Here is a 115,343-nt window from a genome sequence, read left to right as displayed (position 1 = left end):
CGCCACCGAAGTTGAAGCTCTCCGCTCTCTATCCTGTCCGCAGCCCTGCCGATTTCCTCTGCAAGCAGCTCTCTTCCCTCATGGGTAGATAGCAGCTCTACGATATGTGCCTGGCTGTCGGGATAATTACTTCCTTGGATAGAAAGAGAATCAGGCATATCATCAATGCCGTCACGGAAAAAGAAATAAATCTGATCAGCCACCCTCGCCCGTTCGGTGCTGTCCACAAGAAAGGCTTCATTTCTCGACATATATGAGCCGTTTTCCACCATCTGACGGGTGAACTCTTCCACAAGGCTCCAACTATAGGTAGTGGCAAAGTCCACCTGAGCGGAATTGCCCGGTGCGATGCTCATACCATTTTCATTAAACCAAACAGATACCCTCTGCCCGTCAAATTCAAAGCCCTTACCGGTAGTTCCGATCTCATTCTTTATGAAATCAGTCATTTCCGCAGCATCTTTTCCTGCCTGGTACTTTGCATAGATACGCTTACGGTTATTCTCTTTGCCACCACCGGATCTGATCACATCAAGAAGCTGGTCGTCTTTTAGCATAAAAACAGCGGGAGCCTTCGTTTTCACGCTTGCTTCCGCTGCTGCTATCGTTCCCACCTGTTCCGCAAATGATGGGAACAGGTCAAACATATTCAGTTGTTCGGGTTCTGCATCCGGAGGGTTTAGCTGTAGATCAGCTCCGATAAAACTATCTCCTCCGCCGATGCCCGGATGTTGTTCATCAGACCCACCCACTTCATCTGGTCTGATGCTTTCAGGGCTTCGTTCACTCCCTGGGACTTCGCCATCTGGGATGTCAACAGATCCATCCTCTCCTCTGCCTGCTTCTGAATCATCAGGCAGTGCTCCTTCAGATTCCCCTCTAACATCATCCCGCTGTAGGTTCCTCTCCTGTGTTCCTTTAAGAAGTTCCTCCGCATCAGTCCGTACTTCGTTAAGGGTTCCTCCGGCTCGCTGTTCGCGATCAGGTTCGGGATCAGATAATCCCCGCTCTGCATGTAAGTCAGTTCCATGGTCATTTCCTCCTTGTTCTGAAATATTAGCGCTTTCGCCTTTTTCATAATCATCGGTGGAAATATCACCTTGCCGCTCGCTTTCACGCTTTAAAGCATTATATTCATTCTGAGCCTCATTTGCAAGCGAATTTTGGCTTTTTTCTACGGCTTGTGATATATTCTCCGTTTGTCTTTCTACTTCGCCATATCTGGCGATATGACGTTCCTGTACCGTTACCGCTCTTCCGATTTCCATGAGTACCGGCTCAGTCATTTCCGATACTGCATTTCCAAGTACCGACAGCGTTTTCACATCGCTGAACTCATGCAGATAACGAAAATCAAAATCATAAAGTTCTGTATCCACACCGCACCTTGTAAGAAGCGTATATGCGATGGAATCTCTCATGGTCTCTTGCAAGCGCAGTTCAAGATTCAGTTCATCATATCCATGCAGAAAGCTTCCATCCACCCGGTCCTGCAGATCAGGCATTACATCCCTGTAATAATCATCCGCAATACGATGTGCCAGCTCCACCAGCCTATCTCCGAAAGGTCTGCTTTCATCCGTTTTTCCATATATGTTTTCAAGTCTGTTGAGAACTGTCTGTTCATTCCGTTCCCTGACCTGCCATATGTACGGGAGTCTTCCAACATTCCATCCGGGATGCACATTTGACACATCAAATACATACCGAAGTCTTGGTCTGCCGCTGCTTTCATCCAAAAGAGCGATACCCTTGGACCCACGGTTGACCCAGCAGTTCATCTTCTGATTCCATGTTTCAAGCTCTGCACATGCTGTGGCATCCGGTCTCTGGGCATAGATAAGCAGCTGATCCATGAAAGGATACCGGTATAGCCTTCCGGCAGTGGTAAGGAATCCTTTCCACTTTTCCATATCTGCCGATAAATCCTGTGCCGTAGCCTGTGCAAGCCATTTGATCTCATCATATTTTCTTGCCATAGCCTGTTTCTCCTTATAAAGATTATGGGAGAAGGACATCGCTGCCCCTCTCCCGTTCCAAAACAAAAATCCTTATGCCAAAGCCTGTCCTCTGTCCTTATTCATCTGACGAGGCTCCCTGGTTGCCTCATTCTTGGCAACAATGTCTTTCTTCTGAGCAAGTCTTTCCTTAAGGGAAGGACGCTCCTGCTTCTTTTCCTCTTTTGCCGCAGTCTTTACTACAGCAGTTTCTTTTGAAGCCTCGGTTTCCTTTGCCGCAGCTCTCTCCTCTGCCTTGTCAGCACGGAAAAGCTCATGCTCCTTTGCGTCATAGGCATATACGTGATCGGAGAGTCTTTCCTCCGGTGCTACCTGTGTGGCATTCACATCCTGCACCATGCTCTCCAGTGTCTTAAGATCCATCTGGTCATTCTTAGGTACGATCAGCACCTCATGCACACTCGAAGGTAAAATGAAGTAGTCCTGACCCAGCTTCTCGGTGATATCATCCATGACCTTATCGTTAAGGAGAACTGCCGCACCGTTAAGCTTATCCTCATTGGAAAGTACATACATCATCTCATCAGGTGTAGGCGGGATCATACCGGCGATGGCCTCCCTTGCCTCTTCCTCAGACATTCCGCTTCGCATCATATCGGGAAGCATCATATCAACCATGGTCTCCGTCATGCTCTTAAAGGTTGCCGGAGTAAGTGTGTCCATGTTATCGAGGGCAATCTGATGAAGCTGTTCTACATCCACACCGTATCCTTCCATGAGCCTGTTGGTGATAGGAGCAGACATATTGCCGCTCTCTTCTTTGCCGATTGCGATATGGTATGTAACAGCCAGGTCATCCACCATGGTATGAGGCTTATCTGCAAGATACTCCGCATTCTGCTCTGCATTGATAAGACGGCAGGTGATACGATCCTTCACGCTGTCAAAATCCGTAAGCCTGCTAACATCGAAATCCTGTGACATCTCATGCTGAGTGCGGACATCTGCGATTGCAGCCAGGATATCATCCATAGGTCTGCCGTCCTCATGCTGCTCATAAAACTGGTTAAGGTAAATGTTGGGAGCGATATTGCTGTCCTCAAGCTTTACCATAAGACCATCCAGCTTCTGATCATTGTTCTTTACAACGGTCTGAATGGAAACATCCGCATTTTCATACTTCTCAGGCAGAAACTCCTTGATACGGTCTGCCACTTCCTGCTTAAACTCTTCGTAATTCATGCATTTGTTCCTCCCTTCATCATAGCTTCCTTCTGCATCTGTGCCTTACGCTCCAACTTCTTCATGCCCTGCATATAGGCTGTGAAGCGGGCTTTGCCGCTTGTCCTCTGCTTTTCTGCAACCTCTGTTGCGATCACGTTGTTATTCTGCATCTTCTGTAACCTCCTCCATATAGTTAAAATAATCATCACAGAAATCCTTGTTTTTTCTGTCCTTGTACTTCTTTACTGCATAAACGACGGCGGAAACAATGGTTCCTGCCGCCGCAATGCCCAGTAATACCTTTACTGCTTTCTTCATGTTGCTCACTCTCCCTTCTTCTTACGCTCCGGAAACTCCATGGAAAACTTGAACTGGAAACCGCTCCTCTCTTCGCCATCCTTATTGGTGTAGTCATACGCCTCCACACCTTCAGGCTTAAGAAAAGCATCGTAGCTCTTGCCCTTCTTGCTCTTAAGACCTTTCATAAAGATCTTTTCTCCTGCAAGAAGCTTCTTGATCTGCTCCTCGTCAAGCTTTCTTCCCATGGCATAGCCAAGGCTCATGCCGCACTTCTCGGTGCAGTATGCTCCATACTTGCCGACAACAACATCTCCGCCACACTTAGGGCATTTTCCGATTGCTTCTTCTGAACCAAACATCTTCTTTTCCTCCTCGCTTACGCTACTGTATGTTTTTATCAAATCAGTTACCATGTCCTTAATGCCCTTAATAAAGGCATCCGCACTCATCTCACCCTTGGAGACAAGGACAAGTGCGTTTTCCCAGTCCGCCGTCATCTGCGGAGATTTCACCGCATCAGGCAGGATGGTTATGAGCTTGATTCCATCATCCGTGGGAACCAGCTTTTTCTTATCTCTTTTGACAAAACCGTCTTTTACCAGCTTCTCGATGATATCCGCTCTGGTGGCAGGTGTGCCGAGACCCTTACGCTCTACATCATCGTCCATTTCCGAAGCACCGGCAGTCTCCATATACTTAAGGAGCGTGTCTTCCGTAAAAGCTTTTGGTGGCTGCGTGAAGCCCTCCACCACTCTCGGATTCACATCACGGAATGACTGTCCTTCCCTTATTACTGGAATAGGCTTTTCTTCATCTTCCGCATCAGTCTTTACCTTAAAGCGGTTCCTGAGCATCTTTTCATACTTCTTAAAGCCTTCGGATATGACCGTCTTTCCGCTTGCATGAAACTTAAACCCATCACAGTCAAGTTCCACCTTTACACCCTTATAAATGTGCCTCCCGGATGTAGCACACAGAACACGATATGAAATGAGGTAAAGAATCTTCTTCTCTCCCTCTGCAAGTGCATCCATATTTTGTTTGCCTATTTCCATCGTGGGAATGATGGCATGGTGGTCTGTGACCTTTTTACTGTTTAAGACTCTGCCGATATCCGGCGAATAATCCTGCGGAATCTTTAATATGCTTTTAAACACCGCTCCGATCACATCTTCCGCAGTCTGTCCCATATCATCGGATAAAAACTGGCTGTCCGTCCTCGGATAAGTACAAAGACGCTTTTCATAAAGGCTCTGGGTATAATCCAAGGTCTGCTTTGCCGTAAATCCAAAGATACGATTGGCATCCCTCTGCAGGGTGGTAAGGTCATAAAGTCTCGGCTGTGCGATACTCTTTTCCTCTTCCTCCACCTTCGTAATACGCACCGGGTTAAATACGGCACATCCCTCTACGGACATTGCCTCATCTTCGGTCTTGAACTTATCGGATACCGCTTCCATGCCATTTACATCTATATGGCAGGTATAAAACGGCTCTTTCTTAAAGGTTCGGATTGCTTCGTCTCTGTCCACAAGCATTGCAAGTGTAGGAGTCTGCACCCTTCCGACTTTCAAAAGTCTGTTATAAAGCACCGTGAAAAGCCTTGTACCATTGATACCCACAAGCCAGTCAGCCTGTTGTCTGCATAAAGCACTCTGATACAGGTCGTTGTACATATATCCGGGTTTCAGATTGGCAAAGCCTTCCCTTATGGCACTCTCTTCCATGGATGAAAGCCATAAACGCTTGATGGGTTTATCACAGCCTGCCTGCTCATATACAAGTCTGAATATAAGCTCGCCCTCTCGTCCGGCATCGGTAGCACAGATAGTCTCATCCACACCTTTATCGTGCATGAGCTTCTTAAGTACCTTAAACTGGGCTTTTGTATCCTTTTTGATCTCATACTGCCAGTTCCCCGGCATGATCGGGAGCGAATTATACGACCATTTCTTTAGTGCAGGATCATAAGAATCCGGCTGTGCCAGCTCGATAAGATGTCCTACGCACCATGAAATGATATAACCGTTTCCCTCGATATAACCGTCCTGTGCATTCTTTACGCCCAGTGCATCCGCATAGGCTCTGGCCACACTGGGCTTTTCAGTAACCACTAACTTGTATCCCATAGCAGCCTCCTTATAAAGAAGCTTCCTTTGACTTGGTGGCAGTCTTCTGAGGAGCATCGTGCTTCTGCTGTGATACTTCCGCCTTTTTCTCGGAAAGCCTGTCCTTAAGAGATTCTCTCGGCTTTTCCTCCTGTTCCTTGCCTCTGGACTTATAAAACTCCACCATGCCCTTCAGATCTCTGTTGGATACCTTGGTCTTTTCAGTCTCCCAGATCTTTTTTCCATCTGCGCCCTCACCGACGCAGTGATCCTTGCGTACTGTGGTATGGCCATCAGCAGGTAGCTTCATCCACATGCCCTTACCATACTGATCCTCATGCACCGCATTTGACCTTGCTACAAATGTTGCCCAGGGACTATGATCATTTTCATCCTTGTTAGGAATAAGGATCTGCTTATACTCCTTGCCGTCCTTACCCGTAAAAGGCTCTCCGACACATCCCTTGCCAAACTTGATGGTGATCTCATCCATCTTCTTTTTTTCTGCTGTCTGTTCCATAAAACTCATTTCTCCTTTCAAAAGATGACGGAGAGGTTATCCTCTCCGCCGTAAATGTGTTTATTCATCTTTTTCTGATACATCTGCTGCGCTCTCCTCTTCCGTATCAGCTATTGTTGCATCTTCCATATCCTCCGCCGTAGGAGCAGGTCTGTCTTTCTGTTCTTCTGTAGGTTCAGGATAATCTGCCGCATCATCGGCATTATCAAACCAGGCGTCATTAGGATCCTTTTCCTGCTCATCCGCATCGTCTGCATATACTTCCTCTTCGGCTTCTTCATCTTCATCCTCGACAAAATCGCCGTCCTGCTTTTTCTTAACTACCTTGAAATAATATGCAGCCCCGATCACACCGCCGCCAAAGATAGCCATGATGATATATCCCAAAATCGGATTGCTCTTAACAGGCTCTTCCGGCTCCTCTTCGGCAGGCTCTTCCGGTTCAGTCTCCTGTGGTTCCTTCGGTGTCTCAGTAGGAGTCTCAACTTCGTGGGTATCGTCGATATCCGTATTGTTATTAGGCAATGCGCTCTCCGTCACAGGGATCTGCGATTCAAGAGCCGCTGAGTTCTTAGGCAGAGTCTCCGAATTATCTGTTGTTACATTAAGCAGGTCATTCTCCGTGATCTCTGTCAGGAAATAAACCATCTCCTCCTGTCCGTCACGATCAATGATCAGATAAAAGACCTTGCCGCTTGCAGCTTCGATGGTATAAAACTCTTTTCCAAGGTTCATATCCTCGCCGTTCTCTCCATCTGATAAAGCAGCCTCCTCTGCATCAGCCTTGGCAAACTCGGCTTTTTTCTGCGCCTCGGGAGATGTATTGGTGCTGGTTGAGGTACTTGTAGTGCTTGTCGTATTTCCATTACTGTCAGTCTTTGTGTGATCTGTAACCGTTGCGGTCGCACTGGAAGGCTTCGTAGCCTCCGCACTTGCAGGAAGCTGTTCTGCCGGATTACTGTCATCATCAGAGTTAGGATCCTTGTAGTAAGGATTCTTTGTCTTATAAACCTCCGATACATTCCCGGCATTATCCATGGCTGTGATCGTGAAATACTCATAGCCTGCATCGAACTGGGAAAGCCTGATATTTACGGTTCCGTTCGTAACATCAGTAAACTCATATCCGTTCACATAGATAACCTTTACGCCGGAGTCATTATCGGATGCCTGGATAGTGAGAAGTCCGTCCGATACCGCCGCATTCAGCGTAGGCTTGCTTGTATCAAAGCACTTGATGGAACGGCTTCTCTCATAGCTCTTATCATTAGCATCCGTCACAAGCACATATACGGTGCAGTTCTCGGAAATCTCAAGGAACATATCCTCTGTTACATCGTTGTAGCTGCCATTCTGTCCGATCTTTGCTTTCACGGACTTTATGGCAAAGTTCCCTGTATCAAGGATATCTTCGACCTTAAAAGTGACCTTTGCAGATGTACCGCTTGAGTACCATCCCGAAGGAGTATTGATCGTAATCTTTACGCTCGGCTCCTTATATGCGCAGTCCTTATAGTTCTGACTACATACAGGGCAGTCCTTGTTGTAATCATACTGGCTGCACTTGTGGTCACAGATACACTCAGGTTCCGGCTCAGGTGTAGGTTCAGGAGTCGGTGTGGGATCATCTTCTCCAGTCTCACCACCGTCCTCACCATCCCCGGATTCATTTTCGGAGGCGCTGTCTCCTGTGTTGGAAGTATCCTCGGCATCGGAATTATCCCCGCTCGAAGGATTTTCAACTGTTGTATCTGTTCCTTCATCTGTAGAACCTCTATCTGAAGCATCATCACTTGATGACGAATCATCTGTAGTTCCTGCTTCATTACCTGTCACGCTCTCTTCGGCATATACCGATACCGCCGTGGAACTGTTCGCAATGAATGCCCCGACCGGCAGTGCAAATAGCATCACCGATAAGATCAGCGATGCAATAATCCTAACTGATAACTTTCTTTGCATTTTCGTTTGTCTCCTTTTCATTTTCTGCATGAAAGGCCCCGCCTTCATCGGGCGGGGTCTGTTTTACTTCCTTATCCCTTGCAGCTATCATGTCCGCAACCTCTTTTTCAGAAAGGCTGTTAAACAGTGCCAGCTGCTCCGGTGTTATATGTTTCTTTCTAATGATCTTCATCGCTTCCGCATCATCCGCTTCCTGTTCGAGTCTTGCCCAGTATTTCTCACGTTCGGTGTAATACTCTTTCTTCTCGGCGGCATGAATACGGTTTTTCTTGATTGTTTCTCTTTTCATCTTGCCTCCTTAATGTCCCGGCAATCTGCCAAATGCGTAGAAATGGCTCTGCCAGTATGGTGTGTTAATGGAAGAGTATTTGATGGGATCGCCTGCATGGATCATCTGACCATTGCCGGCATAGATACCAACATGGGTTACCGGATTGCCGGAATTGTATGTACCTGTGAAAAAGATAATATCCCCGGCTCTCGCTTCTGATGCGCTGATATGCTGGCACTGGTTATAGATGCCCTGCGCTGTGGTACGTGGCAGATTGTAATATCCGCTGTGAGTCACCACATAGCACACAAAGCCCGAACAGTCGAAGCTCGTTGAAGGACTACTACCGCCCCATACATAAGGGTATCCGAGATAGTTCTCCGCTTCTGCTATAAGTGCAGCTACATCGCCACTGCCACCGATAGGATCTGTCGTGCCATAAATGGATCCGTTACCGTTTTCAAAATAGAAAAGCGGATTATAATACTCTCCATCTGATAAGCACTCCAGATGTAAGTGGCTTCCCGTTACGGCTCCCGTACTTCCGGTCTTGCCTATAATCTCTCCATGCCTTACTGTCTGCCCTGCGCTGACATTCATACTTTCAAGATGCGCATACTTCGTAGTAAAGCCTTTTGAGTCCGTGATCACGATATAATTCCCGTAATCATCGTCATAGGCTGCCGTGGTAACTGTTCCGTCATGCCCGGCATAAACCTCTGTCCCTTCCGGTACTGCGATATCAATGCCCCTGTGGAACTGATTCTCTCCGGTAATGGGATTCTTCCTATAACCGTAATAGCTCTTTATAAGGCTGTACCAGTCCGTATCAAGAGGCGTGTAAAACTGCTGTAATGCACCGTTGGTCTGCTGATATGCCGCATATAACACGCTCGCATCATCATTCCCGGTAAGACGCTCCGAAACGATATCCTCCAAAGGCTTTCTTGTAAGCTCCACATCAAGGATCGTAACGGTATATTCCTCTTCCACTTCTTCCTCTTCACCGGTTTCCTCATTCGTAACAGTTACCGTGCGGGTTCGTGTCTCTTCCCTTGGTGTAAGGGTCAGCTCATACATCTCATCAAAAAGCGATTCGATCTCCGCCTCACAGTCCGCTGCCACCACATCAACCTTTATGGCTGACAGGTAATTGATCAGCGTAAAAGGGTTATGCCCGATTTCTTCCAGGTTATAGTTGTACTCATCATAATCGGGATAATCTTCCTCGATGCTGTCTATGGTGTTCTGCAATGCCATTTCCATTGAAGTCATGGCTTCATCCGATGCATCAAGCTGAGCTGGCTGACTCTGATAGCTTCCTGCCATAGTAGCTGACAAGCCACCGTTAAGTATGGCAGAACAACTTGATATACCTGCGGCTATAAGCATAAAAAAGAGTCCGAACAAGCCTATTGTCGCTATCGCTCCGATATGCTTCCTTGCGAACTCTGCTACTTTTCTAGCCATGTTTGTGGTTGTTGTTGCCGCTTTTTTTGCATATCCGGCAGCCTGCTTTGCCTCAGTCGTTCCTTTCTTAAGTGCCTTGGCATACTCACGCTTGATACGCTGCTTCTGAAGACGCTTCTGTATGGCTTTCTTTTTGACCTCCGGGTTTTCTTCCAAATACTTTTGATATCTGAAGTTCACCTCCGCCTTGAACTGCTTCTTTTCAAGAGCCGCTACCTTATTGCTTCGCTTTGCCTGTACGCCGTGCTTTATATTTCTCGCATGAACGATAACGGCTTCACCGGCCTCTTCTGTCCTGTGGGCAGCTTCAACACCGGAGTTATCCTTTTCATCCTCCGATATCTTGTCATGCACCAGTCCCTGCGCTTCCATCATCGCCCTGCGGTTTGCGGCAGTTATGGGATTATCACTCTTCGGCTTCTTAAGTACCTTATTGGTCTGAAGCTCATAAGTTACTTTCCCGGTCTTTTCATCGAAATGCCGCACCAGCCTGTACTCCTTACGCTGTGGCAGCTTCTTTCTCGCCTTCTGGGTTTTGGCACCAGCTTTTTCCACTTTCTTTTCAAGCATCTCAAGCTTATGGCTCTTTGCTGTCTCGGCTCCTGCCTCTTCCACAAAGTCGGTCTTTCCATGGAAATCTCCATCTGACTGTATAAAGCTGTCCTTTACCCTTACACGGCTCTCATGCTGCCTGTGCTTACGGAGTGCCCTTGTTTCTTCACGCTGAGAAGCATACTCGGTATTTTTATCATCTTCATTCTCATGTTTTTTAAAGAATTCCTGATTGACCTTTCTGCTCTTTTCTTCTGCCTGGGAAACCGTATTTGCAGGCGTAGCATTAAACATCTCCTGTGCTTCGCTTACAGCCTTACTTTTTACGGCACTGCCCTTACCTCTTCCATCAGCGGATCCCGTAGGACCCGCCCGTGCTTTCTTAAAATCTCCGGCATCGGCTTTCGCATCAAATCCCTCGGGTTTTGCCCCGGTTATGTCCGATACTGCCTTCCTTGCCGTATTATTCTTTTTCTTCGCCATCTGCATCATCTCCCTTGTCAGCAGTATGTTCCTCTTCCTCCTGTGGACGAGTGTTCATGATCGCATACGTCTTGGTGTCTGTCGGATACCTGTCCGCAAACGGAATGACCACATCATTAAAAAGAATGAGTCCGCATCCGGATTCAGAGTTTGTTACATACTGGAGCTGCTTCTCAGAAAGTCCTAGCTTATCTGCCAGGATCACCTGATCCTTTGCGTTCTGGTTAAGGAGATAAACAAAGTCCGAGTTACCAAGGATACCCTCGATTTCCTCCGAACGAAGGAAGTCTCCCACGTTCTGCGTCAAACCTGTGGGAATACCGCCCCACTTTCTGAAACGCTTCCAGATCTCCACTGAATACTGCGCTGTCTGCTTATCTCTTAAAAGCAAGTGAAACTCGTCACAGTAGTAACGGGTAGCCACCCTGCGCTCACGGTTACGGGAAACCCTGTTCCATACCGCATCCTGCACTATCAGCATTCCAAGTTCTTTCAGCTGCTTTCCAAGGTCTCTGATATCAAAGCAGACAATACGGTTCTGAGAATCCACGTTTGTCCTGTGATTGAAATAGTTCTGAGAACCATGCACATATAAAACAAGGCTGTTTGCGATACGAACCGCTTTCTGCTTTGCATCAATGGCAAGCTCCTCCGATACCGCTTTGTCCGGCTCATACTTTACGAGAGCATTGTAGAGATCTTCCAATATCGGCATATTCTCCGGTCTCGGGTCTTTGAAATACTCATCATAAATACCCTCGATACAGCGGTCGATGATACCTTTTTCATCATTGGCAAGACCTGTTTCCCCGCCTGCGATTGCATCACAGAGCGTGATCAAAAAGTCTGACTTAAGCTTAAGTGCCTCCCTGTCATTCTTATGGGAAAGCTGTATATCCATAGGATTCAGATAATCCTTTGAATTGGTCGCAAGCTTAACCACCTCACCGCCAAGTGCCTTTACAAGCGGGTAATACTCACCCTCTGGATCACAGATCAAAATGTCATCCCTTGATACAAGGAAACTTCCAAGGATCTCTCGCTTTGCAGAAAATGATTTGCCGGAACCGGGCGTACCTAAGATTACGCCGTTCGGTGTACGAAGCTTCTTACGGTCTGCCATAATCATGTTGTTGGAAAGGGCATTCAGCCCGTAATACAAAGACTGTCCCGACTGGAAAAGCTCCTGCGTATTGAACGGTACAAGGATCGCCAGGTTCTTTGTGATCAGATGCCTGCCCTCTTTCGTTTCATTGATACCGATGGGAGCTGCGGCATTCATGGCCACCTCCTGCTTGTACTGAAGGTCGATAAGCCTACAGTTTGCCTGCTGAATGATACCCGATACTCTCTGTGACACGCTTTCCAGTTCCTTCTTGTTTCTACCAAAGCTCGAAATCAGGATCGTTGTCCAGATGAGCTTCTGATTGCTGGTATTCAGATCATCCAAAAGCTCCATAGTATTCTTTTCATACAAAACGATATCCGTAGGAAGAATGTCCATGTCATATCCGGCACGAACCGCTTTTTTCTGCTCGTCGATCTTTGTTTTCTGAACATCCGACAGTGCTCTTTTTAAGAGCTTGATAGCTTCTGTTGGCTCAATGGTCCTCATATGGATGGATATAGAGATATTGCTGTCTATATCCAAGAGCCTCTTAAGCAGCTCGTCATTGAGCTTCGGGGATATGATGTCAAGATACTTCGTAGCTCCAAACATATGCCCCATCTTATATCTGCCGGGGAAACGGAACTCAAAGCCCTGCGGTGCGATATAATCCTTTACCGTGTTGCCGGACTCTGCCATTTCCTTAAATGAAAAATGGAAAGGTTCCATCTTGTCCTGATTGAAAAACTCATACAGGACTCTTAATCGTTCCTTTCCGTCGAGACACTTCGCATTGGTACCAAGGTTTTTGAGGTTCTTTATGATATCTGCCTCAAGGCTTATAAACCTCTGTCTTGCTTCCTTGATATTCTCCGCTTCAATGCCGAAAATGATATATTTGCTCTTGATGACTCCGTTATTCCCCTTTGCAGACAGGCTCTTTAACATATCCGAAAACTCCTCACGAATATCGTCGAACTTATCTCCCTGGGGAGAGATCTCAAACTGTGCCGCCAGCGTCTCCTCATTCACATGCCTGTTAAAGAGGAAGATCTGAAAGCTGATGGTCGGATCAAAATAGTTTATGAGCTGTGAATACAACCCCAGTATATCCGCCCTCTCTTCCTCATCCAGAAGCACATAGTTCAGATCATAAAACTCGATCATCTTAGTGTAATAATTCTTTCTAACCTTGCAGATGCCATCCTGGTACATCTTGTCAAAAGTTATGGTCTGCTGTGTGGAAATCTGCTTGCCGGACTGACCATTATCTCCGGAGAGCGTTTTCTTAAGCTTTTTCAGCTTTAAGAACTCCGCAAGCGTAAGTCCCGTGAATCTCTCAAAGATTGATTTTCCTGCCTTTGTCTGCAGCTTATTATTCTTCGGATTCTTTGTGCTTTTCTGAGACTTTGCCGTAACGCTCTTCTTTCCACTTTTTTTGCTTGCATTCAAGAGCTTCCACCTCCTTTTCCATAGATTCTCTTTCTCTTAACTGCTCGTAGAGGTTTTCCACCTTGTACCTTCTTATCCCGGGCCGGATGAATTTCATCTCAATAACCTGCTTCAAATACTGCTCCGCAGGCACTCCGTCCTTTTCATACATTGCTATAAAGAAGAACGGGAGCATGACTGCCACCATCATGAGGGCAGCCACGTCCGTCCCGATTACCTTTCTTGTCAGAAGATAAAATGGTACTCCCACCACGGCAGCCGCTCCAAAGCAAATAACCTGACGCTTTGTGAAATTCCCGATGAATTTCGACTTGATCGCCTTCGGGTCCTTTGCCACATCAACTGCGATTGCCATGTTTTTAGTCACCTCCGTTCTACGACGCGTGAAGGATGCTCTTCGCAAGTGATCCGGTCTTAAACAGGGAGAAGCACAGGACAACGGTATAAGCCATTACCTGCCAAAGTGCCGAGTGCAGATTTGAAGCCACTGCCACAGCATTTACAAGGACTGCGTAGATTGCCACGCAAACCATAATGAAAAATCCCTGGAAAGCCAGTGCTATGCATCCTTTGATATAGTTTGACCCGATGCTTCCCCACTCCCTGTTCACAAGGGTTGCAAAAGGCATCGGCGCTACCGAAACATAAAGATAGATTTCAATCATGCGCCCGTATAATATGACGGTGATCAAAACGGACATGATCTTCATACAAAAGCTGCAGAACATCGTTTCTATGCCAAGACCTATCAGCTCGCCTATCTCCATGGTTGACAGCTGTGACGAAAACATTGACTGAATCGTGGCTCCCACATCAAGCGAAGTGGAACCCGTGATGGCACTGGCAGCCTCACTTACCATGTGACCACCCACATCGAAGATCGCCATAACGATATCCGAGGTCTTGCTAAGCAGCATTACTGCTATGCAAGCCTTGAAAAGATATCTGAAGAAAAGGCTCGTATCGAATTCATGCATGTTGTTCTTGTCTATTACCATCGTTATCAGCTCGTAACACAGCACATAGGTTATGATGATCCCGGCTATCGGTATGATGACCGTATCTGACAGGTTTTTGATCATATTGAAAATACCTGCGTTCCATGCGCTGGGAGTCTGGCTAACCTCTCCGGCGATTGTTCCTACCTTTGTATTCACATCGGTAAACATTCCTTCGAGGTTAGACATTACCCAACCTTGCAGCATTTCCTTTATGAGTTCGGTAATCTTTTCAACGATAGTGTTCATCTATCGTGATTTTCTCCTTATGAAAAGAGAGAAGTAAGCTGAGGGATCACCGTCTGGGCGATGATTACGATACCTCCGCCCGCCATCAGCTGCTTGATTCCCTGAGATTTAGCACCAGATAGCGATAGGTAAGACTTTGATATTATCTCCATCTTTTCCCCCGCTCCACACCGTGCGTGCGGCTTTCACCGCACACGGCGTTCCATCGAATTCAGTAGCACAGGGTTTTAAACGTAACTTACACACTTCTTTACAGCGTAAAAATCAAAGAATAGTAATAGGTGGCATATCTGCCATAACACGAAGCTTGTTCAGCTTAGCAAGTTTTGAATTATCTAAATTAAGGGGATTAAGGTATCTGTTAATGGTTTCATCATTCTTAGCATGGATAATCACATGAATGTCCTTTGTTACCAATACAAGATTGTTGTATTCGTCGGTACCGCCAAGACTGACAGGTAGCTTGTGATGACAGTGAATGTCATGTGTTTCCATGTGGACTCCCGTAACAGCGCACTTGCCATTTTGGGCAGCATACAGTGAGATTCTATTGTCTGCATACTCAACAGATTTGCCTCTGACAGGATTCCTCATAAGCCACAACATTGTGCTTGTGTCTATATCCAAGTTCTTATGGATAAGCTGTCTACCCTCTGCCGTGTACTTATTTACAGATTTCTTCTTGTGCTGAGCATGTTTTGGCTGTGCATATCCTATTGGCACAATAGGTCTGCCTCGCAAAAATCTTATCTGTTTGCTGTTTCCATATTTTTCTTTGATGAACCCATTTCTCAGATGTCCATTTTTAGATATGTCGCCCCTAAGCCTATTTCTCAGCTGTTTATTGATACTAAATGCAAGCCGTCCGAAATCATCCACCGTATCGGTAGCGATACAGTAGTATTCATGAAGTCCCGCAACCACAGAGTTATATTTCTGTAGCTGTATGAACTGAGCATCTTCATTAGGTACATGCTCAAGGTCATGCACTTCCTTTGACAGCTTTTTGTGCGCTGATTTAAAAGCTTTGTCGCAAATATGCGACCTGACGACATATTTCTTACCCTTTTTACGGACTTTCAGCTTAAAACCAAGAAACTCAGAGTATTGCCTTTTCAGATTTACTACCTTGGATTTTTCTGGGCTTATATCAAGTCCAAGTCTGTCCTTTAGCCATTTTTCTGTAGCCTTGTAGGCTCTGACCGCTTCATCATGTGATGCACAGAAGATTTTGAAATCATCTGCATATCTGACAGCGTGCATCTCTTTAAGTCTGCTCCCCCTTAGTGCCCTATAAACATGGCTCTTTATTTCTGTACCCTGTGCATTACTCCTTGTCTTAAACGTAGTCTTTGTCGGCATTAGCTCCCATTGAGAAGCTATCCACCAATCAAGTTCGTTAAGAGCTATATTTGCAAGTAACGGTGACAGGAATCCTCCCTGTGGCGTTCCCTTGGTAGGATAGGTTACTTTACCATTAGGCAACACCACTGGTGCTTTGAGCATTTCTTTTATGATGCATAAAAGCTTTTTGTCTCTGATACCTAGCGTCCATATCTGACGCATGAGTTTCGTGTGGTTGATGTTATCAAAGAAGCCTTTGATATCAAGGTCTACAACATGATACATGTGCTGTACCTGTATAAGCCTCATGCATTGCGCTATTGCCGTTTCAGCTGAACGATTTGGGCGAAACCCATTAGAATTCTCGCTGAATTTAGCCTCACAGATAGGCTCTAGGACTTGCAACACGCATTGCTGTACCACTCTGTCAACTATTGTCGGTATTCCCAAGGGTCGTGTTTTACCATTGGGTTTTGGTATCTCCACTCGCCTCACAGGTCGTGGATGATAGTTGCTGAACTGCTTCCGTATCAACTTTACGTACTCTTCCTCACTTAGTTTTGCGAGATTTTTAATAGTACGCTTATCGACTCCTGCTGTATCACTACCAGAGTTTTTCTTTATTGTTCTGTATGCTAGTTTTATATTTTCCTCACTTTCGATGATCTCCATGAGTTTTGAAAAGGTTTTACCCTTTTTGCTGCCTGCATACAGCTTGTCAAAAGTAGACTCCATGTCATAATACTCAGCATTACGGAGTTTTCTTTGTTTTGGTTTCTTTGCTTGCTGCTCCGAAGTCAACACAGGCATCCTCTCCTTTCGGTTTGGATTTTCTTTGTCTTACTCGAAGCTGTGTTTGTTACATTTTCATTTTTTTGTTTTCTGAATTCGACTTGTGGCTATCCCTCCACCGCTTACTTGTTCACGGTTTCACAGGTACTGTGCCACTACTCTCACTGAGATAAAGAATGGTTATTGCCCTCTCACGAAGGTATTCCCATTCAACACATCATTGGCTTGCAACAGCTTCCATGTTCCCAGCTTTCCACGTTCCGATATTCCTATCATTGGATACCCTTAGGTCTCTCCTCTAAGCCTGTGCCTAGTCATGCATTACCGCACCGCCTGTAACGATGCATGGGCTTTCATAACAACCATTTTTACTTACCCACAGACACCACCATTTAAGGTGTACTGCCTTTTGACAGTATTAACGTCTAGACTCGTACATTCAGAGATTCGTCAGTGTTCTTCACACATACTGACCATAGATATCCGACCCCCGGCATATAGGTAGCACCATCCACCTCTGGACAGCTTTCGTACATAGTCTGAAAACTATATTTACGGCTACTCTCTGCCGACTTCACCGAGCTCTATAACACTTTTGGGGAGAGTCGTTGCATACTCTCTGCCATTCGGAGTATTAGGGGTGCGCTTCAAGGCGTTACCCTATCATTTCACAACTCGGAATATCAGTTATCCTAGGTTTTTTCAAGCTCTTAGGCTTTTCGACCTAGTCTCTAAGCTTTTACGCCATTCATAAAATGAACGACCTTAGAAACGTGTCGCACGGTTATCGTTACCATAGCCCTCCAGCAAGTTGATGATTCCCCATACGGCTACACCTGCGCCGATGGCGGTTACGACGGTTTTAAGGGCTGTTACGCTATTAGTAAAAAATGCCATGATTTTGTTTAAAACTGACTTTTTAAGCCAGTTTTTCCTCCTTCCAAATTTGTTAATTGATTTTTGATAGTTACTTTTGGAAGGCATAAAAATACCCTGCTTCATCTATCCTTTTTATATGCGATATCGCACATATCTGATAAAATGAACGCAGGGTTTGGTTATGCCATTCCCGCTTGAGGCAGATGATGATGTTTGCTTGGTAGGCGCTCATCGTCTGCTTCCTTTATGGGTGGAATCCGCATCAGGTTTATCCGCAAGGATCCGTTTAGCTTCATCCTATGAAGTTGTAAGTGTGGCTCCGGCTCAGGTTTGGGATTTCTCCTCCTTCTCGCCTTGTACCTGTTCAATTTTTCCTGTTTCGGCATCATATTCAAATGCCGCATCCATCTTGTCCTCCGGCTTAACCACCGCATGACAGAGGTTCTTGACATATTTTTCAATGTCAAATTCATTTTTCTTGTCATAATCGGACAGCTTCTTGTACTGCTTATGCTGCGTTATATCGTATTTATCTGAGAAAAAAGGTCTCACGCCTCTCAGCTGCATGATACATTTCCCACCGTCCATGACTGCTATCTCATCCTGGCTCATGAGTTCTTTCCCGGTCTTCTGATAATTCAGACCATAGGACTGGCTTGTACCTCTTGTGTCCGAGGTATTATAAAGGTCAATGGTTTCTTTACCAAGGATTTCTGCCATTTCTTTCAAGGTCGTTTTTTCCTTGCCTCCCAAAAACAGGGTCGTGTCGCAGTTGCCTTCGATGGTGTCCGCATTGTCCTTATAAATAGCCTTGAGCTGGGACTTCGACTGTAAAATAATAGAAGCCGATATTTCACGCGATCTGATGGTCGCTATCAGCTTCTCGAACTTTGGGATCTGGCCGATATTTGCGAACTCATCCAACAGGCATCGCACATGGATGGGCAGTCTCCCGTTATAAACATTGTCTGCAATTTCGCAAAGCAGGTTAAACAACTGGGTGTACATGATACTGACGATAAAGTTGAAGGTATCATCAGTGTCGGAGATAATTACAAACAATGCCGTCCTCTCAGTACCCAGCTTATCAAGCTCCAGTTCATCATAACTGGTAAGCTCCCGAAGCTCTGCGATATCAAACGGAGCAAGCCTTGCACCGCATGAAATCAAAATACTTTTCGCTGTCTTGCCGGCGGCCAATTTATATTTTTTATATTGGCGCACGGCGAAGTGATTCGGCTTCTCTGCTTCAAGCTCATCAAAGAGCAGATCCACAGGGTTTTTGAAGCTTTCATCATCCTCTCTTGCCTCACTGGCGTCGATCATGTCAATCAGCATAGAGAAATTCTGTTCCTTTTCCGGAGCCTCATACCAGATAAAGCCAATGTATGCCGTATATAACAGCTTCTCGGCTTTCACCCAAAAATCTTCCCCGGACTGCTGGCCCTCTCCCTTCGTGTTTACTATGATCGTGTTTACCAGTTTTAAGATATCCTTCTCACTACGGATGTAGGCGAAGGGGTTATAGTGCATGGAGCGTGCAAAGTTTATTGTGTTCAGGACCTTAATTTTGTATGGCTGATAGACAGTCTTTCCCTTGTCATCCTTCACCACGGCACCGTTATCATCTAAGAGCGGAATGCCCTTTTTAAGCATCCTCCCGCACTCAACCAAAACCGTGCCTTTCGGGTCGGTAACTACATAGGAACTATGCATCTGCATCAAATTCGGCTTCACGAAAAAGCGGGTCTTTCCGCTGCCACTTCCACCTATGACCAGGATATTTTTATTCCTGGCATACTTGGGTGAGCTTGGTCTGCCCGACATCATCAGCCTCTCCGATGCTGTTAAGATGATATTGTTCTCGAATACCGGATCCATATATGGCTCGATATCCTTGGCATTTCCCCATCTTGCGCTGCCATACTCCACTCCGTGTCTGAACTTTTTGGCATTCTTCGCCTTGAAATACACGATCAGGCGAAAGCCAACTCCACACGCTACTCCAAAAAGCAGATCCATTGGATTGAAACTCGGCAAAGGATTTGCAAAAGCTTCTCCCAGCCTTGAAGCCGTATCCATAAGTCTTGGAAATAAATCTCCCTCGACCTGTCTGAACATCCATGCTGACTTATCACAGAAATATCCTACGATAACATAGGGAATGCTCATACGGATCAGCTTATTCTTATCCGTGCCTTTCATCTTTTTCCGCAAGGATTCGGGTATGTTCTTTAAATCCTTTAAGATTCCGTCTACTACCTTACTCATAGGCTCTGTCCCCGATCCTTGGTTTTTTCTCTGGCGCGTTCCCTGTTCATTGTTTGAGTCCAGAGTTCCTTATAACGGTTCAGCCTATCCCTTACGGATTCACGGTTCTGCTTCTTTTCGTTTCCATGCACAAATTCTTTGAATGCCATCGCAATCACGTCGGCATCCCTGCCCTTGAAGAAAACAACATACTTTGGCGGATCCACGGTCTTGTCTTTTTTCACGGCAAAATCAACGTTGTACTTCTTCGCAACACGCTCAAAGGATTTGATGTTGTTCTCCGTTATTTCCATGGTGTTCGCACCCTGATCCTTGCCCATGAGCTTCTTTACGGAAATCTTCCCATGCCAGTTAGCCTGCTTATTCTTAAGATGATTTAAGTAGGCAATCATAGCTTTCTTCAGCACATCGGCGGTCAGTTTGGAGGTTCTGATCACAAGGGCAATAGATTTCTGTGTTACTTCTTCCTGCATCATCATCATCCTGTCTTTCGTTTATCCTCTGGTAATGTTTACAGCCAGGGAGGCACCAGCAGCCTCCGCAAATATATTTTTCTCATATAGTTCCTTTCCGTCCCGCAGGACTTTTAATTCAAAAGATAAATGGTGTAAAGATTTGCAAATATCGTACCGTCCTCGATCTTCAAGTCATCCAACAGAAGGCACTGGAACAGCACATCACGTATCACATCATCGTTCAGCCTAAAAAGCTCTGTATATTTTCCATAAGCCGCCTGCTGTGTACCATCATCAGCCGCATGGGATTTATCCTCATCCCGTGCCATATTCTTTCTGTATTCAAGGCAATTCGCATAGAGTGAGCGAATCTGATATTTTCCAAAATAGAAAGAATAGGCATCTTTTCCCTCGTAGGTCTTTCTGCATTTTTCCAATTCATCCTCTGCTATGGAAAAAGCACAGATATCCGTTTCTATTACGGTTTTGCCATTGTAATCCGGTTTCAGTTTTCCTCCGTACCAGTTGATATGCTGATAGATTTCTTCTCTTCCGGTAATAAGCGCAACTCTGTGAAAATCTCTCTTTCCAAGGAATACATCCATGTAAACATTGTTGGCAGAGAGAGTATCATTCCATATCAGCTTCCTGTGTTCCTTTACCCTGAGAAGATACTGAAGAACATTCAGAAGTCGTTCTCTGTTGTCAATTTCACGAAAGCCCTCCGGCGGAACTATCACGCTATCGAACACAAGTGGTGTAGATCCCTTTTCCAGCTCTTTCTCTACAAGCGTTTTCAAATCCTTTGACATAAAAACCTCCTTAACGCAAAAAAGGGAGCAGCTTCTTTCCTCCATTGAGGTCAAAAACTGCTCCCTATCGCTGTAAATATATTTTTTAACTTTAACCTTTGGACAACTTGTCCAGAGCTTACTGTCATATATTACGGATTACATCCATGGCAGCCTTTGGACAACTTGTCCAAAGCTTTATCCAAATGCAATCGTAATGATTATTCTGACCAAAGCTACTATGCTTCTCCCAATCATGTAGATAACAACAAATCCTCCTATAATTCCACCTATGATACAGTCAAGTCCTATAATTCCAATACTGCCGGAAATCCCATAATTATGCGGGATAAGCCATAGCATCATACGTCTGATTCCGAAGGGGAATCCTACAATAAGCCAAAGCAGAAAATAGTCCATACCTTCTGCTTTATGGCATATCGGATATGCAAAGCATAGCACTACAGCTATCGCTATTAGCGGAATCAGTATTTCTTTAAAAAAGATAACTGAGCATTCCTTAATCCTCATACCCTTCATTCTCCTTCCGGTTTTTCAGAAATACGCCATTTGTATTATCATGGTTTACCCACTGCTGATAATACTGCCCAATAGTCGCAGGGGCATTATAAAGACAGGTAATCATATATGACCTGATATCCCTGATACCGTCCTGGTTCGGATTATCGTGAAGCCTGTCTATAACGTACTCAAGATGAGAATCATTAAGCTGTAAATATCTGCGCTTCACCTCTTCCGGATCCATCGGTGTTTTATTGACAATCATTGGTCCAGAGTGCTCTCCACACATAACATCGTGCATGATCAAATATAACTCATGATAATCTTCACGTCTGGTAACATCGTCATTTTCCATATGCCAATCGTAGTTAATATGCCTTTTTATCAGTTGATCCCAAAATTCTGTTTTTTGTCTTATCGCATCAATCTCTTCCCGCCTTTGTCTCTGCACAGGAGTCTCCTGCGTGATAGATATGATGTGATCTTTGTAAATATTATTTGTAGTATTATTTGTATTTGTCCGGAAGTTCCCGGAGGGATATCCATCCTCATAATTGCAGGATTCCATTTCATTACTGTCACCATATACTGAAATTTCGGGCTGGGATATGGGTACATTTTCGGCAGGGTATCCTGACAAATTTGTCAGTATATCCTCCTCATTTTGTCCTGATATCCCGTCTGTTTTTTCAGCATCATTCAGAACGCCCATTTCATCAGCATTCTCGGCACTTTCATTACAATTACTTGGCACTAATTTTCTTGAAACCTGCTTTGAAGTAGTGCCGCCTTCTTCCTTTGGATATGAGATTTCTTTCAAAACCAATATATTCAGATCAATAAACATTTGATTTGGAATAGTTCTTCCGTTGGAGTATTCTATATTGTAAAAAAATCTTTTGATGACACCAATCTCCACAAGCTGATCAAAAGCAAGCTTGATTGTCTTTTTTGACTCACCAAATTTATTTGCATACTCCTGATAACTCTTCTGGAGCATCTCCCCATGAAACTTCTTTTTCCATCCAATTACTTCGCCTGTCCTTTCGTCTCTGACTTCAGTAGGGCGATGCCAATATACGAGATCAGCTAATATAGTAATTGCCAACAGATAAGGCTTTCCCGTGGTAGGTTTCAGAATATGCTTATACCATTCTTCGGGTATAACATTGCCGCTTATGGCTATGCTTCCCATGGCATCTACCGTCAGGTTGCCGCTTGACCTGTAGCCCATCGCTGTTCTCCTCCTCTCGCTGTATTAATTCCTTTTTGATTTCCATTCTTCCAAAAGACCGATAATTGTCTCCTCTATATCTTCATCAGACATATCTTCTGGAAAATAATCCGCAATCTTTTCAGCCTTTAAGACAAACTTCTTAGGCTTTGGCTTTGTTTCGGTTAATATAAGTTTTATCGCTATCTCCGTAAGTTCAGCGTTTTTTGATAGTTCCTTAATTCGTGCAGACTGAGCCATGCTCATGGAGCATTTAAGCTCACCTATTGCGTTAAGTACCCAAATCTGCTCCTGCTCAGACAGGAAAGATAAATCTATTCCCTGAGCCATTCCGATTTTTCTTGTATCTACAAGTTCCATCAATCCATCTATCAGATTTGAAAGCCATAGATACCTTTGAACAGTCTTCCCGCTCTCGCCAGCTGCATTTCCAAGCTCATCGAGAGAGTTTCCTTTAACACCAGGACTTTTTATCTGATCGTATTTCATACGGTAAGCGTGAGCTTTTTCACTGGGAAGGATATCTTCACGCTGGATATTCGTATCAACCATAAGACGGGTCGCAAGTTCATCAGAGTATTCTCTGATATATACAGGCATAGTCTTAAGTCCTGCAAGTTCTGCAGCACGTTTACGTCTGTGGCCTGCAATTATCTCATAGCCGCCTTCTTTACGTGGTCTTACAATTCCGGGAACTATTATTCCCTGCTCTTTAACGCTTGCTACTGTTTCATACATCTTTTCATCATCGAGAACCCTAAATGGATGATTTTGGAATTCATGCAATTCCTTTAAAGCGACCTCCACTATCTGTTCTCCCTCAGATGGTGCCCCAAAAAGGTCATCAAACGCTGTAAGGCTGATATTATCAGAAGCTCTTTTCTTACTCATTATCCAGCACCTCCTCGACGAATGCCTCATACGCAACAGCCACGCTGCTCTTTGGAGACTGCTCATAAACACTTATGCCGTTTGCAACAGCTTCTTTCGCTTTAACGGATTCTGGAATAACAGTCTGAAAAATCTTCAAATGCTGACCATAAGCTTCTTCCATCTTATTCATGATGTCCCTGGCAATATTTGTCCTGCCATTTACTATGGTAAGAAGCACTCCCTCAATCTCAATCTTTCGGTTTAATCTTTTCTTTACCTGCCCGATGGTTCTAATGATTTCCTGTAAACCTTCTACACACAGATATTCAGGCGGCGATGGAATCAGGACGCTATCACAGCAGGTTAGGGCATTGAGAATAAGATTATCAACACCGGGATTGCAGTCAATAATGATGTAATCATACCTATCACGAATGCCGTCGATGTACTCCTCAAGGATATGCTCCTTGCTCATCACTTCATCCAGCTGCTGCTCAACTGTCCGGAGACTATGATTACTCGGAAGTATGTCTACTCCCTCGTCGTTATGGATTATTCCCTCTCCCTCGCTGATTTCTATTTCATTGATAACCTTCTGGATAACTGTGCTTACCGTATATGGAAGCTCCTTATTGTTTCTAATCCCAAGTCCCAATGAAAGCGAACCTTGTGGGTCGAGATCTACCAAAAGAACTCTTTTCCCCTTTTTTACAAGTCCTACTCCTAAATTTGCGGCAGTAGTTGTTTTGGCTACCCCGCCTTTAATATTGGCTACAGATATCACTTTGCACATAATCTCCGTCCTCCCTTTTTATTGGTTAACTGCTTTTTTCTCGCTGTTTGGATCAATCATTACATCCATATACTGTCTGAAATACTTCTTGGTTCCCTTATTTGGGAAGGCGTCAGACACGCTTATAACCTTAATTCTCTTATTTCTTTCGATACACCTTTTCATACGCTTGATCTCGCAGGTCGTGCCCTGCAATCTGACTTTGACCATCTTTCCATCCTCCCTGGTTTTAAAATCTTTCCATGGGAGATTATGAAGTATATCCCGCCAACTGCACCTATCGCTGTAAAGGTCATAATATGTAAGCCCTCCTTCCATGTTTTATACGCAAAAAGGGATATCAGCATCTCTTGCCAATATCCCTATTTAAAGCCATCATTCGATGGTATCCATATTCACTTTTATATCCGGATTTTTTGTGTTCCCCGTCTCCAGTTCAAAAGCTACCGCCACGGTAATTTTCTGAATCAGGGTTTTTTCCTTGCGATTTTCCTCCACATAATTGAAAGAGAAAAACTCGCAAAAGTGCGTAAATTCAAGGATTGTCAGGTATTCTGCCTTGTTAGCAGAACCACAGTCTCCACATGACTTGTCCATGGGAACTGATCTACAGCTACAGCTCTGCTCATCATGTAGCCGTTCTCCTGGAAGATTTCCAGGTCGCGGGCAAGGGATGTAGGTTTGCATGATACGTAGATCATATAATTTACACCGTAATCAATTATCTTCTTCAGTGCCTTAGGATTGATACCATCACGAGGAGGATCCAGAATAATAAGGTCTGGTTTATCTTCGATGTCATCAAGAACCTTAAGAACATCACCTGCGATGAACTCGCAGTTATCCAAGTGATTGAGCTTGGCATTCTCTTTGGCTGCTTCAACTGCTTCTTCAACAATCTCAACACCGATAACCTTGGTGGCTACTGGTGCAAGAAGCTGAGCGATAGTTCCGGTTCCTGAATAAAGATCAAATACGACTCCGTCATTTTTGATATTGCTCTGATCATACAAGCTGCGAATGTAGTCACGAACTGTCTGATAGAGAACTTCAGCACTTAAGCTGTTTGTCTGGAAAAATGAAAAAGGAGTGATCCTGAACTTAAGGCCAAGAAGCTGCTCGTAAAAGAAGTCCTGACCATAGAGAATCTCTGTACCTTCATCAATTACAGCATCAGCAAGAGAATCGTTCTTGGTATGAAGGATACCAGCAATTCTGCCATCGAGCTGTAAGTTCAAAAGTGCATCCTTATAGCCTGTAAGATTATGCTCTTCCTGAGTTGTTGTAATAAGGTCGATCAAGATATCACCTGTTCTAACAGCTTTTCTCACAAGAAGGTGTCTAAGATAGCCTTCCTGCTTCATTCTGTGGTAGAAGGTGATCTCCTTTTTGTCATACATTGGTGAAAAATAATCCACTGTAGCTGAGAGGATTGCTCTGTAATCATCGTCTACGATGCGACAACCACTGACAGTTACGATATCATAAAAGCTCCCTTTCTTGTGCATTCCAAGAGAGAGAGGTCCTCCCATGATTTCATCACCAAAGGTGAATTCCATCTTGTTTCTATATGCATACTTAACAGGGCTGGTCTTGATACCCTCCCATGTAAAGCGAATAGAGTTTCTCTCTACAGCTGGCTTTAAAAGGCTTCTAACCTGCTGTTCCTTAAGACCAAGTTCCTTGACATAAGGCATAGTAAGATAGCTACATCCACCACATTTTCCAAAGTGAATGCATGGGCTCTCGTTTGAATCAGGAGCTTCTTCTAATACTTCAAGAAGTCGTCCTTCTGCCCTGCCATTTCTAACCTTCTGTATCTGTACTGAAACTTTCTGATCAGGAAGAGCACCTTTTACAATGACTTTTCCCTCTTCTGTCTCAAGGACTCCCTTATTTGGAAACTCTACTCTTTTAACTATTCCTGTTACAATGTCTTTTTTCTTCACGGTAATTAATTCTTAACTTTCCCTGATAAAATCTTCGTCATCGAAGTCATCTTCGAAATCGTCGAAATCATCATCATAATAATCATCTTCAAAGGCTGGTGTCATGTAGCGATATACAAGGTATGAAATGATTGCTACAGCTGAAATAGATCCAATTACAGCCAAAATCCAAAGGATCACGTTAGAAGGCTTCTTAGCGTTTGCAGCCTCTCTCTTGTCCAGAAGTTCGTTAATTCTTGTAAGTTCAATAATGTCGTCAATCTTTGATTTTACTTCCATCTTAGTAACCCCTTTCTCGAATAAATAATCTAGATTAAGTATAGCATATATAATATTAAACGTAATTGAATGCCGGATTTTTTCACACTTTCTTAAGTTTTGCAAAAGCAGCATACATGATCTTCTGACCACAGTCGTCGAAGTTAACTGTAACCTTGTAGTCACGTGGTCCCTCTTCTAGAGAAGTTACTACTCCTACGCCGTATTTAATGTGTGATACTTTATCTCCAACATTGTAATCAGGCTTGGATGCTGACATTGGCATTCCCTTAGATAGACCTGCAAGAGTACCCTTTGTATGTGTCTTGGCTGCGCCAGCTATGTAAGGCTTACTCTGTGGAACTGCTCTTGGCTTTTTAGGAGCAGGCTTTGCCTTTAACTTATAGGAATTGGAAAGCTGTGAAACGCCGCTGCTACTTCCAAAGTTCTTGTTCTGATAAGATGACTTAAGGCTTGGTCCGTCATAATCGTCAAAAGAGCTGTCTCTACGGGACTTTCCATAAGTACTCTCTACGCCTTCATACTCGTCAATTGATTCGCCATCATCAAAAAGAAATGCTGGCTTACTCTGAGGTTTGGAATTTTCAAGCATATTGTCAGGAATCTCAGTAACAAAGCGGCTGAGCCTGTTGTACATGGTCTCGCCTCTTACCATTCTGCGTCTTGCAGCAGTAAGAGTTAAATGCTTCTTTGCTCTTGTGATTCCTACATAAGCAAGTCTTCTCTCCTCTTCAATGCCCTCAGGATCAGAATCCTCGCACTGAAGTGTCATGTATGATGGGAACACGCCCTCTTCCATACCTGCAAGGTAAACGTGCTCAAACTCAAGGCCCTTGGCACTATGAAGTGTCATAAGGAGAACTTTTTCGTTATCCTCGCCAATTCTGTCTATATCAGCAACCAAGGCAACTTCCTCAAGGAACCCGGAAAGAGTAGGCTGTTCTACCTCTTCATTTTCCTCGTAGGCTGCAATCTTGGAAATAAGTTCGTCTACGTTTGCTGCTCTATCGTTATCTCCAGAGTCATCATCTTCATCAAGAGTCTTAAGGAATTCCATATAGTTTGTAACATCAATGACATCCTTTAAAAGCTCTTCTAAAGAATAGCTCTTAGCCTTTGTTCTGAAAGCTCTGATCATGGTAACAAAATCATTGAGCTTACCTACGCTTCTACCAACAGCCATGATCTGGTCTGCCTCACAAAGAGCATCATAAAAGCTTATCTGTCTTTCATCAGCATAGTTCTGAACATACTCGATAGTTGTGGCTCCAATGCCTCTCTTTGGCACATTTATGATTCTTTTAACAGCAATATCATCTCTACCGTTATCGATTGTCTTAAGGTATGCCAAAAGATCTTTTATCTCGCGCCTTGCATAGAAATTAGTACCGCCTACTATATCGTAAGGAATCCCCTCTACTACAAAACGCTCTTCCAAAAGACGGGACTGGGCGTTAGTTCTGTATAAAACAGCCACGTCATTATAGCTAAGCTTGCCATTTCTCTTGAGCTTACCAATGTCAGAAGCAATGAACTCTGCCTCATCGTAAGCTGTATCAAACTCCACGAGTTTAACCTTATCCCCATCCTTTTGATCTGTCCAAAGAGCCTTGTCCTTACGGCCGTAGTTGTTGCTGATGACCGCATTGGCAGCATCAAGGATTTCCTGGGTTGAGCGGTAGTTTTGCTCAAGTTTTATTACAGTTGCATCAGGATATACCTTCTCAAAATCAAGGATATTTCTGATGTTAGCACCCCTGAATCTGTAGATACTCTGGTCATCATCACCTACAACGCAGAGGTTTCTGTACTTATCAGCAAGAAGTCTGATGAGTTCAAACTGAGCATTATTGGTATCCTGATACTCATCCACCATGATATAGCGAAATCTGTCCTGATAAGCTTCAAGAACATCAGGATTAGTCTTAAAGAGCTCTACAGTCTTAAAGATAAGATCATCAAAGTCCATGGCATTATTCTTTTTCAGGGCATTCTGATATTCTGTGTATGCCTTGGAAATGCGGACTTTGTTATATTCATTATTTGTACTTAATGCGTATTCTTCTGGAGAAACCAGGTTGTCTTTACATCTGGATATGCTGCCCATGATATTGCGAAGCTTGAGCTGAGTAGTTTCAAGCTGAAATCTCTTACAGATATCCTTCATCAAACTCTTAGAATCATCAGTATCGTAGATTGTAAAATTATTATCGAAGCCAAGTCTGTCGGCGTATCTTCTAAGGATCCTTACGCAACTGGAGTGGAAGGTTGAAACCCAAATGCTCTCAGCTCCGAAGCCGACGATCTTGTCTACTCTTTCACGCATCTCACCTGCTGCCTTGTTAGTAAAGGTGATAGCCATTATATTCCATGGATTGACGTTGCATTCATCAATGAGATATGCAACTCTGTGAGTGAGGACTCTGGTCTTACCGGAACCTGCTCCTGCCAGGATCAATACCGGACCATCAGTCTGAAGAACAGCTTTTTTCTGCTGCGTATTAAGTGTATCGTAAATTCCCATTACTTCTTCTTTTCCTTGCTCTTATCTTTCTTTGCCTTCGCCTCGTCCTCCTCTTTGGTCACGTTATCAAGAATCTTCTCTATGAGAAGCTTTTTAACATAAACATCATAGGATAAAAGAGTTATGAAGGAAAAGAGTTGCATTCTCTTTTTCTCATCCTCTGTAATATCAAGGTTTGTGAAGGTCTCGCCTGCTCTCTTATATTTCTTTTTAAGGTCTTCTATAACAGGTTCAAGTTCTTCCTTCTGAAGATCAAAGGCTGTTTCATATATCTTACTAAGATTTAGTTCGTCATCACTTACGTGGAACCTGTTTTTCAAAGGTTCAATAAGTGTCTGTATGTCATTTATAGATAAAATACTCTTAAGATAATAGATGAATATCAAAAGAATAAGATGATCTTTAGAATACTTCTTTCTCACTGGAGGTGGTAAAAGATCATTCTTGGCATAGTTATTGATCATGGTCTTAGTTAGGATCTTGTCAGTTTCAGGATATCTTGTAGTCTTTTTGAGTCTCTCATCCATGAAGGTCGTGAGCTGATCCATATACAGATCAATATTTGGAATCTCATCAAGAGGAATAGTATCTATTCTTCCAAGAGAAGCAATTATGCTGTTCATAAGATCATCATTGTCGATAGTCATCTTTTTATCCTCGTTTTGTCTCTTCTGCCAATTTGCGCATCTCAAGTGCGTTTTGGATAACTGCATCAGTGATCTCTTCGCCACCAAGAAGTCTAGCCAGCTCACTTGTAGAAGCATCTGCGTCAAGTTTTGAAATGCTTGTTACTGTTCTGCCATCATCAAGACCCTTTTCAATCATGAAATGAGTATCTGACATAGCCGCAATCTGTGGAAGATGCGTGATGCAGATAATCTGATGATCCTTTGAAAGTTCGCCCAGCTTCTGGGAAACCTTCCAGGCTGTTCTGCCACTGATTCCGGCATCAATCTCATCAAATATAAGAGTGCTGATATCGTCCTTGTCAGCAACCACAGTCTTTAATGCAAGCATGATCCTTGAAAGCTCGCCACCGCTGGCAATCTGATCAAGTGGCCTCATGGCTTCACCAGGGTTTGTTGATATCATGAACTGTGCATCATCATAGCCCTTTGAAGAAATCTTATCTTCATCACTCTTTATTTCTATTTCAAATCTCACATCCAGGAAGTTAAGGTCAATAAGGGCCTCAGTGAGCTTATCCTGAAGAGATCTTGCTCCCTTCTTCCTGATATCCGAGATTTTTTTACATAGTAAAAGAACTTCTTTTCTCTTATCATCCAAAGACTTAGTGAGCTTACTTCTTACAGCATCAAGGTCTGAAAGAGCTTCAAGCCTACTAGACTTTTCCTCAAGGTACTCAAGAACCTTTTCTAAGCTTCCGCCGTACTTGTCCTTAAGATGATTTAAGGTATTAAGTCTGTCTTCTGTATTTCTAAAGTCTTCGTCATCAAACTCAAGGTCAGAGACATAATCTGACAAGCTATGATTAAAGTCTGTCAGGAGGTTCTCTATGTCTGATAACTGGGACAAAAGATCTTCTATATCGCTGTCATAATTAGAAACAGATGACAGCTCCCTTACAGCGCGGCCAATAAGGTCAGATGCGCTATCTTCTCCGTCATTACCTGAAGTCATGGCTGATGCTGCATAGGCTGCTTCAGAAATCTTTCTGCTGTTTACCATCTTGTGGTATCTGCTCTCAAGCTCTTCGTCTTCGCCAAGAACTACATTTGCATCATTTATCTCATTAACTTCAAACTCCAAAAGCTCCTGCTCTCTAAGCCTTGAAGACTCATCCATGCTCATGTCCTCAAGCTCTTTTTCAAGAGATCTCATCTCTTCATATCTAAGCGAAAGCTCCTGAAGCGGAGTTTTTAGCTCATTCATACAATAATCATCAAGAATCTCCATGTGCTTTTTCTTGTGAAGAAGCTCTTGATGATCATTTTGTCCGTGGATATTTATGAGAATGCTGGCAATATCTTTGAGCTGCCTAGCTGAAACAGTCTCGCCGCAGATCTTAGACACGCTTCTTCCAGGCATGATCTTGCGCTGGATGATTACAGTTCCATCCTCATCAAGTTCAATATCCATATCCTTTATGAACTTTTTTTGCTGATCATTTAATTCCCCAAAAGTAAGCTCCACCAGTGCTGACTCTTCGCCGGTCCTGATAAGACCAGCATCTGTCTTGCCACCAAGAGCAAGATTGACTGAACCTATGATGACTGATTTACCAGCACCTGTTTCACCGGTAAGAATATTTAGTCCCTTGGAAAACTCGATCTCCTGCTCTTTTATAAGAGCCAGGTTCTTTACATGCAAACTATATAACATTTTTCATCTCCTCTAAAAGAGGACCCCGCCAAAGTCTATTTAGTCTTCATTCATGAGATGCTGGATCTCTTCCATGATCTCTACTGCTTCTTCGTTGGTCTTGATGGCAATCATGATAGTGTCATCACCAGCAATACATCCAACGATCTGTGGAAAATTAAGTGCATCAAGGGCTGCAGCAAGGGCCATAGCCATACCTGATACTGTCTTCATAACTAATATATTCTGAGCCAGATCCATGCTTACAAATCCAGCCTTGAGAACGCTGACATATTTGTCCTGCATTACATCGCTATCTGCAGTTGTATACACATATTTTGACTTACCATCTTCAGTTACCTGCTTGGTAAGCTTCATCTGTCTTATATCTCTTGAAACTGTTGCCTGAGTAACATCATAGCCTGCGTCCTTTAAAAGAGCTGCAAGCTGCTCCTGTGTCTCAACAACATTTCTCGCAATGATCTCGATGATCTTGTCGTGTCTGTTTTTCTTCATTTCTAACCATCCCCTTCACATTCAAATATTATCTGAACTTTTCACCAAGAACCTGTAAAAAGCTAACCCTATTGAGCTTAAGTATCCTGGTTGTCATATTGGACCTCTGAATTGAGATCCTATCCCCTGTTGTCATTTCAATTATACCGCATCCATCAAAGCTGGCCACAACCTTTTGACCGATGTTGTCTCTAAAGGACCCAATCTCAACTTCAACCTTGGTCTTTGATGAAAGCACCAGGCTCCTTGAATTGAGAGTATGTGGACATATTGGAGTTATAAGTATCATATTAGCTGAAGGCTCCACGATAGGACCGCCTGCTGACATATTGTAGCCTGTTGATCCGGTAGGAGTTGAAACTATGATACCATCTGCGTGATAAGTGCAGAGCAAAAGATCATTAACGTAAATATTGTAATCTATTGCTGAAATAGATGAATACCTTGTAATAGCAATATCATTGAGACAATAATCCTTCTTGTCTCCCATACTGCCATCAAGCATCATTCTATCCTCTATCTCGTACTTGCCGGCAAGGATCTGCTCGAGAGCATTGTCGATCCCATTTTTTTCGACTTCAGCAAGATATCCAAGTGTTCCTAAATTGACACCAATGATTGGGATGTCATAGATAGCGGCACTTCTTGCCGCCTGAAGCATTGTGCCATCGCCGCCAAGGACAATACAAAGGTCAGAATCTTTTGGAATAGCACTCTTAAACTCTTTTCCTGTATGCTTGTCATCTCTGATCTTTTCACTCTCAGCAATAACACATTTCTTTCCGTTTTTTTCAAGATATCCCTTGATATAATTAGTGATCTCAAGGTTTATATCCTTGTTTCTGTTAGTAACTATACAAAAGTTATCCATCTAAATTCCCCAATAATGCTTTAATCAAGTTTGCCGTGGGCTCTGTCTACTGTCTCTGCAATGAGCTTTTCCATCTCTTTAGTATGTGAGATTCCTGTTCCAGCTTCACATACCTCTTTTAATATCTTCTCACCATCAGCCTCTGTGAGCTCAGAAACTTTTTCATTAAGCTCAGGATTCTTTCTAATGTGGATCAGATACTCTATGTTTCCTTCTGGTCCCTTGATAGGTGAATAATCAAGGTTAAGCACCTCAAATCCAGCTATATCAACGAAATCCATGATCCTGTGTACAACTTCTTCATGAACCTTTGGATCTCTTACTACTCCTTTTTTACCAACCTTATCTCTTCCTGCTTCAAACTGAGGCTTGATAAGGCATACCATTTCTCCGCCGTCCTTAAGAAGATTTCTTGCAGGAAGCAGGATCTTGGTAAGTGAGATAAAAGAAACATCGCAGGATGCAAAATCCAGGTCATCCTGTATGTCTGCTCTTACCATATATCTAAAGTTGGTTTTTTCCATGCAGACAACTCTGTCATCGCTTCTAAGTTTCCAGTCAAGCTGTCCATGACCTACATCAACTGAATATACCTTTGTAGCTCCATTTTGAAGCATACAATCTGTAAATCCGCCAGTTGAAGCACCTATATCCATACACACCTTTGAATCAAGTGAAAATCCAAAGTTGTTAACTGCCTTTTCAAGCTTAAGGCCACCTCTGCTAACGTATGGAAGAGTATCTCCCTTTACTTCCAGTGATGTGATCTTAGCTTCTTCAAAAGTAGTCCCTGGCTTATCTTCTCTTTGTCCATTTACAAAGACATCGCCAGACATTATAAGGGCCTTTGCTTTTTCTCTTGAAGTAGCAAGACCTCTGTTTACGAGAAGAACATCAAGTCTCTCTTTTTCTTTTGCCATAATAAATTACCTGTGTATTTCTTTTAATATCCTATCTGCAATAGACTTAGCATCTATTCCAAGTTCCTGTCTGAGCTTGTCTACATTTCCATGAGTTACAAACTGATCAGGAATAGCTATCTGAAGCATACCAGCATCGATCTTGTTCTCATCAAGATATGCTCTTACTTTCTCACCATAACCACCGCAGGCAACGTTCTCTTCCATTGTTACAAAGAGCTTGTGGTCCTTGGCTGCCATGTGAATGTAATCAGTATCTATAGGCTTAGCAAATCTTGCATTCACAAGACTGCACTTAAGTCCCTGTTCTTTGAGGATATTTCTGACTTCTTCGGCAATCTTGACCATGCTGCCAAGAGCAAGAAGACAGATGTCTTTTTCCTCATAGATTGGTTCGCACTTGCCCATCTCTATCGGTGCTCTGAACTCCTTGAGTCCATCATAGGCGTTTCCTCTAGGATATCTGATGGCAGTTGGTCCGTTAAACTCAATCGCAAACTTCAGCATATCTGAGAGTTCCCATTTATTCTTTGGAGCCATTATGTGCATATTTGGCATAGTTGAAAGATATGATATATCAAATATACCCTGATGTGTCTCGCCGTCACTTCCTACAAGTCCTGCCCTGTCTACAGCAAAGACTACAGGAAGATTCTGAAGACATACATCCTCCATGATCTGGTCATATGCTCTCTGAAGGAAGGATGAATAAACTGCAAATACTGGTCTGTATCCACCTGCAGCCATACCAGCTGCAAAAGTAACAGCATGCTCTTCAGCAATACCTGCATCCACAAATCTATCCTTGTACATATTTCTGAATCTCTTAAGACCTGTACCATCAGCCATAGCCGCTGTAATAGCTACCACCTTGCTGTTCCTGTCTCCGAGCTTACACATGACTGTACTGAAGATATCCTGATAGTTAGCAGTAGTCCTAGGATTTCTAGGAAGTCCATTCTCAATGAGGAAAGGCTCCGTACCATGGAATCTTGCAGGATGTCTCTCTGCCGGCTCATAGCCCTTACCTTTTTTGGTCATGACATGGATCATAACTGCCTTTTTGACTTTCTTAGCCTCTTTGATGGTTCTGATAAGGCCTGCTGTATCATGTCCATTAACTGGTCCAAGGTATGTTATTCCAAGGTTTTCAAATACCATTCCAGGGACAAAGAGCTGCTTAAAGCTGTTCTTGGCTCTTCTGATTCCAGTAACTGCTTTTTTATTCTTGCGAAGCTGAGCATACACGTCCTCTTTGAGGTTTAGGTACCCTTCTGCAGTACGAACGCCGTTAAGGTACTTGTTCATACCTCCTACGCTCTCAGAAATAGACATCTCGTTATCATTTAAGATGATGATAAAGTTAGTCTCCAATTTGGCTGCGTTATTAAGAGCTTCATAAGCAAGTCCGCCAGTAAGAGACCCGTCACCAATAACAGATACTACTGTGTAATCATCCTGCTGAAGATCTCTTGCCTTGACCATTCCAAGGCCTGCAGAAATAGATGTTGAGCTGTGGCCTGTATCAAAACAGTCTGTATCGCTCTCACATCTCTTTGGAAAACCACTGATTCCGCCATACTGACGAAGAGTGTTGAACTTATCTTTTCTGCCAGTAAGTATCTTGTGAGTATATGACTGGTGTCCTACATCCCATATTATCTTGTCTTCTGGAAGATCTAAAGCTACATGGAGAGCCATTGTAAGTTCAACCGTTCCAAGGTTTGAAGCTAAGTGTCCACCTGTGATTGAAAGGTTGTCTATCAAAAACTCTCTGATTTCCTGAGCAAGTTCAGGATATTTATTTGCAGGGATATTCTTTATATCTCCAGTTTTATTTATCTGATCAAGCAGCATGTTCGTCTACCATCCATCATTTCTTTCTATAGATCAAATACTGAAAGAGTTCGTCCAAAAAAGTGTTTTCAAAGCCGTGATCACTAAGTATCTTGGAGGCCTCATCAGAGAGCTCTTTTACTTTGTTAGAAGCTCCCTCCATGCCATAAAGGCTCACATAGGTGCTCTTTCCGTTCTTTTCATCTGAGCCGATAGGTTTACCAAGTTCTTCCTGATTTCCAACTATATCAAGGATATCATCCTGAATCTGGAATGCAACTCCTACGCAACTTCCAGCCTTCTCAATGGCCTCTACAGCACTTTCATCTGCTCCGCCAAGGATCGCTCCTATCATAAGACTGCTCTCAATGAGAGCTCCTGTCTTGTTCTCATCTATATAACTTAAGGTATCCTTCATCTCTTCATCAGGGATATCTGTCTTGTTCTCTGCTACGATGTCAGCGCACTGACCACCTACCATGCCATAGATACCGGCTTTGGTAGCAAGGACATTAAGAGCCTTAAGGTATCTTTTTTGTCCGTCAAAAGAATCTGAAACTGAGCCTGCAATTGCTGTCTCAAAGGCAAGGTTTAATAGGCCATCACCAGCAAGTGTTGCCATACCTGCGCCATATACTGCATGAGTAGTCTTTCTGCCTCTTCTGTACTCATCGTTATCCATAGCTGGAAGATCATCGTGCACCAGTGAATAGGTGTGGATCATCTCCATTGCCGCCATAAAAGGCTCTACCACCTTAAGATCAGCATCTGCTCCAGCAAAAAGACGATAGGACTCCATCATCATGATAGGTCTAAGTCTCTTGCCTCCTGCTAAAAGGCTGTAATTCATAGCCTCAATAACAGTCTTTGCATAACCTTCCTCTTTTGGAAGATACTTTTTTAATATATTCTCAACTTCTGATACGCGCTCTTTGAGGCGACTTTCAAAGTCTTCGCTCTTCATTACTCAAAATCCTCCAGACTGCCATTTTCTGCTATCTTTTGAACCTTGAGTTCAACCTCTTCTATAGCCTCGTGGCAATTCTTAAGTAGTTTCATGCCTTCCTGATACTCTTTAAAAGAATCTTCTAAAGAGATGTCATCCTTTTCAAGAGCATGGATCTTTTCTTCAATTTTGCTAAAAGCCTCTTCCACAGAGAGCTTTTCTTTTTTATCTTCAGTCTTCTTGGCTGCCATACGCATTATCCTCAGTTTCTATAACCTTAGCCTTTATAGTTCCATCAGTTACATAAATTGATAGTTTGTCATCCTTATGGATATCCCTGATACTTCTTATGTTATCGCCATCTTCACCAGCCACATAGGAATATCCGCCCTTTAACCTGTCAAGTGGCGACAGACCTTTTAGCCTCTCTATATCGATATTGAGTCTGTGTCTGTAGTCTGTAAGTTTCCTGTCCATAAGGGTCTGCAAAGTATCTGCAAATCCGTCTAGTCTAAGGAGTTTGTCTCTTATCTTGCCCTGAGGGCTTAATAGTCTCAAGGACTCTCTATATCTATCCATCAGAAGCTTCTTGCTGTTTAGTTTATTTTCCATGCTCCTGTGAAGGGTAAAAGAGTAATCCTCTATATCCTGCACGAATCTGTTATATTCGAATACTGCAATTTCTGCAGCAGCAGAAGGCGTAGGTGCCCTTCTATCTGAAACATAATCTGCTATCGTAGTATCTGTCTCATGACCAACTGCAGATATAATAGGAATCGGACAATCAAAGATTGCCTGGGCGACTGTTTCCTCATTGAATGCCCAAAGATCTTCTATAGAACCTCCGCCACGGCCAACAATGATTACATCAACCTGTTTCCTGGATAAAGTCTCAATTCCTCTGACAATACTCTCGGAAGCCTTCTCACCTTGAACTATGGCAGGATAAAGAATTATCTGAATATGCGGATTTCTGCGTGTCGCTACATTTATAATGTCCCGCACAGCTGCACCAGTTGGAGCTGTAACTATGCCAAGAGTCCTGATATATGATGGAATAGGCTGTTTGTACTCTTCTGCAAACATGCCCTGTTCCAGTAGCTTTTGTTTTAACTCTTCAAATTTCTCATAAAGAGCTCCAGCTCCATCAAGTTCAATCTGCCTTGCATAGAGCTGATATTTGCCATCTCTTTCATATACATCAACTGTTCCGCTGGCCTTGACCTGCTGACCTTCCTTCATCTGAAACTTAAGGCCGCCTCTGTCTCTATCACCACGGAACATCACACAAGAAATAGCACCACCTGCATCCTTCAACGTAAAATAAATATGTCCAGATGAGTGGTACTTTAAATTACTGACCTCTCCCTTAATAGTAAGTGACTTAAGGAGGAAGTCCTGAGTAAACATATTCTTTATGTAAGAATTAACCTGTGTGACTGTATATTCACTGCGCAAATTTTGCTAACACTCCATTTACAAAAGCGGATGAGCCATCCTGACCAAACTTCTTGGCAAGTTCAACTGCCTCGTTTATAGCAACACCCGTAGGTACTGTATCATCATACTTGATCTCATAGATAGCAAGGCGGATGATAGTGAGCTCAACTTTAGCCATTCTGCCTGTATCCCAGCCAGAAGTTTCCTTGTTGATAGCTTCATCGATTTCTGGAAGCTTTTCTGCTATCTTCTCGTATTTGTCTCTAACGTAATCGGCATCAGCCTTGGAAAACTCATGATCACTTGTCTCTGTGAAGAGTTCCTCCTGCTCTGCCATATCTTCTTTTGAATTAAATTCAACACGAAAGAGCAGCTTGAATACCTGCTCTCTCAGTTCTGTTCTATTCATCATACTTTTATTCCTATCTTATGCCTTTGGCATTGTAATTCCGGCGATCCTAATATTAACATCAGTAACTTCAAGTCCTGTCATGTTCTCAATTGAAGCCTTAACACGAGTCTGAGCCTGCTGACATGTAGCTGGAATATTAAATCCATAAGCCATCATAAGTGCAAGATCAACCTTTACTTCTGACTGACCAACAACAACCTTAGCACCCTTTGCAAGATTCTTGCGGCTAACCTTTTCAAGAACATCACTTGTATAATTACCAGCCATAGCAGATACGCCTTCAACCTCAAGGGCTGCAAGAGCTGCGATCCTAGCAACTACGTCATCTGCGATCTTAACTGATCCAACCTCTGCAATTTCTTTTCCCATAATTGTCACCTCAATAAACACATTAATAATCTAATTCATTATACAGTATATCATAATTCTCTCAGCTAGGCTAAGCTAACGCCTCAATTCGCATCAATCCAGAATATTATGGTCCTGGTCTCAGCAAATGTGGTATATGACACGCTGCTGGTATCACCCTGAAGTACATCGAAGACGCCTTTATTAGTAATAAGCTGTTCGAAGATACTGTCGTATACTTCTTTTGTCGCGCACTTCATTGTCACGTTATCACTGCCATCTTTGTATCTTCTATCAAAGAGGTCCTTGATAAGAGACATCTCCGCTGACTTAAAATACTCATCTTCTCTTACATAGTAGTTGTCTGTCATGCTACTGCAAACAGGCATGTCTATATTGTCTGAAATATGATGTGTTTTGCCGATATCATCACTAGTAACACACAGATAATCGTAATTTACTGCTGGAAGCTTGGTTGCATCAGCAGTCTCACCGTTACTGGTCTGATAAGAGGAATCGCCCCAGGTAACATCCACATAATAATATGTTCCGTTACACTGAACCAGATTCCAGGCGTGTCTTACGCCCTTTGAACTCTTTGTATCAACTGTACCAGTAACAAGTGTGCACTTGACACCAATCTTATTAAGAAGATACTGCGCTGCCTTGGCATAACCATTGCATACGCTCTTTCCATTTATAAATACTGAGCATATATTCTGATTATCTTCAGCTTCAAGATCATAATCAGTATTAGTGATCAGATACTCATAAATATATTTAATGGCATAATACTCATCTTCAGAAGAAGGAGCATTGGCAAGACACTTGTTTACTGCATCGTTTATCTTAGCTTTTTTGTCTGCAACCTGCTCTGGTGTGTAAGTATAGTTACCAGTAAAGGTAATCATCTCAATGACATCGCCCCTTGTGTGGTTGGTATACTGATATCCATCCACATAAAAGATCTCCGGATGATCGATCAATACATAGTCAAAGATCAGTTCTACTGCTTCATCACTGGTTGTTGACACCAAAATATCGGAAGCCTGATTTTCGAGTATTGTCAGGATCTCAGCATAAAGGGTCTTGCCTTCATTTGTAAGGCGTTCGAAAGCATAGAGACCTTCCTGCTTCTTTTTGATAGTCTCTAAGTTAGAATCTGTAAGTCCTATGGCCTCTCTCGCAGCTTTCATTTCTTTCTCAGATACTGTTCCAGAAACGTTTTTGCTACTGCTTTCTGTCTTAGTGGACTTTTCCGGTTTGCTATTGGCTTCGTCTTCTGAGGTAAAAGAAGCTCCTTCGTCCGCTTCTGCAGATGAGCTGATAGTAGCACTACTATTGACAGCAACATCTTCAGAGACATAGTAAGTTCCTTCAGAAGATGCCTCATTAGTTTTTTCTGAAGCATCCTTCATTCCGAGGGTCTCAAGATACTCATCTATACTAGAAAACTGACATCCAGACAAAAGCCCGCAAGATAACCCACAGGCAACAGCTAAAGCGATAAATTTCCCAAAAAACTTATCCCGACTTATCAATGCTCTCCTCCAGACTTAGTTCTTTTTGAACTCAGATAAAACAAGCCCTTTATTTCTCTCCATAGTCATGCCTACACTCCACTCATTAATGAAAAGAAGAAGTGGTCTGTCATGCATATCCTTGATCTTTTTCATGTCAGATGTTCCAACAAGTGAAGACATATCAATATCCTCATTATCAACCCATCTAATATACTCATATGGGAGATTCTCAAGGATTATATCTACATTGTACTCACTTTGAAGTCTAAACTTCAATACATCGAACTGAAGTACACCTACAACACCTACAATGATCTCTTCGAGACCTGTATTGTACTCCTGGAAAATCTGAATTGCACCTTCCTGAGCAATCTGAGTGATACCCTTAACAAACTGCTTTCTCTTCATGGTATCAACCTGACGTACTCTTGCAAAATGTTCAGGAGCGAATGTAGGAATTCCCTCGTAAACGATATTATCTTTTGGCATACATACTGTATCACCGATTGAGAAGATACCTGGATCAAATACACCCATGATATCTCCCGCATAAGCTTCGCTCAGGATCTTTCTCTCATCAGCCATAAGCTGCTGTGGCTGTGAAAGACGCATTACCTTGCCACTCTGAACATGCTTAACTTCGTTATTGGCATCATATCTGCCAGAACAGATTCTCATGAAGGCTACTCTGTCTCTGTGAGCCTTGTTCATGTTGGCCTGAATCTTGAATACGAATGCTGAGAAATCTCTCTCCATAGGATCAATAACTTCTCCATCAGAAGAAATGCGTCCTGTTGGTGGTGTAGCCATCTTAAGGAAGTGATGAAGGAAAAGCTCAACACCAAAGTTCTGAAGAGCTGAACCAAAGAATACTGGTGTAAGTTCACCTGCTCTTACCTTATCAAGGTCATACTCTGCACCAGCTCCATCTAAAAGCTCAATCTCGCTCTGGAGCTTTTCAAATGCATCCTGACCTACCATGCTGTCAATTCCAGCCTTGTCATCTAAAGAGATAAATGTCTCCTTACCTTCCTTGGTACCCTTCTGAGTCTCTGAGAAAGTAACGATATGGCCTTCTCTTCTGTCATAAATACCCTTAAAGTTCTTACCTGAACCGATTGGCCAGTTCATTGGGCATGTAGCGATACCAAGGTTATTTTCGATATCATCAAGAAGATCGAAGGTATCCATAGCGTCCCTATCAAGCTTGTTGATAAATGTAAAAATAGGAATATGACTCATTGCACAGACTTTGAAAAGCTTTCTGGTCTGAGCCTCTACACCCTTACTGGCATCGATTACCATGACTGCTGAGTCAGCTGCCATAAGTGTTCTATATGTATCCTCTGAGAAATCCTGGTGTCCAGGTGTATCAAGGATATTAATGCAGCAATCCTCATAATTAAACTGAAGAACTGAGGAAGTAACTGAAATACCTCTCTGCTTCTCAATCTCCATCCAGTCAGATACTGCATGCTTGGCTGTAGCCTTACCCTTAACAGATCCAGCCTGATTGATTGCTCCACCATAGAGAAGGAACTTCTCAGTAAGTGTAGTCTTACCAGCATCAGGGTGTGAAATGATAGCAAAGGTACGACGCTTATTAATCTCACTAATAGTTTCTTTTGTATTACTCATCTTCTAATCCCTTAAACAAACTTAAATCTTATATTTCTTAAATCAGCTCAAATATTACCTGATCGACTATTACATAAATAAAAACGCAAGGACCAATACGTGGACAGTTTGGCTGTTTCAAAAAACGTCGGTACTTAGACGTCGTCCTTTGACGTCTTTGTACCGTTACGTTTTTTGCAAAACGAAAGTGTCAGCCAAATGGGCACGTATGTGCCTTGCGTTGCATTACGTTAACTCAGTCTTTAGGGCAATCCTTGATAGAGAAGCTGATACGTCCCATCTTGTCCTTGCCAAGGCAGATTACTTTTACTGTATCGCCAAGTGTAAGAACATCCTCTACATGGTCGATTCTCTCCTTAGAAATCTTGCTGATGTGAACCATGCCTTCCTTACCAGGAGCAAACTCTACAAATGCGCCAAACTCCTTGATGCTTACGACCTTACCTGTAAAGATCTGATCCTTCTCAAAATCAGTAACGATAACATTGATCATGTTAACTGCTTCTGCAATCTTGTCCTGATCTTCTCCGCAAACTGAAACCTTACCGTCATCTGTGATGTCGATCTTAACGCCTGTACGAGCGATGATCTCGTTGATTGTCTTACCTCTCTGTCCAACTACATCACCGATCTTCTCAGGATCGATCTGGAGAGAAACAATCTTAGGAGCGTACTTAGATACTTCCTTACGAGGCTCAGCAATAGCCTTGCTCATGCACTCATCCATAATGAAGAGTCTAGCTTCACGGCACTGTGCAATAGCTGTCTCAACGATAGGCTTTGTAAGACCGTGGATCTTGATATCCATCTGAATAGCTGTGATACCATCTTTTGTACCAGTTACCTTGAAGTCCATATCTCCGAAGAAATCCTCAAGTCCCTGAATATCTGTAAGAACGATGAAATCGTCATCTGTATCGCCTGTTACAAGTCCGCATGAAATACCAGCGACCATCTTCTTGATAGGAACACCAGCAGCCATAAGTGACATACATGATGCACATGTAGAAGCCATTGATGTTGATCCGTTAGACTCAAATGTCTCTGATACTGCACGGATTGCATATGGGAACTCTTCAACGCTAGGAAGAACTGGAAGAAGTGCTCTCTCTGCAAGAGCTCCGTGTCCGATCTCTCTACGTCCTGGACCTCTTGAAACCTTTGTCTCACCTACTGAGTAAGCAGGGAAGTTGTACTGGTGTACATATCTCTTGTCTGCAGCAAATGCATCAAGACCTTCAACCTTCTGAGCCTCTGAAAGAGGAGCAAGTGTTACTACGTCACAGATCTGTGTCTGTCCACGAGTGAACATAGCACTTCCGTGTACTCTAGGAATAAGGTCAACCTCAGCTGAAAGAGGTCTGATCTGCTTGATGTCACGTCCGTCTGGTCTCTTGTGATCCTTTAAGATCATCTTACGAACTGTCTTCTTCTCATACTGGTAGATTGCTTCACCAAGGATAGCAAGCCACTCTTCGTTATCAGCAAATTTCTCTGTAAGTCTATCTGTAATCTCTGCGATATTGTTCTCTCTTGTCTGCTTGTCGTCTGTAAATACAGCCTTCTCCATCTCTTCTGGAGGAACAACTTCCTTGATAGCAGCAAAGAGCTCTTCAGGAACTGCACAGCTTGTGTACTCGTGCTTTGGCTTACCAACTTCTGCTACGATACCCTTGAAGAACTCGATGATCTGAAGGTTAACATCATGAGCCTTGTAGATAGCTTCCTTCATCTTCTCTTCTGGAATCTCATTAGCACCAGCCTCGATCATGATAACCTTCTGTCCAACAGAAGCAACTGTAAGCTTGAGGTCACCTGTGTTCCACTGCTCCTGAGTTGGGTTTACGATAAGCTCACCATCGATCATACCAATCTGTGTCATAGCACATGGGCCATCGAAAGGAATATCTGAAATTGAAACTGAAATTGATGCACCAAGCATAGCAAGAAGCTCAGGTCTGCACTGAGGATCTACTGCCATAACCATAGTCTCGATTGTTACATCATTTCTGTAATCCTTAGGGAAAAGAGGTCTCATAGGTCTGTCGATAACGCGGCTTGTAAGAATAGCGTTCTCTGAAGGCTTGCCCTCTCTCTTATTGTATCCACCTGGAAATTTACCTACTGCATAAAACTTCTCACCATACTCTACTGAGAGTGGGAAGAAATCGATTCCATCTCTTGGCTTAGCTGATGCTGTTGCTGTACAAAGAACTGTTGTGTCACCGTACTGCATGAATGCGCATCCGTTTGCCTGTTTTCCTACTTTACCGATCTCTACCTTAAGGGTACGACCAGCAAGTTCCATTGAATAAGTCTTTACCATTATTTTCTCCTTCTACTGCCCATCCGCAGTCCATCATCCGCAAAAGCGCTTCAGGTGCGTGTGCAGTTTAAACATTTATTATGATATATGGTTTTCAAGGTCATAATAAAAATCACGAAGGCATAATCTTTATTATAACTTTGAACCCATATACCTAGTGCACTTTAGTAAAAATTGAAAAGACGGAATAAGCCGATGTGACTCAGCCATATCCCGTCTTTATAGTTCACAGAATTATTTTCTAAGACCAAGGTCAGCGATAAGCTTACGATAAGCTTCGATGTCCTTCTTCTTAAGGTATCCAAGAAGGCTACGTCTCTGACCAACCATCTTAAGAAGACCTCTTCTTGAGTGGTGATCCTTAGGGTTCTTTGAAAGGTGATCGTTGAGCTCCTTGATTCTCTCTGTAAGGATAGCTACCTGTACCTCTGGTGAACCTGTGTCGCCAGCTGTTCTAGCAAACTTGTTGATAACTTCTGTTTTCTTTTCCTTTGTAATCATTGTTACATTCTCCTTTTTTCTGGAAATCCGCCATATACACAGATAAAGGTTGGAGTATCCTTAATCCGAGTACTGGTAGTTTCTGTTACTATTTATTACTGATATTTTGTCAGCAACTATAGTATGTTAGCATATATTTGTCTTTATGTAAAGTCAAACTTAACCTAAGTCAATATTAGGCATTGGGATTTCGAAAGGCTTCTTTTCCTCTTCCTCTGCCTTAAGAAATTCATATGGTTCACAGTGCTGCATACCAGCTACGATGTTCATAGGAATCATCCTGATAGCGCTGTTAAATACTGTAACATTGCTGTTGTAGATTCTTCTCTGAGCAAAGAGTGTCTCTTCTGTCTCAGTGATAACCTTCTGAAGGTTAAGGAACTGCTCAGATGACTGGATCTGAGGATAGTTCTCAGCTACTGCATTGATAACGCCCATAGACTTTGTAAGATTTGAATCAAGCTGAGCGATTTCCTTTGAATTCATACCTGAACGATATTTGCAGCTCTCAAGAAGAATCTTCTGCTCTGTGCTAAGTACTGTTGCTGCTGCTGCGTAACAAGACTTAACTGACTGTGCTCTCTTCTGGCAAGCTACATCAATATTACTAAGTGCTTCATCTACTTTGTTCTTTAAAACAATAAGTTTGTTGTTTGTTCTAACATACCAACCGATAAGGATAAGTAAAAATGCTCCTACTCCTACTATTGTCTTAACTAAATAAGCTGCGTTATTAACTGTCTGTGCTGTCTGCTGTACGTCCATTTTTTAAGCTCCTTTTTTTCTTGTTGTAAAATCTTCTTTATCAAGTTCAAGCCCATCAACATAAGTTCTGATGAAATCATCAATACCCTTACACTTTTTGATTGCTCTTTTGATATTCTCTTTCTTGTGGGCTGGTGCATTTATATCAACCCATGTACTTGAATCATTCTGAGTATATAAGTATCCATTCATGAATAAGAGCATGAATTTATTTGCCCATTTCTTGGATCTAAGTGAATCATAAAAATCTCTGATCTTCATGATATGTCTTGGATTAAGAAGCATAAATGCTCCAAGTTCTTCGTTTGTAATTACCTTAAACTGTTTATTAAAAATAATGTCATCAGTTTCGATAGCAATCGCTCCGTCTTTTTTCTTAGGAATGAACTCGCTCTCGCCAACTTCAACATAACCAAGGAAATCATCTGGAAGCTTGATCTCTATAAAATTCATAGCATTAGACCAGCGATCATCTACCCCAAAAAGGTTAGAAGACTTTTCACTTCCTGTGTCTGCATATTTCTTGTAATGAACAAGGTTGTAATCAAGCCCTTTGTAACTGCCACTGATCTGTAAACGAGGCATAATTGTCTTGGTTCCACCATCAAAGAATGATGTTCGTGCATGATCTTCAAAGCCAAATCCAAGAGATGCAATATTAAAGACAGTTTTGCGACCTGGAACCTCTTTCTTTGTTCCATCAGGGTCTGTAACATCTTTCCTTATTCTATCAAGACAATGATATTTACTATACTCTCTTGAATAGGAAACATTTTTTACACCAAGATCTGGTTCAAATGCTCTGAAAATGCAATCTGCTGCTGACAGGTCTTTTGCCATACTGATTCCAAAACGTATTTCATCAACAAAATGCAAGTTTACTCCAATTGCAAATAATGTAGCTAGTACTTTGACCCACCATGGAATCGGAGCAAAAATATCTCCCAAAATGACTGCCGCAGTGATCAGAAATATAGCAAGTAAATTCCACTTTTCTTTTTCACGTGGCTCTAAGATTTCCTCTGCTGTATAGAGGCATCTTTCTTCCCCAACATTTTTCTCCTGCGCCATTTCTCCTCCTTTATTTACTCCCATTATTGTTACTTTTTTTGTAACAAGCAGTAACAGTTTCTTATTATATATGCTAAACACTCATAAATCAAGGCTTTTTGAGCGCTTAGTTTATTACAAATTCGCATAAAAATAGAGCTAAGTTAATACGCTTAGCTCTATATAAGGTTAGTGAAATTATTCTGTGTAATCAGGAGCATCACTCATAACAATCGCTGCGATGATATAAGCCCCAATGCCAACTCCTCCACCGAATGTTGTGAGCGCCCATACAAGTCTTACGATTGTTGGATCAATTCCAAAATATTCGGCAATACCTCCGCAAACTCCACAGATCTTTCTATCATTGCTTTTATATAATTTCTTTCCGTCCATGTCTACCCTCCATAAAAAATAGTTGTATAAAAACTAAAACACTAAAGCCACTTTGCTTGTGTTACTACGTATTATATTATTAGCTGCTTTTCTTTAAAATATCTACTTCAGTAAAAGAAGATACCTTATTTTTCTTTTTTGGCAAATTAGATGCCATTTTACTCTACACTGTTGATCAGGGCAAAGATTTCCTCTTTTATCTTCTGATTAACTAAAAGAGCATTCTCTCTTGAATCCTGATTTGAGTAGAAATAGAACTTGATCTTTGGCTCTGTTCCTGAAGGCCTGATAGCAAACCATGAACCGTTATCAAGGAATAACCTGATCGCATTCTGAGCTGGAATATCCTCATATCCGTTGATATAGTCTATAACCTTATCAACCTTGGCACCTGCAACAGATGTAGGAAGATTTTCTCTGAAGTACTTCATCATTCGCTGGATGCGCTGTGCTCCAGGAATACCCTCAAGTACGATATTAGGTTCGTCCTCGGCAAAGAATCCATATTTAGCATAGATTTCCTGAAGGACATCCCAAAGTGTCTTGCCCTGCTTTCTATAATATGCTGCTGCTTCTGCAACAAGCATACCTGCTGAGATACCATCTTTATCTCTGATATCCTCACAAACCGCGTATCCAACAGACTCCTCATATCCAAAGAGGTATGTATAACCATTCTCGTGAAGATATGGGATCTTACCGCAGATATTCTTAAATCCTGTAAGTGTCTCAAACATCTCTACGCCATAAGCCTTAGCCATGATAGTAGAAAGAGTTGATGTAACAATAGACTTGACCATAGCACCCTTTTGAGGAAGTGTTCCAGCGTCTTTTCTACCCTCTAATACATAGTTAACAAGCAGGTATCCAGTCTGGTTACCGTTAAGAGGAATATAATTACCCTCTGCATCTCTGATCTCAATAGCAAATCTGTCTGAGTCTGGATCTGTAGCCATTAAGAGCTCAGCTCCAAATTCCTTACCATACTTCTCGCTAAGCTTGAATGCCTTAGGATCTTCTGGGTTAGGATATCCAACTGTAGTAAAATCAGGATCAGGATTTTCCTGCTCAGGAACGATCTTCCAGTTATTGAATCCTCTATCTGTGAGCATCTGTCTAAATGGAATAGAACCGCATCCATTAAGTGGTGTATAAACAAGTGGAATAGAAAGGTCAAGTTCATCGCCCTCATGAATAGCCATCTTCTCGATCTTATCAAGGTACTCTCTGTCGTACTCTTCACCAAGGATTGTGATCTTACCTTCTTTTACAAGAGCATCAAAATCACCAGTCTTGATACCATTCCAGATATCAACTGCATTGATCTTCTCTGTCATGCCATCTGCGATCTCAGATGAAACCTGGCATCCATCATCCCAATATGCCTTGTATCCGTTGTATTCTCTCGGATTATGTGAAGCAGTAATGTTGATTCCTGATACTGTTCCAAGACGTCTGATCATAAATGCCAGCTCTGGTGTAGGTCTAAGATCAGGGAATGTGTAAACCTTGATACCATTTGTTGCAAAAATACCTGCTGCAAGCTTAGAGAACTCTTTTGAAAAATGTCTAGGATCATGGGCAATGATAACGCCCTTTTCCATATTATCTTTGCCAGAAGCCACGATATAATCAGCAATACCCTGTGAAGCCTTGCCGACAGTCAAAAAGTTCATTCTATTAGTTCCAGCGCCTACCTTACCACGAAGTCCTGCTGTACCAAATGCAAGATCCTGGTAAAAGCGCTCTTCAATATCTTTGTCATCATCCTTTATCTGAAGAAGCTCTGCCTTTAACGGATCGCTATCAGAAAGGTTTGTAAGCCATTCATTATATCTTTCTTTGTAATTCATTTATTAAACCTCCTTAATGAATTATTCGATTCAAATACTATTTTAACATATAAACATTTTTTATATGAGTGATGATCCTTTTAACACAAGTATCCACACAAATATTGTAAAAATACTAAGAATAGTGGAAACCACCACGTATTCTCCAGCCAGATCTGCGTCTCCATCCATACTCTGTGCCATTGGATATGATGCCGCTGCAACAGGGGTTGCAAACATGCAAAATACAACAAAAAGTTCAGCACCTCTAAAGCCGATCATAGACATGATAGTCACTATGATACTAGGTATCACAAGAAGCTTTAGCCCTGTTCCTATAGCAATTGGTTTTGCATTTTTCTTCATATCAGAAGCCTTAAGGGTTCCTCCTAATACAAAAAGAGATAAAGGAGTTGCCATATTACAAAGCTGGGATATAGGTCCAGTAAGGCATACCGGCATCTTAAGAGGCATCAGATTAAATAAGATACCTGCGATGGCTCCTATGATAAGAGGATTCTTAAGGATATTTTTTACCAGTACATTTGGTGATACCGATCCACCTCTGAAGTACTCAAGGATTGCCACAGATGTGATGTTATAAAGAGGCACGATAAAGGCTACCATGATACTAGCCATTACCACTCCTTCTTTTCCAAATACACTCTCTGTCAGAGGAATCGCAAAAAGAACTGAGTTACTCCTAAAGATTGCCTGCATTATAACGCCGCGTCTTGAATTTTCTTTTTCAAACAAAGGAACAAGAAAAAATACGGCGAATATGACCACAAGGGTGGCTGCAAAAGCAAAGCCTACATATCCCGCGCCCTTAAGCTCAGTAAAATCCACATCATATAGATTGTTGAACATAATAAACGGGAAAAAGACGTTAAAAACGACTCCATTTAGCTCTTTTAAAAACTTTTCCTGTACAAGTCCTATTCTCCTTGAGATAACTCCAAGAAATATGTAAACAATAAAGGGTATTACTGCATTTGTAGCGATTATCAGATTTTCCATTGCTGTCCCAGGCCTTAATTATTTTGCTGCAAGCTTAAGATCACTTTCTATCTGAGTCTTAAGCTGATCTATACTGTCAAATTTCATTTCCGGTCTCAAAAAATCTTTGAGCTTTACTTCTATTGCCTTACCATAAACGTCTTCGTCAAAGTCATAGATATAAGTCTCAACGCCTACCTTCTCATGCTCTGAAATAGTAGGTTTCCTGCCGATATTGGTCATACCCCTATACTCGCAGCCATCTATCACGACAAGGCTACTATATACGCCAAATGGAGGAAGGAGCTTATTGTCTTGAGGAAAGATATTTACTGTTGGAACGCCTATTGTGTGACCAATATGCCTTCCGTGCTCAACGATCCCACTGATACTATAGTCATAGCCAAGAAGCCTTCTGACCATATCCATATCTCCGTCTGAAACAACGTTTCTTACTCTAGTGGAACTTACTTCTTCGCCATCCATCATGACCTTATCAATAAGCCATAGGTCAAATCCCAGTTCCTTACTTAAGTTCTTGAGAAGGAACTGATTACCGCTTCCTTTATCACCAAAAGAGACATCGGTGCCCGCAGCTATGTACCTGGCATTTAAGTCATCTACAAGAATGTTTCTTACAAAATCCTCCGGTGGTGTTGCTACCGTAGCCTCGGTAAGCGGGAACTCTACAAGAATATCTATTCCCATCTTCTCAAAAGCTCTTCTCTTTTCATTTCTGGTAAAAAGCTGTCTAACTGTATGTCCAACAAAAAACTCCTCAGGAGATGGTTCAAAGGTAAACACTGTAGCTTTGAGACCGTTTTTCTTTTGCTCAAGTATCATATCAAGGAGCTTCTTGTGGCCTAGATGTATTCCATCAAATTTACCCATTGCTATGGCTGTTTTTTCATTTATATTCAGTTCATCAAGTCTTGTGATTATCTGCATCTTTTATATCTCATTTCTCAAAAAAGAACTTGTCCACCTTGAACATCTTGGTTCTTGCATCATATATATATATTCCAAAGAATGTCTCATCTTCGGCGTATACTCTGATCATATTGCCATCTTCAAGCATTTCTTCAAGATACTCTGTATCGTTAACTCCCTCAGGATCTTCATTTATAATGTTGTCCTTCCTAAAGCTGTTACCATTTTCCAAAAGAACTCTTGCTGAATCCTTGACGTGAACCTTATCAAGATCTCTAAAGATAAACTCTGGGGATTGGATATTGTCCATCAAAGTACCATCATCTCTCATCTGCTCAATCTGTGACAAAGTAAAGGCTGTCTCAAGATTAAAGGCGCCCACTCTTGTCCTTGTAAGATGCTGCATTGCTGCGCCACATCCGAGACGAAGGCCGATGTCATGGCACAAAGTTCTGATATATGTTCCCTTGGAGCACTTTACTTCCATAGTAAACATATGCTCATCCTCTAAATGTGAATCATCAAGGATCGTGATGGCATCTATATGGATCTTTCTTGGTTTTCTTTCTACTTCGATTCCTTCTCTTGCAAGTTCGTAGAGTTTTTTGCCATCCTGTTTGATAGCTGAAAACATAGGAGGAATCTGGTCATAGTCTCCAACAAAGGCCTTAACCGCCTCGTGGAGCTCCTCTTTGGTCACATGAACCTCTGATGATTCAAGTACATTGCCAGACATATCCTGGGTATCAGTTATAACACCCAATCTGCATACAGCTATGTACTCCTTGTCATGATCTGTAAGCATCTCAACAAGCTTGGTCCCTGTACCGAGGCACACTACCAAAACTCCCACAGCGTCTGGATCAAGAGTTCCTGTGTGTCCAATCTTTCTCTGATGAAGGATGCCCCTAAGTTTAGCCACAACATCATTAGATGTAAAGCCCGGCTCCTTATATATGTTTATTAGTCCGTTATACTGGTTCATATTTTTCCTATCCAATGTGATAAAACAAGCCACAAGACATAATATATCTTGTGGCTATTATTCATGTGATCATTCAAACAGCTGCTGGTGTATATATTTAGTAATGTTATTGATAACGTCGTGCTGTGTTCCATTCACTGTGCAGCCTGCTGCTCTCTGATGGCCGCCACCTCCGAAGAGCTGGGCAATCTTGGAAACATCAACTGCTCCATTACTGCGAAGACTCACCTTGTAGACCAAAGGCTCGATCTCATACATAAACACAGAACAATCAACTCCGATAGTAAGGAGCATCTGATTGACTATACCATCAAGGTCACTGCTGACAGCTCCATAGAACTCCATTGTCTGCTTGGAAACAACAGATACTATACATCTGCCGTTCATGAGCATGATACTTTCCAAAAGAGCTCTTCCAAGAATCTGATTCTGCATATAGGTCTTTTCATAGAAAACATGATCTATAAGACTTCCAAAATCAAAGCCGTAAGAAATAAGATCTGCCGCAACCTGCATAGTCTTTGGAGATGTATTGTTATACTTGAAAACACCAGTATCTGTGACCATTCCGGTATAAAGAGTCTTGGCTATATCAATATCAAGTTTGCTATTATCGATCACATCATAAACAAGCTCACAGGCTGAACTAGCTGTAGGAACAATATAGTTCTCATGACCAGTTCCCTGATTGCTGATATGATGGTCAATGTTAACAACCTTCTTTGCACTGTCCACAAAGGCTTCTGCCTTACCAGTTCTGTCTTTGCCACAATCAAGAACAATAAAAAGATCGTAGCTGTCAACATCAGTTGTGAACTCATGATTTACCTTATCAACATCTTTGATAAAGGTAAGTTCTGCAGGTATACTCTCAAGAAAAACGTCAATCCTGGCATCTGGATAGCATTTGGACAAATACTGATACATGCCCATACAAGAACCGACGCAATCACCATCTGGTCTTATATGACCGCTGATACCAACAGTCTTTACACCTTCCATTAGCTGATCGATCTTCATTCTTCCTCCTCAAAAGAGTCCTCATCAACAAAGTCATCTGACTCAGTTTCAATGTCCTCTCCACGAGCTGCTCTAGCCTCATTGTCCTTAGCAGTTACTTCATCGATTATCTTGGACATATTGATTGCATATTCAATAGAATCATCCATGATAAATCTAAGCTCTGGAGTATATCTCATATTGAGCTGCTTGGCTACTGTGCTACGGATATAACCTGCTGCACTCTTAAGACCTTCTGCAGTTCTAAGTCTATCCTCGTCATTACCCATAACAGTCACCCAAACCTTGCATGTCTTAAGGTCAGGGGCAACCTCTACATCCATAACGGATGTAAAGGGACTGATCCTTGGGTCTTTACTATAACGAATTGCTTCAGAAATAACCTTCTGAACTTCACCGTTTATTCTTTTATTTTTATTACTGTTTTTTCTCATAAAATTCCTCTTACATACGGAAGTTCTGCTCTCGCATCAAGTTCTTGGAACCTCTACCATCTCGTAAGCTTCTACCATATCGCCTTCGTGAAGCTGATCGAAGCCATCAAATACAAGACCACACTCAAAGCCTTCTTTAACTTCCTTGACGTCATCCTTGAATCTCTTAAGAGAAGCAAGATCACCTTCGAAGATCTGCTCGCCATCTCTAGAGATACGAACCTTGCAATCCTTCTTGATGATACCGTCCTTAACGAAGGAACCAGCGATGTTACCAACCTTAGAAGCCTTGAAGATCTGTCTAACTTCTGCATGACCAGTAACTCTCTCCTCATAGATAGGAGCAAGCATACCCTTCATAGCATACTCAATCTCTTCGATAGCCTGGTAGATAACCTTGTAAAGCTTGATCTCAACGCCTTCATGTTCAGCCATACTCTTAGCTGTTGCATCAGGACGAACATCAAATCCGATGATGATAGCGTTTGATGCTGCTGCAAGAGTTACATCAGACTCATTGATTGCACCAACACCACCATGGATAACCTTAACAACAACTTCATCATTTGAAAGCTTAAGAAGACTCTGCTTGAGGGCCTCTACGCTACCCTGAACGTCAGCCTTGATGATGATGTTAAGTTCCTGAAGTCTACCCTCTTCAATCTTGGAGTAGAGATCATCAAGAGACATTTTTGCCTTTGTCTCTTCAATAAGATCCTTCTTGTGCTGCTGAAGGTATGTATTAGCATACTGCTTAGCCTGCTTGTCAGTCTCATGTCCAAGGAATACCTCACCGGCATTAGGAACATCTGAAAGGCCAAGGATCTCAACTGGCTGTGAAGGACGAGCTTCTTTGAGCTTGTTACCCTTATCATCAACCATGGCTCTAACCTTACCTGAGCTTGCTCCAGCAGAAATGAAGTCACCTACATGAAGTGTACCCTTCTGAACAAGAACGTTTGCAACAGGACCACGGCCCTTATCAAGTCTAGCTTCAAGCACAAGACCTCTTGCCTCTCTATCAGGGTTAGCCTTGAGCTCAAGGATATCAGCAGTAAGAATGATAGTCTCAAGAAGGTCTTCAATACCTTCACCTGACTTAGCTGAAACAGGTACGAACTCTGTTGTTCCGCCCCAATCAGTAGAAATAAGACCGTATTCAGTCATTTCCTGCTTAACTCTGTCAATATTCGCATTTGGCTTATCAATCTTGTTAACAGCTACAATGATCTCTACTTCTGCAGCCTTAGCATGGTTGATAGCTTCTATTGTCTGTGGCATAACTCCGTCATCAGCTGCAACTACAAGTACAGCGATATCTGTAGAATTAGCACCACGCATACGCATAGCTGTGAAAGCTTCGTGACCAGGAGTATCAAGGAATGTGATCTTCTGATCATTTACTGATACCATGTAAGCACCGATTCTCTGTGTGATACCACCGGCCTCTCTATCAGTAACACTTGTCTTACGGATTGCATCAAGAAGTGATGTCTTACCATGGTCAACGTGACCCATTACGCAGACAACAGGAGGTCTCTTCTTGAGAGTCTCTGGTGCATCCTCATCCTCCTTAAGAAGCTCTTCGATAACATCAACAGGAATCTCCTTCTCGCAGATGATATCGTAATCGATAGCTATATTCTCAGCTTCCTCATATGTAAGCTCTGTATTAACTGTTGAAACCTGACCAGCCATAAACAGTTTCTTGATGATAACTGATGGCTGCATCTTCATCTTCTCAGCAAGTTCCTTAATGGAAACCTTCTCTGGGATTGAGATAACCTTGATCTGCTCTTCAGGCTCTTCTACCTTCTTAACCTCAGGCTTAATGAATCTGCCGACTCTCTTACTTCTTGGCATCATCTCTTCCTGCTCGTAAGCAAGATCCTTCTTGTTTCTCTTATCCTTTTCCTGTCCGATACGACGTCTCTCTTCGTCTCTGTGGCTTCCACCCTCTTTTACAGGTGCATCAGCAAAGCTGTTGTTTCTGGATGAACCCTTATCAAACTTGTTTCCGCCAAATCTGTTGTCGTTTCTATCATTTCTATCGTTTCTGCCGACGAACTTACCGCCGCCCTGTTGAGCGCCCTGATTATCACGGCCACCTCTTGGTCCGCCAAAGGAATTGTTCTGACCATCTCTGCGGAATCCACCATTTCCATTGTTTCTATTCTGGAAATTATTTCTATCGCCTCTGTCATTTCTAGGTCCATTGTTTCTGTCCCCATTCTGACGGAAGTTTCTGTTATCTCTATTTCTATCATTCTGTGCAGGAGCTGCATTCTGCTCTCTTGCTGGAGCTTTAGGCTGTACGTTCTCCTGTACCTGCTCTTTAACCTCTGGCGCTGCCTGAGTCTGAACTGGAGTTTCCTTCTTTGGTGCTGGCTTAGGAGCTGGTGTCTTTGATACAACGTTATCATAGCTATCAAGCTGTGATGGAGCTGTTAAAGGCTTGATTGGATGGTAAACATTCTGTGACTGAGCAAAAGTTCCTCTTCTGCCGTTATTGTTTCCACCATTTCTATTGCCACCATTATCACGGCGCTGGTTGTTATTGTTATTATTGCCGCCGTTCTGGCCGTTATTGTATCCACCCATCTTGGAATTACCAGCATTGGTAACCATGATGATCTTGCTCTTCTTTTTCTTTGGCTCATCGCCGGCTGCCTGCTTAGGCTCTTCCTTTGGAGCTTCTTTCTTAGCTTCCTTTGGAGCGCCCTTACTCTCTGCAGGTGCCTTTGCCTCCTTGGTAGCTCCACCCTTGAAGTGCTTTCTTGCTATCTCTGCATCAGCTTCCTCGATAGAACTATTCGAACGTTTTGCCTCTATGCCTTTCTCCTGCAGAACACTTATCAGCTCCTTTGCGTCGCATCCAAGCTCGCTTGCAAGTTCGGATATTTTAATTTTTGCCATTCACATTTCCTCCGTACTTTTTTCTAGAAGTAAGTCCTTTATGAGGGTCTTAGCCAAACCTTGGTCTGTTACAGCCAGACTCGTTCGAACGTCCTTACCAATTGCATGTCCCAAGTCATCTTTGTTGCCAAAGAAGTAGATTGGAACGTTATAATAACTACATTTATCTCTAAACTGCTTTTTTGTATTATCTGAGGCATCTTCACTGACAATGACCAGTACTGCTGTCTTTTTTCTGACAGCTTCTAGACAGGCGAACTCGCCGCTCTTTAGCTTACCAGCCCTCATGCATAGCCCCAGCATAGAATATATCTTGTTAGAATCCAATATCTTAGCCAAGCTCCTTTTCCATTCGCTCAAGCACGTCTGCTGGTATCTGAGCCTTAAGAGATCTCTCAAGTCCTTTGTTCTTGACTGCTTTCAAAAGACATTCCCTGGAGCTACAGATATATGCTCCCCTGCCATTAGCTCTACCTGTGGTATCAAGAACAATCTCGTCCTCAGGTGTCTTAATGACTCTGATCATCTCTTTTTTCTCTTTCATTTCACCGCAGCCGACGCATTTTCTCATCGGAATCTTTTTTTGCATATTATTCCTCAACTTCAGCATCAGAAGACTCTACATCGCCTTCTTCATACTCGCCCTCTTCGTACTCATCGTAATCTTCATCATCAAGATAGTCTTCCATACGGAATCCTGGAGCATCCTTAGCCTGTGTCTCACTCTTGATATCGATCTTGTAACCTGTAAGTCTTGCAGCAAGTCTAGCATTCTGACCTTCCTTACCGATAGCAAGTGAAAGCTGATAGTCAGGAACTACTACCTTAGCGCTCTTCTCGTCAGGATCAGCAAATACTGCAACGATCTTGGCAGGTGAAAGAGCATTCTGAATAAGGTTACCAGGGTTCTCATCCCAGTTGATAACGTCGATCTTCTCACCGCCGAGTTCATCAACGATAAGATTTACTCTTGCTCCGTTAACACCTACGCATGCACCAACTGCATCTACGTTAGGGTTGTTAGAATAAACTGCAATCTTAGTACGGCTTCCAGCCTCTCTAGCGATTGATTTAATCTCAACTGTTCCGTCCTGGATCTCAGCAACTTCCTGCTCAAAGAGTCTCTTTACAAGATCTGGGTGAGTTCTTGAAACAAGAATTCTTGGTCCCTTTGAACCATTCTTAACTTCAAGGACATATACTCTGATACGAGATGTAGGTCTGTAAACCTCTCCCTTTACCTGCTCATTCTCATTGAGGATAGCATCTGCTCTTCCAAGGTTGATGCTAACATTCTTGCCAATGAATCTCTGAACAACACCAGTAACGATGTCATGCTCTTTCTCAAAATACTCATTGTAGATAGCACCACGCTCTTCCTCACGGATCTTCTGAAGGATAACGTTCTTGGCATTCTGTGTAGCGATACGTCCAAACTCCTTAGAATTAAGAGGAACTGCTACAACATCATCAACCTTTGCCTTCTTGGTGATCTTCTTGGCATCATCAAGTGAGATCTCAATCTGAGGATCCATAACATCATCAGCAGTCTCAACTACAGTCTTGTCTGCATAGCACTTAAAGTCACAGTTGTTTCTGTCAACTTCTACTCTGATATTTTCAGCTCTGCCAAAGTTGTTCTTGCAAGCTGTGATAAGTGAATTCTCGATTGCATCAAACAGAGAATCCTTGCTGATGTTCTTCTCCTTTTCTAAAAGATCAAGGGCATCCATTAATTCTTTACTCATCGTAATCTCCTTTTTTACGCTTGGATCAAAAATCCAAAGCAAGCTTAATCACTGATATCTCTTTTCTTAAAAAGTTTTCATCTTTGTCATTTATAGTTACGGTTACGCTATCGCTGTCAAAACTCTTAAGCGTACCAGCAAACTCCTTGACACCATCTCTGGCCTTGAAGAGCTTGAACTCTACATCCTGTCCGATACTGTTTGCAAAATGTCTGTCCTTCTTGAGCTGTCTTCCAAGTCCTGGACTTGAAACCTCAAGAGTATAAGCATCTTCAATAAAGTCATCTGCATCTAATGCATCAGATAAAGCATGACTTACATCAACGCACTTGTTGATATCCACTCCGCCTTCTCTGTCAATGTAGGCACGAAGATACCATTCACCAGCCTCTTTGACATATTCAACGTCATAGATCGTGACGCCGTTAGCCTCGGCTATTGGAACTAACAGTTCCTCGGTTTTCTTCTCGATTTCATTTTTCTTCATGAATTAAACCTCATCCTTCGATTCATATATTCATAATCTGAAACATGATTTACATATGAATACATAAATCTTATCTAAATACATAAAGAAAGTGGGCTTTCTTCAAGCCCACTTAACATTTACCATATCGACAATACCACAATAACGCATTTTCGTCAAGGGCTACTATTTTATCACCTTGAGATTCATTTGTCATCACTGTATTTTTTCTCAGGTAATACTATTAGCTTGTTTTTTGCATGTTTTGGTATGCTTGATGCAAAAGCAAGTGATACCATATTCTTATATATTCCTATTTTAGTACCACTGTATCAAACTTCAGTAATACCATTTTTCTTTTTTCAGTTGTTTTAGTATCATCGCTTAAAATTCTTGTAATACCATTATGCTTTAGCTAGTTCTTTTGGTATCACTTGCACGGATTCAAGGGATACCATTCACTCTTTTCTTGCCTTTTTAGTATTACTACGTATAGCTCTTGTAATACCATTAAGGTTTATCTTACATTTTTGGTATCACTACGCAGAGCTCTCGTAATACCATTGCACTTATTCTAGCTATTTTGGTATCACTTGCACGGATTCAAGGGATACCATTCACTCTTTTCTTGCCTTTTTAGTATTACTACGTATAGTTCTTGTAATACCATTAAGGTTTATCTTGCATTTTTAGTATCACTACGCAAAACGCCCGTAATACCATTGCACTTATTCTAGCTATTTTGATACCATCTCAAAGGACTTCAGCAATCCCGCAGTAATACTTCAGCAATACCGCAGAATACTTCAGCAATCCCACAGTAATACAAAATAACCTATTCTTTCAGATATAGCGTTATCACCTTCCTAACATCATCAATTGTTAAAGGATGGCGCTTTGTTTCAAAAGTCATGATAAGGTTCACGCCCGGAATATACCCATTTTTCATATAAAGAGATATCTTGCGCATCATATTGTCAAAATAAGCCGCATCATCAACCAATCCAAAATGTTCCCAAATAAAAATTTCGCCTGTAGCATCCTTTCTAATAGTAAAATCAGGATAAAATGCGATTCCGTCAATGTCTAGCAAGCATTCATATCTATAAGAAATTCCTTGTTCAAAAAGTTCATTGGCTATTAGTGCCTCCGATTTAGACCTCACATATTGGCCCTTAGGAGCCTTAACTATCAAATTTTCCGGATGAGAATGACTAGATTCATAAGATTCACTACCCCAGTCATCACAAAGAATAAGAGAGCGATACGGCGAATTCCCTTCGATCAAAGCCCTATAATCAGTGCATTTTCGCTTCTTAAGATATGCTTTAATGCAAGAAAGCTCATTTTCTTTATCTCGTAAAAGAGCTTTAGCATAAGCCTTCTTAGCAAGCTTCCGCGCAAGTTCCTCATCTTTCTTATTAAGGTACTTTCTCTCAAAGCCTCCCTTTTTATTCTTCTTTTGGTGGTACCATCTGTAGTGTCCATTTTTATTCAGAGCGACTATTGTTCCAGATGGAGCCTGAGATAACTCCTCCTTTAATAATTCTATTGTCTTTTCTATCTCAGCCTTTTTCTCAACAAAATGATCATCATTCATAAATCTATATGCTTACACTCCTTCTACTAAATGAATATAAAAATCATATTTCAGCATGTTTTTGTCATAGCTTGCCAATACGCATAAGCCTTTGAATTTCCATTATCAACCATCAAATAAAAAATAAAGGAAATATTTTGGATGAATATCCACAACTAATCTAAAGATGCACTTTCCGTGCTAACTACTTAGAATATATAATTAGAGCATTTGATAAAAAAATAATCTCAACTATCAGATAGTTGAGATCTCGGGTTGGGCTGCTATTGCAGTCGAAATACCTCGTAGCGGAATCGAACCGCTGATTCTGCCGTGAGAGGGCAGCGTCTTAACCGCTTGACCAACGAGGCTTACTAGCTTTTGTCGACCGCCGTATCGCGGCGACTTGTTTATATTATCTCAAAGACAAAAATAATGCAAGTACTTTTTTCAATTTTTTTTAAAAAAATTTTATGTTAACTTCAAGGCGTTCCCATAATTTCCAAGATAACGTCAAAGCGCTCGCCTTCCTCCCAGGAAAATACTGACAATCAACAAATCCTCATCTAACGAAATAAATTATAAAAAAATCGGCGACTTAGTTTTCCAAGTCGCCGAATCTTATATTAATTTACTATATTCCTTGGTTCGCCCTTCTGCCATGCCTGTACATTCTTTTTTACTTCTTCGAGGCATCTTTTTCTAGCTTCTGTACTAGCCCATGCCATATGAGGTGTTACAAAGAGCTTGCCACTATCCTGAATCTTAAGAAGTGGTGAATCCTTAGCCATAGGCTCCGGGTTAAGTACATCGAGGCCTGCTGCCGCGATCTTGCCTTCTACAAGTGCATCATAGAGATCCTGCTCGCTGACTACAGCTCCTCTTGCTACATTAATAAGGATCGCATTTTTCTTCATCTTGTCAAAAGCCTCTTTATTAAAGAGGTTTCTAGTTCTATCACTAAGTGGGCAGTGAAGAGATACCACATCAGAACGACTAAGAAGCTCGTCAAACTCTACTCTCTCGTAATCTGTGCAGGTACTCTTTCCTGAAGCAGAATAGAAAATAACCTTTGCCCCAAAAGCAGTCGCGATCTCTGCAACCTTTCTACCTATATTACCCATTCCAACAATTCCATAGGTCTTGCCATCAAGCTCATTAAATGGAATATCAAGGCAACAGAAATGTGGCTGATTAGCGTATTGGCCACTCTTAACAAACTCATCATAATACTTGCAGTTCTCCATAAGGTAAAAAAGAAGTGCAAAGGTATGCTGTGCTACTGACATAGTTGAATAGTTGACCACATTTGCAACCTTAACGCCATGTCTGTTGCAAGCTTCTATGTTTGCATTATCAAAGCCTGTTGCGAACTCGCAAATAAGCTCAAGGTCTGGTGCATCATCTAATATTTTGTCAGTGATGGCACTCTTGTTGATCATAAGGACCTTGGCGTCCTTAAGTCTCTCAGCTGCATTGTCATCTGTTATCTTGTCGCCATAATATGTGCACTCACCCAGTTCATCAAAGAGGGTGTAGTCCATATCTGATCCTACGCTATCGGTATCTGCTACTACTATTTTCATAATCCGCTCCTTCATTAATATAAAATATTTTTATTCAAGACTTACTTCAGGAAGTTCCTGACTTGTCCAGTTTGTATCATTAGTATAAAAAATATCCTCTGAATAATTGTGCAAAAGAATATATGCGCGTCCATCTTCTACAAGGACAAGCTCATATCCAAGTCCGCCCATGGTTGGCACAAAGGAATCTACATATTTGCACTTGGCTCCATCTCCAAGGGCTTTGTCATCATAGAGACTTACAACGCCTTCATCTGTGCTAAATTCAAAGACATCTTTGTACTCATCCTCAGAAATAAGTTCCTTAATAAGCTTAAGCTCATTATCTGTATATGTCTCTTCCATGATGCCTTCATTGGTATGTACCACTTCGCCAGTTGTGTATTCACCATTTGGTGATACAGCCATTCCCATCATACCAGCTGTTCCGGCGCATCCAACAAACATTTCGCCATCATTCATATGGAAAAAGATATATCCGTCATATTCTTCATCCTTAAAGATAGCTGTATTGTCAGAAACAAAGTACGCTACTCCCTCTGCATCTCCTGTATGAGAAAAATACCAGAAATCACCAGTAAAACTAAACTTCTCCTTGTCCTGATCACTGATAGTGATATCTCCGCCAATTGATGAGTGATTGTTTGTCTGCTGCCACTGTCCTTCGAAGTTTGTAGCAGTCTCTGTACTCTTTCTAGTCTCATATATAGGTGCTATAGTCTCAACTTCAATGTACTTATTTATATCTTCCTGACAAGTGATATCTATTGGGTCACTTGAATCAGCAGTTGCTACTGCTAAAGCCGCCTCAGTAGAAGCTTCTGTGCTGCTGTCCGCATTTGTAAACTCCTTATCAATAGGCTCTGCCTTAGTAGCACATCCTGTTAAAAGAGCTGCTGCCAGCATGATAGGTAAGATAGTCTTTTTATTCATAATAATGCTCTCCTCTGTATATATGTTTTACATTATACACACATAGGAGAGCTTAATTGTTAATTATTTTTGTATTTTAAATTCGTAGAATTCACCTGGGTTAAGAATAACATCAGCCACAAGCTCAGTGTTTTTCTGTAAATCATAGCCAAATTCTCTCTTTTGAAGCTCAAGCTCTTTTTCTTTAAATGGATACCAACCATCAAAATACTGAGTAATCTTGGCATTCTCACTCTGTACATGGATCGTAGCATGGACTGGATGAGCCTGTCCTGTAACATGAGCATAGAGGATGACCATATCATTATCATAGTGGAAAACAGACACATTTGGTGCTGATACATATACACCGCCATAGTTAAACACTGGCTTAATGGCATCAAACGCCCACACTGGCACTCTAGACAGGTCTGATGGATTCTCAGGAATATTCACAAGATACATCTGTCCCTTGCCATAGCCATCCTTAAGGAAAAGAGATGTGTGATACTCCCCTGCTCCGCCATTTAGAAGTGACCATGACATATTGTTAGAATGCTGAATATCTGCAAAAAGAACCGGCTCAACATTTTCAAGGTATCCAGCTGGATCGTCAGTCTTGTAATATCTTGTAACTGAAAGCTTTCTGCCTGTAAGGTAGGCGCTACTAAGATCCTTCCACTCCTTTTCTGGGGCCTTTGCCATAAAGCCTGGTGTTACAAAGACCTTACCACCCTTAATAAGATAATCTTTAAGCTTTTCAAATATCTTTTCATCGCAAAGGGAACTCTCTGTCACAAGGACACTTCCGCTGTCTGGGAAAAGAGGTGTTGGATAAAGAGCAAAGCCCTGCATTCCAAGGAAATCTTCTACGTGATTTTCACCCTGTGATGCATATGGAATGTAAGCTGGGATTCCCACTGGTTTGCCAGTTCTATCAAGCATCTTGTCGATTCTCTTAAACTGTAGTCCCAGAGGTGTTACAAGCTTATTTTCAAAAAGATCTGTCCACTGGAAAAGAGTTATCTCTTCAGGCTTGGAAAAGGCTGAAAGATAGCCCTGCTCAAGATAGTCATCAACTGGCCAGCACTGATAAGTATCAAACCAAGTGCCATGATTTCTGCCGCCGCTGGCATCATCCATCCATCTAACAAGGCTGTAACTAAGATATGTTGGAAGGTGCTGATCCTGGTAGGCGCTGGCTCTTGTCTCAGTTCCTGTGTAGACCATGTCAAAAATGTTTTTTTCAACGTCAGGTCTATAGCCCGTTGCATGGTAAGATTCACGCCAGTTAGGGAACTTGATGATCATCTTGACATTAGGATTAACCTTTTTAGCTGGTCCTACTACAAGATTCTCAGAAACATCCTTCATAAGTTCTTTTCTAAACTCTACCCAGGACTTATCTCCCTTAGCCTTGAGACAATCCTCACAGGTACAGTTTGTAAAATAAAAATCATCAAGAATAACTTCATCAAACTGCTCTGCACAGTACTCAGAAACCTTCTGAATGTATTCCCTCATCTTTGAATTTGTGTAACAGAAGGTACCAAAAAGTCTCTGTCTCTTTTCATCTTCCTTATCAAGGTCAGGCACAACTGTTGTAAATCCGCCTGCAACCTCAACATTTCTCTCTTTAAAGAACTCAATAAAGCTCTTCATCTTGTCCTTATCTACCCAGTGGCCTTCTCTGTATGGCTCAAGATAGACCTTATCAAGACCAACATACTTCTCAATGAAGTTATACTGCTTTTTAAGCGTTTCAAGATCCATTCTCTCTAAGATCTGAGCTACGCAATACACTGTAGTCTTAAAATTATTAAAATGTCCCATTTCATACCTCTTTCTTAGCTTTTTCTATTGAATCTATTACTTTGTCACAGAACTGCATCTGTGGAGCAATCCTCTTTAATTTGCTACTATGTTATGCATGACTATTTAATATAACCCTCTCATTTTTTCTTTCTTCTTTGCTCTGTCTAAGAAGTGGCATAAGTGAGATGTAAAGTGCATACCCATTCACAAAAAGAGCCCCGAGCCAAGCGCTTATCTCTGTATAAGCTGTAGCCTTGAATCCTATCCTTCCTATGAAGAAAGAAATAACAAAGGTCCTAAGGATCATCTCTAAAATACCTGAAAGCATAGGAAGCATTGGCTTACCCATACCTTGAACGGCACTTCTGACTACAAATAGTATATTTAAAAAGATCATCATAATTCCGCATCTTGGAAGGAACAGGCACACAAGTCCTATCTGCTCTTCACCTGATAAAAGGATCGCAGCAAGCTTATCTGGAATAAATACCATAACAGAGCCAAGGAGCACGTAGGCTGTAAGTGCGATTCCAAGGCATACCTTAAAGCCCTGTTTTATCCTGTCATATCTGCCGGCACCATAGTTCTGGCTGGTATAGGCACTCATGGCATTTCCCGCTGTTGTTGCAGGATTCATGAAAAGATTCAGATACTTGCTGCAAGCTGCATAAGCCGCTGTGTATACAACTCCAAATCCATTTACAAAGTACTGGACCACCATGCATCCTATAGCTGTGATGGAGTTCATAAGTGCCATAGGAAGACCATTTTTAAGCAGGTCCAAAAAAATTCTCTTTTCATTTATGAAATACTCTTTTTGTAATATAAGAACTTCCATCTTTCTGAGGCTATTAATACATATGATGGATGAAATAACCTGAGAGCACAGTGTTGCAATGGCTGCTCCCTCAACGCCCATGTGAAGCTTAAAGATAAACAGGCTATCCAGGGAAAGATTTAAGATTGAAGAAATGATAATAGCCTTAAGAGGTGTTCTGCTGTCTCCCAAAGCCCTTAATATAGCCCCAGAAATATTGTAGCATATACCGGCCGAAAGCCCGCCAAAGACGATATATCCATACTTTAAGCTATCAGCAATGATAAGCTCATCTGTCCTTAAAAGTCTTAATGCATAGGGCAAAAATGCGACACTACTTACAGACAAGATCACTGCCAAAACAACGCCAAGTTCTATTACTCCTGCAAATCTGTGTTTTAAAGTCTCAATGTCTTTTGCTCCATAGCTCTGAGCTACAAGTACTGCAAATCCATTGGCAAGTCCAAAGGAAAAACCAACTATCAGAAAAAACAATGATCCCATGTTACCTACAGCAGCAAGGGCATTGTCTCCAAGGCCTTTGCCAACTATCCAGGTATCTGCAAAGTTGTAAAACTGCTGAAGCATACTGGTAAGAAGCAGTGGCCAGTAGAAGGAAAGTATAAGCTTTAATGGACTTCCCTGTGTAAAATCGATCTCTTTTCTTTTCATAATAATCCCACTCCACATAAAATGCTGAAACTACCTACATTTGTAGTATCATTCTAGTCCCGCATCTTTTTAAATTGATATATATTTTTTGCCAATTTTTGCCCATTTTTTGTTATTATTATTCCATGGGAAACGCAAGAAAAGAAAAAATACAATTTAATACACCTTCAAATATATATGTAGTCAAAAACGGATGCCCCGTGACATATCCACCTCACTGGCATAACGCTGCCGAGTTTACTATCATACTCAAAGACGGCTGCAGGTATCGTGTAAGTGATACCTTCTATGAATTAAAAAAAGGGGATGTGCTTTTGATCTGGCCTCATCAGATCCATGAGACAGTGTCTATTCCTGATAATGCAGCTCTTTTCGTCCAGTTCTCATCTGCAATTATTGAGAACAGCCTGGATCTTGTCTCAATTTCCAGATTCCTATACGACTGCCATTACATTTCAGCCTCAAAGGAACCTGAACTTGCAAAATACATAACCCAAAAAATTCTGGAAATAAAAAAGATACACGAACTTTCTGATCCTCTTTCCGAGACTCAGTGTAAGCTGTGTATCTATGATATTTTATTAAAGATCGGTAACCATGTCCTTGCCGAAGCCAAGAAAGAAACATCTGATGATCTTGTTTCCCGCAAGAGAAGCTGGAAATATATTCATGCTGCCTGCAACTATATCATGGAAAACTCCTCTGATAACATAACTCAGTCAGAGGTAGCAAAAGAGATCGGACTTAGCACCTACTATTTTTCAAAGCTCTTTAAACAGCATATGAACATGTCTTTTCCAGCATACCTGGCAAATATACGTGTCAGGAGCGCGGCATCACTTCTTCTTGATGAGAGCATATCAATCACAGAGTGCGCATTTCAGGCAGGTTTTCAGTCAACTACAGCGTTTAACAAGGTCTTCCATGACATCACTGGTTATTCGCCAAGAGAATACAGGAAGCTCTATAAGCAGTGATTACTTCACCATCATCTTGTAGATCTCAGTTCAGTCTTCCTTGTGTTTTTCAAGCTTTTCAACGAATGCCTGTCCCATTTCAGAAAGTTCGCTGCCCTTTCTGGTGATATAGCCAAAGGTAAGGGTCTCATCCTCTTTTAGCTTGATGGCTGTAAGCTCAGATTCGTTAAGGCTCTCTCCCAGCATGGCTGCGCCGACTGCATAGCCATTAAGTCCCAGCATAAGCTCAATAGATGTAGCTCTTTCGTTGGTGCTGATGACCTTCTTGTAATCATAGGTAGCAAGGGCTTCTTCTCTGTAGTAAAAAGAGTTATTGTCTCCCTGATCAAAGACCATGCAAGGGTAGTCCTTGAGTTCTTCAAGGGAAATCTCATCCTGTCCGGCCAATGGATGATCTTTTCTCATATATACGTAAGTGTCACGGGTAAAGAGCTCATGGAACTCAAGTGATGCATCAACAAAGACCTTCTTAAATGTATTCTTATTAAAGTCAGAAAGGGCGATGACACCAACTTCACTTCTCATGGTCTTAACATCCTCAATAACTTCGCTAGTCTGAGTCTCTCTGATAAAATACTGATACTCCTCAAGATCATATTCCTTGACAGTATCAATAAAGGCATTAACAGCAACAGTGTAATGTTGCATGGACACAGAAAATGTAGGCTTCTCAGTTCTTGAATTCAAGTACTTTTCTTCAACCTTCTCAAACTGCTCTACCGCATGTCTGGCATAAGCAATAAAGCTGGAACCAGCTGGTGTAGTCACAACTCCATTATGTACTCTCTCAAAGATCTGGATCCCGATCTCATTCTCAAGATCTCTGACTGCACTTGAAAGTCCAGGCTGCGAAACATAGAGTCTATCCGCTGCCTTCCTCATAGAGCATTCCTCATCTATGGCAATAACGTACTTAAGCTGTAATATAGTCATGTGCATTACCTCTTTAACGCAAAAAAGTATTTTTACACATAATACCATATTACAGCTATTCGTAAAGACTTTTCTACTTTTTCCTCTTAAGCCTTCCATCTTCCATTGTATAAATAATGTCGGCACTTTGGGATACAAGGTCATCATGGGTTATGACCAGAACGCCTTTGCCAGCTGATGCTTCTTTTCGAAACAGGGCCATTACTTTTTCAGAGTTTAGTTTGTCCAGTTCGCCTGTTGGTTCATCAGCAAAGATATAATCAAAGTTACCAGTAAGTGTCCTTGCTATGGCCACTCTCTTCATTTCGCCCCCGGAAAGATTAGCAGGATACATGGAAAGAAGATCATCAATACCAAGAACAGATACCATTCCAGAAAAAGAGCTATTAGGTAAAAAGGGCCTTTGAGATAAAAAAATTGACTGAAGTCTTATGTTGTCATAGATAGTCAGGCCACTTATAAGACTTTGGTTCTGAGGAATGATTCCTATCTTGCCAGCCCTTAGCTTATCGCGTTTTGAAGCCTTAACTCCAAAGATATTGATATCATCTACATTAACGCTTCCCTTCTCCGGTTCGATCATACCTGCCAGAATATTTAAAAGCGTACTCTTACCACTGCCTGAACGCCCTGTTACAGCTACAATCCTACCTTTAGGGACTGTGAAACTGGCATTGTCCACAGCTATAAAGGACTTTCCTCTTCTCTTATATTCTTTTACGATATTTTCAGCTACTATGGACATTTAACTTTCACCTTCCCGCATTAGTACATAACATTCAGTTCCAGCGGCAACTTCACCAGCTATGATACCAGGTATGATGCTGCTAAAAGCTGTTAAGCCTATACTGAAAAGTACCCCTTTTATGATCTCAAGTAAATCAGGTCTTAAATATGGAAGTTTTAGCTGCTCTGAGATCAGTTCGCTAAATGGAAAAACAACTAGCGCTCCTAGTCCAACTCCTGCAACTGCGCCTACTATAGACAGAAGAACTGTTTCTGTAAATATGAGTTCCAATATCCAGTTTCCAGATGCTCCCATCATCCTATAAACAGCCCATTCCTTGCGCCTGTTTTCTACTCTGTAAATGTGGAGCAGCGCTGTAACAAAGCTCACTATAAAAAGAACTGCAATAGTGATATTTCTGATAAAATCTGAGATCACTCCAATCCCCTCGGTTACAGATGAAAATACATTCTTGCTCTGAACAACTCCGGCTGGAATATCTCTTAATATTGTTCCAGTTACCTGGTCGGGGCTGTAGCCTTCCTTAACCCTTATAAGAAACGCAGAAACGTAGCTGTCTGTTATCCTGTCAGTTTCAGTAATATCATCTTTTTCTCCGAAGCTTACTCCTTTTTCTCTGGCATCTTTTATAAGCTGTTCCATAACATCAAAAGTTACATATACTGACTTATCCATTCCGGTACCAGTTTTATTTAGTCTCGCTCTGATCTCATAGCTTCTTCCAAAAAATGTCAACGTATCTTCTGAATCAGCTGCTATGTTATAGCCGATTATAAGGCTCCCATCCTTATTGTCTTTTACGTACCCCTCTGATATCCAGGGAGTCGTGACAAAATCTGTTTCAGGATCATAGCCTATTATCTGTATTGGAACAGAACAGCAGGATGCATTTAGACTGGCAAGATATACAACAGGAGTTACCTTCTCAACTCCATCTATAGCAATCAACTTACTTTCAAGGCTTCTTTCAATAGAGCACTCGACTGGCTCACCACTTAAGATTATTCCTTGATAGCTTTCTTCCTCCCCCTTTGGAACAACCGCAATATCTGCTCCAAGTCTTTCCTTAAGGTTATTAGCCCCAAGAAAAAGACTATCTGATAAAATCCTTCCTGAAAAAGCTGTAAAAGATAAGATAAGTGCGAAGATGAGAGCCGCAGCTCCTCCTGTTTTTCCGTTTATTAACTTTCTGATTGCAATATCAATTATTCGCAAGTTAAGCCACCTTCAGTCCTATTCTTTTACCGCTGCTTTCTCTTAGAGATACAATAAGTGCTGTGCTGCTTACTAAAATATGAAGAGTACCGATCACAATAAGCGCTGGTCTGGTAACTGTTACACAATGCATCATTGGACTTCCACAAACACCTACTATCGCTGTAGGGATCAGTACTATAAATACCCCAAGTATGATCTGAACCCCCGATAGTACTGCCCTTATTATTTCTTTGGATATAATTAACAGCAGGATTCCCGTAATAACTGCTGCTACCCCTACAACAAGTTCCCATCTTGCCGTATAGAAGCATCTCATCTTCATCTCTCCTGCCTTGCAAACAGGGAATATAGTCTTGGGGCCTATAGCCGCCAACAGTCCAAATATAATGGTAATGATAGCCAATACTTTATTTTTCATAACATCCTCCAAATATCAAATAACATACTCAACATCTGCCCCTTTCTGAGCAAGATCCAATTTCTCCAAGATATGATTTCTGTAATATGTAAAATTAGAGTCACTTCTGTTTCTTGGGTATGGAAGTTCTATCTTAAGTGTCTCAACTACCCTTCCCGGCCTTGGAGACATAATGATCACCCTCTGTGAAAGATATATAGCTTCATCCACGTCATGAGTTATGAGGATCATGGTCTTTTCTCTGGTCTTCCACAGATCAATAAGTGCATCCTGAATATTCATTCTGGTAAAAGCATCAAGTGCTCCCAAAGGCTCATCCAATAAAAGTACATCCGGTTCAGTTGTAAGCGCTCTAGCAAGGGCAACTCTCTGACTCATACCTCCAGATAGCTGATTTGGATATGACTTTTTGAATTTCTCAAGTCCCACTTGTCCAAGAAGCTGATCAGCAAGATCTTTTTTTTCCTTAACTCTTCCCGTTGATCTTAGTCCAAAAAGGACATTGTCCCAAACAGTAAGCCAGGGAAACAGCGCATGATTTTGGAACACCAGTCCCCTTTTAACGCTGGTTCCTGTGACCTGCTCACCATCACAGGTCACTTCCCCTATAGTTGGCTTCTCCAGACCGGCAATTATCCTAAGGAGAGTTGATTTACCACAGCCACTTGCACCAACTATAGAAACAAATTCCCCGGGCTCAATAGTAAGGTTTATATTATCCAAAGCAGTAAGCGTCTCCTGCTCATCGCTTCTTCTAAATATTTTTGTTACGTCTTTGATTTCAACATTACCTACTGCCATCAAATACCTCCATTCTGCCAGCGAAGTACTCTTTTTCTGATAAGTTCCAGAATAGTATTGACCAAAATGAATGTGAGACAGATGAGAATGATCGCGCCATACATTTTGGTGAAGTCTCCCCAGCCCTTCTGCCAGTTAATATACCAGCCAAGTCCTGCTTCTACGCCCATCATCTCAGCTACAACGAGCGTAAGGCAAGCAATGCTCATTCCCTGAGTAAGTCCTGTGAAGATTGTCGGCATGGAAGCTGGAACTACCACTCTAAGCAATATCCCCAGTCTGTTGGTTCCTAATGTCTGAGCAGCTTCGTAGTAGTGCTTTTGAACGTTTTGGACACCATTCATGGCAGACACCGTTACAGGAAACCATACGCCAAGACCAATAAGAAATGCTGCTCCTCCAAAAAGAGATGATGCAAGCATCATTACAATAGGCATATATGTTGTGCTTGGGATTGCGCCCAGAACCCTCGTTATTGGTTGTATCCAGTACTGAACTTTAGAGGACCAGCCTGCCAGAATCCCACATACAAGGCCAATCCCAACTCCTGCAAAGTATCCGGTAAAAAGGAGTTTGAAAGAATGGTAAACACACTCCCAAAGCTTGCTCTTATCAGCGATCATGGCATCCAATACCTTTCCCACCCAGGGAAAGTATGGAAGTGCCAGGGCACCGGTCTTTAGCGTAGCTATGTCATATGCTGTCAAAAGAATCGCAATAGCAATAAACAGCGCACTGTCATGTCTAAGCTTCTCAAAAGCCCTATATGAAAAATATGAAAAGCCAATCCATATTATCAAAGCCACAAGGAAAAGAGTTATAAGTCCAGCATAGGCTACTGACGGTTTATAGTTACTGTTTGATGGAAAAAACAGGTGCTCCGCTAAGTGAATCAAGACAAAAAGCGCTGGCAAAAAAACTATCACTCTTCTTAATAACTTATCTGTTGTTGTCAGATCCCTCTGTTCCAAAAGCCTCAGCTCTTTTTGAGAGATACCTGCATTTATAGTGCTTACTATTTCTGCCATACCTTTTCCTCCTTTACTGAGCTATTTTGGTGAGATCATACTTAACAAGGAATTGTTCTTCTGCGTTAGTCAGATCAAAATCAGCGGGAAGGAGACCAAGGTCCTTGTATTCCTGTCCGATAACTTTAGTTGTTGCCACAAGTTCTTTAGTTCCAAATCCATAATGAAGAAGGTTGATCAGTTCAACTCCCATTTCCTTTGTGGTAGAAATGTACTGTTTATCAAGTAGTAGATCAACTGCCTTTTCCCTGTTTTCTTCGCTTGCTTCAAGCCATTTTGAAGCCCTGTAAACAGCTCGTGTTATCTTGTAAACTGTGACAGGGTTATTTTTTACAAAATCCTTGTTAAAGCCAAGAGAACAGCATACTTCATTTTCAAAATCCGGATCATAATCCTGTGATCTGATGACCTTGGCATACCCATCCTCTACAAAGTTGTAGATAAGCTCATCACTTGCAACGATGACATCAACCTGTCCTTCCTGAAGTGCTGCAAGAAGTGTTCCAGGTTCAAGCGCAACCCATGTGAAATCATCAGTAGAAAAACCATCGTGATTGATAAATCTAAGTCCGATATTGTGGAAAACTCCTCCGATGTCTCCAGATACGCCAATCTTCATTCCTTTTTCAAACTTTGTTATATCTGAATCCTTAAGGGCTGCAGCTGAAGCACATCCAGAATGAAGTGCCAGTGTACTCACTACCTCTTCTCCATTTTGATAATACAAGAGCCAATCTGACAAAAAGCCAATGGCAACTGTAAGATTGCCTGATGCAAGGCCATCTCTTGCAGCACTTCCTGAAATCTGCACAAAATCAAAAGACTTGATTCCTTCCTCTTCAACAAATCCAAGATATTTAGCTACTGGAAGCGCTACCGGGCAAAGGGAGCCTGTATAATTGACAGTAATAGTCTGGTTGTAGGCAGGTTCTTTTTCATATAGAGCTGTCAGTTCCTCTTCACTTATTGCAGAGTAATCTATAAGTCCTTCCTCATTTATAACTGTGCCGGAAACAGCACCTAGTGGCTGACTTGGATCACCACTACCTGATGCCTCTTTTCCCGCCGGGCCACATCCTGATACAACCACGCTGATGCCCAGTATCAGCGCCAAAAAATTTTTAACTGATCTTTTCATTATCTCCTCCTATTCTCATCCTTTGATGTAAGCAAATGGTTCTTTTTCATACCACGATTGCTTATATGGAAACTTCACATGTTTTGAAACTTCTTTTACGTAAGAATCATTTTCAAGTGCAAAGGTAAGCTGTCTTGCCACCTGAAATACACCGTTATATCCAAAATATGCTCCTCCAACATCAAACTCAGGAACTGTTACTGCTCCAAGCTTGGCTGGTTCTGAAAGTCCATTGGCATGACATAGCACAATATCTGGTTTATATGTCTTTACCTGATTTACAAATTCATATGGCTGGTCACTGACAATAACCGGAACATCCGGATGCTCCTTGGCTAAATCCTCAAAGGCTTCTTCCGCATTTGAATCATACAAAAGTCCTATGACAGATACTATCTCCATCCCAAGATCGTCGTGGATAAGAGAGGCTTCTATTGCACTTCGTACACTTCCTCCGGAGATCATTACTCTCTTTCCTTTAAGCTTCTCTTTAAAGGGAGCAATTGCCTCTTTTACAAGGTTTTCTTCATAATCAGCAAGTCTTTCTGCTTCTTTCTTGAGTCCAAAATGCTCACCGATATCCACAAGCCACTTTCTGGTAGCTTTAAGTCCAAGGGGCATTCCCATGTAATATGGCACATTGTATTTATCCTTTAAGTACTTTACAAAGTAGTCATCATGCATCCAGCAAAGACTGACATTAAGAGCTGATTCAGAAACAAACCTGATCTTGTCGGCATTGCTATACTCAGGAAGGACATTTACATTTAGATTAAGGGCATTTAACAGTCTGGAAAGCTCTGATTCATCCTGAGCTCCCATAGACTCAAGAGTCATGATATTTACTGTATAGTTCTTTTTGTACTCGTAGCCTGCTGCCAAAAAAGCAGCATTTGGATCAGCCGGATTTAGAGGAACAAAATCCTTAAAGGCAATAGGCTCAAGCTGTATGTGACGGATAAGAGAATGATAAAAAGCATCATAGGCACTTGATACATACCTTGATCTAAAGCCCGGACAATGAATGGCTGTCAGCTGGGCTGATACAACCTTACTTTCATCTTCGATTATCTTCTCAACATCGTCTCCGATAATATTTGGTGCGCAGGTGGAAAGGACAAATATGAATTCCGGTCTGAAGGTCTTATCTGCATATTCTATAGCTTCTCTTAATTTCTTTTCACCACCATTTACGATCTCTGTAGTTGAAAGGTTGGTAGAAAGCCAGTTAACAGGTTTTGGTGCAAGGCCTCTGACATTCTTGCCTGCATTGGTTCCAAAGGTTGTTACATGGAGCTGATGTCCGCATCCAACTGGTCCATGCATGATCAGCACTGTATTTTCTATTGGTGCTGACATCATAACTGACAAAAACATTTGGCATGAAGAACTTCCCTGCCAGAAGTCCCTGTCTTTTCCCTTAAGACAGCAGCTTTTTGAACATTCAAGAAGATCGCAGCTGCAGCCATGGTAGGTATCTGTAGTCTCAAGTCTCTCCTCTCTGGTAGGAGGAATGGCTTTTTCTGCGTATTTATTTTCAAGTTCACTCATTTTAATTCCTCCTATCTTCCTGAAACCGGAACTGAGATCAGATCTGCCAGTAAATTAAGGCCTCCGTTGTAGCCTGAATATCCACGCTGAGTTATAACCCTATTTACAACAGGATAAGATACAGCATAGGTTAAGGCTCCTATATCCTGAGCCGCGTACTTTTCCAACGAACTTCCTACAATGAATAGTGGTCCGTGCTGATCAAAGTACCTCTGTCCCTGATTACGGGCATGCCTTTTATTTAACTGCCATGCTATCTGCTTAGTGTCAGTTTCTCTTATAAGCTCTCCAGGAGTGCCAGCCTGAAGGAATGCATCTTCAAGCTTTTTTGCCTTTATCTTGGTCAAAAGATCTGTAACAAAGACATCATCTACTTTCCATCCCAGCTCATTCTTTAAAAACTTAGCAAGAGGTATAGCGTAATTTGAATTTGTTACTGTGGCTGCATAGTAAAAGAACTGTGCATTTATCACCAGATCAAGAGTCTTGATGAAATAGTTATAATAACGCTCCTCTTCTTTCTTTATGACGCTTTCTAATAGTTCCTCGTCAATCTCGATGTGCTGAGCCAGTTCCCTTAGAAATGCTCCTGTTTGAACCGATCCGATTGGCAAATCTGTTGTCCAGAAAGGTGTCCCATGCTTTTGTTCAAATCCCTTTTCAAAATCAAGTCCCCAAACTCTTGAAAAATGAATGTTTAGTGATGCCTTTGAAGCATCTAAAATATTTTGATAAGTCTGGTCCGGTGTAAAAAATGTATTGACTTTAAGTCCCAGACTTTCAAGAAGTCTTTTGATCTCTTCAAGATCTCCTCTGTAATTTGGATCGAAGTTAGGGACAAGTCCAAATATATTAACCAGCTTCTCATCCTTTTCCTCTGACTGTGGAATGTATTTATTAAAAATTCCAGTAAGAACTCTTTCATAACCTGAGTATGCATCACCTTCAAAGCTTGGCGTATTAACTGCAATTACAGGTGTCGCTGCATCTTCAAATTCATCTACTACTGCTTGAACATCATCGCCTATGATCTCAGTCATACATCCTGTAACTACCACAAATAGCTTTGCTTCCAAAAGCTCCTGTGAAGATTTCAGTTCCTGGCGCAACCTGTCTGTTCCGCCAAAAACAACATTCTTTTCTCTTACAGCGCTTGAAGGAGTCTGAGTTCCACCGCAATAGCCTTCACCGTTGTATCCTGAACAGGTTCCGATGGATCCCGTAAGGTTACCTGAACATCCTTCAGCAGCATGAGATATTCCTATTACTTCAGGCAGAGATGCCAAAGTTGCCAGTGCTCCTCCCTGGGCGCATGTAGTTCTTGGTCTTTCAATTATTCCTTTAGCTGTGCTTCCCATTTTTTCCCCTTTTTTAATGTGTATCTGTAGGATATTGATACAGTTCTGTTGATAGATATCTTTCTCCTGTGTCAGGAAGAAGAGCGACTATTGTCTTTCCCTTATTTTCAGGTCTTTTTGCAAGCATAAGTGCTGCATGGGCTGCAGCTCCTGATGAGATTCCTACAAGGAGACCTTCTTTTCTTCCAAGAAGTCTTGAAGTATCAATGGCTTCATCTCCCCTGATCTGAAGGACTTCATCTATGACATCTTCTCCAAAAACCTTTGGGACAAATCCTGCTCCTATTCCCTGGATCTTGTGGGGGCCAGGATTTCCTCCTGAAAGGACCGGCGATTCAAAAGGTTCAACTGCCACAACCTTTATATTCTCGTTGTGTTTCTTGAGTCCTCGACCTACACCTGTTACTGTTCCTCCAGTACCTACGCCAGCTACAAAGATATCAACCTTCCCATCAGTATCATCCCAGATTTCCTGAGCCGTGGTTCCCTCATGTGTAGTAGCATTGGCCTGATTTTCAAACTGCTGCAAGATAATACTGTTTTCAATCTGAGCATTTAAGGCTTCCGCCTGCCTTATGGCACCTTTCATTCCAAGGGCTCCTGGTGTCAATACTACCTGTGCTCCCAACGCTGTCACCAGCGTTCTTCTCTCTATACTCATGGTATCTGGCATTGTAAGAATAACGTTATAACCTTTGATTGCTCCCACAAATGATAATCCAACACCAGTATTTCCACTTGTTGGCTCTATTATGGTTGAGCCTGGCTTTAGTAAGCCTTTTTTCTCCGCATCCTCTATCATTCCAAGTGCGATTCTATCCTTAACTGAGCCGGCAGGGTTAAAGTATTCAACTTTAAAATATACTTCTGCCTCAAGATCATTTTCTTTAAGAAAGCGATTGGGCTTAAGTAGAGGGGTTTTTCCCACCAGCTCAGTAAGATCCTGAACAACTTTCATCTTGTAACCTCCTTAGATTCTGTAATCATCCTTAAGATTTTCCATAAGTCCATATTCCATCAGGATTTCTTCAAGTCTTTCCTGAGTCATAGGAGTTGGTATGGTAAAATACGTATTATTTTCAATAGCTTCTGCAAGATTTCTGTATTCCTGGGCCTGTGCTGATTCCGGATCATACTGGATAACTGTCTGTCTATGTATTTCAGCTCGCTGAACGATATTGTCTCTTGGAACAAAGTAGATAAGCTGTGAGTTAAGCTCTTTTGCAAATGCCCTCAAAAGATCTTTTTCACGATCAACATTTCTGCTGTTACAGATAATTCCTCCAAGTCTTACTCCTCCAGTCTTGGCATATTTGGCAATACCTTTTGAGATATTATTGGCTGCATAAAGAGCCATCATCTCTCCAGAAGCTACAATATAGATTTCCTGCGCCTTGCCTTCTCTGATAGGCATTGCAAAACCGCCGCAAACAACGTCGCCAAGGACATCATAAAAAACGTAATCAAGGTCATCTGTATAGGCTCCGAGATTCTCAAGCATTCCAATTGAAGTAATGATTCCTCGTCCGGCACAGCCTACGCCTGGTTCCGGTCCTCCGGACTCCACACATCTTGTCCCTCCAAAACCTGTTCCCATGATTCTGTCAAGATCAATGTCTTCACCTTCTTCACGGATCGTATCCAGAACTGTCTTCTGAGCTAATCCGCCCATTAACAGCCTTGTAGAATCTGCTTTTGGATCACAGCCAACCACCATAACCTGTTTGCCCAGTGATACAAGTCCTGCTGTCAGGTTCTGTGTCGTTGTGGACTTTCCTATTCCTCCCTTTCCGTAGATAGCGATCTGTCTGATTTTTCCATCTGCCATTAAAAAACTCCTCCATTTCCTATTCTTCAATTTCGTTCTCTATAAGGATCTTCCTTGCTCTTTCCTGGGCAAGTTTCCTTCTATCGCGGTAGTCCCTAACCTTATGAAGTGCCTCATTTACAGGTACCACCACGTCAAGAGCTATGATGTTTTGTCTGGTCAAGGCCTGCAGTGCTCTTGGTCCGATCTTGGCCGCCAGCACAAACTCGATTCCGGCTTCTGCAAGGCTTTCAGCTATCTCATCAAATACCTCACCTCCACAGGTTCCGTCTTGACAACCGTATTTATCTATTCCCCGTTCTTCTATTGGTTCTCCTTCGCCGGTCTTACTGTCCACCTCATATATCACAAATTCCGCCACATGCCCGAAATGAGAATCAACATTTATTCCATCTGAAGTTGCAACCGCCACCTTAAACAGCTCTTTAGCCATGTGAAAATGTCTCCTTAACGTTTAATCTTCCCTGATAAAGCTGTGCTCCAATGTCGTATACTCCCGGAACTCCACAGGCATCGGCTCTGCAGTGCTGGCAGTGTCTAAAGACATTTATGTGTGCCTCTGCTTCCTGCCTTGCCTTATGAAGTTCTTCACAGGTAGGAGCCTTCATATGTCTCATGTCATTTTGAGGAATAAGAGGAATGATGTTGTAGATCATTGCCCCTGCTGCCTTGACCGTTGCTGCAACCTCCTCAATATGATGGTCATTTACTCCAGGAACCAGAACTGTGTTTACCTTAACCAGTGTCCCGGATTTGGCTACTTTCCTGATTCCATTTAGTTGATTGCGGATCAGTATTTTGGCTGCTTCCACCCCTGTATAGATTTCTCCGTGGTAAAAGATCTTTTTGTTGATCTTGGCCTCTATCTCAGGATCCACGGCATTTACTGTGACTGTAAGTGTGTCTATGAGCTCTATTACTTCATCAGCTTTTTCATCAAGTAAAAGTCCATTTGTACTCATGCACTTTATAAGGTGCGGATATTTATCTTTAATAAGTCTGAATGTTCTAAGTGCTCTGTCAGAAGCTAATGTATCCCCAGGTCCGGCAATTCCTACTACTGTGATCTCAGGGCACTGCATAAGAGCCAGGTCTATAAATCTTGATGCTTCCTCTGGTTCAAGGACTGTACTTGTAACACCAGGTCTTTGCTCGTTTTCGTTTATCTTTCTGTCACAGAAGCGGCATTCTATGTTACATCCCGGAGCTACCGGCAGATGAATCCTTCCTTTATTCTTTTTGCATGGTCCAAAGCACGGATGCTCTTTATAAACTGTTTCTTTGTCAAATGCCATATGCCTACCTCATCTCTTTTTAGGTATAAAAAAGAGACTTACGCAGACCGCACTATACCTGTTTCAATATAGTTTGGTACACGTAAGCCTCTAGTTGTCTAGTCGGCTTCACTTAACTAAAGTGAATTCTACCATAGCCTCAATGGTTGTAAAATCAAGTATTACTTATCGCTGGGTATAACCAAATCTTTTATCTATCTGCAGTCTCCTTCTCTGCAATAGCAAAAACCCTGTTAAATTCGCATATAAGGTCTCCTATTCCCTCAAGTCCCACTGATAATCTAAGAAGTCTGTCTGTAATTCCATTCTTAGCCAGTACATCCTTTGGCACGTCAGCATGAGTCTGAGTTATAGGATAGGTAATAAGTGTCTCTGTTCCCCCAAGACTCTCTGCAAAGTAAATAAGCTGGACATTATTAAGGATTGAATGAGCAAACTCTACAGAGTCAACTTCAAAAGTCAGCATAGCTCCAAAGCCTCTTGCCTGCTTTTTCATGATCTCATAACCCGGATGGTCCTCCAATCCCGGGTAATAGACCTTAGTAACATGTTTGCTGCTACTTAAGTATTTGGCAAGCTTTAGTGCATTCTCCTGTGTTCTGTCCAGACGAACCCCCAATGTTCTGATGCCTCTTAAGATAAGCCAGCTGTCAAAAGGGCTAAGTCCAGCTCCAGTAGTCTTGAATATGTAACGAAGCCTCTCATCAAGGTTTTCATCTTTGACAACAACAAAGCCTCCGATAGTATCGTGATGTCCTCCCAGGAACTTAGTTCCTGAGTGAATAACAATATCAGCTCCAAGATCTAATGGATTCTGGAAATAAGGTGATAGGAAAGTGTTATCTACTATTAAAAGAAGATTCTTTTCCTTGGTCACACTTGCAAGCTCCTCAATATCAGTTACATTCATCATAGGATTAGTTGGAGTCTCAAGGTAAACTGCCTTTGTATTTTCTTTTATGTACTTTCTAACGTTGTCTCTACTAAGGTTAACAGCAGTATACTCAAGGCCATTCTTTTTGCTGATCTCGTTAAAGAGTCTGATACTTCCTCCATAGAGATCTTCATCGATGATAAAATGATCTCCCGGTTTAAAAAGCTCCATTATAGTTGCAATTGCAGCCATCCCACTAGAAAATGCTATAGCATCCTTACCATTTTCAAGATAGGCAACTATAGATTCAAGCTGTTTTCTTGTAGGATTCTGCATTCGTGTATAGTCATAACCTGTACTCTGTCCAAGACCAGGATGAGCAAAAGTGGCAGTCTGATATATAGGAAAGCTTATGGCACCAAACTGATCCATCAAGCTTCTGTCTAACTGCTGACATTTTGTATCAATGCTACAATTAACTTCTGTACACTTATTACAACCACTACAATCCATCTTTCATATTCTCCTTAGAACCTTATTTTTGAACTAGTCTCAACCTGAGTGATCCGTCCATCATGAATAATGATGTTGACGTTGCCGTATTTAAGACCGGTTACCTGCTCTTTTATCTTTTCCCAGATCTCATCTTTATGTTTGTTATTTCTTTCTCCCTCATCTTTTGCCATAGTCTTTATCTCCTACTTACTGCTTCATACAACTGCTCCATTGCCTGCTTTAGTATTTTCCTTGGACAGGCTATATTTATTCTTTCAAAAAGTGCTGTTTCTCTGCCAAAGATAACGCCTGAGTCTAGCCACAACTTAGCGTCATCTACTATCAGTTTTTCCAGTTCCTTATGACTATCTGTAATCTTAGAAAAATCTAGCCATATAAGATATGTGCCCTCAGGTTCTATAAGCTTTATTTCTGGAAGTTTTTCTTTTAGGAAGTCTCTTACGAAGTTAAGATTCCCTTCAAGATAGTCAAGGAGTTCATCTAACCACTGCTTTCCTTTTGTATAAGCTGATGTAGTAGCAGTCATTCCAAGTACGCTTCCCTGACTGTATCCCGCTGCTTCATTTTCCCTTTTAAAAGAGCTTCTGATATCCGGATCAGGTATTATGATGTTTGCCACCTGAAGTCCTGCAATATTAAAGGTCTTACTGGGAGATGTGCCGAGTACTGTCTTCTTAATATACTTTTCTCCCAGAGTTAAAAATGAAGTATGCTTAAAACCTCTGTATATAAAATCAGAATGAATCTCATCTGCGAAAATAAATACGTCGTGTCTCAAACAAATGTCAGCCATGCGGATAAGTTCATCCCTGGTCCATACCCTTCCTACAGGGTTGTGAGGGCTACAGAGTAAAAAGAGCTTTACGTCCTCTTCAATTATCTTTTTCTCAAAATCCTCAAAATCTATTTCGTAGTGGTCATTTCTATATACCAGCTGATTGTTTACCACCTTTCTATTATTGAGCTTAATGGTCTCCATAAATGGATAGTAAACAGGCTGCTGTATCAATACTGCATCTCCTGGCTTGGTCAGTGCCCTTATGGTAGTTGCTATAGCATAGACTATTCCAGGAACTACAGTATTCCAGGAATCTTCTATCTCAATACCATGCCTTTCTAAAAGCCAGTTTCTAAGTGCCTTCTTGTAATCATCTTTTGGGTCTGTGTATCCGAATATTCCGTGAGAGACTCTTTTTTCAATGTCTTCTATGATCTCATCAGGAAGCTTAAAGTCCATATCCGCCACCCACAAAGGAAGCAGATCGTCGCGTCCTTTTCTCTCTATTCCAAAATCAAATTTAAGGCTTGAAGTATTTTTTCTGTCTACGATCTCATCGAAGTTATATTTTCCCATGGTCGTCTCCTAAAACATCTGGATAAAATTATTGCTCCGGGGCAAATGAGCTTCGGAGCAATAGATTATGAACAGTCTATGGATGTTCAAAGAATATATATTAGTCGGCAAATAGTGGTGTGGAAAGATATCTGTCACCAGAATCTGGTAAAAGAACTACGATATTCTTACCCTTGTTCTCTTCTCTCTGTGCAAGGATAGTAGCAGCCTTAAGTGCAGCACCTGATGAAATACCAACGAGGATACCTTCTGATATGGCAAATTTCTTGCCTTCTGCAAATGCATCTTCGTTTTCGATAGCGATTACTTCATCATAGATCTTGGTGTTAAGTGTATCAGGAACAAATCCTGCACCAATTCCCTGAATCTTGTGAGGTCCTGCTGTGCCCTGTGAAAGAACTGGGCTGGTTGCTGGCTCTACAGCAACAACCTTAACGTTAGGATTCTGCTCTTTTAAGTATTCACCTACGCCAGTAACTGTTCCGCCTGTACCTACACCAGCTACGAAGATGTCTACCTTACCATCTGTCTGCTTCCAGATCTCTGGACCAGTTGTAGCTTTGTGTACGGCTGGGTTTGCTGGGTTTACGAACTGACCAAGAATGATTGATCCTTCAATCTGACCATTGAGCTCTTCTGCCTTGGCAATTGCTCCCTTCATTCCCTTGGCACCTTCTGTAAGAACGATCTCTGCGCCGTATGCCTTGAGAAGATTTCTTCTCTCAACACTCATTGTATCTGGCAGTGTAAGGATTGCTTTGTATCCCTTAGCTGCTGCAACTGCTGCAAGACCGATTCCTGTATTTCCTGAAGTAGGCTCGATGATTGTTGCCCCTGGTTTTAACTTACCACTCTTTTCAGCATCCTCGATCATGCTAAGAGCTACTCTGTCTTTAACTGATCCTGCTGGATTTAAGTACTCAAGCTTTGCAAGAATTGTTGCATTTGTTACTCCTGCATTCTTGCTATAACCATTAAGTTTAAGAAGTGGTGTTCCTCCGATAAGTTCTAATGCGCTTTCCTTGATGTCTGCCATTGTTTTTTCCTCCATTTATCTTGATTTGATTTCGTATCCGTTATTTGATGATATGATACTAACACGTCCATCTCATAAATGAAATTAAACAAACCTTATCGGTAGGGTTAATGATTACTTATCATCTAACGAGTTGAATGATATCACGCCGCGTAGTATCTGAAAATTATAGGATTTTTATTGTCTGTGATAACCGTTCTTTATCACCCACAGATTTCCTTATACTTAAGAAGTTCCTCAACATAGGCTTCCCCATATGAAGAAAGAACGCTACCTTTTCTAGTAATATAGCCAATTGTAAGAGGATCTTCCTCCTCTAGCTTGATGGCCACCATGCCCCCAAGAATAACGTCGTCACCTGTAAGCATTCCTGAACCAATTGAATATCCTCCAAGTTCAGCAATGATTTCCATTGTGGTCGCCCTGTCATCTGACTTTATCATCTTTGGGAAGTCATAGTCTGCCAAAGCCTCCTCTGTCAGATAGAAATTACTGTTATCATCAGTCTGGTCAAAAGACACACATGGATAATCTCTCATTTCTTCTATGGAAATACTCTTTCTACCTGCAAGCTCGTGGTCTTTCCAAACATATACATAGGTTTCTCTTCTCATAAGAGGAGTAAACTCAAGCTGATATTCCTTGAAGAGTTTTTTCATGATTCCCTCATTGGCTCCGGAAAAAGAGATTATTCCAACTTCACTCTTAAGGGATCTGACATCCTCCAAAACTTCTCTTGTCTTGGTCTCATGGATAGCAAAAACGAACTTCTCCGGATTACTTTTCTTGATAACATCAGTAAAAGCCTTGATAGAGAAGTTATAGTGCTGAGTAGATACAGAGAATCTTTCTTTGTCACTATCCTTTGAAATATATCTGTCCTCTAAGATCTCGTACTGAGCAACGGCCTTTTTGGCATAGGAAATAAATTCTCTTCCTGCGTCAGTTAAAGAGATTCCTTTGTTAGTTCTTTCAAAAATAAGAAATCCCAGCTCATCCTCAAGCTCTTTGATACTTGCTGAAATGGCTGGCTGTGATACATAAAGTTTGCTGGCAGCTTCTCTCATGGAAGAAGAGGTAGCTACCTCTAATACATATTTGATCTGTACTATATTCATGATTTTTACTCCTGTAAGTTCAAAATCTTCAAGATTTATTATGCCTTATTCCTATAGAAAATTCGAGCATTTCTCATTATTATTTGCTATGATTTAATCATTATTATTTTATTAAAAGAGGGAAACTTAAAATGCCAAGACAATCTGAGAACACAACCAGGAACATGACTTCAGGAAACAGTTTTAAACAGATAGTACTGTTTTTTATTCCTCTGCTTTGGGGGAATCTCTTTCAGCAAGTTTATAGCCTTGTAGACAGCATCATAGTTGGTAAAGGAATCTCAGATAAGGCCCTTGCTGCAGTTGGAGCATCCGGAACCTTAAACTTTCTTATTCTTGGCTTTGCCATCGGTATGACAAGAGGCTTTGGCATTCTCTTTGCACAGTGCTTTGGACGTGAAGATCATGCCATGCTAAGGGCCTACATATCTGCTGCCAAAAGACTCTGCATCGGCATTTCACTTGTATTATCAGTTGTATGCATTCTAGCCCTTAGATCAATGCTTAAGTTCATGCAGACTCCAGCTGACATCATAGATGATGCCTATATATACTTTGTGATCATCCTCATTGGAATCGTGATCACTGTCCTTAATAATCTTGCGATCACAATCCTTCAATCCCTTGGAGATAGCAAAACTCCGCTGTCAGCAATGATCATCTCTTCTCTTGCTAATATCGTCATGGATATCTTCTTTGTTATGGGACTTGGAATTGGCGTTGCAGGAGCAGCTATAGCTACAGTTCTTGCACAGCTCTTTTCATTTATCTACTGCTTCTACAAGATCAAGATGATAGATATATTTGATAAAAAGAATTATTCAGATGCTGAAATTAATGGCAAGAATATTACCTTTGAACTTGTTAAGATTGGTATCCCCGTTGCATTTATGAACTCAATAACTGCTGCCGGCGGAATCATCCTTCAGTATTTTGTAAACCTTATGGGAAGTGGCTATGTGGCTGCCTATTCTGCCTGCATGAAGTTTGCTTCACTATTTGAGCAGTTCGGCATGTCTGCAGGTCTTTCTATGATGACCTTTGTAGGCCAGAATATGGGAGCAGGTAAATATGACAGAATCAGGAAAGGTGTAAGACAGGGACTTTTACTGGCAACTATCTTAAATATCCCTCTTGCCCTTGTACAGATTCTTTTCCCAGAGCAGCTTGCAAGGATATTCCTGAGTGACCCGGAGATCATCTCCTACTGCAAAGACTTCCTTCCAATCCTTGGAATAAGCCTCTTTGCCCTTGGATGGCTCTTTGTATATCGCTACTCAGTTCAGGGACTTGGTAACACCTTCGTGCCTATGCTATCTGGCGCCTTAGAAGTAATAATGCGCCTAACCGTTTGCTTTACTATTGGACGAGCAAGCTTTAGAGGCATTGCCCTCTCCGAAGTTTCCGCATGGATAGGCGCATTCATAATGCTAATGATCACTTATTATGTAGTTATGGGTCTGAAATCTAAAGCTTAATCTGCTTTTCTAAGAAAATGATCAAATAAGTTAATAAAACAAAGGCTGATAAGGCATCCACCAAGGATATCTGTAAACCAGTGAACTCCGCATACAAGTCTTCCAACTATTGTAAGACAAACGATCACAAGGCTCACTATTCTGATAAGTCCCTGAAGCTTGTCAGCCTTAACATACTCCCCGATCACAAATGTAAGTGTTGCAAATACTGTTACGATCAGCATTGTATGTGATGAAGGGAATGATGCTTCTACATGCTCAGCCCCCTCTTCAATGATAGGTCTGTAGTTGATAACAACCTTCTCGAAAAGTGCATAAGTAGCAAGTGTCACAGCATACACTCCGCCAAGGCAAAGGATCTCTCTATCTACCTTTGCGATGCTCTTTCTCTTAATAAGCTGAACAAGTCCCATCACTGCAAATATGGCTACAACTAAGAGTGCAAGTATTCCAAACACCTCTGTAAGCTTGTACCAAAACATATTGATTCCAAAAACCTCATGTACTGTCTGATTGATATGTGACAAACCAATCTCTGTATTCTCTGGGCCAATTGCTGCAACATCCACTGTCTTAACTAGTATTATCAGCACTACGAATAATGCTAAATAAATGATCCCCTGTACTAAACTATTTCTTTTCTTCATTGTTTCTCCTCTTTTCTATCTACTAAATTTGTTCTTGTTTTTAGCCGGTTCCTGATTTTTAATTAATTCTTGTCTTTTACGTCTTATTTGTTTTTTCATGGTATAAGACGTAATTTATGTTTCTAGTTTAAGTCTTTTTTACAATAATCCAGATTATTACATAGTCTTATATAAATAATTACGTCTCTTTTATAATCAATTATTATCCTTACGTAAAACATTTACTATAAACTACGTCTAATCACAAGAATAATCACTATGGGCGTAACTCATTGCAATATCTGTACGTCTTATTAAAAAACCTCTCGATTCAGACGTAGATTTGCATTTTATTAGTGACACTTATTTACGTTACTGCCCCATGGAGCTATTTTACTGCATTAAAAAACCAGTGTCGAATACTTTTAATATTTGATGTCACTTTGTGCCATCAATCTCGATCATCACAATTTCAGGATGATTGAAGAATCTCGGATATGGCGTACTCTCACGGGCCAGCCCCCTGCTGATAACCATCACAGAACCATTTTCCATTTCATAAGTGCCTTCAACAAGCTTTGGGAAACGCCCCTGATTAGGAGCCATTACTCCCATCTTTGTGAAGGGAATTCTCCACTACCCGCCGTGGGCGTGTCCGCAAACAACAAGGTCAAAAGAATACCTCTCATATACATAAACCCTTTCCGGCCTGTGGGACAAGAGGATCCTGTAGTGATTGCTGTCGGAAGCGGCATCTGCGATATCGGACTTCTATAAAATTGAAACAGCCCTCCACTACTATATGAGTAGTGGAGGGCTGAAAGAGTGATAGTATGTATTAGCCTTCAATGGCTATCAGATTCTTTTCCGGGATTTTTTTCTCTATCGCCTTTTTAGGAATCGTCAGATTGAGAACACCATGTCTGTAATTTGCATCGACATCTTCTTTTTCGACATTCTCGCCAACATAGAAGCTTCTTGTCATAGATCCTGCATAACGTTCCTGTCTGAGGAGTTTACCTTTTTTGTTATTTTCATCCTTGTCAAGATTCTTAGAAGCATTGATGGTGATGTAGCCATTATCAAGTTCTACTGTAATGTCTTCTTTCTTGAATCCAGGAAGGTCTACTGAAATCTCGTAATTATCATCTTTTTCCCGGATATCAGTCTTCATCATCCTTGATGCTTTTCTGCCATAGAGCTTACGCTCCATGTCATGTTCCATGTTGCCAAATTCCTTCATGTAAGGGAATCCGAACAGATCATCAATAAAATTCTCTTCAAAAATACTAGGTGCTAACATAATACTTACCTCCTTTGCACAAAAACAATTTGTTAACTGTTATTGAGCATTGGGACGGAGGGTTTGGATCATTGGAACCTCTAAGTCCTAACGGTCTTCTCTGTTCCTTTGTTCTACTTATGGTATAACACCAAAATTAGCACTCGTCAACCTAGAGTGCTAATTTGGATAAAAAGATATTGTATTCTTCAATACAGAATTAATATCTGTAAGCAGTTCTTATAGCTGGCAAGACCTTTTTCTCTATGAATTCCACACGATCAAAGATTCTTACCTTAAATGTGCCAGTTATTCCAACAGATACATTTTTCTCTTTGTTAACATAGATGATGTTTCCGCTGTCGCCAATCGCAGCATATACCTCTTTTTCATCATAAGGCTTGTACCATAAGTAACCATAGTTCATGAAGCCGAATCGCTCACCAAGCTTAATGTGAGGTGCCAGCATGTCTTTCAAGTATTCTTCTGAGATAATTCTTTTTCCATTATACAAGCCACCACCTAGCACCATCGCGCCGATCACAGCCATGTCTCTTGCCGACATGCATAATCCCCAACCAGCCGTAACTGTACCCTGAGGGTCAGAGTACCACTCGTATTTCCTGGGATTCTTGTTCATGAAGAAATCAAACTGATCTTCTTTGGAGCTGTCACCGTGTGGTATTCGCTTTGGGAGTCCAAGTGGCTCAAAGAGATTATTGTTGGCAAAATCTATGCATTTCTCACCAGTAGCTCTCTCGATTATTCCTGCCAGAATCTGAATGCCAAGGGTAGCATACCTAAACTCACCAGTGATTCCACTGCGGCCTCCAAGATAATCAAGTATTGCAAGAGTAAAGTCCTGTGAAGTACACACCTTCTTCCAGGGTTCTGACTTACCTTTATATGGAGCTGTCATAGTAAGGAGATGCCTGATCGTAACATCGTATATGGTCTTCTCACCACGCTTTACGGTATAATCAGGAAAAAAATCCATCACCTTCTGGTCCAAATTCTTGAGATAGCCCTTATCCAGTGCAATTCCTGCAAGAAGTCCCATAACTCCTTTGGTCACAGAATTTACATTCATAGCATCTAGAGTCTTGAACCCATGCCAGCAATCATCAAATGCCACCTCACCATCTTTGATAGCATAGATCTGGCAGATATTACTCTCATTACCGTTGCTCTGGGAAATGTACCTATGAAGTTGTTCTTTATTCATAAAAAAGCCTCCTCTTAGGAAAGATTTGGACGTCCTAAGAAAAGGCTAAATGAATTAAAAATTCTTTTCAAGAAAAATCTTAAAAAATATGTAGTTAAAGATATAGCGAATAAAACTGGAAGTTAATCTCTCTACAAATTTGAAGTTGTTTATTTATAGAACCATCAACAATGTTCCGGCCCCGATCAGTATGCATCCAACCATCGACTTTGCAGTAAACTCTTCATGAAGGAAAACAAATGCCAACACCAGAGTGATAACTACGGACATTTTATCTATCGGCACTACTTTGGAAGCATCTCCCATCTGCAATGCCTTGTAATAGCATAGCCATGAAGCTCCCGTTGCCAGCCCGGACAGGATCAGGAAAATCCAGCTCTTCTGACTGATTGCTCTGATACCGCCTTGCTGATGCGTAATAAATACCATTCCCCAAGCCATTATAACAACTACCATCGTGCGTATCGCCGTAGCAAGATTGGATTCGACTCCTTCAATTCCAACTTTTGCCAGTATTGATGTCAGTGCAGCAAAGACTGCTGAACCGAGTGCTAACCAAAACCACATCACTATACCCCCTACAAATTCGATATTTGCCATCGTCTATAAAACTGAAATATAATTTGCCTCTAAAAATTTCGATTTGTCATCGTATATAAAACTGGAATTTTACTAATTATTTCTTTTCTTCTGCCTCTATTTCCATTCTATAGATATAGGCAGTACCTAGGCTTTTTAGAGTTAAAAGTACATGCAGTAGACGGGCTTTTTGGAGACTTTGTAAGCCTAGTACTGCTACGTTTTTCACGAAGCGAGAGCGTCAGCAAAATGATTACAAAGCTCCAAAAAGCTCATCCACAACATAACCACCTTTTCCCCCAAAAAGCCCCTTACTTCATAAAGTCAAAGATACTGATCTGGTTGGAATCTGGGATGTCTCCGAGAAGCCCCATGTCAGCCATTTTCTCCATTACCGTTTGTGGACACTTGGTTCTTTGCTTGAAATCATCCTTTGAAAGGAACGGTCCGTCCTTGGCTGCCTCCACGATCTGGTCTGCAGCTTTTTCACCCATACCATCGATACTGGTAAGGGATGGCATGATCTTGTCTCCAATTACCTGGAACTCACGAGACTTAACCTTGAATATATCGATAGGAAGGAACTCAATTCCTCTCTCGTACATTTCCTCTACAAGTCTCATATCGCCGTACTCAGCCTGCTGAGCATTTGAAAGCTCATCCTTCTTGTTGTTGTACTCGCGCATGATAGCGTGAAGGTGATTCTCGCCCTGACACATGTGCTCGTAGTTGAAGGCCTTAGCTCTTATACTAAACCAGGCAGCATAGAAAGCCTGTGGTACATATACCTTAAAGTAAGCAATTCTCCAAGCCATCATAACGTACGCAGCCGCATGCGCCTTAGGGAACATGTACTTGATCTTTTTGCAGGACCATATATACCAGTCAGGAACGCCAGCTGCGATCATAGCTTCTTCCATCTCCGGCTTAAGTCCCTTACCTTTACGAACTGACTCCATGGTTTTGAAGGAAAGTGACTTGTCCATTCCTTTCTGGATCAGGTAGATCATGATATCGTCTCGACAGCAGATACAGGTATCGATAGTAGCCTTTCCCTCCTGGATAAGGGTCTGAGCATTGCCAAGCCAAACGTCCGTACCATGTGAAAGACCTGAAATACGGATAAGGTGTGACAATGATGTAGGATGGGCATCGATAACCATCTGCATAGCGAAGTCAGTACCAAACTCAGGAAGTCCAAGACATCCTAGCTTGGTGCCGCCAAGCTGCTCAGGAGTTACTCCAAGAGCAGTTGTATTCATAAACAAACTCATTACATTCTTGTCATCAAGAGGTACAGTCTTAGGATCAAGGCCTGTACAATCCTGAAGGAATCTGATCATGGTAGGATCATCGTGTCCGAGAATATCGAGCTTTAACAGGTTATGGTCAATTGAGTGGTAATCGTAGTGTGTTGTAATAGTAGCTGTTGTCATATCGTTAGCAGGATGCTGAACAGGACAGAATGAGTTAATGTCCTCTCCGACTGGCAATACTATGATTCCACCAGGGTGCTGACCTGTACCACGTCTGATACCGGTACATCCCTGAACTATTCTGTTTATCTCACATTTTCTCTTGCTGGCTCCGATTCCATCAAAGTATTTTTTGACGAAACCATAAGCCGTCTTGTCTGCAAGAGCCGCAATTGTTCCTGCTCTGAAGGTCTGTCCGTAGCCAAAGATAACTTCCGTATACTTGTGAGCCTTGGACTGATATTCTCCAGAGAAGTTAAGGTCGATATCAGGCTCTTTATCACCCTTGAATCCAAGGAAGGTCTCGAAAGGAATATCAAAGCCATCCTTGTTCATCATGGCGCCGCACTTAGGGCATCTCTTATCCGGCATATCACAACCTGAATTACCGGCGTACTTAAGTACGTCTTCAGAATCAAAATCAGAGTATTTACACTTAGGGCACACATAGTGCGGACTAAGGGAGTTAACCTCCGTAATACCTGATGTAAACGCAACGAAGGAAGATCCTACAGAACCTCTGGAACCTACCAGATATCCGTCCTCATTGGACTTCCAAACCAGCTTCTGGGCAATGATATACATAACCGCGAAGCCATTCTTGATAATAGAGTTAAGCTCTCTTTCAAGTCGCTCTTTTACTATCTCAGGAAGATTCTCACCGTAGATCTCATGAGCCTTGTCATAACAGATCTTGGTCAGGATCTCATCAGAATTTTCAATGACAGGCGCGCACTTATCAGGTCGAACCGGCGAGATACTATCGCACATATCAAGAATCTTTCTGGTATTGTCTATTACTATCTCTTTTGCCTTGTCGCCACCAAGATAATCGAACTCCTCCATCATCTCCTCTGTAGTTCTTAGGAAAAGAGGTGCCGGCTCCTCATCATTCATACCTTTGCCGGCCATGATGATAGTCCTGTATATCTCATCTTCTGGATTTAAGAAATGGGCATCGCAGGTAGCCACAACAGGCTTATTGAACTGCTCACCAAGTCTTACGATCTCTTTGTTGATGTCTCTGATATCGTCATCACTGTTAATGTCTTCGTATCTCTCGGAATCAACCATGAAGTGGTTATTGCCAACAGGCTGGATCTCAAGGTAATCATAAAAGTCCACAAGTCTTGCGATCTCTTCTGGTGGCCTTCCTTCCACCACAGCACCGTATAGTTCACCAGCGCAGCAGGCACTACCAACAATGAGTCCTTCTCTATGCTTTATCAGCTCACTCTTAGGAATAAGAGGAAATCTTCTAAAGTAGTCAATGTGTGATTCACTGACAAGAGTATAAAGATTAACTCTTCCAAGAGTGTTCTTGGCAAGGATGATGCAGTGGTTTGGACGAAGATGTCTTATCATCTCCTTGGTTGGCTTACCTAAAATATTTACATCAGTAAGATTCTGAGCCTTCTGCTCTTTTAACATAGGAATAAACTTGTTAAAGATAAGGGCTGTACACTCAGCATCATCAACAGCTCTGTGATGGTGATCAAGAACTACGTTAAGAGTCTTGGCAACTGCATCAAGAGTATGCTTGGCCTGAAGTGGGAAGAAATACCTTGAAAGCCAGAGGGTATCTACTGTTGTGTAGTCCACATCAATTCCAAGTTCTTTACAGTTCTGATTGATAAAGCTGATATCAAAGCCTACGTTATGTCCTACAAGTACTGCATCTTTACAGAACTCCACAAACTGAGGAATGATGACCTCTCTTGTAGGAGCATCCATTACCATCTCATCTGTGATACTTGTGAGTTTCTCGATCCTGTAAGGAATTGGGACCTGTGGATTAATAAACTCTGAGAATCTGTCTATGATCTCACCATTTCTGATCTTAACAGCGCCAATCTCAATGATCTTATTCTTAATAGGTGAAAAACCTGTTGTCTCAATATCAAATACTACAAAAGTAGTGTCATCAAGGGGCTGTCCCTTGTCATTTACTACAATTTCTTTGAGGTCGTCTACAAGATATGCTTCTACACCAAGAACAAGCTTAAAGAAATCCTGTCTCTCGATAGGAGGTTCTCCAGCTTCTTTTCTTCGTTTCTTTTCATCACTAAAAAGGTCTTCCCACACGTGGTTGGCTATAGTAAGGGACTGAACAACACCGTGATCAGTGATGGCGATACCTGGCATGCCCCATTTGTAGGCTTGCTTTACGATGTCTTTTACCTCAGAAACACCATCCATATCACTCATCTTGGTATGGCAGTGAAGTTCAACACGCTTTACATCAGCTCTATCTACTCTTTTACTTGTAAAGTCAGGTATCTTCTTGACTCCTACAACAGACTGGATAGACAGCTCGTGGTCAAACTTATCCACAGCTGCTATACCTTTGAGCTTAAGAAATGCACCAGGCTTGATATCCTTGGTGATATCAGGTACATCTTCAGTCTTAACGAACATCTTGACTGTTATGGAATCTGTAAAGTCAGTAATATCGAAGATAAGAATACTCTTCTCATTTCTGATATCTCTTTTATCAAAGGCTATGACCTGACCATGTATAGTTACTTCGCCAAGCTCTCCGATAAGATCTGAAAGCTTCATGGTCTCATCGTCAAAGTCACGTCCAAATACAACATCAGGATTATCTGACTTCTTGTAGCTTCCGCCAAAGTCGCCCTTTTTACCTGCCCACTTGCCCTTGGTAAAGGAAGGAGTTGCAGCGCCGTTTGAGCTCTTTTGAGGCTCTGGCGTTTTCTCAGCTTCTGCCTTTGCTGCAGCTTCTTTAGCTTCCTTTTCTTCCTTCTGCTTTTTCTTTTCCTCTGATTCTGCCTCAGCAGCTTCAAGCTTTTTAGCCATCTTGGCTGACTCTGAAGAATAATCAGGTTCCTTGGTTTCTTTTTCTACCTCAACAAATTCAGGTGTTATAGCAACAGATAGTCCGCATCTTTCATTGATGATCTTATCAAGTACTCTCACAAGATCTGGGGCCTTCTTCTTGCCTACTACACTGTCTTCAAGCTTTATGACAATGCTTTTGTCATTTGGGTACACAAAAGAAGCAGAACGAAAAAGACTATATTCCATATGGTCATAGTCTTTAAGTTCCATCTCGATGCTGTCTTTATAAATGTCAATAAGATTCTCTGGAGTGTACTGAGCAGAAAGAGAAAACTTTTCATAGATCTTGACCGTAAGATCCTGATTGCCGAAAAGCTGCTTTTTGATACCTGTCTCAGTTTTATAGATATCTTCTTTTTCTATTAACTTATTACTTGATATATATACTCTGATAAAATCCTGTTTTCTTGTGGTAGACACCTTTTCAACCATGGTCTGTTCCATGATCTCCTTGGTATGAGCGTCTAATTTAAGAGCAGGAAATACCTCAAAAAAAGATTTTGACACGTTTCTCTTCCCCTAACAAAAATCTCGTTAAGCGATCACTTCCAGTGATCAAGTTCATCCTTAAGTACTGCAAGGAGCTGATCCTCAGGCACTTTTTTCACAACTTCTCCGTTCTTGATAAGAAGTCCTTCCCCGATTCCTCCGGCAATTCCTATATCAGCTTCTTTAGCTTCTCCAGGGCCATTTACAGCGCATCCCATAACAGCAACCTTGATATTAAGATCGTAGTTCTGAACCATGGTCTCAACCTGATTGGCAAGTCCGATAAGGTCAATCTTGGTCCTGCCGCAAGTAGGACAGGATACAACCTCGATACCGCCCTTTCTGATATCAAGAGTTCTGAGGATTGTCTTGGCTGTCTTGATCTCTTCTACAGGATCACCTGATAAAGATACTCTGATAGTATCGCCGATGCCTTCATTCAAGATAATTCCAAGACCAACTGATGACTTGATATTTCCGCCATAAACTGTTCCAGCCTCTGTTATTCCTACGTGAAGCGGATACTGACATTTCTGAGCAAGAAGCTCATGAGCCTTGACGCAGAGCATAACATTTGAAGACTTGATACTAACAACCATGTTATCATAGCCAAGATCCTCAATAATTCCGATCTTGTCCAAAGCGCTCTCTACAAGTCCTTCTGCTGTTACTCCGCCGTACTTCTCAACTAGATTCTTTTCTAAAGAGCCGCTGTTAACGCCAACTCTGATAGGAATATTTCTCTCCTTGGCACAGCTAACAACTGCAGCTATCCTATCCTTTGAGCCAATATTACCAGGATTGATCCTGATCTTGTCAGCACCATTTTCCATTGCAGCAATGGCCATCTTGTAATCAAAGTGGATATCAGCAACAAGAGGAATATGGATCTCTTTTTTGATTTCCTTAAGAGCAAGTGCAGCCTCCTTAGTAGGAACTGTGCATCTGATGATTTCACATCCAGCCTCTTCAAGTCTCTTGATCTGGGCAACTGTAGCCTGTACATCCTCTGTTCTGGTATTGGTCATAGACTGAATAAGTATAGGATTTCCACCACCTATAACCCTGTCACCAATCTTTATAACCTTTGTATTATCTCTATATGCCATTATTTATCCTCTTCTATTATCAACGTGTAAACTTTGTAATATCATTAAACAGTACAAATACCATGAGTCCGAGAAGTGCGATCATACCTATCATATGTACTAATCCCTCTTTCTCTGGTGGTACTTTTTTACCAAATATAACCTCGATAAACTGGAACACCAGCCTTCCTCCATCAAGCGCAGGAAGTGGCAGAAGGTTCATTACTCCAAGGTTAACTGATAAAAGAACTGTAAGAGAAAGCATGGTAAGTATCACTGAAGATATACCATAAGGCTTGGTCTCCTGATAAGCATCATCTACGATCTTGACCATTCCTACAGGTCCAGAAACATCATCCCTTGAAAGCTTACCCTTAAACAAAAGAGCAAGGCTTCTGTATGTGGTCTTGAAATAATATCTTACTTCATACCAGGCATACTTAAGAGCCTGTGGTCCTTTGATCTCACCAAACTCTCCAAGGTAAACACCCATGTAGTATCTTCCAGCTTCTGCGCTGTACTTTGGAGTAAGTGTTGTCTCATAGATCTGTCCATCTCTCTCATATACGATATCCATCGGAGAGCCTTCAGCGAACTGAGAAATAAGTGTAACTTCACCTGCCATGTAAACCTTTTCGCCGTCAACACTGATGATCTTGTCACCAGGCTGCATTCCTGCTTCCTGGGCAGCTGAATCCTCTGTCAGCTCGTTGATTACAGGGAAATTCCAGGCAGAAAAGCTTACCAAGATAACTGCAAGGATATAAGCAATGATAAAGTTTGCAAATGGTCCTGCAAAAAGCGTTGCGATCCTACGCCATACAGAAGCATTCAAAAATGAGTGCTCATCATAGCCTTCTTTTTCCTCTTCTACAGGATCCATTCCGTCAAACACACAAGCGCCGCCGATTGGAAGGAGTTTGATGCTGTATAAGGTATCACCCTTCTTTTTCTTCCAAATAGTTGGTCCCATTCCAACAAAGAATTCATTGACTCTGATACCGCCGGATTTAGCAATGATAAAGTGTCCAAATTCATGGGACGTAACCAGTATTCCAAATATTACAAAGAATATAATCACACTAATTAACATATAAGATTTATGCCTCCAAGAAGTCGTAAGTCTCTTTTTCTGCAGCAAGGATAGCTGCCACATCAGGATTTTCTATTTTCTTGTGATGTCTCATAGCTTCCTCGATCATATCATAGATCTGAAGATATCTGATATCCCCCTTCAAAAATCTGCGAACTGCCATCTCATTTGCAGCATTAAATACTGTAGGCATGCTGCCGCCGGCATAAGCTGCATCAAAAGCAAGCTTAAGTCCTCTAAAGGTGTCAGTGTCAGGCTTTTCAAAAGTAAGACTTCCAAGTTTAAAGAGATCAAGTCTCTTTTCAGCCATAGGTCTTCTGTCCGGGTAAAAAAGTGCGTACTGGATAGGAAGCTTCATATCAGGTACACCAAGCTGCGCCATAACAGCTCCATCGCAGTACTGAACTGCACTATGAATAATGCTCTGAGGATGTATCAGAACCTGAATATTATCAAGTGATACATCAAAGAGCCATCTTGCCTCCATTACTTCAAGTCCTTTATTAACTAAAGATGAAGAATCAATAGTAACCTTTGGTCCCATATCCCAGTTTGGATGCTTAAGTGCGTCCGCAGCTGTCATGCTCTCAAGTTCACTTCTTTTTTTACCTCTAAATGGGCCGCCGCTGGCTGTCAAAAGAATCTTCTCTACCTTATCTTTAGGTTCACCATTCATAGACTGGAAAATTGCGCTATGCTCACTATCTACTGGAAGGATCTTAACTCCCATCTTTGCAGCAAGTGGCATGATGATATGGCCTGCGCACACAAGTGTCTCTTTATTGGCAAGAGCAATATCTTTGCCGCTCTCAATAGCTCTGATAGTAGGCTTAATACCGATCATACCTACAACAGCTGTAAGTACAGTATCTGCTTCCGGAACAGAAACAATTTCCAAAAGACCTTCCATTCCTCCGTAAACCTTCACATCAAGGTCAGCAAGTCTGTCTTTCATGTCCTTTGCAGCATTCTCATCAAACATGCAGACATACTTCGGCTTAAATTCTCTGACCTGCTTCTCAACAGCACCTACACTCCTATTGGCAGCAAGTCCCACTACCTCAAGTTCAGTATTATTATTTCTAACTACATCTAAAGTCTGGGTTCCAATTGAACCAGTAGAGCCTAAAAGTACTATTTTTCTCTTCATAAAATAACCTGTCCTTAAAAAAATAAACTACCTTTTACTATACCACTTAGAAGCTTTTTTTCCTATACAAAGAACTATTCCAATTCACAAGGCTAAATGCTTGCTGGTGGAGAAGAGGCTGTAGAGCTTAAATTGAAGTGATATTACATGCAAAAAAAAGAAGTGATCAGAAACTGATCACTTCTTTTTATTTCATAAGTGGAAATAGCACTGCTGCTAAAAAATATACGCAAGGAATTACAAATATTACACTGTCAAAACGATCCATTATACCGCCGTGGCCAGGAATGATCTTGCCATAGTCCTTGATCTCATGATCTCTCTTGATTCCTGAAGCAAGCAGATCACCAAGCTGAGCTATGATACTTCCTACGAATGTTATGATCACAAGTACAAAGATGACTGCTTTATCATGAGTTGCATTTACATAAAGCACATAACCAAATATTGCTCCCACAATCACAGAACCCAGAATTCCTCCAATTGAGCCTTCTATAGTCTTCTTTGGGGAAAGAACAGGTGCCAGCTTATGCTTACCAAAAGCTCTTCCTGCAAAATATGCGCAAGTGTCACATACCCAGGCAATAAAAGGAATCCAAGCAAAGTACTGCCCATAAGGTCTCATTCTAAGCAGGTATACAAAAGACATACTGACAGGGGCATAAACGAAGCAGAAAAATGCTGCCACCGCCTGAACTGACTTGAACTTAGGAAAACTAAGCACATAGCATACCATTATTAGAAAGAAAGCAAACAAGATAGAAAAGACAAAATACTTATGACTCTTTACAAGTATCATCTGTACGTAGTGAACAATGATCGACGCATAGCCACAAGCTTCCAGTGCATTAACTTTCTTGTTGTCCTCATGAACCCCTGTTGCTCTTGTGAGTTCAAAATAGCTGATAAATGAAACTATTGTCAGAACCGCTGCCAACAGATATCCCCCAGGAATAAGCACTCCAGCAAGTACCAGGGCAATAACGATTCCACTAATAACTCTTGTCTTCAATATTTAGTCCTAGCCTTATTATCTTTAGATCTGATCTGTCTTGAGGCCGCCAAACTTGCGGGTTCTCTTGCTGTAAGCTTCTACAGCTTTGAGCAGCTCAGCCTTATTAAAATCTGGCCATGCCACAGGAGTAAAGTAAAACTCCGTATAAGCACACTGCCATAGCAGATAATTGGAAATTCTCTGCTCATTACATGTTCTGATAAGAAGATCTGGATCAGGAAGATAGTTTGTATCAAGGTTCTCAGCGATCATCTTCTCAGATATATCCTCTGGGAGAACCTCTCCTGCCTTGACCTTCTCTGCAATCTTTCTAACTGAACGTGTAATTTCATCTCTACTGCCGTAGTTAATGGCAATAGTAAATGTAAGACCTGTATTGCCAGCGGTTGCCTCTTCAAGTTCACCAATAGCTTTCTGGATGTCATCTGAAAGAGCACTGCGCTCACCGATAACTCGGCAACGCACATTGTTTTTCATTGACTTCTTGATACTGGTCTTTAAGTAATTACGCAAGATCGTCATAAGGGCAGAAACCTCTGCCTCAGGGCGAGTCCAGTTTTCTGTTGAAAATGCATAAACTGTAAGATACTTGATACCGATGTCTCTGGCATCTACCAAGATATCCTCAACAGCTTTTGCTCCCTGCATGTGTCCGTAATTTCGAGGCATTCCCTTTTCCTTGGCCCACCTTCCATTACCATCCAAGATGATAGCCACATGCTCAGGTACATTCATAACTTCTTCCATAGCTTATACCGTCATGATCTCTTTATTCTTTTCTTCAATAGCTGCATCAATATCCTTGATGAACTTGTCAGTGAGCTTCTGAAGTTCCTCGTTAAGATCATTGATCTCATCCTCAGAAACATCTGAGCCCTTAAGCTTCTTTAACGCATCGTTACCGTCACGTCTTACGTTTCTAACTGCAACCTTAGCGTCCTCACCCTTCTTACGGATATCCTTAGCAAGCTGTTTTCTGCGTTCCTCAGTAAGCTCTGGGAAAACAAGTCTGATGATAGCACCATCATTACTTGGAGTGATACCAAGCTCTGATGTCATAAGTGCTTTCTCAATATCCTTAATAAGAGCCTTGTCCCATGGTGCGATCTGAATGATCCTAGCCTCCGGAACAGAAATGTTACCAACCTGATTAAGTGGTGTTGGTGTACCATAATAATCTACCTTGATTTTATCAAGTACGTGTGGATTAGCTCTTCCAGCACGGATAGAAGCAAGATCCTCCTTAAGAAAGTCGAAGGATTTTTGCATTTTTTCGCTATATTCTTTTAATTTCTCGTTCATACCTATTCCTCCTTAAAATTCCAATCATTAGTCAACAGTAACTGTTGTTCCATTGAAATTTCCATCTGCTGCCTTCACAATGCTGTTTTCTTCCTGAAGAGAAAATACTCTCATAGGAACCTTATTGTCTCTTGCAAGGATAGAAGCTGTCATATCTACTACCTGAAGATTCTGAGCAACTACATCATCGATTGAAATAGTGTCATATCTCTTAGCATTTGGGTTCTTGGCTGGATCGCTGTCATATACTCCGTCGATTGCCTTAGCAAGAAGGAGGTAATCAGCCTCTACCTCAATAGCCCTTAAAACAACTCCTGTATCAGTTGAGAAATATGGATGACCTGTGCCGCCTGCAAAGAATACAACCATACCCTTTTCGAAATACTTGTTTGCTCGATCCTTTGAAAAGAGCTTTGTAAATGATCCACATTCAAAAGGAGTAAGAATGTTAGTCATCATACCTTCACTTCTGAATATTTCTGATACATAGATACAATTCATGATTGTAGCAAGCATGCCAATCTGATCAGCCTTAACGCGATCAATGTTCTCGCTGGTTCTACCTCTCCAGAAATTGCCACCACCGATAACGATACCTACCTGTGTTCCCTTATCAGTAAGCTGCTTGACCTGAAGTGCTACCTTTCTTACGGTTTCTTCATCGAAGCCTGTTTTTTTATCACCAGCAAGCGCTTCTCCGCTGAGTTTTAATAATACTCTCATAATATCTCCATTTTACTTGATAAAAATTACTTGTTCTTAAGTCCTTCGAAGAACTCTGATGGATTAACATCAGCATATGCCTGTGAGCACATACCTTCGATAACAGCACCATTGTTGATCTGTACTGACTGAGACTTGATGTTACCCATTACGATAGCTGTTGTATCAAGAACAACTGGTCCGTGAACATCGATGTCGCCCTTAACAGCACCTGCAATAACTGCGCTTGATCCAAAGATGTTACCAACGATAACTGTGCTCTGACCAACCTTTACGCTACCCTTGCTCTTAACTTCACCTGTGATTCTTGCTGCCTCAGCATAAATCTCTGCTGCTTCTGAATCACCTGTGATCTCACCTGTTACATTAAGCTTTCCAAGGCACTGGATGTTACCTGTAACCTTTCCTACAAGATCAAGTGATCCTGTTGTCTGAATGTCACCATTAATGACCATTCCTTCAGTAATGCTAGCTGTTTCATCTGTTGGTGTCTGCTGTTCGAATTCCATATTCTCTTCCCCCCCATAATTAGTTGTTGTATCTGATACATTGCTCTCTGCAATGTACTCATCAATGTGCTGTGAATTGATAGCTTCAATTGCACTCTTAGGTTCCTCAAATGCTGTCTCAACAGCTGTCTGCTCTTCGATCTTCTGCTCGAGTTCTTCGATCTCTGCAGCCTCGTCTTCAGCTTCCTTAGCTGGTTCCTCTACAGCCTCTTCAACCGGAGTCTCCTCTGGCTCAACTGTCTCAGGTTCATCTGCAACTGACTCATCAACTATCTCTTCTACTTTTTCTACTTCCTCTGATACCTTCTCTTCATCCTCTGCAGATCCGATATCATCAAGTTTAATATCATCAAGACGATTTAACATGCTGTCGATATCGACCTTCTCAGGTCTTAACTCTTTTGCAGAATCTTCTTTCTGATTTTCTTTATCAAGATTGTCTGCTTCTGCAAGCTTATCTTCTGGCATGAGTGTATTTACAGCCTGAGATAGATCGCTCTTTAACTCAGAAAAAAATCCCATCCTGACATCCTCCATTCATACTTTCTAGATTATTTTTTGATATGTTGAACCGGTAACGTATCCTCAGTTATCGGTACTATCACTGTGTCATCCATTGCCTGAATCGCTTCTATGATCTCAGGTAATGCCTCAACTGTGTGCTTCTTGTCAGCTGCGTCATGCATAAGCACTACACAATGCTTGAACTTAGGTATATTGCTTACGATGTTGTTATAGATTGATTCCTTTGTGGCTCCTGCCTTGTCATCATTGGCAGATACATTCCAGTCAAAATATGTCACGCCCTGTTCATCAAGAAATTCCTCAAACTCTGCCACATCATCCTTGATGGCAAGATTAGAACTACCACCGGGGAATCTGTAAAACATGGAATCAACATCTGTTGTGTCATACAAAAAGATCTTGATCTTCTTGAAATCATCTTTGAAAGAATCAAGTGAAGCGTAGATTTCTTTATACTTGTGGCTATAAGAATGCATACCTAAAGTATGCCCCTCATCCACAATTCTCTTATATAAATCTGTATACTTGGAATCTGGCTTGCCACAAACAAAGAAGGTAGCTTTGACACCATACTGATCTAATATATCAAGTATCTCTCCAGTTGAAGAGCTAGGGCCATCATCAAAAGTAAGATAGACATACCTCGTCCCCTCAATATCTTCAGGGTTCTGAGCTCCGCTGACATCGACATTTGCATAATCCCATTCGAATCCGCCAGTCTCAGCGTTTACATCTCCTCCACTATCTCCCGAATCCGAAGCCGCTAAAATGGACTTCTCATCGCCATATCTGTCTCTGTACCAATTAAGGTCAGCTTCACTTTTCTCGTATCTAGTCCTAAGTCTGTCGTATCTAACCGCTAATATCAAACAAATGCACGTAGGAATCAGGCAAGCAGCCACTACAGTAATAACAATCGCTCTTCGTAACTTTTGTATCTTTTTACTGTAAACTTTCTTTTGCTTTCTCTCTCCAGTTCCTGACGCCATTACTACAAATCTCTTTCAAAAATAGTGTATAACCAGTGTATAGTATAGCATAGTTTTTCTCATTATAAAAGCCAATCCAGAAGGATTGGCCTTAACTTTTTTTCACTAAAAAGCTCGTTAATTTCTAGCTGAAGCATACGTTAAAATGTAATTATCATAGTCCTTGGTATTGTACCCCAAGATTTGAGAATTGGTACTGCCTCCGTAAAAGGTATAGCCATAATCAGCTATATTGACTGCATCAAAACCGACTGCTCTTCCGTTCTTCATAAAAACAGTCCTGACGCCAACTCCCTGAATATCACTCTCAGAATAGTTTGTAGCACTAACTTCCAGGTACCTGTCATTCCTGCTGGCGTCTACAGATATCATAGAATATGAGCATTTGTCAGTTGTTCTTATATCAAATGAATAATCATAGTCCGCAACTCCGTTTAGATCTTCATTGATGAACTGGCCATATAATATAAACTGCTGACCGTTTCTGACAGCATCTAAATAATCATGAACCTTGGAAAGAACATTTCCATTTCCATCGATTGCTACAAAATCCGATGAAATAGCAATATCTTCACCAGTTTCGTTAGTAGCAACTAAAATATAGTAAGTACACCAGCCGTAAATATCAGGTACAAGATACTCTTCATCTATCCTTATTCCTTCTGCCTTTTCTTCGGCAGCATATACAACTGCAGATGGAGTCACACAATGATTCACATTTAAAAGAAATGCTATAGACATTCCCAATGTGACAGCTAAAGAAAGAAATTGTTTTCTCATAAATATCCCTCCACCAACAAAAGATTTTTTGTGTGTAAGATTATTATCTTAGAAATAACGATTTTTTTCGATAGGTCAGGGGTATATTTAATCCTTTTTTAACCTTTCTAAAAAAAGAATTAACCTCAGTGTTTATGCAGGATACAGTACCCTCCAAGGTGCTCGCTTAAGTACGAATCTGCGTTATGAAATGCCTCAAATTCTGACTCAGACAAAACAAAAACCGCATTATCTGCATCTGCATTATCTATATCTTGTGGTAGCCCAAAAATGAAGTTTCCAAAGCTGTCTGCGACTCTGAATTCTCCATAGGGATCCTTGTAATTAACTGTCTTATAGAACCTGTTAACATCGTAATCATTGTAATAAAGAGCCAGCATAAATGGAGCTGATAAACCGTCATAGGTTGAATATATAGGTCTTTCATCTCCTGCTATCTCATAGGCTCTTTCAATGGCTTCACCGTAACCTGGCATGAAGAGATTGCCAGTCACATTGTTGTAGTCAAGGAAGTAGTCCTTAGAAAAAGATATGGCAGCAAACAACAAAAGAACCGGGATAAGCACACCCACCCTGGCAGTCCTCTCAAGAACAAAACCAAAGCCCTTAACAAAGAAGTAGATAAGCGGAAGGAACATCATTACCATCCTGCTGATATCAGTCACTATCACTAGCGCCATGATAAAGCACGCGATCAGCATTGAAAGCCAGACAAAGTCGATAGCTCTTTTCTCTGCAGAGTCCTTGCTTTTCTTTGAAAAGACATCCTTAAAAGTCACATATATCCCAATGAATGTAATAGGAAATGTGAACTCAAAGAGCGTTGCATAGCCTGGAATAAAGTGGCACAGCATATCTGTGTCATCTCCAATAGTTATAACCTTGAAAAACACCTTGAGATTATTAAACAGATTTGCTGGAAGCGAGGAATCAAGTGCAATAAACACCTCTCCACTTCTGGATGCAGTGAATCTATTGATGGTAAAATGCTCTGCAAACACTTCTGGAAGTCCCAGATAATTGACCATGTAAAAAATAAGAAGTGGCGCAAATACTACTAAAAATGCTACCCCTGAAGCAATAAGCTGCTTGATATTTAAAAGCTTATTCTTTAGGCAAAAGACGCAAAGAAGAAGCAAATGAATTGGCACCACGATAGTTGCTGATCCATAGCTATACATACAGATAGCGTAGGCTATAGCGCTCAGCACATAGACATAGGTTTTTTTGGTCCTGATACCAAGCATGAAAAGATACATTGAAATGCACATATTAAGTGGCATGATATTAGCATCAAGACTCCACCTTGAAAGGATCACATGCCACGGACATACAGCGAGGAAAAATGCTGCAAAAAGTGAGATCATATTCTTGTGGGCAGCTTTCGCATTATCTGTCAGCTCTTTTACCACGAGATAAAACAAAAACACAGTGATGATACCTGAAATAGCAGGAATCAGCCTGAGTTTAACAACTCCGCTTCCAAAAAGCCTGATACTAATGGCATTAAGGTAGATCATAAGCGGACTTCCACCGCCGCATCCCCAGGTAATAGGATAAACAGGAAAAGGATATCCATTTCTGTCTATTCCGTATGTTGCAAGACTATAAGCCTCATAGCCAAGTGAAGCTTCGTCCTGATGAAGGCCATATGGAATAGCTCCCAATCTGTAGAGTCTTAAAAAAGCAGCAACAAACATGATCACTGCTAAGATGATCGTCGTTGCCCTGGCAGAAAGATCCTTCATATTGTTTTTTTTGCAAATAATTACAGCTGCTGCACCGGTAAAGATGCATGCAGCTGTAGCTATATAATTGTAGTAATCAATTATTCTCATGTTTTATCTCGCATTCATTGCTGCGTTCCAATCAGCAATCCCCATAAATGCAGCAGATTTCTGAATATAAGCACCTGCGTTTGGCCCATTCATCTGCTGATAATATTCGAAAGCAAGCTTTCTTGAGCCATCCTGCCTTGTAAGACCTACTGCAAGTCCCTGGGATACTTCCAAAGGATAATCAGTCTGTCTGTTAAATGCAATGAGCTTGATGTATTGGTTGGTTGCAACTCTCTGATAAGCATATACGATTGCTGCAGCCTGAGCCTCTTCTCCCTGAGTTGATGAGTAACCAACTTCTGTTAAGAGAATAGGTCTTACAGCACCCTTCGAATTTCTCATAGCTGGCTGGCACATGTAATCTGTCAGCTGTTCAATATTCTCCATTGAAAGATATGGAGTGTCAATACTATGAGTAGTCATAGCCGCTGTTGTTGCATTCTTTGGTGTCCAGAAGCTTGTCCATGTCATTGGATAGTTGTATGGATGCTCTGCAAGGGCCCAGTCAATGTTACCCTGCGCTGTAATACAGGAGTTGATTGCTTCAAGGGTAGCTCTTGCTGAGTAGTAGCTTCCTGGATTGTGGGTATGTGTCCAGTTCTGATCAAGACTCACACATACATAGGCATTGGCATTTCTGCTCTTAATAGCATTGTAGCATACTCTGAGTTCATCTGCGTAGAGTTGCGCATAAGTCATAAGATCTGAAACTCCTGAATAATTCCAGATATTCTTGGCATTGACCTCATTACCAATTACCCAGTTATCAACCTGTCCCTGGCCATTTGCTCCGTTATATCTAAAGGCAAGATAAGAAACAACTGCTTCTAAGTACTCAAGTCCCTTATCCTCTGAAGTGTTCATCATGTAGTATGTAGCTCTTCCGCCTCTTGAGCTAGGTGAGATCATAAACTCTTCTCCTGCTGCTCTTGGGTTTAAAAGAACCATCGTAACGCCCATGCCCTGCTGAGTGCATGTTCTGACGCAGTGGTCATACTGGCTAAGGTAAGATGAATCAAAATAATAGGTCTTACCATTGTATTCATAGATAACCTGTCCGTTACCACCGATAACATCTTCAAGGTTGATGTTGTAAGCAGCCTGCTGAACACCAAGCTGCGAAGCCTCTGTGTTGCCGTTACCGATCTTGGCACCGTCAAGAATAAGGCCTTTTTTACCATTGTTCTTACGAGCTGGTGAATTAGAAGCAAGAGCCTCAGGGTTGGTGATATAGCGAGCTCCAGTTACAGGAACGTAAGCTCCACCCTGAAGGACAGCTACCTGAAACTTGTCATAGAGATGACATGAAGTTGTCTTGTTTCCAAGTGGAATTGAAAATGTGGCATTGGCCCCAAGTGGCACTGATGCTACCGGCGCACCTGCAACGGTTCCCTGATAGACTTTTTCTGCAAAAAGATAATACTTGCCATCATCACTGGCTGGTATGTCAGAAGCAGATACTGTAACTACTACGTTCTCTCCTGCAATTGAAGCTGATCCAATAGAGACAGCTCCTGTTCCTGCTGCATAGCTTGTAGTACCTGTTAGAGAAAAGACACTTAGAACTACAATTGCACCAATAAGTGCGTAAGAAAGTGCTGAAAAGATTTTCTTTGTCATAAGTAACCCCGCATAAAAAATTTATCAAAGATTTGATAGTAATATTAATAATATCTGCTGAAAAATCAGTAGTCAACCTTCATTAAACAAAGGCCTTCTGGCGGTGCTGTTGGTCCTGCTTTCTGCCTGTCACAGGCTTCCAGGATGCCCTTGATATCTGAAACAGGGATGTTGCCATAACCAACTTCCAACAAAGTACCTGTCAGGATTCTGACCATGTTCTGCAAAAAACCATTTCCATGGAAATAGAATCTGATATAGTTACCGCTCTCTTCTATGTTGATAGCATCAACGCATCTTACCGTTGACTTCTTCATCTTCTTGTTCCCGCAAAAGCTCTTAAAATCATGTGTACCAATAAGCAAAAGAGCTGCTTCACGCATCTTATCTACATCAGGCTTTTCTTCAAGAACAAGAACATATTTCCTGTCAAACACTGGCTTGGAAGCACCATACCAACATGTATATCGGTAGGTCTTACCAAGGGCATTATATCTGGCATGGAATCTCTCCGAACAAGCCCTTACCTCATTGACACTGATGTCTTCTGGAAGATATTTGTTCATATATTCCTGAATCTCATCCTCAGTCATTTCTGTGTCAAGAACAACGCTTGCTACCATGCCTCTTGCGTGGACTCCTGCATCTGTCCTGCCTGAGCCATTCACGTTTACCGGATCATTATCCGGAGCATTTGTCATCTTAGTGAGGACACTTTCAAGCTTCCCCTGAATTGTCATTTCTTTATTTGGTTGACGTTCCCATCCATAGAACCTGGTTCCGTCATAGCTTATCTGCAATTTATAATTTCTTTTCATGGATTTCCTTTCAAGAGTAGCGTAATGACGCTAGCTATATATATAACATATTTAACGGCATTAGGGTAGACAAATATTTATTCTGATGATAAACTAGGACACGTTGTTCAAAAGAAATAACGTCAGTTCGAGACCTTCCTGACGCTAAACAAAACTAAAGGAGATTTTATGCGCAACACAAAGGTTATTTTCATCACTCAGGCTGCAGTAATAGCAGCTCTTTATGTCGTATTGACATTACTCGCAAACTCACTTGGACTTGCAAACTATGCTATTCAAGTGCGTTTCTCAGAGGCACTTACTATTCTGCCTTATTTCACACCAGCAGCTATCCCAGGACTTTTCCTTGGCTGCATCATCAGTAACACACTTACCGGATGCATGCTTTTAGATACTGTATTTGGTTCAATAGCTACTTTGATCGGAGCAATGGTTACTTACTTTATTGCCCATGGTTTTAAAAAGCCATCCGATGTCGGTTTCTACAAGGGAAACTGTGCCATCAAATGGCTTGCACCTATTCCTCCAATCGTAGCAAATATGATCGTTGTTCCTCAGGTTCTCATTCATGTATATGAATTCCCTGGAACACTTCTTTATTTCACTCTTACAGTAGGCGCTGGAGAATTTTTCTCATGCTTTGTACTTGGAATGCTTCTTATCTTTGCTTTAGAGCCTAGAAAATACGCTGTTTTCAGACAGACACTATAATTTATCATCCAAGGGCCACATCAAGAGCCATCATTACTGTAAATCCGAGGGCGAACATGATAACTCCAATGTTAGAATGTTCGCCTTCTGACATTTCTGGAATAAGTTCCTCAACAACCACATACATCATAGCTCCAGCGGCAAAACTCAGGAAATAGGGCATATATGGTACAAGAAGCGGTGCTGCAATTATTGTCAAAAGAGCTCCAACAGGCTCAACTGCACCTGATAACATACCATACAAAAATGCCTTTCCTTTGCTGGTACCTTCTGCTCTAAGTGGCATTGAGATAATAGCTCCTTCAGGAAAATTCTGGATTGCTATACCAAGAGCAAGGGCAAGGGCTCCTCCTGCTGTAATCTCAGCTTTACCTGTAACAAATCCTGCATATACAACACCTACTGCCATTCCCTCTGGAATATTGTGAAGCGTGACAGCAAGAACCATCATTGTGATCCTTTTAAATTTGCTATGAACACCTTCCGCCTTATCAGCATGCATATGAAGATGCGGAATCAGGCAGTCGAGGCATAACAGGAACAATATACCTATCCAGAAACCTATAAATGACGGGAGAAATGCCAGTCGTCCCATGCCTGAGCTTTCTTCCATTGCAGGAATTATAAGGCTCCAGATGGAAGCCGCCACCATGACACCACTTGCAAAGCCTGTGAGAGATCTTTCCAGCTGTTTGTTCATTTCTTTTTTCATAAAGAACACGCCGGCAGATCCAAGTGTTGTGCCAAGGAAAGGTATCAAAAGTCCCTGTAAAACTGTCATATTCATAATTTATTCACCTCTTTTTCAAATGTCTTTTAACAGATTTAATAAACAATCTGCGATGACATCACAAACAGCCAATTTGTACTCCAACCTGTTTTCTTTAGGTGCTACTTCAAAGCGTTTTATATATATATCCTTTGCGGTACTGATAGCAAAAAATACTGTTCCGGGAACGCTATCATTATTGGCAGGATCTACGTTTCCCATAGTTCCTGTAACTCCTATCGCTATATCTGCATCATAGGCTTTTCTAGCCTCTTTTGCCATAGAGACTGCAGTTTCTTCTGAATATACGCCGTATTTTTCTATTATCTCTTTTGGAACCCCTTGCTTTATCTTGGCTTCATTACTGTATGTAACAAAAGCACCCTTCATAACGGCAGAGGATCCTTCTGTGTCGGTAATAAGGGAAGCTATCTGACCGGAAGTACAGCTTTCCATGGTAGTGATAGTCAGCCCTCTCTCAATCAGCTTAAGGGTTATCTGATTGTATTTTTCTCGAACATTCATAGATCTCTCCATCTAATAAACCAGCTTTTGAATTATAGTTCCAACTCACAGTATAATTATAGTAAACTTATATTTAGAATAACTCAGTTTTAGGAGGCGCGAAAGTGGAAGCATTAAGCGGTAATTCTTTTTATTTTGATTTTGAAGTACGACTTATGGAGTTTTTGCAAAATGCCCTTGGAGAAAGGTTTATTTCCTTCATATCCTTTTTCTCAGCCTTTGGCGAAGAACTCCTTTTGATCCTGATCCTGGGCTTTGTGTACTGGTGCTATGACAAAAAATTCGGCATCTATGTAGGCACAAACGTCATGATCGGTATCGTTTTAAATCCTATGATCAAAAATATCTTTTGGAGACGCAGACCATATTTCGACAACTCTGGTATCAAATGCCTAAGACCGGTTGATTCTGAATCTGATATCTACGATATCGCAGGTCAGGGATTCTCTTTTCCAAGCGGACATTCCACAAACTCAGTAACATCCTACGGTTCTCTTGCAAGATACAAAAAGAATAAGATACTTACTACTCTGGCATTTATTCTCCCTCCTGTTGTAGGCTTTTCAAGAATTGTTGTAGGCGTTCACTATCCAACTGATGTCCTTTGCGGATGGCTCCTTGGTCTTGCTATCATATTCATAGTTCCAAAGATCCTCAAAAAAGCTGGTGAAAAGAACCGATGGATCGTTTTTCTTTTCATTTTCCTTTTCTGCTGTATCGGACTTTTTTACTGCAAGACTTCTGATTACTTTACAGGCCTTGGCCTTATGGGGGGCTTCTTTGTTTCCGTAGAATATGAAAAGAAATTTGTAAACTTTGAAGAAACAAGAAATCCCATTCTTTGCCTTACGAGAGTATTGGGAGGGGGAATTCTCTATCTTGCTCTCAACTCCCTGTTAAAGCTTCCATTTAACCCTGACTTCCTTACCTCAGGTACTTTCCTTGCAGGAATGGTAAGGCTTGTCAGGTATGGTATCGTTTCATTCGTATGTATTGGCGCTTATCCCTATCTTTTTAGATTTGAAAAGAAGTTATTTAAGTAAGCCTGCCATTACAAATACAAGTGGTGAATTCCAGTAGATAGTGATCTCATTAAGTGAATAGCAGTCAACGTGATCGTAGTAGCACTTCATAGGCGCTGAACCAGCCGGAACCTCTTTGGCTCTCTCATCCTGAAGGCCGACGTTAGGGCCTCCTGAAACAAGGCCAGGCCATGGCTCTTCGATATCATCCACTGCTGTTGGGCGCAGATGAGGGTTCCTAAAGGCTTTCTCACCATTTCCGGTCACATAACTAACATCCATGCTGTTGCAGCCAAGAAGGTAGTCAATACCTGCTGTGACAGCATTTTTATATTCTTTTTTTGATGTGATCTCTGTATATGTAACAGTCAGTATCATGAGATACTTAAGTAGCTCCATGTTGCTGCCCCAGATAAAGTCCTTAGCTTCCATGCAAAGGCCAAAGCCGTTCTTCTTGCCGTTTGCTACAAGCCTGTCAGCTTCGCCCATAAATCTCTTTTTGATCTCATCTGTAAGGGCATTATCTTCATTCTTTAAAAGAACTGATAATGAGCCAAGACCTGCTACCTCTGCCCAGCCAAGACATGTAAATACATCGCCCTGATAGCCCTTGGATGTAGCATTCTTGTCAAAGGCTTCAAGTCTTTCCTTCTGAGTGAGTGCGTCTTCGTAATAATCTTTTTCACCAGTCACTTCGTAAAGAGAAGCTGCTGCCCAGAATCTATTTGAGATATCCTCTGCTTCGCCGTACTCACCTGTGTTTGAACCCTCAGCGTTTTTAAAGAGCATCTCCTTAGGATTCTCTTTTAACCATTTATAAGCTCTTTTGGCGTCTGATAAAAGTGTCTCAGCGTATGCCTTGTCGTAGTCCTTGTAGATGCTGCTGGCAAGGGCAAATACAGCTGCAATATCTGCTGTAGCCATGGATGAAACAGGGAAGAGGAAAAGCTCGCCTTTGTCATCTTCTGGCATCAAAAATGGTGCGTGACAAAATGTAGTTACTTTGTGCCAAACTGAGCCATTGTCTCTCTGCATCTTCCTGAGGAAATCTAGCTCCACCTTAACTTCTGCGAGGATGTCAGGTAATTTGCCATTATCACACTTAACTTCTGGAATATTGAACTTAACATTCAAAAGATTTTTGTAAAATCTAACGCCATAAAGAATATGTGCTACAGCCACAGCCCCTGCTGTTGAATATCTTCCGTAATCACCAGCATCGTGCCAGCCACCTGTTACATCAACATGATCTACATCCTCGCCGTAAACTGTTGCCTTGGTCATATGGCATGGCTTGTGATAATATTCACCAGCATATTCCTTGGTAAGCGCATCGCCGCAGCGAAGGAAATAAAAGCACTTGCAGATATCCTTCATAAGCTTGTCATATACATTATCGCCAATAGCGAATGTCACAGACTCAGCGTCTCCTGAAAAGAGCTTGTATGTACCCTCTTTTGTAAGCTCGCTAAAATCTGCCACTGATACATCTTCACCAGAGATCTCATCTGTACCAAAGTGCTGAACTTTTCCAGAAAAGACGCTCTCGCCTTTATCATTTTTGATCTGAAAGTCAGCTGCCTTAAAATCAAGGACTGCTTTCTTAACTGAATCCTTTGTAAATCCCACCTGATTAAGTAATACTTTTGCCATACCATTTCCCTCCAACTTTTGTCTCGTGTCTTTTATCTTAAGTCCTAGTAAATATCATAACATAGGGTCTGTAACAACTGCATCTATAAGCTCTGTCATCATTTCCTTTGGATAGAACTTATTGCCCGAAATATCTGCCTTTGGAACATCATACTGAACATGGAGAAGATGCTGCCTAGTCTTTTCTATATCTTCTGCCCTTAGGTAATCTTCAAAGTCTACTGGTTTTGACTGCTCTAGAAGGCTCATTATCTCTTTAGTATTTTCGCTGTTTTGATGAAGCCACTGATCAAGGAGCCTTGCCTCTGGATAATAGTTTTCCCTAAACTCTTGGGTAGTCATTGGGGGAATGTACTTCTTTTGAAGCGCTCTCCACACCAGAACATCATTGCAGTAATCTGTCCAGCAGTGCACGCAGATTCCTAGTAAAAAAGCTCTTTTCACAGGGTCAGGTTCGCATAAAGCGAATTTATCACGAAACTCTGCAATATTACTCTTCCATCTATCGTAGTCATCAGTATCACTCCAGGTTCCGCAGCCTTCAAAGAGATGAGTGTGAATCTTTTCTTCTATAAGGTAAGGATCTCTAAAATGCACCGAGTCTGGGGCTACTGAGCCTAAGATAAATTGCTCTTTACCTTCAGTAATTCCAAGTTTGTCTATTAGCCTATAGGCTATCTCCATATGTACCATCTGAAGTGCCATATCACTGTTCTCCTAAGTATTCAAAGCTTATTCCGTCATTCTGTGATACATATAGTCCCGACGGGTATTTATCAAGTTCTTCGCTATAATAATCTCCAGACCACGGACTCTGACCAGCAAGTAAATAAAGCTTACCATCTTCTTTCCAGACCTTCTCAGGAATCACAAAAGGATTATAAATTGTTCCATCTGAAAGCTTTATCTGGGCTGATGGGTAGTTTACTATGGTGAAAGTCTTGCCTCTATCATCGGTTCTATAAAGCATTCCCTCGTCACCACCGCTATAGGTAAGGCAGGCAAATCCCAGATCTGAATCATCAATAAACTCTATCCACGCAGCCTGTCCTCCTGATCCACGATATGGATCTGAATTGACCAATGTGTATGTCTCCCCGCCATCGGTAGTCTTGACCAGCATGTAATAGCTACTGCCTGCTGCCCTGTCAATCGGCATCATACAATAGATGGTGCCATCTTTTGCCTCATAAGTGCAATCTGGCTCATTATCAAATGTAAGTATCTCATCTTCTGTAGGTTCTTCAACATACTGCATAGAACCATACTCATCATAATTCTGGTTATAATCTGCTGTTGATAACCTTTCATCAATGAATGTATAAAGAGCTTCATAAAGGGTGTTTCTGTCATAATCAGCGCTAACGTAGGAAACCAGCGGGAATTCTTCTGTGAGTGATGGCATCTCCACTTTGAACACCTGATATAGCCACGGTGCCTCATTGTATGGTACTTGTTCTAAGCACTCCTCTATCCAATCGCAGATGTTTTCGCAGTAGTAAGATAGGTCCTGATAGCCATTTTCTTCAATAGTTGGAACTTTAGTATATCCAAGCTTGTTGATTGCACAAGACTTCTTTTCCCATGTAGCTAGCCTCTGAAATTTCTCTGGATATGTAGTGTCTGTCACGTAAACGAATTTCTTTAATTTCATATAGTCCCTTAAATATGGAACTCCAAATACCATAAATAAACCAAATAAAACTATAGATAATGCAAGTATTATCCTGCCCCAAGGTGTCTTTTTCATAAATAAACTCCTAGACCGACAAATAAGCCATTATTACAAAGTAAAAGCATGTGCTCTCAATATAGAAAACACATGCCTTTATATTACCACAGTCAACAGCTATACTGCATCGCAGATGTTGCTGTTATTGACATTTATTGTCTGTGCCTGTATTATAGTTTTCAAGAAATGGGTTTTTTACTGAGTAAGGTCTGATGACTGGAAAAGGTCGCTCGTTTCTTTTTTTATGTTCATAATGTCATAAAGATACTTTTTACCATCTTGTGCATGTCTTAATATCATAGCCACGTGAAATACATTATATCTCTCTACCTGTCCGTCCGTTCCAAAAACCGGTAATGCAAATCTAGATTCATATTTATACCAACCAAATTTTGCATCTTTCATATGCTTAGCTTTTGTATTCTCTGTATACTCCATATTGGTAGCTGTACTTATTAGTTCTGGTAATCCCTGTGCCGCATTAGCTTTGGCCTTTTCATTTGTACCTTTAAGGATCAATGTATAACCTGAATGCGCATATTCATCTGGCAGATCAGCTCCTATATAAACAATTTCATTAGATTCAGCTATAGTATAAAAATCTCCCACATAGTTTCGTAGATATTCCTCTACATCTTCCCAACAAATTCCACGTTTTCCTTTGAAAATAATATCGTTTATCACGACTATATTATTTCCATCCACATCCTTAATCACAGATACATTTCGCTTATTTACTTCTTCCATACAAATTATTGCTTCTTTTTCTCCTCATACTTCCTTATTTCATCAAAATATGCCTTATACCTATATGCTGTCCTACGACTTATGTCACCCTCAGCAACTATTTCCATAATTGTCATTCCGCCTGCAAATTTAATAGCAAAATCATTATATGATTCCATCCATTTAGCATCATGCTTCTGTCTTCCAGCATTTTTGCGGCTCTTGTAGTCTTCTAGTTCCTGCTTTAACTTAGCATTTTCTTCCTCAAGTTCAGCTATACGTAATAAAGCATCTTTCAAATTTGAAATCATTGTCACACCTTTCCTTTGTGCCATTATTTCATTGGCACAATTATATGTAAAAAGCAGCCTAGTGTCAATTTAATTTTTGACACTAGGCTATTCTTTTAAAAAAAGGCACTCATATTACATCTGCTGACTACTCTCTATTAGCACTTGATCTCTCTTTCATCTAACAAAGAACTCAAACTCGTGTCTATATAGTCAAGTATAATCTAACAAAATTCTCAAATTCGTGAACTGGCACATATAGGAAAAAAAACGCAAAAAATCCATTTCATATCTAACAAGATTCTCACCCCTTTGTCTTTTTGCGGTTTTTCTGCAAGAATTTAATGTTTTTTTCATCTAACAAGGTTCTCAAACCCAA

106 protein-coding genes, 1 tRNA gene and 2 pseudogenes (1 of these 109 only partly in view) are annotated in these 115,343 nt (G+C 41.6%); 4 read left to right on the top strand and 105 right to left on the bottom strand.

The features are described from left to right. The 61 genes and pseudogenes from BUA02_RS04980 to BUA02_RS04670 form a co-directional block, all read right to left on the bottom strand. A protein-coding gene (locus tag BUA02_RS04980) for a YodL domain-containing protein (protein WP_026667055.1) crosses the window boundary here: on the bottom strand, positions 1-1,979 show its 5' end (the start). It extends 6,928 nt beyond the left edge of the window; only the first 1,979 of its 8,907 coding nucleotides appear in the window; the start codon lies at positions 1,977-1,979; its stop codon lies off the left edge, out of view. Positions 1,980-2,051: 72 nt separating this feature from the next. Then, positions 2,052-3,200: a DUF5688 family protein gene (locus tag BUA02_RS04960; protein WP_051212532.1), complete on the bottom strand. Its 1,149-nt coding sequence runs from the start codon at positions 3,198-3,200 to the stop codon at positions 2,052-2,054. Further along, complete coding sequence (locus BUA02_RS15795; RefSeq protein WP_155244367.1) at positions 3,197-3,352, bottom strand: hypothetical protein; 156 nt, start codon at positions 3,350-3,352, stop codon at positions 3,197-3,199. Before BUA02_RS15795 ends, BUA02_RS04960 begins: the two co-directional genes overlap by 4 nt. Further along, positions 3,342-3,500: a hypothetical protein gene (locus BUA02_RS15790; RefSeq protein WP_155244368.1), complete on the bottom strand. Its 159-nt coding sequence runs from the start codon at positions 3,498-3,500 to the stop codon at positions 3,342-3,344. The genes BUA02_RS15795 and BUA02_RS15790 overlap by 11 nt, the downstream gene beginning before the upstream one ends. Positions 3,501-3,505: 5 nt before the next feature. Next, a complete protein-coding gene (locus BUA02_RS04955) occupies positions 3,506-5,611 on the bottom strand; it encodes a DNA topoisomerase 3 (RefSeq protein ID WP_026667054.1) in 2,106 nt (701 codons plus the stop codon). A 10-nt stretch (positions 5,612-5,621) separates the two neighbouring features. Further along, entirely contained in the window at positions 5,622-6,110 is a 489-nt protein-coding gene (locus BUA02_RS04950) for a hypothetical protein (RefSeq protein WP_026667053.1), read from the bottom strand. Between the two features lie 60 nt (positions 6,111-6,170). Continuing rightward, positions 6,171-8,072, bottom strand: coding sequence for a CD1107 family mobile element protein (locus BUA02_RS04945; protein WP_080655251.1), 1,902 nt, complete (start codon positions 8,070-8,072; stop codon positions 6,171-6,173). Continuing rightward, a complete protein-coding gene (locus BUA02_RS04940; protein ID WP_034486893.1) occupies positions 8,050-8,361 on the bottom strand; it encodes a hypothetical protein in 312 nt (103 codons plus the stop codon). Before BUA02_RS04940 ends, BUA02_RS04945 begins: the two co-directional genes overlap by 23 nt. Before the next feature lie 9 nt (positions 8,362-8,370). Further along, positions 8,371-10,848, bottom strand: a complete 2,478-nt coding sequence (locus tag BUA02_RS04935) for a CD1108 family mobile element protein (RefSeq protein ID WP_034486935.1) — start codon at positions 10,846-10,848, stop codon at positions 8,371-8,373. Further along, positions 10,829-13,408 (bottom strand): VirB4-like conjugal transfer ATPase, CD1110 family, encoded by a 2,580-nt coding sequence (locus BUA02_RS04930; protein WP_051638784.1) that lies wholly within the window; start codon positions 13,406-13,408, stop codon positions 10,829-10,831. Before BUA02_RS04930 ends, BUA02_RS04935 begins: the two co-directional genes overlap by 20 nt. Further along, positions 13,332-13,763, bottom strand: a complete 432-nt coding sequence (locus BUA02_RS04925) for a PrgI family protein (RefSeq protein WP_027215725.1) — start codon at positions 13,761-13,763, stop codon at positions 13,332-13,334. Before BUA02_RS04925 ends, BUA02_RS04930 begins: the two co-directional genes overlap by 77 nt. 19 nt (positions 13,764-13,782) lie before the next feature. Further along, positions 13,783-14,655, bottom strand: a complete 873-nt coding sequence (locus BUA02_RS04920) for a VirB6/TrbL-like conjugal transfer protein, CD1112 family (protein WP_026667050.1) — start codon at positions 14,653-14,655, stop codon at positions 13,783-13,785. A gap of 17 nt (positions 14,656-14,672) precedes the next feature. Then, a pseudogene (locus BUA02_RS04915) lies at positions 14,673-14,771 on the bottom strand (Maff2 family mobile element protein); the annotation flags it as partial. A 148-nt stretch (positions 14,772-14,919) separates the two neighbouring features. Beyond that, positions 14,920-16,809, bottom strand: a complete 1,890-nt coding sequence (gene ltrA / locus BUA02_RS04910) for a group II intron reverse transcriptase/maturase (RefSeq protein ID WP_143147381.1) — start codon at positions 16,807-16,809, stop codon at positions 14,920-14,922. A 765-nt stretch (positions 16,810-17,574) separates the two neighbouring features. Further along, positions 17,575-17,688, bottom strand: a pseudogene (locus BUA02_RS04905) (Maff2 family mobile element protein); the annotation flags it as partial. A gap of 306 nt (positions 17,689-17,994) precedes the next feature. After that, entirely contained in the window at positions 17,995-19,752 is a 1,758-nt protein-coding gene (locus tag BUA02_RS04900) for a VirD4-like conjugal transfer protein, CD1115 family (protein ID WP_416386384.1), read from the bottom strand. Between the two features lie 185 nt (positions 19,753-19,937). Further along, a complete protein-coding gene (locus BUA02_RS04895; protein ID WP_027215728.1) occupies positions 19,938-20,414 on the bottom strand; it encodes a PcfB family protein in 477 nt (158 codons plus the stop codon). Positions 20,415-20,527: 113 nt separating this feature from the next. Continuing rightward, positions 20,528-21,208, bottom strand: a complete 681-nt coding sequence (locus BUA02_RS04890) for a hypothetical protein (protein WP_143147380.1) — start codon at positions 21,206-21,208, stop codon at positions 20,528-20,530. 177 nt (positions 21,209-21,385) lie between these two features. Beyond that, positions 21,386-21,718, bottom strand: coding sequence for a DUF6050 family protein (locus BUA02_RS04885; protein ID WP_034486897.1), 333 nt, complete (start codon positions 21,716-21,718; stop codon positions 21,386-21,388). Beyond that, the gene (locus tag BUA02_RS04880) at positions 21,708-22,943 is read right to left on the bottom strand and encodes a DUF6017 domain-containing protein (RefSeq protein WP_051212538.1); all 1,236 of its coding nucleotides are present in this window, start codon (positions 22,941-22,943) and stop codon (positions 21,708-21,710) included. The genes BUA02_RS04885 and BUA02_RS04880 overlap by 11 nt, the downstream gene beginning before the upstream one ends. A 24-nt stretch (positions 22,944-22,967) precedes the next feature. Continuing rightward, positions 22,968-23,834 carry a ParB/RepB/Spo0J family partition protein gene (locus tag BUA02_RS04875; protein WP_027215731.1) on the bottom strand — a complete coding sequence of 289 codons (867 nt, stop codon included), beginning with the start codon at positions 23,832-23,834 and terminating at the stop codon, positions 22,968-22,970. Then, positions 23,827-24,609, bottom strand: coding sequence for a ParA family protein (locus BUA02_RS04870; protein ID WP_027215732.1), 783 nt, complete (start codon positions 24,607-24,609; stop codon positions 23,827-23,829). The genes BUA02_RS04875 and BUA02_RS04870 overlap by 8 nt, the downstream gene beginning before the upstream one ends. A gap of 18 nt (positions 24,610-24,627) precedes the next feature. After that, positions 24,628-24,819 (bottom strand): hypothetical protein, encoded by a 192-nt coding sequence (locus BUA02_RS04865; protein ID WP_027215733.1) that lies wholly within the window; start codon positions 24,817-24,819, stop codon positions 24,628-24,630. A 335-nt stretch (positions 24,820-25,154) separates the two neighbouring features. Continuing rightward, positions 25,155-26,558, bottom strand: a complete 1,404-nt coding sequence (gene rlmD, locus BUA02_RS04860) for a 23S rRNA (uracil(1939)-C(5))-methyltransferase RlmD (protein WP_072701519.1) — start codon at positions 26,556-26,558, stop codon at positions 25,155-25,157. A 12-nt stretch (positions 26,559-26,570) separates the two neighbouring features. Continuing rightward, entirely contained in the window at positions 26,571-26,837 is a 267-nt protein-coding gene (locus BUA02_RS04855; protein WP_071175662.1) for a DUF4366 domain-containing protein, read from the bottom strand. Positions 26,838-26,919: 82 nt separating this feature from the next. Further along, positions 26,920-29,361 (bottom strand): ATP-dependent helicase, encoded by a 2,442-nt coding sequence (locus BUA02_RS04850; protein ID WP_072701517.1) that lies wholly within the window; start codon positions 29,359-29,361, stop codon positions 26,920-26,922. Then, on the bottom strand, positions 29,361-30,008 hold the full coding sequence (locus BUA02_RS04845) for a DUF1836 domain-containing protein (protein WP_072701515.1): 648 nt from the start codon (positions 30,006-30,008) through the stop codon (positions 29,361-29,363). The genes BUA02_RS04850 and BUA02_RS04845 overlap by 1 nt, the downstream gene beginning before the upstream one ends. 4 nt (positions 30,009-30,012) lie before the next feature. Then, positions 30,013-31,704: a DNA repair protein RecN gene (recN, locus tag BUA02_RS04840; RefSeq protein WP_072701513.1), complete on the bottom strand. Its 1,692-nt coding sequence runs from the start codon at positions 31,702-31,704 to the stop codon at positions 30,013-30,015. 39 nt (positions 31,705-31,743) lie between these two features. Then, positions 31,744-32,199 carry an arginine repressor gene (locus BUA02_RS04835; RefSeq protein WP_072701511.1) on the bottom strand — a complete coding sequence of 152 codons (456 nt, stop codon included), beginning with the start codon at positions 32,197-32,199 and terminating at the stop codon, positions 31,744-31,746. A 28-nt stretch (positions 32,200-32,227) separates the two neighbouring features. Next, a complete protein-coding gene (locus tag BUA02_RS04830) occupies positions 32,228-33,070 on the bottom strand; it encodes an NAD(+)/NADH kinase (protein WP_072701509.1) in 843 nt (280 codons plus the stop codon). 20 nt (positions 33,071-33,090) lie between these two features. Beyond that, positions 33,091-33,990, bottom strand: coding sequence for a TlyA family RNA methyltransferase (locus tag BUA02_RS04825; protein WP_072701507.1), 900 nt, complete (start codon positions 33,988-33,990; stop codon positions 33,091-33,093). A 6-nt stretch (positions 33,991-33,996) separates the two neighbouring features. Continuing rightward, the gene (gene dxs / locus BUA02_RS04820; protein WP_072701505.1) at positions 33,997-35,847 is read right to left on the bottom strand and encodes a 1-deoxy-D-xylulose-5-phosphate synthase; all 1,851 of its coding nucleotides are present in this window, start codon (positions 35,845-35,847) and stop codon (positions 33,997-33,999) included. A 16-nt stretch (positions 35,848-35,863) separates the two neighbouring features. Beyond that, positions 35,864-36,790 carry a polyprenyl synthetase family protein gene (locus BUA02_RS04815; RefSeq protein ID WP_072701503.1) on the bottom strand — a complete coding sequence of 309 codons (927 nt, stop codon included), beginning with the start codon at positions 36,788-36,790 and terminating at the stop codon, positions 35,864-35,866. Continuing rightward, positions 36,790-37,023, bottom strand: a complete 234-nt coding sequence (gene xseB, locus BUA02_RS04810) for an exodeoxyribonuclease VII small subunit (RefSeq protein WP_072701501.1) — start codon at positions 37,021-37,023, stop codon at positions 36,790-36,792. The genes BUA02_RS04815 and xseB overlap by 1 nt, the downstream gene beginning before the upstream one ends. After that, positions 37,004-38,230: an exodeoxyribonuclease VII large subunit gene (xseA, locus tag BUA02_RS04805; RefSeq protein WP_072701499.1), complete on the bottom strand. Its 1,227-nt coding sequence runs from the start codon at positions 38,228-38,230 to the stop codon at positions 37,004-37,006. The genes xseB and xseA overlap by 20 nt, the downstream gene beginning before the upstream one ends. Next, positions 38,220-38,621, bottom strand: coding sequence for a transcription antitermination factor NusB (gene nusB / locus BUA02_RS04800; protein WP_071177439.1), 402 nt, complete (start codon positions 38,619-38,621; stop codon positions 38,220-38,222). Before nusB ends, xseA begins: the two co-directional genes overlap by 11 nt. A gap of 18 nt (positions 38,622-38,639) precedes the next feature. Next, positions 38,640-38,993, bottom strand: a complete 354-nt coding sequence (locus BUA02_RS04795; protein ID WP_071175651.1) for an Asp23/Gls24 family envelope stress response protein — start codon at positions 38,991-38,993, stop codon at positions 38,640-38,642. An 83-nt stretch (positions 38,994-39,076) separates the two neighbouring features. After that, positions 39,077-40,513 (bottom strand): transglutaminase domain-containing protein, encoded by a 1,437-nt coding sequence (locus BUA02_RS04790; protein ID WP_072701497.1) that lies wholly within the window; start codon positions 40,511-40,513, stop codon positions 39,077-39,079. A gap of 15 nt (positions 40,514-40,528) precedes the next feature. Next, on the bottom strand, positions 40,529-42,133 hold the full coding sequence (locus BUA02_RS04785; RefSeq protein ID WP_072701495.1) for a peptide chain release factor 3: 1,605 nt from the start codon (positions 42,131-42,133) through the stop codon (positions 40,529-40,531). 235 nt (positions 42,134-42,368) lie between these two features. After that, the gene (locus tag BUA02_RS04780; RefSeq protein ID WP_072701493.1) at positions 42,369-44,459 is read right to left on the bottom strand and encodes a polyribonucleotide nucleotidyltransferase; all 2,091 of its coding nucleotides are present in this window, start codon (positions 44,457-44,459) and stop codon (positions 42,369-42,371) included. 234 nt (positions 44,460-44,693) lie between these two features. Further along, positions 44,694-44,960: a 30S ribosomal protein S15 gene (rpsO, locus tag BUA02_RS04775; RefSeq protein ID WP_071175647.1), complete on the bottom strand. Its 267-nt coding sequence runs from the start codon at positions 44,958-44,960 to the stop codon at positions 44,694-44,696. Positions 44,961-45,119: 159 nt separating this feature from the next. Beyond that, complete coding sequence (locus tag BUA02_RS04770) at positions 45,120-45,725, bottom strand: LemA family protein (RefSeq protein WP_072701491.1); 606 nt, start codon at positions 45,723-45,725, stop codon at positions 45,120-45,122. A gap of 3 nt (positions 45,726-45,728) precedes the next feature. Then, entirely contained in the window at positions 45,729-46,796 is a 1,068-nt protein-coding gene (locus tag BUA02_RS04765) for a DUF3137 domain-containing protein (protein WP_072701489.1), read from the bottom strand. 177 nt (positions 46,797-46,973) lie between these two features. Then, entirely contained in the window at positions 46,974-47,171 is a 198-nt protein-coding gene (locus BUA02_RS04760) for a PspC domain-containing protein (protein WP_071175644.1), read from the bottom strand. A gap of 158 nt (positions 47,172-47,329) precedes the next feature. Continuing rightward, a complete protein-coding gene (locus tag BUA02_RS04750) occupies positions 47,330-49,024 on the bottom strand; it encodes a phospho-sugar mutase (RefSeq protein WP_072701487.1) in 1,695 nt (564 codons plus the stop codon). A 60-nt stretch (positions 49,025-49,084) separates the two neighbouring features. After that, complete coding sequence (locus BUA02_RS04745) at positions 49,085-50,023, bottom strand: AEC family transporter (RefSeq protein WP_072701485.1); 939 nt, start codon at positions 50,021-50,023, stop codon at positions 49,085-49,087. 18 nt (positions 50,024-50,041) lie between these two features. Further along, on the bottom strand, positions 50,042-50,950 hold the full coding sequence (locus BUA02_RS04740) for a bifunctional riboflavin kinase/FAD synthetase (RefSeq protein WP_072701483.1): 909 nt from the start codon (positions 50,948-50,950) through the stop codon (positions 50,042-50,044). 10 nt (positions 50,951-50,960) lie between these two features. Beyond that, entirely contained in the window at positions 50,961-51,917 is a 957-nt protein-coding gene (gene truB / locus BUA02_RS04735) for a tRNA pseudouridine(55) synthase TruB (protein WP_072701481.1), read from the bottom strand. A gap of 69 nt (positions 51,918-51,986) precedes the next feature. Then, on the bottom strand, positions 51,987-52,937 hold the full coding sequence (locus BUA02_RS04730) for a DHH family phosphoesterase (RefSeq protein WP_072701479.1): 951 nt from the start codon (positions 52,935-52,937) through the stop codon (positions 51,987-51,989). Further along, positions 52,934-53,371, bottom strand: a complete 438-nt coding sequence (rbfA, locus tag BUA02_RS04725) for a 30S ribosome-binding factor RbfA (RefSeq protein WP_071175638.1) — start codon at positions 53,369-53,371, stop codon at positions 52,934-52,936. The genes BUA02_RS04730 and rbfA overlap by 4 nt, the downstream gene beginning before the upstream one ends. 36 nt (positions 53,372-53,407) lie before the next feature. Beyond that, positions 53,408-56,287 carry a translation initiation factor IF-2 gene (gene infB / locus BUA02_RS04720; RefSeq protein WP_072701477.1) on the bottom strand — a complete coding sequence of 960 codons (2,880 nt, stop codon included), beginning with the start codon at positions 56,285-56,287 and terminating at the stop codon, positions 53,408-53,410. Continuing rightward, the gene (locus tag BUA02_RS04715; RefSeq protein WP_416386383.1) at positions 56,288-56,617 is read right to left on the bottom strand and encodes a L7Ae/L30e/S12e/Gadd45 family ribosomal protein; all 330 of its coding nucleotides are present in this window, start codon (positions 56,615-56,617) and stop codon (positions 56,288-56,290) included. It abuts the gene before it with no gap. 1 nt (position 56,618) lies between these two features. Continuing rightward, positions 56,619-56,876, bottom strand: coding sequence for an RNase P modulator RnpM (gene rnpM / locus BUA02_RS04710; protein ID WP_083572658.1), 258 nt, complete (start codon positions 56,874-56,876; stop codon positions 56,619-56,621). Position 56,877: 1 nt separating this feature from the next. Next, on the bottom strand, positions 56,878-58,035 hold the full coding sequence (gene nusA / locus BUA02_RS04705; protein WP_071175636.1) for a transcription termination factor NusA: 1,158 nt from the start codon (positions 58,033-58,035) through the stop codon (positions 56,878-56,880). 25 nt (positions 58,036-58,060) lie between these two features. Beyond that, positions 58,061-58,522 carry a ribosome maturation factor RimP gene (locus BUA02_RS04700; protein WP_072701473.1) on the bottom strand — a complete coding sequence of 154 codons (462 nt, stop codon included), beginning with the start codon at positions 58,520-58,522 and terminating at the stop codon, positions 58,061-58,063. Positions 58,523-59,336: 814 nt separating this feature from the next. Then, positions 59,337-60,101: a hypothetical protein gene (locus BUA02_RS04695; RefSeq protein WP_072701471.1), complete on the bottom strand. Its 765-nt coding sequence runs from the start codon at positions 60,099-60,101 to the stop codon at positions 59,337-59,339. Positions 60,102-60,379: 278 nt separating this feature from the next. After that, a tRNA-Glu gene (locus BUA02_RS04690) sits at positions 60,380-60,451 on the bottom strand. A 255-nt stretch (positions 60,452-60,706) separates the two neighbouring features. Then, a complete protein-coding gene (locus tag BUA02_RS04685) occupies positions 60,707-61,666 on the bottom strand; it encodes a D-2-hydroxyacid dehydrogenase (protein ID WP_083572657.1) in 960 nt (319 codons plus the stop codon). A gap of 30 nt (positions 61,667-61,696) precedes the next feature. Continuing rightward, positions 61,697-62,599 (bottom strand): hypothetical protein, encoded by a 903-nt coding sequence (locus tag BUA02_RS04680; RefSeq protein WP_072701469.1) that lies wholly within the window; start codon positions 62,597-62,599, stop codon positions 61,697-61,699. A 63-nt stretch (positions 62,600-62,662) separates the two neighbouring features. Continuing rightward, positions 62,663-64,411 (bottom strand): hypothetical protein, encoded by a 1,749-nt coding sequence (locus tag BUA02_RS04675; protein WP_072701467.1) that lies wholly within the window; start codon positions 64,409-64,411, stop codon positions 62,663-62,665. A gap of 91 nt (positions 64,412-64,502) precedes the next feature. After that, positions 64,503-65,882, bottom strand: coding sequence for an MATE family efflux transporter (locus tag BUA02_RS04670; protein WP_242946475.1), 1,380 nt, complete (start codon positions 65,880-65,882; stop codon positions 64,503-64,505). Between the two features lie 200 nt (positions 65,883-66,082). Between BUA02_RS04670 and BUA02_RS04665 the strand changes: the two genes are divergently transcribed. Further along, positions 66,083-66,859, top strand: coding sequence for an AraC family transcriptional regulator (locus BUA02_RS04665; RefSeq protein ID WP_072701463.1), 777 nt, complete (start codon positions 66,083-66,085; stop codon positions 66,857-66,859). Between the two features lie 30 nt (positions 66,860-66,889). Here BUA02_RS04665 and BUA02_RS04660 read toward each other — a convergent pair whose 3' ends face one another. From BUA02_RS04660 to BUA02_RS04575, 18 genes are all read right to left on the bottom strand, one after another. Next, positions 66,890-67,792 (bottom strand): LysR family transcriptional regulator, encoded by a 903-nt coding sequence (locus BUA02_RS04660; protein ID WP_072701461.1) that lies wholly within the window; start codon positions 67,790-67,792, stop codon positions 66,890-66,892. Positions 67,793-67,865: 73 nt separating this feature from the next. Then, the gene (locus BUA02_RS04655) at positions 67,866-68,537 is read right to left on the bottom strand and encodes an ATP-binding cassette domain-containing protein (RefSeq protein ID WP_072701459.1); all 672 of its coding nucleotides are present in this window, start codon (positions 68,535-68,537) and stop codon (positions 67,866-67,868) included. Then, positions 68,538-69,755 (bottom strand): ABC transporter permease, encoded by a 1,218-nt coding sequence (locus BUA02_RS04650; protein WP_072701457.1) that lies wholly within the window; start codon positions 69,753-69,755, stop codon positions 68,538-68,540. Between the two features lies 1 nt (position 69,756). After that, entirely contained in the window at positions 69,757-70,176 is a 420-nt protein-coding gene (locus BUA02_RS04645) for a DUF4418 family protein (RefSeq protein WP_072701455.1), read from the bottom strand. 15 nt (positions 70,177-70,191) lie between these two features. After that, positions 70,192-70,977, bottom strand: coding sequence for an ABC transporter ATP-binding protein (locus BUA02_RS04640; RefSeq protein ID WP_072701453.1), 786 nt, complete (start codon positions 70,975-70,977; stop codon positions 70,192-70,194). After that, positions 70,977-72,005 carry an ABC transporter permease gene (locus BUA02_RS04635; protein ID WP_072701451.1) on the bottom strand — a complete coding sequence of 343 codons (1,029 nt, stop codon included), beginning with the start codon at positions 72,003-72,005 and terminating at the stop codon, positions 70,977-70,979. Before BUA02_RS04635 ends, BUA02_RS04640 begins: the two co-directional genes overlap by 1 nt. A 13-nt stretch (positions 72,006-72,018) precedes the next feature. After that, complete coding sequence (locus BUA02_RS04630) at positions 72,019-73,143, bottom strand: ABC transporter substrate-binding protein (protein WP_072701449.1); 1,125 nt, start codon at positions 73,141-73,143, stop codon at positions 72,019-72,021. A 15-nt stretch (positions 73,144-73,158) separates the two neighbouring features. After that, positions 73,159-74,694 carry a nitrogenase component 1 gene (locus BUA02_RS04625; RefSeq protein ID WP_072701447.1) on the bottom strand — a complete coding sequence of 512 codons (1,536 nt, stop codon included), beginning with the start codon at positions 74,692-74,694 and terminating at the stop codon, positions 73,159-73,161. Positions 74,695-74,705: 11 nt separating this feature from the next. After that, positions 74,706-76,052, bottom strand: coding sequence for a nitrogenase component 1 (locus tag BUA02_RS04620; protein WP_072701444.1), 1,347 nt, complete (start codon positions 76,050-76,052; stop codon positions 74,706-74,708). A 13-nt stretch (positions 76,053-76,065) separates the two neighbouring features. Beyond that, entirely contained in the window at positions 76,066-77,010 is a 945-nt protein-coding gene (gene cysK, locus BUA02_RS04615) for a cysteine synthase A (protein ID WP_072701442.1), read from the bottom strand. A 12-nt stretch (positions 77,011-77,022) separates the two neighbouring features. Beyond that, on the bottom strand, positions 77,023-77,880 hold the full coding sequence (gene nifH / locus BUA02_RS04610) for a nitrogenase iron protein (RefSeq protein WP_072701440.1): 858 nt from the start codon (positions 77,878-77,880) through the stop codon (positions 77,023-77,025). Between the two features lie 19 nt (positions 77,881-77,899). Then, positions 77,900-78,313: a NifB/NifX family molybdenum-iron cluster-binding protein gene (locus tag BUA02_RS04605; RefSeq protein ID WP_072701438.1), complete on the bottom strand. Its 414-nt coding sequence runs from the start codon at positions 78,311-78,313 to the stop codon at positions 77,900-77,902. After that, a complete protein-coding gene (locus BUA02_RS04600; protein WP_072701436.1) occupies positions 78,306-79,175 on the bottom strand; it encodes a radical SAM protein in 870 nt (289 codons plus the stop codon). The genes BUA02_RS04605 and BUA02_RS04600 overlap by 8 nt, the downstream gene beginning before the upstream one ends. 190 nt (positions 79,176-79,365) lie before the next feature. Then, positions 79,366-80,562 carry a trans-sulfuration enzyme family protein gene (locus BUA02_RS04595; RefSeq protein ID WP_083572655.1) on the bottom strand — a complete coding sequence of 399 codons (1,197 nt, stop codon included), beginning with the start codon at positions 80,560-80,562 and terminating at the stop codon, positions 79,366-79,368. A 14-nt stretch (positions 80,563-80,576) separates the two neighbouring features. Then, positions 80,577-80,735: a YezD family protein gene (locus BUA02_RS04590; protein ID WP_083572654.1), complete on the bottom strand. Its 159-nt coding sequence runs from the start codon at positions 80,733-80,735 to the stop codon at positions 80,577-80,579. Positions 80,736-80,740: 5 nt separating this feature from the next. Next, positions 80,741-81,919, bottom strand: a complete 1,179-nt coding sequence (locus BUA02_RS04585; protein WP_072701433.1) for a MalY/PatB family protein — start codon at positions 81,917-81,919, stop codon at positions 80,741-80,743. A 100-nt stretch (positions 81,920-82,019) separates the two neighbouring features. Next, positions 82,020-82,955 carry a cysteine synthase A gene (gene cysK, locus BUA02_RS04580; RefSeq protein ID WP_071175628.1) on the bottom strand — a complete coding sequence of 312 codons (936 nt, stop codon included), beginning with the start codon at positions 82,953-82,955 and terminating at the stop codon, positions 82,020-82,022. A 203-nt stretch (positions 82,956-83,158) separates the two neighbouring features. Further along, positions 83,159-84,073, bottom strand: a complete 915-nt coding sequence (locus tag BUA02_RS04575) for a LysR family transcriptional regulator (RefSeq protein ID WP_072701431.1) — start codon at positions 84,071-84,073, stop codon at positions 83,159-83,161. Positions 84,074-84,204: 131 nt separating this feature from the next. On the opposite strand from BUA02_RS04575, the gene BUA02_RS04570 reads away from it, so the two are divergent. Continuing rightward, the gene (locus tag BUA02_RS04570) at positions 84,205-85,551 is read left to right on the top strand and encodes an MATE family efflux transporter (RefSeq protein WP_072701429.1); all 1,347 of its coding nucleotides are present in this window, start codon (positions 84,205-84,207) and stop codon (positions 85,549-85,551) included. Here the strand turns inward: BUA02_RS04570 and BUA02_RS04565 are convergent. The 19 genes from BUA02_RS04565 to truA form a co-directional block, all read right to left on the bottom strand. Then, the gene (locus tag BUA02_RS04565; RefSeq protein WP_072701427.1) at positions 85,548-86,198 is read right to left on the bottom strand and encodes a phosphatase PAP2 family protein; all 651 of its coding nucleotides are present in this window, start codon (positions 86,196-86,198) and stop codon (positions 85,548-85,550) included. The two genes, BUA02_RS04570 and BUA02_RS04565, sit on opposite strands and share 4 nt — an antisense overlap. A gap of 417 nt (positions 86,199-86,615) precedes the next feature. Next, entirely contained in the window at positions 86,616-86,783 is a 168-nt protein-coding gene (locus BUA02_RS15785) for a hypothetical protein (RefSeq protein WP_207647705.1), read from the bottom strand. 232 nt (positions 86,784-87,015) lie between these two features. Continuing rightward, positions 87,016-87,480, bottom strand: coding sequence for an Hsp20/alpha crystallin family protein (locus BUA02_RS04560; RefSeq protein WP_072701424.1), 465 nt, complete (start codon positions 87,478-87,480; stop codon positions 87,016-87,018). Positions 87,481-87,679: 199 nt separating this feature from the next. Beyond that, positions 87,680-88,684, bottom strand: coding sequence for a serine hydrolase domain-containing protein (locus tag BUA02_RS04555; RefSeq protein WP_072701422.1), 1,005 nt, complete (start codon positions 88,682-88,684; stop codon positions 87,680-87,682). A gap of 153 nt (positions 88,685-88,837) precedes the next feature. Beyond that, a complete protein-coding gene (locus BUA02_RS04550; RefSeq protein WP_072701968.1) occupies positions 88,838-89,251 on the bottom strand; it encodes an EamA family transporter in 414 nt (137 codons plus the stop codon). A 323-nt stretch (positions 89,252-89,574) separates the two neighbouring features. Beyond that, positions 89,575-94,104, bottom strand: coding sequence for a PolC-type DNA polymerase III (locus BUA02_RS04545; RefSeq protein ID WP_072701420.1), 4,530 nt, complete (start codon positions 94,102-94,104; stop codon positions 89,575-89,577). Between the two features lie 35 nt (positions 94,105-94,139). Then, positions 94,140-95,195, bottom strand: a complete 1,056-nt coding sequence (ispG, locus tag BUA02_RS04540; RefSeq protein WP_072701418.1) for a flavodoxin-dependent (E)-4-hydroxy-3-methylbut-2-enyl-diphosphate synthase — start codon at positions 95,193-95,195, stop codon at positions 94,140-94,142. 19 nt (positions 95,196-95,214) lie between these two features. Next, positions 95,215-96,267, bottom strand: a complete 1,053-nt coding sequence (gene rseP / locus BUA02_RS04535) for an RIP metalloprotease RseP (protein WP_083572653.1) — start codon at positions 96,265-96,267, stop codon at positions 95,215-95,217. A gap of 7 nt (positions 96,268-96,274) precedes the next feature. After that, the gene (locus BUA02_RS04530) at positions 96,275-97,417 is read right to left on the bottom strand and encodes a 1-deoxy-D-xylulose-5-phosphate reductoisomerase (protein WP_072701416.1); all 1,143 of its coding nucleotides are present in this window, start codon (positions 97,415-97,417) and stop codon (positions 96,275-96,277) included. A gap of 187 nt (positions 97,418-97,604) precedes the next feature. Then, entirely contained in the window at positions 97,605-98,429 is an 825-nt protein-coding gene (locus BUA02_RS04525; protein WP_083572652.1) for a phosphatidate cytidylyltransferase, read from the bottom strand. Positions 98,430-98,453: 24 nt separating this feature from the next. After that, complete coding sequence (locus BUA02_RS04520; protein WP_071177434.1) at positions 98,454-99,167, bottom strand: isoprenyl transferase; 714 nt, start codon at positions 99,165-99,167, stop codon at positions 98,454-98,456. A gap of 15 nt (positions 99,168-99,182) precedes the next feature. Continuing rightward, on the bottom strand, positions 99,183-99,734 hold the full coding sequence (frr, locus tag BUA02_RS04515) for a ribosome recycling factor (protein WP_071175614.1): 552 nt from the start codon (positions 99,732-99,734) through the stop codon (positions 99,183-99,185). A 27-nt stretch (positions 99,735-99,761) separates the two neighbouring features. After that, positions 99,762-100,457 carry a UMP kinase gene (gene pyrH, locus BUA02_RS04510; RefSeq protein WP_071175613.1) on the bottom strand — a complete coding sequence of 232 codons (696 nt, stop codon included), beginning with the start codon at positions 100,455-100,457 and terminating at the stop codon, positions 99,762-99,764. A gap of 26 nt (positions 100,458-100,483) precedes the next feature. Then, entirely contained in the window at positions 100,484-101,488 is a 1,005-nt protein-coding gene (locus BUA02_RS04505; protein ID WP_072701412.1) for a polymer-forming cytoskeletal protein, read from the bottom strand. A gap of 29 nt (positions 101,489-101,517) precedes the next feature. Continuing rightward, a complete protein-coding gene (locus BUA02_RS04500; RefSeq protein WP_072701410.1) occupies positions 101,518-102,480 on the bottom strand; it encodes a polysaccharide deacetylase family protein in 963 nt (320 codons plus the stop codon). A gap of 117 nt (positions 102,481-102,597) precedes the next feature. Continuing rightward, complete coding sequence (locus BUA02_RS04495) at positions 102,598-103,260, bottom strand: hypothetical protein (RefSeq protein ID WP_072701408.1); 663 nt, start codon at positions 103,258-103,260, stop codon at positions 102,598-102,600. A 125-nt stretch (positions 103,261-103,385) separates the two neighbouring features. Then, positions 103,386-105,098, bottom strand: coding sequence for an ArnT family glycosyltransferase (locus BUA02_RS04490; protein WP_072701406.1), 1,713 nt, complete (start codon positions 105,096-105,098; stop codon positions 103,386-103,388). A gap of 3 nt (positions 105,099-105,101) precedes the next feature. Then, a complete protein-coding gene (locus tag BUA02_RS04485) occupies positions 105,102-106,718 on the bottom strand; it encodes a DUF5722 domain-containing protein (protein ID WP_072701404.1) in 1,617 nt (538 codons plus the stop codon). 65 nt (positions 106,719-106,783) lie between these two features. Continuing rightward, entirely contained in the window at positions 106,784-107,536 is a 753-nt protein-coding gene (gene truA / locus BUA02_RS04480; RefSeq protein WP_072701401.1) for a tRNA pseudouridine(38-40) synthase TruA, read from the bottom strand. Between the two features lie 168 nt (positions 107,537-107,704). On the opposite strand from truA, the gene BUA02_RS04475 reads away from it, so the two are divergent. Continuing rightward, on the top strand, positions 107,705-108,247 hold the full coding sequence (locus BUA02_RS04475; RefSeq protein WP_072701399.1) for a QueT transporter family protein: 543 nt from the start codon (positions 107,705-107,707) through the stop codon (positions 108,245-108,247). A gap of 4 nt (positions 108,248-108,251) precedes the next feature. On the opposite strand, the gene BUA02_RS04470 is transcribed toward BUA02_RS04475, so the two are convergent. Then, entirely contained in the window at positions 108,252-109,034 is a 783-nt protein-coding gene (locus BUA02_RS04470; RefSeq protein WP_072701397.1) for a ZIP family metal transporter, read from the bottom strand. An 18-nt stretch (positions 109,035-109,052) separates the two neighbouring features. After that, positions 109,053-109,541 (bottom strand): CinA family protein, encoded by a 489-nt coding sequence (locus BUA02_RS04465; RefSeq protein WP_242946474.1) that lies wholly within the window; start codon positions 109,539-109,541, stop codon positions 109,053-109,055. 104 nt (positions 109,542-109,645) lie between these two features. Between BUA02_RS04465 and BUA02_RS04460 the strand changes: the two genes are divergently transcribed. Then, positions 109,646-110,584 carry a phosphatase PAP2 family protein gene (locus BUA02_RS04460; RefSeq protein WP_072701393.1) on the top strand — a complete coding sequence of 313 codons (939 nt, stop codon included), beginning with the start codon at positions 109,646-109,648 and terminating at the stop codon, positions 110,582-110,584. Here BUA02_RS04460 and BUA02_RS04455 read toward each other — a convergent pair. The 5 genes from BUA02_RS04455 to BUA02_RS04435 all read right to left on the bottom strand — a co-directional run bounded on the left by BUA02_RS04455 (position 110,573) and on the right by BUA02_RS04435 (position 114,985). Further along, complete coding sequence (locus tag BUA02_RS04455) at positions 110,573-112,216, bottom strand: glycoside hydrolase family 9 protein (RefSeq protein ID WP_072701390.1); 1,644 nt, start codon at positions 112,214-112,216, stop codon at positions 110,573-110,575. The genes BUA02_RS04460 and BUA02_RS04455 overlap by 12 nt on opposite strands. A 54-nt stretch (positions 112,217-112,270) precedes the next feature. After that, complete coding sequence (locus BUA02_RS04450) at positions 112,271-112,921, bottom strand: zinc dependent phospholipase C family protein (RefSeq protein WP_072701388.1); 651 nt, start codon at positions 112,919-112,921, stop codon at positions 112,271-112,273. A gap of 1 nt (position 112,922) precedes the next feature. Beyond that, entirely contained in the window at positions 112,923-113,966 is a 1,044-nt protein-coding gene (locus BUA02_RS04445) for a WD40/YVTN/BNR-like repeat-containing protein (RefSeq protein WP_072701386.1), read from the bottom strand. Between the two features lie 177 nt (positions 113,967-114,143). Further along, complete coding sequence (locus BUA02_RS04440; protein WP_072701383.1) at positions 114,144-114,695, bottom strand: hypothetical protein; 552 nt, start codon at positions 114,693-114,695, stop codon at positions 114,144-114,146. 5 nt (positions 114,696-114,700) lie between these two features. After that, entirely contained in the window at positions 114,701-114,985 is a 285-nt protein-coding gene (locus tag BUA02_RS04435) for a resolvase (RefSeq protein ID WP_072701381.1), read from the bottom strand. Between the last annotated feature and the right edge of the window lie 358 nt (positions 114,986-115,343).

Source organism: Butyrivibrio hungatei DSM 14810 (genome assembly GCF_900143205.1).
Classification (GTDB): Bacteria; Bacillota; Clostridia; order Lachnospirales; family Lachnospiraceae; genus Butyrivibrio; species Butyrivibrio hungatei.
The sequence above is the reverse complement of the archived record's forward strand: the minus strand, read 5'-3'. Positions and strand labels throughout refer to the sequence as shown.

Bases quoted from the DNA above. Each gene is read 5' to 3' on its own strand.
- BUA02_RS04530 (WP_072701416.1), bottom strand. From the start codon at position 97,417: ATGAAGAGAAAAATAGTACTTTTAGGCTCTACTGGTTCAATTGGAACC.
- BUA02_RS04635 (WP_072701451.1), bottom strand. From the start codon at position 72,005: ATGGCAGAAATAGTAAGCACTATAAATGCAGGTATCTCTCAAAAAGAG.
- BUA02_RS04880 (WP_051212538.1), bottom strand. From the start codon at position 22,943: ATGGGCTACAGGTCAAGCGGCAACCTGACGGTAGATGCCATGGGAAGC.
- BUA02_RS04680 (WP_072701469.1), bottom strand. From the start codon at position 62,599: ATGAATAAAAAGACTATCTTACCTATCATGCTGGCAGCAGCTCTTTTA.
- BUA02_RS04850 (WP_072701517.1), bottom strand. From the start codon at position 29,361: ATGGGAATTTACGATACACTTAATACGCAGCAGAAAAAAGCTGTTCTT.
- BUA02_RS04895 (WP_027215728.1), bottom strand. From the start codon at position 20,414: ATGCAGGAAGAAGTAACACAGAAATCTATTGCCCTTGTGATCAGAACC.
- BUA02_RS04505 (WP_072701412.1), bottom strand. From the start codon at position 101,488: ATGGGATTTTTTTCTGAGTTAAAGAGCGATCTATCTCAGGCTGTAAAT.
- BUA02_RS15785 (WP_207647705.1), bottom strand. From the start codon at position 86,783: ATGGCTCCTAATCAGGGGCGTTTCCCAAAGCTTGTTGAAGGCACTTAT.
- BUA02_RS04950 (WP_026667053.1), bottom strand. From the start codon at position 6,110: ATGGAACAGACAGCAGAAAAAAAGAAGATGGATGAGATCACCATCAAG.
- BUA02_RS04560 (WP_072701424.1), bottom strand. From the start codon at position 87,480: ATGTTAGCACCTAGTATTTTTGAAGAGAATTTTATTGATGATCTGTTC.
- BUA02_RS04620 (WP_072701444.1), bottom strand. From the start codon at position 76,052: ATGGGAAGCACAGCTAAAGGAATAATTGAAAGACCAAGAACTACATGC.
- BUA02_RS04640 (WP_072701453.1), bottom strand. From the start codon at position 70,977: ATGGCAGTAGGTAATGTTGAAATCAAAGACGTAACAAAAATATTTAGA.
- BUA02_RS04555 (WP_072701422.1), bottom strand. From the start codon at position 88,684: ATGAATAAAGAACAACTTCATAGGTACATTTCCCAGAGCAACGGTAAT.
- nifH (WP_072701440.1), bottom strand. From the start codon at position 77,880: ATGGCAGATGGAAAAATCAGACAGATCGCTATCTACGGAAAGGGAGGA.
- BUA02_RS04595 (WP_083572655.1), bottom strand. From the start codon at position 80,562: ATGGATTGTAGTGGTTGTAATAAGTGTACAGAAGTTAATTGTAGCATT.
- BUA02_RS04870 (WP_027215732.1), bottom strand. From the start codon at position 24,609: ATGTGCAAAGTGATATCTGTAGCCAATATTAAAGGCGGGGTAGCCAAA.
- rnpM (WP_083572658.1), bottom strand. From the start codon at position 56,876: ATGCAAAAAAAGATTCCGATGAGAAAATGCGTCGGCTGCGGTGAAATG.
- BUA02_RS04890 (WP_143147380.1), bottom strand. From the start codon at position 21,208: ATGTCAAAGGATTTGAAAACGCTTGTAGAGAAAGAGCTGGAAAAGGGA.
- BUA02_RS15795 (WP_155244367.1), bottom strand. From the start codon at position 3,352: ATGCAGAATAACAACGTGATCGCAACAGAGGTTGCAGAAAAGCAGAGG.
- BUA02_RS04625 (WP_072701447.1), bottom strand. From the start codon at position 74,694: ATGAGTGAACTTGAAAATAAATACGCAGAAAAAGCCATTCCTCCTACC.
- xseB (WP_072701501.1), bottom strand. From the start codon at position 37,023: ATGGCAGCCAAGAAGACTGAAGATAAAAAAGAAAAGCTCTCTGTGGAA.
- rbfA (WP_071175638.1), bottom strand. From the start codon at position 53,371: ATGAGAAAAAACAGTAATAAAAATAAAAGAATAAACGGTGAAGTTCAG.
- BUA02_RS04565 (WP_072701427.1), bottom strand. From the start codon at position 86,198: ATGAAGAAAAGAAATAGTTTAGTACAGGGGATCATTTATTTAGCATTA.
- BUA02_RS04835 (WP_072701511.1), bottom strand. From the start codon at position 32,199: ATGAAGAAAAACAGACACGACAAGATCATCGAGATCATTGCGAGAAAT.
- BUA02_RS04700 (WP_072701473.1), bottom strand. From the start codon at position 58,522: ATGAAGAAAAATGAAATCGAGAAGAAAACCGAGGAACTGTTAGTTCCA.
- BUA02_RS04925 (WP_027215725.1), bottom strand. From the start codon at position 13,763: ATGGCAATCGCAGTTGATGTGGCAAAGGACCCGAAGGCGATCAAGTCG.
- BUA02_RS04750 (WP_072701487.1), bottom strand. From the start codon at position 49,024: ATGAATTACAAAGAAAGATATAATGAATGGCTTACAAACCTTTCTGAT.
- BUA02_RS04825 (WP_072701507.1), bottom strand. From the start codon at position 33,990: ATGGCAAAAGAAAAAGAGAGACTTGATGTTCTTCTCGTAAACAGAGGT.
- BUA02_RS04900 (WP_416386384.1), bottom strand. From the start codon at position 19,752: ATGGATACGGCTTCAAGGCTGGGAGAAGCTTTTGCAAATCCTTTGCCG.
- BUA02_RS04445 (WP_072701386.1), bottom strand. From the start codon at position 113,966: ATGAAAAAGACACCTTGGGGCAGGATAATACTTGCATTATCTATAGTT.
- BUA02_RS04855 (WP_071175662.1), bottom strand. From the start codon at position 26,837: ATGGAAGTAAAATCAAAGATTGACGACATTATTGAACTTACAAGAATT.
- truA (WP_072701401.1), bottom strand. From the start codon at position 107,536: ATGAAAAGAAATTATAAATTGCAGATAAGCTATGACGGAACCAGGTTC.
- BUA02_RS04795 (WP_071175651.1), bottom strand. From the start codon at position 38,993: ATGGGAAAAGAAATTGCAGAGGTTGGATCAGTTAAGATCGCAGATGAC.
- cysK (WP_071175628.1), bottom strand. From the start codon at position 82,955: ATGGCAGACATCAAGGAAAGCGCATTAGAACTTATCGGAGGAACACCA.
- BUA02_RS04590 (WP_083572654.1), bottom strand. From the start codon at position 80,735: ATGGCAAAAGATGAGGGAGAAAGAAATAACAAACATAAAGATGAGATC.
- BUA02_RS04940 (WP_034486893.1), bottom strand. From the start codon at position 8,361: ATGAAAAGAGAAACAATCAAGAAAAACCGTATTCATGCCGCCGAGAAG.
- truB (WP_072701481.1), bottom strand. From the start codon at position 51,917: ATGAACCAGTATAACGGACTAATAAACATATATAAGGAGCCGGGCTTT.
- BUA02_RS04455 (WP_072701390.1), bottom strand. From the start codon at position 112,216: ATGGCAAAAGTATTACTTAATCAGGTGGGATTTACAAAGGATTCAGTT.
- BUA02_RS04935 (WP_034486935.1), bottom strand. From the start codon at position 10,848: ATGGCGAAGAAAAAGAATAATACGGCAAGGAAGGCAGTATCGGACATA.
- BUA02_RS04465 (WP_242946474.1), bottom strand. From the start codon at position 109,541: ATGAATGTTCGAGAAAAATACAATCAGATAACCCTTAAGCTGATTGAG.
- BUA02_RS04730 (WP_072701479.1), bottom strand. From the start codon at position 52,937: ATGAAGATCGATCAGCTAATGGAAGGTGTAAAGACTGTTGGTATCAGC.
- BUA02_RS04695 (WP_072701471.1), bottom strand. From the start codon at position 60,101: ATGAATGATGATCATTTTGTTGAGAAAAAGGCTGAGATAGAAAAGACA.
- ispG (WP_072701418.1), bottom strand. From the start codon at position 95,195: ATGGCATATAGAGATAATACAAAGGTTATAAAGATTGGTGACAGGGTT.
- nusA (WP_071175636.1), bottom strand. From the start codon at position 58,035: ATGAGTAAAGAATTAATGGATGCCCTTGATCTTTTAGAAAAGGAGAAG.
- BUA02_RS04845 (WP_072701515.1), bottom strand. From the start codon at position 30,008: ATGACTATCGACAATGATGATCTTATGAACAGCATAATTGCTTCTCTT.
- BUA02_RS04630 (WP_072701449.1), bottom strand. From the start codon at position 73,143: ATGAAAAGATCAGTTAAAAATTTTTTGGCGCTGATACTGGGCATCAGC.
- BUA02_RS04550 (WP_072701968.1), bottom strand. From the start codon at position 89,251: ATGTGGTTTTGGTTAGCACTCGGTTCAGCAGTCTTTGCTGCACTGACA.
- dxs (WP_072701505.1), bottom strand. From the start codon at position 35,847: ATGCTGCTTGATCAGATAAATAAAACTGGAGATATAAAGAATATCCCT.
- nusB (WP_071177439.1), bottom strand. From the start codon at position 38,621: ATGAATAGAACAGAACTGAGAGAGCAGGTATTCAAGCTGCTCTTTCGT.
- rseP (WP_083572653.1), bottom strand. From the start codon at position 96,267: ATGTTAATTAGTGTGATTATATTCTTTGTAATATTTGGAATACTGGTT.
- rpsO (WP_071175647.1), bottom strand. From the start codon at position 44,960: ATGATTACAAAGGAAAAGAAAACAGAAGTTATCAACAAGTTTGCTAGA.
- BUA02_RS04490 (WP_072701406.1), bottom strand. From the start codon at position 105,098: ATGAGAATAATTGATTACTACAATTATATAGCTACAGCTGCATGCATC.
- BUA02_RS04470 (WP_072701397.1), bottom strand. From the start codon at position 109,034: ATGAATATGACAGTTTTACAGGGACTTTTGATACCTTTCCTTGGCACA.
- BUA02_RS04885 (WP_034486897.1), bottom strand. From the start codon at position 21,718: ATGAGGATTAAGGAATGCTCAGTTATCTTTTTTAAAGAAATACTGATT.
- infB (WP_072701477.1), bottom strand. From the start codon at position 56,287: ATGGCAAAAATTAAAATATCCGAACTTGCAAGCGAGCTTGGATGCGAC.
- BUA02_RS04865 (WP_027215733.1), bottom strand. From the start codon at position 24,819: ATGGTCAAAGTCAGATTGCAGGGCACGACCTGCGAGATCAAGCGTATG.
- BUA02_RS04675 (WP_072701467.1), bottom strand. From the start codon at position 64,411: ATGGGACATTTTAATAATTTTAAGACTACAGTGTATTGCGTAGCTCAG.
- BUA02_RS04955 (WP_026667054.1), bottom strand. From the start codon at position 5,611: ATGGGATACAAGTTAGTGGTTACTGAAAAGCCCAGTGTGGCCAGAGCC.
- BUA02_RS04500 (WP_072701410.1), bottom strand. From the start codon at position 102,480: ATGGCGTCAGGAACTGGAGAGAGAAAGCAAAAGAAAGTTTACAGTAAA.
- BUA02_RS04485 (WP_072701404.1), bottom strand. From the start codon at position 106,718: ATGACAAAGAAAATCTTTTCAGCACTTTCTTACGCACTTATTGGTGCA.
- BUA02_RS04685 (WP_083572657.1), bottom strand. From the start codon at position 61,666: ATGAAAATAGTAGTAGCAGATACCGATAGCGTAGGATCAGATATGGAC.
- BUA02_RS04475 (WP_072701399.1), top strand. From the start codon at position 107,705: ATGCGCAACACAAAGGTTATTTTCATCACTCAGGCTGCAGTAATAGCA.
- BUA02_RS04785 (WP_072701495.1), bottom strand. From the start codon at position 42,133: ATGAGTAATACAAAAGAAACTATTAGTGAGATTAATAAGCGTCGTACC.
- BUA02_RS04435 (WP_072701381.1), bottom strand. From the start codon at position 114,985: ATGATTTCAAATTTGAAAGATGCTTTATTACGTATAGCTGAACTTGAG.
- BUA02_RS04920 (WP_026667050.1), bottom strand. From the start codon at position 14,655: ATGAACACTATCGTTGAAAAGATTACCGAACTCATAAAGGAAATGCTG.
- frr (WP_071175614.1), bottom strand. From the start codon at position 99,734: ATGAACGAGAAATTAAAAGAATATAGCGAAAAAATGCAAAAATCCTTC.
- BUA02_RS04960 (WP_051212532.1), bottom strand. From the start codon at position 3,200: ATGAATTACGAAGAGTTTAAGCAGGAAGTGGCAGACCGTATCAAGGAG.
- BUA02_RS04745 (WP_072701485.1), bottom strand. From the start codon at position 50,023: ATGGAAAATCTGATAATCGCTACAAATGCAGTAATACCCTTTATTGTT.
- BUA02_RS04830 (WP_072701509.1), bottom strand. From the start codon at position 33,070: ATGGATAACTTTTGTATAGTTACTAACAGAAACAAGGATATAAACCTT.
- BUA02_RS04945 (WP_080655251.1), bottom strand. From the start codon at position 8,072: ATGCAAAGAAAGTTATCAGTTAGGATTATTGCATCGCTGATCTTATCG.
- BUA02_RS04765 (WP_072701489.1), bottom strand. From the start codon at position 46,796: ATGGCGCAGGAGAAAAATGTTGGGGAAGAAAGATGCCTCTATACAGCA.
- BUA02_RS04585 (WP_072701433.1), bottom strand. From the start codon at position 81,919: ATGGGAAAATATAACTTCGATGAGATCGTAGACAGAAAAAATACTTCA.
- BUA02_RS04450 (WP_072701388.1), bottom strand. From the start codon at position 112,921: ATGGCACTTCAGATGGTACATATGGAGATAGCCTATAGGCTAATAGAC.
- BUA02_RS04740 (WP_072701483.1), bottom strand. From the start codon at position 50,950: ATGCAGATAATCACAAGACTTGATGAACTGAATATAAATGAAAAAACA.
- ltrA (WP_143147381.1), bottom strand. From the start codon at position 16,809: ATGCCTGTGTTGACTTCGGAGCAGCAAGCAAAGAAACCAAAACAAAGA.
- BUA02_RS04575 (WP_072701431.1), bottom strand. From the start codon at position 84,073: ATGAATATAGTACAGATCAAATATGTATTAGAGGTAGCTACCTCTTCT.
- BUA02_RS04770 (WP_072701491.1), bottom strand. From the start codon at position 45,725: ATGGACGTACAGCAGACAGCACAGACAGTTAATAACGCAGCTTATTTA.
- BUA02_RS04655 (WP_072701459.1), bottom strand. From the start codon at position 68,537: ATGTCCATAGTAGCTGAAAATATCGTAAAAGAATATAAGAGAAGAGGA.
- BUA02_RS04875 (WP_027215731.1), bottom strand. From the start codon at position 23,834: ATGAGTAAGAAAAGAGCTTCTGATAATATCAGCCTTACAGCGTTTGAT.
- BUA02_RS04600 (WP_072701436.1), bottom strand. From the start codon at position 79,175: ATGGCATTTGACAAAGAAACAGTTTATAAAGAGCATCCGTGCTTTGGA.
- cysK (WP_072701442.1), bottom strand. From the start codon at position 77,010: ATGAAAGTTGTTCAGGATCTTACTGAGCTGGTGGGAAAAACCCCTCTA.
- BUA02_RS04605 (WP_072701438.1), bottom strand. From the start codon at position 78,313: ATGGCTAAAGAGCTGTTTAAGGTGGCGGTTGCAACTTCAGATGGAATA.
- BUA02_RS04760 (WP_071175644.1), bottom strand. From the start codon at position 47,171: ATGGACGGAAAGAAATTATATAAAAGCAATGATAGAAAGATCTGTGGA.
- BUA02_RS04520 (WP_071177434.1), bottom strand. From the start codon at position 99,167: ATGAATGTACCTGAGCATGTGGCTATCATCTTGGATGGTAATGGAAGG.
- BUA02_RS04645 (WP_072701455.1), bottom strand. From the start codon at position 70,176: ATGAAAAATAAAGTATTGGCTATCATTACCATTATATTTGGACTGTTG.
- BUA02_RS04570 (WP_072701429.1), top strand. From the start codon at position 84,205: ATGCCAAGACAATCTGAGAACACAACCAGGAACATGACTTCAGGAAAC.
- BUA02_RS04780 (WP_072701493.1), bottom strand. From the start codon at position 44,459: ATGGTAAAGACTTATTCAATGGAACTTGCTGGTCGTACCCTTAAGGTA.
- BUA02_RS04440 (WP_072701383.1), bottom strand. From the start codon at position 114,695: ATGGAAGAAGTAAATAAGCGAAATGTATCTGTGATTAAGGATGTGGAT.
- BUA02_RS04660 (WP_072701461.1), bottom strand. From the start codon at position 67,792: ATGACTATATTACAGCTTAAGTACGTTATTGCCATAGATGAGGAATGC.
- recN (WP_072701513.1), bottom strand. From the start codon at position 31,704: ATGTTATATAGTTTGCATGTAAAGAACCTGGCTCTTATAAAAGAGCAG.
- BUA02_RS04815 (WP_072701503.1), bottom strand. From the start codon at position 36,790: ATGAAGAGCGAAGACTTTGAAAGTCGCCTCAAAGAGCGCGTATCAGAA.
- BUA02_RS15790 (WP_155244368.1), bottom strand. From the start codon at position 3,500: ATGAAGAAAGCAGTAAAGGTATTACTGGGCATTGCGGCGGCAGGAACC.
- BUA02_RS04670 (WP_242946475.1), bottom strand. From the start codon at position 65,882: ATGAAAAGAAAAGAGATCGATTTTACACAGGGAAGTCCATTAAAGCTT.
- BUA02_RS04495 (WP_072701408.1), bottom strand. From the start codon at position 103,260: ATGAGAAAACAATTTCTTTCTTTAGCTGTCACATTGGGAATGTCTATA.
- pyrH (WP_071175613.1), bottom strand. From the start codon at position 100,457: ATGAGAGTATTATTAAAACTCAGCGGAGAAGCGCTTGCTGGTGATAAA.